This is a genomic window from Spirosoma flavum, from assembly GCF_042686045.1.
In the GTDB taxonomy this organism is placed as follows: Bacteria; Bacteroidota; Bacteroidia; order Cytophagales; family Spirosomataceae; genus Spirosoma; species Spirosoma flavum.
The window spans coordinates 1-115,343 of record NZ_JBHUOM010000002.1; the positions used below are offsets into that span (position 1 = coordinate 1).

At 46.7% G+C, this 115,343-nt stretch carries 102 protein-coding genes, 1 rRNA gene and 1 pseudogene (1 of these 104 running past the window's edge); 63 read left to right on the forward strand and 41 right to left on the reverse strand.

The genetic code is table 11. The features are described 5' to 3' along the window. From ACFS25_RS05435 to ACFS25_RS05455, 5 genes are all read left to right on the forward strand, one after another. Positions 1 to 190: hypothetical protein (locus tag ACFS25_RS05435; RefSeq protein WP_381497420.1), on the forward strand; the 190-nt coding region annotated here is incomplete at its 5' end. Next, positions 177 to 287 (forward strand): 5S ribosomal RNA (gene rrf / locus ACFS25_RS05440). The genes ACFS25_RS05435 and rrf, both read left to right, overlap by 14 nt. Positions 288 to 439: 152 nt before the next feature. After that, positions 440 to 934 (forward strand): (2Fe-2S)-binding protein, encoded by a 495-nt coding sequence (locus tag ACFS25_RS05445; RefSeq protein WP_381497421.1) that lies wholly within the window; start codon positions 440 to 442, stop codon positions 932 to 934. Positions 935 to 936: 2 nt separating this feature from the next. Then, on the forward strand, positions 937 to 3,090 hold the full coding sequence (locus tag ACFS25_RS05450; RefSeq protein ID WP_381497422.1) for a xanthine dehydrogenase family protein molybdopterin-binding subunit: 2,154 nt from the start codon (positions 937 to 939) through the stop codon (positions 3,088 to 3,090). A gap of 60 nt (positions 3,091 to 3,150) precedes the next feature. Beyond that, positions 3,151 to 3,447, forward strand: a complete 297-nt coding sequence (locus ACFS25_RS05455; protein ID WP_381497423.1) for an antibiotic biosynthesis monooxygenase family protein — start codon at positions 3,151 to 3,153, stop codon at positions 3,445 to 3,447. Positions 3,448 to 3,507: 60 nt separating this feature from the next. Here ACFS25_RS05455 and ACFS25_RS05460 read toward each other — a convergent pair whose 3' ends face one another. Then, entirely contained in the window at positions 3,508 to 3,882 is a 375-nt protein-coding gene (locus ACFS25_RS05460) for a hypothetical protein (protein ID WP_381497424.1), read from the reverse strand. 304 nt (positions 3,883 to 4,186) lie between these two features. On the opposite strand from ACFS25_RS05460, the gene ACFS25_RS05465 reads away from it, so the two are divergent. From ACFS25_RS05465 to ACFS25_RS05475, 3 genes are all read left to right on the forward strand, one after another. Beyond that, the gene (locus ACFS25_RS05465) at positions 4,187 to 4,711 is read left to right on the forward strand and encodes a GreA/GreB family elongation factor (RefSeq protein WP_381497425.1); all 525 of its coding nucleotides are present in this window, start codon (positions 4,187 to 4,189) and stop codon (positions 4,709 to 4,711) included. Between the two features lie 103 nt (positions 4,712 to 4,814). Beyond that, positions 4,815 to 5,960, forward strand: coding sequence for a glycoside hydrolase family 43 protein (locus tag ACFS25_RS05470; RefSeq protein WP_381497426.1), 1,146 nt, complete (start codon positions 4,815 to 4,817; stop codon positions 5,958 to 5,960). Positions 5,961 to 6,039: 79 nt separating this feature from the next. Continuing rightward, on the forward strand, positions 6,040 to 7,122 hold the full coding sequence (locus tag ACFS25_RS05475) for a Gfo/Idh/MocA family protein (RefSeq protein WP_381497427.1): 1,083 nt from the start codon (positions 6,040 to 6,042) through the stop codon (positions 7,120 to 7,122). A gap of 125 nt (positions 7,123 to 7,247) precedes the next feature. Here the strand turns inward: ACFS25_RS05475 and ACFS25_RS05480 are convergent, their stop codons facing one another. From ACFS25_RS05480 to ACFS25_RS05515, 8 genes are all read right to left on the reverse strand, one after another. Beyond that, positions 7,248 to 8,903, reverse strand: a complete 1,656-nt coding sequence (locus tag ACFS25_RS05480) for a D-alanine--D-alanine ligase family protein (protein WP_381497428.1) — start codon at positions 8,901 to 8,903, stop codon at positions 7,248 to 7,250. A gap of 444 nt (positions 8,904 to 9,347) precedes the next feature. Then, positions 9,348 to 9,614 carry a NifU family protein gene (locus ACFS25_RS05485; RefSeq protein WP_381497429.1) on the reverse strand — a complete coding sequence of 89 codons (267 nt, stop codon included), beginning with the start codon at positions 9,612 to 9,614 and terminating at the stop codon, positions 9,348 to 9,350. A gap of 41 nt (positions 9,615 to 9,655) precedes the next feature. Then, entirely contained in the window at positions 9,656 to 10,759 is a 1,104-nt protein-coding gene (locus ACFS25_RS05490; protein WP_381497430.1) for an Mrp/NBP35 family ATP-binding protein, read from the reverse strand. 41 nt (positions 10,760 to 10,800) lie between these two features. Further along, positions 10,801 to 11,823 (reverse strand): GSCFA domain-containing protein, encoded by a 1,023-nt coding sequence (locus tag ACFS25_RS05495; RefSeq protein WP_381497431.1) that lies wholly within the window; start codon positions 11,821 to 11,823, stop codon positions 10,801 to 10,803. Between the two features lie 218 nt (positions 11,824 to 12,041). After that, positions 12,042 to 12,485 (reverse strand): 50S ribosomal protein L9, encoded by a 444-nt coding sequence (gene rplI, locus ACFS25_RS05500; RefSeq protein ID WP_381497432.1) that lies wholly within the window; start codon positions 12,483 to 12,485, stop codon positions 12,042 to 12,044. Positions 12,486 to 12,590: 105 nt separating this feature from the next. After that, positions 12,591 to 12,842, reverse strand: a complete 252-nt coding sequence (rpsR, locus tag ACFS25_RS05505) for a 30S ribosomal protein S18 (RefSeq protein ID WP_018620831.1) — start codon at positions 12,840 to 12,842, stop codon at positions 12,591 to 12,593. A gap of 2 nt (positions 12,843 to 12,844) precedes the next feature. Next, on the reverse strand, positions 12,845 to 13,219 hold the full coding sequence (gene rpsF, locus ACFS25_RS05510; RefSeq protein ID WP_046575574.1) for a 30S ribosomal protein S6: 375 nt from the start codon (positions 13,217 to 13,219) through the stop codon (positions 12,845 to 12,847). 113 nt (positions 13,220 to 13,332) lie between these two features. Beyond that, on the reverse strand, positions 13,333 to 14,274 hold the full coding sequence (locus tag ACFS25_RS05515) for a cell division protein ZapB (protein ID WP_381497433.1): 942 nt from the start codon (positions 14,272 to 14,274) through the stop codon (positions 13,333 to 13,335). 181 nt (positions 14,275 to 14,455) lie between these two features. On the opposite strand from ACFS25_RS05515, the gene ACFS25_RS05520 reads away from it, so the two are divergent. The 5 genes from ACFS25_RS05520 (at position 14,456) to ACFS25_RS05540 (ending at position 18,023) form a co-directional block, all read left to right on the forward strand. Then, a complete protein-coding gene (locus tag ACFS25_RS05520; RefSeq protein ID WP_381497434.1) occupies positions 14,456 to 15,112 on the forward strand; it encodes a YggS family pyridoxal phosphate-dependent enzyme in 657 nt (218 codons plus the stop codon). A 68-nt stretch (positions 15,113 to 15,180) separates the two neighbouring features. Continuing rightward, positions 15,181 to 15,558 (forward strand): DUF423 domain-containing protein, encoded by a 378-nt coding sequence (locus ACFS25_RS05525; protein ID WP_381497435.1) that lies wholly within the window; start codon positions 15,181 to 15,183, stop codon positions 15,556 to 15,558. 110 nt (positions 15,559 to 15,668) lie between these two features. Then, complete coding sequence (locus ACFS25_RS05530) at positions 15,669 to 17,264, forward strand: peptide chain release factor 3 (protein ID WP_381497436.1); 1,596 nt, start codon at positions 15,669 to 15,671, stop codon at positions 17,262 to 17,264. A 100-nt stretch (positions 17,265 to 17,364) separates the two neighbouring features. Further along, positions 17,365 to 17,691, forward strand: a complete 327-nt coding sequence (locus ACFS25_RS05535) for a hypothetical protein (protein ID WP_381497437.1) — start codon at positions 17,365 to 17,367, stop codon at positions 17,689 to 17,691. A 116-nt stretch (positions 17,692 to 17,807) separates the two neighbouring features. Beyond that, positions 17,808 to 18,023, forward strand: a complete 216-nt coding sequence (locus ACFS25_RS05540; RefSeq protein ID WP_381497438.1) for a hypothetical protein — start codon at positions 17,808 to 17,810, stop codon at positions 18,021 to 18,023. Positions 18,024 to 18,495: 472 nt separating this feature from the next. Here the strand turns inward: ACFS25_RS05540 and ACFS25_RS05545 are convergent, their stop codons facing one another. Both ACFS25_RS05545 and ACFS25_RS05550 read right to left on the reverse strand, forming a co-directional pair. Beyond that, a complete protein-coding gene (locus ACFS25_RS05545) occupies positions 18,496 to 19,899 on the reverse strand; it encodes a sensor histidine kinase (protein WP_381497439.1) in 1,404 nt (467 codons plus the stop codon). A 69-nt stretch (positions 19,900 to 19,968) separates the two neighbouring features. Then, entirely contained in the window at positions 19,969 to 20,646 is a 678-nt protein-coding gene (locus ACFS25_RS05550; protein ID WP_381497440.1) for a response regulator, read from the reverse strand. A 952-nt stretch (positions 20,647 to 21,598) separates the two neighbouring features. Between ACFS25_RS05550 and ACFS25_RS05555 the strand changes: the two genes are divergently transcribed. Then, a complete protein-coding gene (locus ACFS25_RS05555) occupies positions 21,599 to 23,902 on the forward strand; it encodes a T9SS type A sorting domain-containing protein (protein WP_381497441.1) in 2,304 nt (767 codons plus the stop codon). A gap of 63 nt (positions 23,903 to 23,965) precedes the next feature. Here ACFS25_RS05555 and ACFS25_RS05560 read toward each other — a convergent pair whose 3' ends face one another. After that, positions 23,966 to 26,494, reverse strand: a complete 2,529-nt coding sequence (locus tag ACFS25_RS05560; protein ID WP_381497442.1) for a prolyl oligopeptidase family serine peptidase — start codon at positions 26,492 to 26,494, stop codon at positions 23,966 to 23,968. Between the two features lie 72 nt (positions 26,495 to 26,566). On the opposite strand from ACFS25_RS05560, the gene ACFS25_RS05565 reads away from it, so the two are divergent. The 5 genes from ACFS25_RS05565 (at position 26,567) to ACFS25_RS05585 (ending at position 28,913) form a co-directional block, all read left to right on the forward strand. After that, on the forward strand, positions 26,567 to 26,698 hold the full coding sequence (locus tag ACFS25_RS05565; RefSeq protein WP_381497443.1) for a hypothetical protein: 132 nt from the start codon (positions 26,567 to 26,569) through the stop codon (positions 26,696 to 26,698). A 91-nt stretch (positions 26,699 to 26,789) separates the two neighbouring features. Beyond that, entirely contained in the window at positions 26,790 to 27,077 is a 288-nt protein-coding gene (locus tag ACFS25_RS05570) for a YciI family protein (RefSeq protein WP_381497444.1), read from the forward strand. Continuing rightward, complete coding sequence (locus ACFS25_RS05575; protein ID WP_381497445.1) at positions 27,070 to 27,300, forward strand: hypothetical protein; 231 nt, start codon at positions 27,070 to 27,072, stop codon at positions 27,298 to 27,300. The genes ACFS25_RS05570 and ACFS25_RS05575 overlap by 8 nt, the downstream gene beginning before the upstream one ends. A 45-nt stretch (positions 27,301 to 27,345) precedes the next feature. Further along, positions 27,346 to 28,035 (forward strand): hexitol phosphatase HxpB, encoded by a 690-nt coding sequence (gene hxpB, locus ACFS25_RS05580; RefSeq protein WP_381497446.1) that lies wholly within the window; start codon positions 27,346 to 27,348, stop codon positions 28,033 to 28,035. Positions 28,036 to 28,070: 35 nt separating this feature from the next. Further along, positions 28,071 to 28,913 carry a PhzF family phenazine biosynthesis protein gene (locus tag ACFS25_RS05585; protein ID WP_381497447.1) on the forward strand — a complete coding sequence of 281 codons (843 nt, stop codon included), beginning with the start codon at positions 28,071 to 28,073 and terminating at the stop codon, positions 28,911 to 28,913. A 29-nt stretch (positions 28,914 to 28,942) separates the two neighbouring features. Here ACFS25_RS05585 and ACFS25_RS05590 read toward each other — a convergent pair whose 3' ends face one another. Beyond that, positions 28,943 to 29,377: a DoxX family protein gene (locus tag ACFS25_RS05590; protein WP_381497448.1), complete on the reverse strand. Its 435-nt coding sequence runs from the start codon at positions 29,375 to 29,377 to the stop codon at positions 28,943 to 28,945. Between the two features lie 304 nt (positions 29,378 to 29,681). On the opposite strand from ACFS25_RS05590, the gene ACFS25_RS05595 reads away from it, so the two are divergent. From ACFS25_RS05595 to mtgA, 3 genes are all read left to right on the forward strand, one after another. Further along, positions 29,682 to 30,134, forward strand: coding sequence for a GNAT family N-acetyltransferase (locus tag ACFS25_RS05595; RefSeq protein WP_381497449.1), 453 nt, complete (start codon positions 29,682 to 29,684; stop codon positions 30,132 to 30,134). Positions 30,135 to 30,171: 37 nt separating this feature from the next. Next, the gene (gene hemW / locus ACFS25_RS05600) at positions 30,172 to 31,311 is read left to right on the forward strand and encodes a radical SAM family heme chaperone HemW (protein WP_381497450.1); all 1,140 of its coding nucleotides are present in this window, start codon (positions 30,172 to 30,174) and stop codon (positions 31,309 to 31,311) included. A gap of 94 nt (positions 31,312 to 31,405) precedes the next feature. Continuing rightward, positions 31,406 to 32,284, forward strand: coding sequence for a monofunctional biosynthetic peptidoglycan transglycosylase (mtgA, locus tag ACFS25_RS05605; protein ID WP_381497451.1), 879 nt, complete (start codon positions 31,406 to 31,408; stop codon positions 32,282 to 32,284). Between the two features lie 49 nt (positions 32,285 to 32,333). Here mtgA and ACFS25_RS05610 read toward each other — a convergent pair whose 3' ends face one another. Beyond that, positions 32,334 to 32,687, reverse strand: coding sequence for a hypothetical protein (locus ACFS25_RS05610; RefSeq protein ID WP_381497452.1), 354 nt, complete (start codon positions 32,685 to 32,687; stop codon positions 32,334 to 32,336). Between the two features lie 102 nt (positions 32,688 to 32,789). Here ACFS25_RS05610 and ACFS25_RS05615 point away from each other — a divergent pair, with 102 nt between their 5' ends. From ACFS25_RS05615 to ACFS25_RS05655, 9 genes are all read left to right on the forward strand, one after another. After that, on the forward strand, positions 32,790 to 33,251 hold the full coding sequence (locus ACFS25_RS05615; RefSeq protein WP_381497453.1) for an OsmC family protein: 462 nt from the start codon (positions 32,790 to 32,792) through the stop codon (positions 33,249 to 33,251). 166 nt (positions 33,252 to 33,417) lie between these two features. Then, entirely contained in the window at positions 33,418 to 34,212 is a 795-nt protein-coding gene (locus ACFS25_RS05620; RefSeq protein WP_381497454.1) for a thymidylate synthase, read from the forward strand. Between the two features lie 9 nt (positions 34,213 to 34,221). Continuing rightward, positions 34,222 to 34,776, forward strand: a complete 555-nt coding sequence (locus ACFS25_RS05625; RefSeq protein WP_381500764.1) for a pentapeptide repeat-containing protein — start codon at positions 34,222 to 34,224, stop codon at positions 34,774 to 34,776. 116 nt (positions 34,777 to 34,892) lie between these two features. Then, a complete protein-coding gene (locus ACFS25_RS05630; RefSeq protein WP_381497455.1) occupies positions 34,893 to 36,623 on the forward strand; it encodes a helix-hairpin-helix domain-containing protein in 1,731 nt (576 codons plus the stop codon). Between the two features lie 140 nt (positions 36,624 to 36,763). After that, positions 36,764 to 39,175, forward strand: a complete 2,412-nt coding sequence (locus ACFS25_RS05635; protein WP_381497456.1) for a TonB-dependent receptor — start codon at positions 36,764 to 36,766, stop codon at positions 39,173 to 39,175. Further along, complete coding sequence (locus ACFS25_RS05640; protein ID WP_381497457.1) at positions 39,175 to 40,242, forward strand: DUF4249 domain-containing protein; 1,068 nt, start codon at positions 39,175 to 39,177, stop codon at positions 40,240 to 40,242. Before ACFS25_RS05635 ends, ACFS25_RS05640 begins: the two co-directional genes overlap by 1 nt. A 3-nt stretch (positions 40,243 to 40,245) precedes the next feature. Next, positions 40,246 to 41,325, forward strand: a complete 1,080-nt coding sequence (locus ACFS25_RS05645) for a DUF4249 domain-containing protein (protein ID WP_381497458.1) — start codon at positions 40,246 to 40,248, stop codon at positions 41,323 to 41,325. Between the two features lie 52 nt (positions 41,326 to 41,377). After that, positions 41,378 to 42,373 carry a glycosyltransferase family 9 protein gene (locus tag ACFS25_RS05650; RefSeq protein ID WP_381497459.1) on the forward strand — a complete coding sequence of 332 codons (996 nt, stop codon included), beginning with the start codon at positions 41,378 to 41,380 and terminating at the stop codon, positions 42,371 to 42,373. Positions 42,374 to 42,524: 151 nt separating this feature from the next. Beyond that, positions 42,525 to 42,950, forward strand: coding sequence for a response regulator (locus ACFS25_RS05655; protein WP_381497460.1), 426 nt, complete (start codon positions 42,525 to 42,527; stop codon positions 42,948 to 42,950). A gap of 56 nt (positions 42,951 to 43,006) precedes the next feature. On the opposite strand, the gene ACFS25_RS05660 is transcribed toward ACFS25_RS05655, so the two are convergent. The 3 genes from ACFS25_RS05660 to ACFS25_RS05670 form a co-directional block, all read right to left on the reverse strand. Continuing rightward, positions 43,007 to 44,071, reverse strand: a complete 1,065-nt coding sequence (locus ACFS25_RS05660; RefSeq protein ID WP_381497461.1) for a glycosyltransferase family 9 protein — start codon at positions 44,069 to 44,071, stop codon at positions 43,007 to 43,009. Between the two features lie 71 nt (positions 44,072 to 44,142). Beyond that, complete coding sequence (locus ACFS25_RS05665; protein ID WP_381497462.1) at positions 44,143 to 44,748, reverse strand: DUF4254 domain-containing protein; 606 nt, start codon at positions 44,746 to 44,748, stop codon at positions 44,143 to 44,145. A gap of 133 nt (positions 44,749 to 44,881) precedes the next feature. Next, complete coding sequence (locus ACFS25_RS05670; protein ID WP_381497463.1) at positions 44,882 to 46,078, reverse strand: molybdopterin molybdotransferase MoeA; 1,197 nt, start codon at positions 46,076 to 46,078, stop codon at positions 44,882 to 44,884. Positions 46,079 to 46,275: 197 nt separating this feature from the next. On the opposite strand from ACFS25_RS05670, the gene ACFS25_RS05675 reads away from it, so the two are divergent. The 12 genes from ACFS25_RS05675 to kdsB all read left to right on the forward strand — a co-directional run bounded on the left by ACFS25_RS05675 (position 46,276) and on the right by kdsB (position 55,393). Further along, positions 46,276 to 46,857 carry an O-methyltransferase gene (locus ACFS25_RS05675; RefSeq protein WP_381497464.1) on the forward strand — a complete coding sequence of 194 codons (582 nt, stop codon included), beginning with the start codon at positions 46,276 to 46,278 and terminating at the stop codon, positions 46,855 to 46,857. 83 nt (positions 46,858 to 46,940) lie between these two features. Beyond that, a complete protein-coding gene (moaC, locus tag ACFS25_RS05680) occupies positions 46,941 to 47,429 on the forward strand; it encodes a cyclic pyranopterin monophosphate synthase MoaC (RefSeq protein ID WP_381497465.1) in 489 nt (162 codons plus the stop codon). Then, complete coding sequence (locus ACFS25_RS05685; protein WP_381497466.1) at positions 47,422 to 47,994, forward strand: NTP transferase domain-containing protein; 573 nt, start codon at positions 47,422 to 47,424, stop codon at positions 47,992 to 47,994. Before moaC ends, ACFS25_RS05685 begins: the two co-directional genes overlap by 8 nt. Before the next feature lie 43 nt (positions 47,995 to 48,037). Beyond that, positions 48,038 to 48,646: a DUF6992 family protein gene (locus tag ACFS25_RS05690; RefSeq protein ID WP_381497467.1), complete on the forward strand. Its 609-nt coding sequence runs from the start codon at positions 48,038 to 48,040 to the stop codon at positions 48,644 to 48,646. Positions 48,647 to 48,708: 62 nt separating this feature from the next. Next, positions 48,709 to 49,521: a nucleotidyltransferase domain-containing protein gene (locus tag ACFS25_RS05695; RefSeq protein ID WP_381497468.1), complete on the forward strand. Its 813-nt coding sequence runs from the start codon at positions 48,709 to 48,711 to the stop codon at positions 49,519 to 49,521. A gap of 3 nt (positions 49,522 to 49,524) precedes the next feature. Continuing rightward, positions 49,525 to 50,001, forward strand: coding sequence for a nucleoside deaminase (locus ACFS25_RS05700; protein ID WP_381497469.1), 477 nt, complete (start codon positions 49,525 to 49,527; stop codon positions 49,999 to 50,001). A gap of 117 nt (positions 50,002 to 50,118) precedes the next feature. After that, positions 50,119 to 51,324 carry a DegT/DnrJ/EryC1/StrS family aminotransferase gene (locus ACFS25_RS05705; protein ID WP_381497470.1) on the forward strand — a complete coding sequence of 402 codons (1,206 nt, stop codon included), beginning with the start codon at positions 50,119 to 50,121 and terminating at the stop codon, positions 51,322 to 51,324. A gap of 28 nt (positions 51,325 to 51,352) precedes the next feature. After that, the gene (locus ACFS25_RS05710) at positions 51,353 to 52,456 is read left to right on the forward strand and encodes an iron-containing alcohol dehydrogenase family protein (RefSeq protein ID WP_381497471.1); all 1,104 of its coding nucleotides are present in this window, start codon (positions 51,353 to 51,355) and stop codon (positions 52,454 to 52,456) included. 29 nt (positions 52,457 to 52,485) lie between these two features. Further along, positions 52,486 to 52,989 carry a signal peptidase II gene (lspA, locus tag ACFS25_RS05715; RefSeq protein ID WP_381497473.1) on the forward strand — a complete coding sequence of 168 codons (504 nt, stop codon included), beginning with the start codon at positions 52,486 to 52,488 and terminating at the stop codon, positions 52,987 to 52,989. Between the two features lie 12 nt (positions 52,990 to 53,001). Further along, positions 53,002 to 53,853 (forward strand): 3-deoxy-8-phosphooctulonate synthase, encoded by an 852-nt coding sequence (kdsA, locus tag ACFS25_RS05720; RefSeq protein WP_381497475.1) that lies wholly within the window; start codon positions 53,002 to 53,004, stop codon positions 53,851 to 53,853. Between the two features lie 68 nt (positions 53,854 to 53,921). After that, positions 53,922 to 54,641, forward strand: coding sequence for a phosphatase (locus tag ACFS25_RS05725; RefSeq protein ID WP_381497477.1), 720 nt, complete (start codon positions 53,922 to 53,924; stop codon positions 54,639 to 54,641). Beyond that, positions 54,638 to 55,393, forward strand: a complete 756-nt coding sequence (kdsB, locus tag ACFS25_RS05730) for a 3-deoxy-manno-octulosonate cytidylyltransferase (RefSeq protein WP_381497479.1) — start codon at positions 54,638 to 54,640, stop codon at positions 55,391 to 55,393. Before ACFS25_RS05725 ends, kdsB begins: the two co-directional genes overlap by 4 nt. Here the strand turns inward: kdsB and ACFS25_RS05735 are convergent. Next, positions 55,376 to 56,545 carry a glycosyltransferase family 87 protein gene (locus ACFS25_RS05735; protein ID WP_381497481.1) on the reverse strand — a complete coding sequence of 390 codons (1,170 nt, stop codon included), beginning with the start codon at positions 56,543 to 56,545 and terminating at the stop codon, positions 55,376 to 55,378. The two genes, kdsB and ACFS25_RS05735, sit on opposite strands and share 18 nt — an antisense overlap. 74 nt (positions 56,546 to 56,619) lie before the next feature. Between ACFS25_RS05735 and ACFS25_RS05740 the strand changes: the two genes are divergently transcribed. Further along, positions 56,620 to 57,282 carry a thiamine diphosphokinase gene (locus ACFS25_RS05740; RefSeq protein ID WP_381497482.1) on the forward strand — a complete coding sequence of 221 codons (663 nt, stop codon included), beginning with the start codon at positions 56,620 to 56,622 and terminating at the stop codon, positions 57,280 to 57,282. Here the strand turns inward: ACFS25_RS05740 and ACFS25_RS05745 are convergent. Beyond that, positions 57,279 to 58,376 (reverse strand): acyltransferase family protein, encoded by a 1,098-nt coding sequence (locus ACFS25_RS05745; protein WP_381497485.1) that lies wholly within the window; start codon positions 58,374 to 58,376, stop codon positions 57,279 to 57,281. The two genes, ACFS25_RS05740 and ACFS25_RS05745, sit on opposite strands and share 4 nt — an antisense overlap. Positions 58,377 to 58,381: 5 nt before the next feature. Then, positions 58,382 to 62,473 (reverse strand): putative type IX secretion system sortase PorU2, encoded by a 4,092-nt coding sequence (porU2, locus tag ACFS25_RS05750; RefSeq protein ID WP_381497487.1) that lies wholly within the window; start codon positions 62,471 to 62,473, stop codon positions 58,382 to 58,384. 201 nt (positions 62,474 to 62,674) lie between these two features. Here porU2 and ACFS25_RS05755 point away from each other — a divergent pair, with 201 nt between their 5' ends. The 3 genes from ACFS25_RS05755 (at position 62,675) to ACFS25_RS05765 (ending at position 67,179) form a co-directional block, all read left to right on the forward strand. Continuing rightward, on the forward strand, positions 62,675 to 63,082 hold the full coding sequence (locus tag ACFS25_RS05755) for a PadR family transcriptional regulator (RefSeq protein WP_381497489.1): 408 nt from the start codon (positions 62,675 to 62,677) through the stop codon (positions 63,080 to 63,082). A gap of 36 nt (positions 63,083 to 63,118) precedes the next feature. Then, a complete protein-coding gene (locus ACFS25_RS05760) occupies positions 63,119 to 65,665 on the forward strand; it encodes a PspC domain-containing protein (protein WP_381497491.1) in 2,547 nt (848 codons plus the stop codon). A 317-nt stretch (positions 65,666 to 65,982) separates the two neighbouring features. Continuing rightward, positions 65,983 to 67,179: a hypothetical protein gene (locus ACFS25_RS05765; RefSeq protein WP_381497492.1), complete on the forward strand. Its 1,197-nt coding sequence runs from the start codon at positions 65,983 to 65,985 to the stop codon at positions 67,177 to 67,179. A gap of 108 nt (positions 67,180 to 67,287) precedes the next feature. Here the strand turns inward: ACFS25_RS05765 and ACFS25_RS05770 are convergent, their stop codons facing one another. The 15 genes and pseudogenes from ACFS25_RS05770 to lepA form a co-directional block, all read right to left on the reverse strand. Continuing rightward, complete coding sequence (locus ACFS25_RS05770; RefSeq protein ID WP_381497493.1) at positions 67,288 to 68,355, reverse strand: AI-2E family transporter; 1,068 nt, start codon at positions 68,353 to 68,355, stop codon at positions 67,288 to 67,290. A gap of 217 nt (positions 68,356 to 68,572) precedes the next feature. Continuing rightward, complete coding sequence (locus tag ACFS25_RS05775; RefSeq protein WP_381497494.1) at positions 68,573 to 69,718, reverse strand: hypothetical protein; 1,146 nt, start codon at positions 69,716 to 69,718, stop codon at positions 68,573 to 68,575. A 386-nt stretch (positions 69,719 to 70,104) separates the two neighbouring features. Next, positions 70,105 to 71,487: an L-serine ammonia-lyase gene (locus ACFS25_RS05780; protein WP_381497496.1), complete on the reverse strand. Its 1,383-nt coding sequence runs from the start codon at positions 71,485 to 71,487 to the stop codon at positions 70,105 to 70,107. Between the two features lie 82 nt (positions 71,488 to 71,569). After that, positions 71,570 to 72,331 carry an oxygenase MpaB family protein gene (locus ACFS25_RS05785; protein ID WP_381497498.1) on the reverse strand — a complete coding sequence of 254 codons (762 nt, stop codon included), beginning with the start codon at positions 72,329 to 72,331 and terminating at the stop codon, positions 71,570 to 71,572. Positions 72,332 to 72,553: 222 nt separating this feature from the next. After that, positions 72,554 to 73,111 carry a pyridoxamine 5'-phosphate oxidase family protein gene (locus tag ACFS25_RS05790; protein ID WP_381497500.1) on the reverse strand — a complete coding sequence of 186 codons (558 nt, stop codon included), beginning with the start codon at positions 73,109 to 73,111 and terminating at the stop codon, positions 72,554 to 72,556. A 115-nt stretch (positions 73,112 to 73,226) separates the two neighbouring features. After that, positions 73,227 to 74,681 (reverse strand): phytoene desaturase family protein, encoded by a 1,455-nt coding sequence (locus ACFS25_RS05795; RefSeq protein ID WP_381497502.1) that lies wholly within the window; start codon positions 74,679 to 74,681, stop codon positions 73,227 to 73,229. Between the two features lie 190 nt (positions 74,682 to 74,871). Next, positions 74,872 to 76,122 (reverse strand): annotated as a pseudogene (gene soxC, locus ACFS25_RS05800) (sulfite dehydrogenase). A 1-nt stretch (position 76,123) separates the two neighbouring features. After that, positions 76,124 to 76,744, reverse strand: coding sequence for a c-type cytochrome (locus tag ACFS25_RS05805; RefSeq protein ID WP_381497504.1), 621 nt, complete (start codon positions 76,742 to 76,744; stop codon positions 76,124 to 76,126). Between the two features lie 49 nt (positions 76,745 to 76,793). Beyond that, positions 76,794 to 78,440, reverse strand: coding sequence for a hypothetical protein (locus tag ACFS25_RS05810; RefSeq protein WP_381497506.1), 1,647 nt, complete (start codon positions 78,438 to 78,440; stop codon positions 76,794 to 76,796). A gap of 12 nt (positions 78,441 to 78,452) precedes the next feature. Next, positions 78,453 to 79,805: a DoxX family protein gene (locus ACFS25_RS05815; RefSeq protein WP_381497508.1), complete on the reverse strand. Its 1,353-nt coding sequence runs from the start codon at positions 79,803 to 79,805 to the stop codon at positions 78,453 to 78,455. 134 nt (positions 79,806 to 79,939) lie between these two features. Beyond that, positions 79,940 to 80,827: a cyanophycinase gene (locus ACFS25_RS05820; RefSeq protein WP_381497510.1), complete on the reverse strand. Its 888-nt coding sequence runs from the start codon at positions 80,825 to 80,827 to the stop codon at positions 79,940 to 79,942. A 59-nt stretch (positions 80,828 to 80,886) separates the two neighbouring features. Beyond that, the gene (locus tag ACFS25_RS05825) at positions 80,887 to 82,230 is read right to left on the reverse strand and encodes a RagB/SusD family nutrient uptake outer membrane protein (RefSeq protein WP_381497512.1); all 1,344 of its coding nucleotides are present in this window, start codon (positions 82,228 to 82,230) and stop codon (positions 80,887 to 80,889) included. A gap of 146 nt (positions 82,231 to 82,376) precedes the next feature. Further along, positions 82,377 to 85,376 (reverse strand): SusC/RagA family TonB-linked outer membrane protein, encoded by a 3,000-nt coding sequence (locus ACFS25_RS05830; RefSeq protein WP_381497514.1) that lies wholly within the window; start codon positions 85,374 to 85,376, stop codon positions 82,377 to 82,379. A 142-nt stretch (positions 85,377 to 85,518) separates the two neighbouring features. Next, positions 85,519 to 85,797, reverse strand: coding sequence for a hypothetical protein (locus ACFS25_RS05835; protein ID WP_381497516.1), 279 nt, complete (start codon positions 85,795 to 85,797; stop codon positions 85,519 to 85,521). 839 nt (positions 85,798 to 86,636) lie between these two features. Further along, positions 86,637 to 88,424 (reverse strand): translation elongation factor 4, encoded by a 1,788-nt coding sequence (lepA, locus tag ACFS25_RS05840; protein ID WP_381497518.1) that lies wholly within the window; start codon positions 88,422 to 88,424, stop codon positions 86,637 to 86,639. Between the two features lie 547 nt (positions 88,425 to 88,971). Here lepA and ACFS25_RS05845 point away from each other — a divergent pair. From ACFS25_RS05845 to ACFS25_RS05860, 4 genes are all read left to right on the forward strand, one after another. Next, positions 88,972 to 89,445 (forward strand): Lrp/AsnC ligand binding domain-containing protein, encoded by a 474-nt coding sequence (locus ACFS25_RS05845; RefSeq protein ID WP_381497520.1) that lies wholly within the window; start codon positions 88,972 to 88,974, stop codon positions 89,443 to 89,445. Between the two features lie 124 nt (positions 89,446 to 89,569). Beyond that, on the forward strand, positions 89,570 to 90,109 hold the full coding sequence (hslV, locus tag ACFS25_RS05850; protein ID WP_381497522.1) for an ATP-dependent protease subunit HslV: 540 nt from the start codon (positions 89,570 to 89,572) through the stop codon (positions 90,107 to 90,109). 74 nt (positions 90,110 to 90,183) lie between these two features. Next, positions 90,184 to 91,659 (forward strand): sensor histidine kinase, encoded by a 1,476-nt coding sequence (locus ACFS25_RS05855; protein ID WP_381497524.1) that lies wholly within the window; start codon positions 90,184 to 90,186, stop codon positions 91,657 to 91,659. Further along, on the forward strand, positions 91,616 to 92,080 hold the full coding sequence (locus ACFS25_RS05860) for a response regulator (protein ID WP_381497526.1): 465 nt from the start codon (positions 91,616 to 91,618) through the stop codon (positions 92,078 to 92,080). Before ACFS25_RS05855 ends, ACFS25_RS05860 begins: the two co-directional genes overlap by 44 nt. Positions 92,081 to 92,161: 81 nt before the next feature. On the opposite strand, the gene dacB is transcribed toward ACFS25_RS05860, so the two are convergent. Then, positions 92,162 to 93,706 (reverse strand): D-alanyl-D-alanine carboxypeptidase/D-alanyl-D-alanine endopeptidase, encoded by a 1,545-nt coding sequence (gene dacB, locus ACFS25_RS05865; protein ID WP_381497528.1) that lies wholly within the window; start codon positions 93,704 to 93,706, stop codon positions 92,162 to 92,164. A gap of 134 nt (positions 93,707 to 93,840) precedes the next feature. Between dacB and ACFS25_RS05870 the strand changes: the two genes are divergently transcribed. The 8 genes from ACFS25_RS05870 (at position 93,841) to ACFS25_RS05905 (ending at position 104,616) form a co-directional block, all read left to right on the forward strand. After that, positions 93,841 to 95,271: an MBL fold metallo-hydrolase RNA specificity domain-containing protein gene (locus tag ACFS25_RS05870; RefSeq protein WP_381497531.1), complete on the forward strand. Its 1,431-nt coding sequence runs from the start codon at positions 93,841 to 93,843 to the stop codon at positions 95,269 to 95,271. 94 nt (positions 95,272 to 95,365) lie between these two features. After that, a complete protein-coding gene (locus ACFS25_RS05875) occupies positions 95,366 to 96,319 on the forward strand; it encodes an acetyl-CoA carboxylase carboxyltransferase subunit alpha (RefSeq protein WP_381497534.1) in 954 nt (317 codons plus the stop codon). 207 nt (positions 96,320 to 96,526) lie between these two features. Further along, on the forward strand, positions 96,527 to 97,165 hold the full coding sequence (locus ACFS25_RS05880; protein WP_381497536.1) for an HAD family hydrolase: 639 nt from the start codon (positions 96,527 to 96,529) through the stop codon (positions 97,163 to 97,165). 98 nt (positions 97,166 to 97,263) lie between these two features. After that, the gene (locus tag ACFS25_RS05885) at positions 97,264 to 98,415 is read left to right on the forward strand and encodes a site-2 protease family protein (RefSeq protein ID WP_381497538.1); all 1,152 of its coding nucleotides are present in this window, start codon (positions 97,264 to 97,266) and stop codon (positions 98,413 to 98,415) included. Positions 98,416 to 98,477: 62 nt separating this feature from the next. Further along, entirely contained in the window at positions 98,478 to 99,047 is a 570-nt protein-coding gene (locus ACFS25_RS05890; protein ID WP_381497540.1) for an RNA polymerase sigma factor, read from the forward strand. A 5-nt stretch (positions 99,048 to 99,052) separates the two neighbouring features. Then, the gene (locus ACFS25_RS05895; RefSeq protein WP_381497542.1) at positions 99,053 to 99,835 is read left to right on the forward strand and encodes a hypothetical protein; all 783 of its coding nucleotides are present in this window, start codon (positions 99,053 to 99,055) and stop codon (positions 99,833 to 99,835) included. A gap of 18 nt (positions 99,836 to 99,853) precedes the next feature. Beyond that, positions 99,854 to 101,710 (forward strand): S8 family peptidase, encoded by a 1,857-nt coding sequence (locus ACFS25_RS05900; protein WP_381497545.1) that lies wholly within the window; start codon positions 99,854 to 99,856, stop codon positions 101,708 to 101,710. Positions 101,711 to 101,916: 206 nt separating this feature from the next. Then, complete coding sequence (locus ACFS25_RS05905) at positions 101,917 to 104,616, forward strand: CHAT domain-containing protein (RefSeq protein ID WP_381497547.1); 2,700 nt, start codon at positions 101,917 to 101,919, stop codon at positions 104,614 to 104,616. On the opposite strand, the gene ACFS25_RS05910 is transcribed toward ACFS25_RS05905, so the two are convergent. From ACFS25_RS05910 to rpiB, 5 genes are all read right to left on the reverse strand, one after another. Further along, a complete protein-coding gene (locus ACFS25_RS05910; protein ID WP_381497549.1) occupies positions 104,579 to 105,199 on the reverse strand; it encodes a 3'-5' exonuclease in 621 nt (206 codons plus the stop codon). The two genes, ACFS25_RS05905 and ACFS25_RS05910, sit on opposite strands and share 38 nt — an antisense overlap. Before the next feature lie 223 nt (positions 105,200 to 105,422). Beyond that, positions 105,423 to 107,396: a S9 family peptidase gene (locus tag ACFS25_RS05915; protein ID WP_381497551.1), complete on the reverse strand. Its 1,974-nt coding sequence runs from the start codon at positions 107,394 to 107,396 to the stop codon at positions 105,423 to 105,425. Positions 107,397 to 107,508: 112 nt separating this feature from the next. Then, the gene (locus ACFS25_RS05920; RefSeq protein WP_381497554.1) at positions 107,509 to 109,632 is read right to left on the reverse strand and encodes an FUSC family protein; all 2,124 of its coding nucleotides are present in this window, start codon (positions 109,630 to 109,632) and stop codon (positions 107,509 to 107,511) included. Between the two features lie 31 nt (positions 109,633 to 109,663). After that, entirely contained in the window at positions 109,664 to 111,430 is a 1,767-nt protein-coding gene (locus ACFS25_RS05925; RefSeq protein ID WP_381497557.1) for an ABC transporter ATP-binding protein, read from the reverse strand. A 14-nt stretch (positions 111,431 to 111,444) separates the two neighbouring features. Next, on the reverse strand, positions 111,445 to 111,876 hold the full coding sequence (gene rpiB, locus ACFS25_RS05930; RefSeq protein WP_381497559.1) for a ribose 5-phosphate isomerase B: 432 nt from the start codon (positions 111,874 to 111,876) through the stop codon (positions 111,445 to 111,447). Positions 111,877 to 112,006: 130 nt separating this feature from the next. On the opposite strand from rpiB, the gene zwf reads away from it, so the two are divergent. The 4 genes in view from zwf to ACFS25_RS05950 are tightly spaced (at most 57 nt apart) and all read left to right on the forward strand, a layout consistent with a single transcriptional unit that may run on beyond the window. Continuing rightward, on the forward strand, positions 112,007 to 113,503 hold the full coding sequence (gene zwf, locus ACFS25_RS05935; RefSeq protein ID WP_381497561.1) for a glucose-6-phosphate dehydrogenase: 1,497 nt from the start codon (positions 112,007 to 112,009) through the stop codon (positions 113,501 to 113,503). A 13-nt stretch (positions 113,504 to 113,516) separates the two neighbouring features. After that, on the forward strand, positions 113,517 to 113,867 hold the full coding sequence (locus tag ACFS25_RS05940) for a cupin domain-containing protein (RefSeq protein WP_381497563.1): 351 nt from the start codon (positions 113,517 to 113,519) through the stop codon (positions 113,865 to 113,867). Positions 113,868 to 113,908: 41 nt separating this feature from the next. After that, positions 113,909 to 114,631, forward strand: a complete 723-nt coding sequence (gene pgl, locus ACFS25_RS05945; protein ID WP_381497565.1) for a 6-phosphogluconolactonase — start codon at positions 113,909 to 113,911, stop codon at positions 114,629 to 114,631. 57 nt (positions 114,632 to 114,688) lie between these two features. After that, positions 114,689 to 115,343, forward strand: the start of a protein-coding gene (locus ACFS25_RS05950) for a capsule assembly Wzi family protein (RefSeq protein ID WP_381497567.1). Its footprint extends 854 nt past the window's final position; 655 of the gene's 1,509 nt are visible here — the first part of the coding sequence; the start codon lies at positions 114,689 to 114,691; its stop codon lies beyond the right edge, outside the window.

The window sequence follows — 115,343 nt, forward strand, 5'->3', positions numbered from 1 at the left end:
GGTGTTAGCGGTGAGAGCCGTTGAGCTGAGCCGTACTAATGACCCCGGAAGCGTGTTTAAGAATTGCTTTCATATGTTAGTTGATGAATTTAGTTTTACTGGGTTTGGTATCCAGGTCTCTCTCTGTAGGAAAAAAGACAAGATATTGGCTGTAAGAAGCCGGACGAGTCAATTAGGTTGGTGCTGGTAAGGCGGGTGGTCACCTCTTCCATTTCGCACAGAGCCGTTAAGCCCCGTACTGCCGATGGTACTGCTGTCATAAGCGGGAGAGTAGGAAGGTGCCACCTATTGAAACCGCAGTGCAAGCTGCCGTTGTGAAGCCGTGAGTCGAAAGACTCACGGCTTCTTGCGTTTTATAGCGTTTCGGTTTTATTTGAATCAGTAAAGCTTATTATTAACTTTTTGTAACTTAGGCTTTTCATCTCTTCTTGCCTAAGAAATGGCTATTTTCAAACTTCAAATCAATGGTCGTAGTTATCAGGCTGATCTTGATCCTGATACCCCCTTATTATGGGCACTACGTGACAATTTCGGCTTAGTCGGTACGAAGTATGGTTGTGGTATTGCCCAATGCGGAGCATGTACTGTACACTTAAATGGAGAAGCTACTCGCTCCTGTGTGTTACCTGTTTCGGCGGTAGGTAAATCGAAAGTGACAACAATTGAGGGCTTATCTGCTAATGGTACTCATCCTGTTCAGCAAGCGTGGGATAAAATGGATGTACCTCAATGCGGGTATTGTCAGGCCGGTCAGATTATGACGGCAGCTGCATTGCTCAAACGAAATCCAAAACCGTCACAAAATGAAATTGATGATACTATGACTGGCAACCTCTGCCGTTGCGGTACTTATCATCGTATCCGGGAAGCCGTGAAATTAGCATCTACATCTACAGTATCGTCGGGAGCTACTAAATCTTCAAAAACGAAATAACTATGCAAACGATGAAAAATTCGGGCCGTAGAAACTTTCTTAAAATAGCTGTAGCAGCTGGAGGTGGACTTCTTTTAAACTTCAACTGGATCGAATCAGAAGCCGCAACATCAGTAGCGGTTGATGCCGCTACGCTTTCCGGCGTTGGTTTTAACAGTTATTTGTCGATTAATCCACAGGGCGTTATCACTATACTCTCACCAAATCCTGAAGTTGGACAGGGTATAAAAACGGCCTTTCCCATTATCGTAGCTGAAGAGTTAGACGCTGATTGGAAAAAGGTTGTTGTTGAACAAGCTCCCTTAGATACAAAAAAATTTGAGCGGCAGGTAGCGGGGGGCAGTGGTTCAATTCCGCATTCCTGGCAGCGATTGCGCACTGCTGGAGCTACGGCTCGCCAAATGCTATTGGAAGCAGCCGCAAAACGATGGAATGTGTCAGCTTCGGAGTGTACAACTGACAAAGGATTTGTGATGCATTCAGCGAGTAGTCGTAAATTAAGTTATGGTGAATTGGCTACCGAAGCGGCTCAATTACCTGTACCGACTGACGTTAAGCTGAAAGCTGTAAAAGATTTTAAACTTATTGGCAGTACGGTTAAAAACGTCGATAATCCTAAAATTATCACCGGGAAACCGTTGTTTGGACTAGATTTCTACCGTGAGAGCATGCTGTTCGCTATGCTCCAACGCCCCGCATTTGGCTACAAACTGAAGTCGCTGAATGCTGAAGTGGCTAAAGCGATGCCGGGTATTATTAATGTGCTAACGTTCGATAATAATGTCGCTGTAGTTGGCAAATCGACCTGGCAGGTAAAAAAGGCAAAAGATGCGTTAAAAATTGAGTGGGAAAAAGCAGATGTTTTAGAAAGCACAGCCGATCATAATCGCTTGCTAAAAGAACTACTAGATGGTTCAGGAACCACTGTTCGGCGGAAAGACGGCGATGTAGAGACAGCCTTTAAGAATGCAGCTAAGGTTGTTAAAGCTGAATATCAATGCCCATTTCTGCCGCACAATCCATTAGAGCCAATGAATTTCTTCGCACATGTCCGGACGGATGGTGTCGAGTTGGTTGGACCAACGCAAACCCCTGAATTAGCTCGTAATGAAACGGCTAAACTACTCGGAATCTCGCCCGATAAAGTTACGGTTCAACTTACGCGCATGGGCGGAGGTTTTGGTCGTCGGCTTAAGGCAGATTATGTAGTGGAAGCCGTTCAGGTGTCAAAACTAGTCAATGCCCCTGTAAAAGTTATTTGGACGCGCGAAGATGACATGACAGGAGGTAGTTATCGTCCAGCCGTTCGTTACAGGTTTGAGGCTGCTTTGGATGCGCAAGGTACTATGATTGGCTACAAACTCCGGGGGGCAAGCATCAATGCCGGTAATTCAACACGAGAGGATAACTTTCCCGCTGGAGCCGTAGATAACTTGCTGATTGATAGTGTAGACCATAAATCACCGATTACGACCGGACCATGGCGAGCACCGATCACAAACTTTCTCGCATTTGCCGAACAGTCGTTTATGGACGAAGTGGCGCAGGCTGCGGGCAAAGATCCTGTGCAATTTAGGTTGGAGTTGTTAGATAAACTTAAACAAAAACCGGTTGGCGCTGTCAAGTATGATGGTGACCGGATGAAGGGCGTTATCGCCTTAGCTGCCGAAAAGTCGGGGTGGGGTAAGAAGAAAGGCGCAGATGGAAAGCCTGTAGCACAGGGTTTTAGCGTTTATTTCTCGCATCGTTCTTATGTAGCGCAGGTGGGTGAAGTTGTTATGCAAAAGGGTAAGCCAGTTCTACAGAAGGTCTATTCAGCGGCAGATTGTGGAGTAGTCATAAACCAAAGCGGAGCGCAGCAACAGGTGCGAGGGTGTATAGTTGATGGAATTGGACACGCCATGTATGGTAATATTACGTTTAAAGACGGTGTACCGGAACAGAAGAATTTTAACGAATACAGACTTATTCGCCTGAATGAAATACCCGAAGTAGAAGTGCATTTTGTTCAAAATGAAATTGATCCTACTGGTTTAGGCGAACCCTCTCTCCCGCCGGCAGGAGCAGCCGTTGCTAATGCTATTTTTAAAGCAACTGGCAAACGATTAAGGAGTCAGCCATTTGTAGAGCAGGAAGAATTCAAGGGCGTGTCGTAATCAACTTTATATAAGCGTTTGCAAATCTTTTATATCGTTCATTCTTACTAACTTATCGATATGTATGCACGTGTTATTCAATTTCCTTTAAAGGCGGATAGCATTCCTGACGCGATTAATTATTTCCGTGATTCGGTAGGACCAGCACTTAAACAATTTGACGGTTTTAAGAACAGCCGTATGCTGACTAATCCGTCTACCAATCAAGGGTTAATGGTAACGTTATGGGAGTCAGAAGCCTATCGTCAAGCGGCAGAATCTAGTGGTTTCCTACAGGATGTTTTAAAAAGTATGAGTAGCTATTTCGCTGCTCCCCCAACTGTAGATTATTACGAAGTGAATGTTCAAATAGCTTAAGATACCAAAAGCCAACGTCCAGGTGAAAGTTTGGGCGTTGGCTTTTTGGTATATTGTATTTTACTGCATAGCAATAACGCGGGTTATATTCTGCACTGGTGCAGTCGATAAGTTTAGCTGTTTACGAATACTACCCTCGCTCGACTTGACCTCTAATTCGTACTGTCCATCCGTCAACTCGTCAACATTTAATCTTACCGCATATCTTAATTCTTTCTTGCCAATGTTCTGCGAGAATAAGATTTGGTTGTCTTCATTACGAAGTACAACAACAACAGGAACATCGGCATTTTTTTGGACGGCTACCCGAATTTGCTTGTCGATTGTGACATAGGCACTGGCATCGAATGGTAAAGATTTGGGATTCGTTGGGTTGATCAGCGTAGAGGTACTCAAAAGAATTGAAACAGCTAAGTTGCTCATTAGTGAAAACATAGTAGTGCGTGTTTAGTGTTTGAAAAAAGTTTGTAACTGATTAGTTGTTTACTGTTCGTGTATAGTAAGCCAAAGGTTATGCCAACTAATATTATATATTGATTATCAAGAATTTAGTTTTATTAGCCTGCTTCGATATTGTCCATAAGTGGACAATCTTTGTTCACTTACGGACAAAAGTAAACGACGGCTTCTCGGTGAGAATGTGGTACATTACGAGGTGAAAGCGTACATTATCTAGCGAAAACCGATTATAAACAACGGGCCTTTATAGCTGTTAAGTTGATATAAAAGGTAAACTGATATGAGTAGGGCTTTTCTTAAAAATGAGAGTGCAGATGATCCGGTTGTTATACCTGCGCGGGCACCATTACCACCGGGTATAGCTAACTATGTGACTCCTCAGGGGCTTTTGTTGCTGCGAACAGAGTTAGACGAGCTGGAAATAGAACACGCTCAGGCGCAAACCAATGAATATGATGATAGCGAGCGTACCCGGCTATTAGCTTTGCTGAATGGACGAATTGCAGCTCTTAATCAGCGTATTGCTACTGCTAAAGTTGTTGATATACACGGACACCCACAAGACGAAGTCCGATTTGGTGCAACAATTAGTTTGCGCAGCCGGAACGCAAAAGTTGAGAATGCTGATAGACAATTGACCATTGTGGGTGTCGATGAAGCTAATGCTACCCATGGACGCATTGCGTTTACGGCTCCTATTGCGCGGCTGGTTTTGGGAAAGCACGTTGGTGATCTCATTTCTTTACGAACTCTACAGGGCGAAAATGTAATGGAGATTACAGCTATTTCGTATGGAGAATATTAATGCCTAACCAAAATAGTGTAGTGTCATTTTAGCCATTCAGTAGAAATATGAATAGTAAGCTCTTTTCCTGACTACGTATAAAAAAGATTTATCTAAAATAAACATGATTAATTACGGTAAGCTCAGTTATCTGGTTCTTTTATCAGGTGTTTTTGGGGTGTTAATAGGAGCTTGTCAAAGTGGTAAGTCAAAACAGGAAAAAACGGAAGCTGTAGCGGGTGATTCGGCTTCTAGTTCCAGTCAGTCACCTCTGTCGAAGCCATTAATCAGTAATATATATACGGCTGATCCATCCGCTCATGTTTTCAACGGTAAAATTTACATTTATCCCTCACACGACATTGATGCTGGTGTCAAAGAGGATGATGAGGGGGCGCATTTTGCGATGCGCGATTATCACATATTATCAATGGATAGTATTAATGGCAAGGTTACTGATCATGGTGTAGGGTTGGATATCAAGGATATTGCCTGGGCTGGCCGTCAGTTGTGGGCGCCCGATGTAGCTTATAAAAACGGTACCTATTATTTGTATTTTCCGGTTAAAGACAAAAAAGATGTGTTTCGAATGGGTGTTGCTACCAGCAAATCACCCACTGGACCGTTCAAGGCAGAACTCACTCCAATTGAAGGCAGCTTCAGCATTGACCCCGCAGTTTTCACAGATACCGATGGGAAAACCTATATGTATTTTGGAGGAATTTGGGGCGGTCAACTGCAACGCTGGGCTACGGGTAAATATGCTGCCAATGGGTCTAAAACTGATTTGGGCAACGCTAAAGAACCTGCTTTATCAGCTAAGATAGCCCGGTTGAGTAAAGATATGCTACACTTCGATGAACCTGCTAAAGACGTAAAAATCGTTGATAAAGAAGGTAAGCCACTACTAACCAGTGATCATGACCGGCGGTTTTTTGAAGGAAGCTGGATGCATAAGTACAACGACAAATACTATTTCTCGTATTCGACTGGTGACACGCATCTCCTGGCTTACGCTATTGGCAATTCGCCATATGGACCATTCACGTATCAGGGCGTTATTATGAAGCCGGTAAAAGGCTGGACAACCCACCACTCGATTATTGAAGTAAAAGGTAAGTCAGACGCGGCCCAATGGTACATTTTCTACCACGATACCGAACTGTCGGGCAAGACACACCTGCGTAATATTAAGGTGGCTGAACTAACCCATAGGGCAGACGGAACGATTGAAACAATTGATCCGTACCCGGCTAAGAAAACTAATTAATGTGTAAGTGTTAAGTTTGCTGCCTTAGTGACGTAAAAGGCTTCACTAAGGCAGTTGTTATATCTGTATCGAAATAAATATGTCAAGTACTACTCAACCAATACGAGTTCTTGTTGTCGGATGTGGCAATATGGGCGCATCGCACGCCATAGCCTATCAAACGCTGGATGGATTCGACATTTGCGGTATCGTATCCACCGGAAATAGTAAAGTTGTTCTTAATGAACGGCTGGGCGGTGGCTATACCTTGTTCAGCGATTATGCAACGGCTTTAGCTGAAACAAAACCAGATGCCGTCTGCATTTCGACTTACCCCGACACACATGAAGCATTTGCCCTGATGGCCTTCGAGCAAGGATGCGATGTGTTCATGGAGAAACCGATTGCCGATACCGTTGAGGGCGCAGAACGCGTAATGGCTGCCGCTGAAAAAGCTGGAAAGAAATTAGTTGTGGGTTATATTTTGCGGCATCATCCGTCCTGGGCGAAGTTTGTTGAAGTGGCGCAGGGACTCGGTAAACCGCTGGTAATGCGGATGAATCTGAATCAGCAGAGTCACGGAACGATGTGGACCGTCCACCGGAATCTGATGAAAAGCCTAAGCCCGATTGTGGATTGTGGTGTTCATTATATTGATGTAATGTGCCAGATGACTCGCTCAAAACCGACGCAGGTCAACGCTATCGGAGCCCGATTAACCAACGATATACCCGTTGGTAACTACAATTATGGTCAGTTACAGATTCGATTTGAAGACGGTTCTGTAGGCTGGTACGAAGCCGGCTGGGGACCAATGATGAGCGAAACGGCCTTCTTTGTAAAAGACGTAATTGGACCAGAAGGCTGTGTTTCTATTGTTGCGAAAAACGCTGGAGCTGCCGGAAAGTCGGATAATGTCGATTCGCATACGAAAACAGAGTCACTGCGGGTGCATCGGGCTGCATTGGATGCCAACGACCAATTTGTAGAGTCAGACACCTGGATTGATATGCAGGATGAACCTGACCATCAGGAACTTTGTAATCGTGAACAACGGTATTTTCTAAAAGCTATTCAGGAAGACCTTGATCTAGCAGATCATATGCAGGATGCCGTCAATAGTTTGCGAATTGCTTTCGCCTGCGATGAATCGGTACGAACGGGATTACCCGTCTTTTTATAGTAGTCTTTTATTGAAATACAGCTTCAATAAGCAACATAGCCTCACTCGATAGTGGGGCTATGTTGCTTATTTCTTATTCGTAGAGTTAGGTTTAAGAAATTGACTCCACAAGAAACCAGTGTTCTCTATACGTATCGTTCTGTAATATGTCGGGCTTGTTCGGTTGTCTCGACCAGTAATAGATGGCGCGGCTGACTTAGAGCCGTTTCCAACTCGGCAATTGTATCTTTGAAAAGCAGGTTAACCGGAATCTCATGAAATTCCAGTTTGCTTTTAATATACATCAATGACGGGCGTACCGTACCAGTTGCCGCCAATTCGTTGTATTGCTGCTTTGCCGCTATAAATTCGTCATCGCTTGCTCCAAACGAGACAACGCGTTCTGGTAAAGGATTAGCTTTCCGATCAGCGAGTTGGGCATCGAGTGTAGCGAGCAGGTGTTTGAGACGAAACGTGTCTTTGCCAGTGCGAATGCGTTCGCGTAAAGACTGGCGAACAAGATATGTCAGCGAATTAGCCAGATTTAAGCCAATTTCAGCCATCTGCTTAAAAATCAATGAAGAGGGCGACATGCCCGGAATTGTATTTGGGTCATGGAGTAACACATCACCAGCGGGTGTCAGAAATCCGTCAATTCGTGAGTATACATTAATACCCAGACGCGTAAACACCTCCGATACGGCCAACTGAATCTTACGGTTATTCTCTAAACTCGTCTCAACCGGAATACGCTTTTTAGTTGTATTGAGTTTGTATTTTGACTCAAAATCAAAACTCGTTATGTTATAAATCTCCGTTGGTGGCAGGGCAATTGCTACTTGATCATCATCCTGAATAACTCCGCACGAAAACTCCTGACCTGTAATAAATTCCTCAAACAGAACCTCATCTTCAGCATTAACTGACGCTAGCGTAATCGACTGGCCGCCCTGCTTTGTGAGCGCATCAAGTTTAGAAACAAAGTCGGCTGGGTGTTTAATTACTTCACCGGTTTGTTCAATTACAATCGGGAAACTAATACCTGAGTCCAGACTTACCATTTTTTGCGCCAGTTCTCGTTTATCGCCAGATGATAAGCTAGCCCATTCACTTAGTTTGCTCCAACCGTCGGGTTGCACGCTCATGGTAAAAAAGCACTGTTCTACGGCCCGACAGAACTGTGTTAGGTCAGCCTCACGTACAATTACCACACCGATGGATGATCCCTGATGGGGCGCTTTTACTACAATAGGCAAACCTAAGTGCTCGGTCAACGATCGAAAAAACTGCGCTTTATCAGTTTGCTCGTAAGCATCACGGCTAATGGTGGCCGTTTTTTTCTGTTGTCCGTTCGCTAACGCAATTAATTCGTTTTGTAGAATTTTATTGATACCCACGGCTGAACCAACAAGGCCTGGCCCCGTATACGGCATTTTATACCATTCCAGCAAACCCTGAATGGCACCGTCTTCGCAGTCAGGACCGTGCATAGCGAGGAAGGCCAAATCGAAGTGGTCGCGAAACTGTTCAGGTCTCAGTTCGGGTAGGGTTGCGTCGAGTATATCGGTGCCGAGCGACTCATCATAGACTGAATAGCCAGATTTATCCTGCGGCAGTGCATCACGCAGGGAAGGTGATTGGAGGAAGTCGGGTGTAACGAGCCGAAACCGCCCGCGTCCATCCACAAACACTAGAACAGGCTCAAACAAACCTTTATCTAAGTTCGCTAAAGCAGTGCGGCCACCCGCAAACGATACCTCACGCTCCCGCGCTGGTCCACCAAAAAAAATGCCTATTTTCACTGAATTGAGGAATAGTTACGGTTGCAAAGAAACAAAAAAGCCGCTTGTTTCAGACAAGCGGCTGGTATTAATCAGGTGAAATTACTGTGACACCTTTACTAAGTTTAGTAGCCAAAACTGCCTTTGTCTTGTTAACAAGTGGTAATAGGAATTTATAATCGCTACCCTTGACTTTCAATGTTAAAACGGGGGTTGGGTAGTTAGTGAAGTTTTGCTGATGGTCAAACCATGCATCCAATTTGATTGGCGGGTCAAATTTATGGTCGGTCATCAGCTTCATCAACTACATTTCGCTTAGAGGAAAACCATTCAAAAACTCATCAATCAATTGTTGGATTAGATTCAATATAATCTACTAAGTGCTGAATTGGCACTCGCTTTTACCTCCTATCAACTCTGGGTCGATATTAATGAGTTCCTTCGCAGTAATAGCTAAGTAGCGTATTAAAACGCAGGTGTAAGATTCACCGCTTCCACTTTTGTAATCTCCGGTACGGCCCTTAAAATGGCTTCTTCCAAACCACCTTTAAACGTCATGGCCGACATGGGGCATGAACCGCACGATCCGATAAGTTCGAGTCGTACTGTTTTGTCCTCTGTTACTTCCAGTATCTTAACGTTGCCGCCATCGGCAGCCAGATACGGTCGCATGGTATCGAGAGCCCGTTCTATTTTACTAATTAGTTGGTCGTTATTAACTACCGTCTCCATTGCATCATTGATTTACGGTAAATTTATACTTTCTGCGTTGTTTATGCAACCTGAACCCGCGCGGTGCGATCAATGGTTGCATTACGAATAGCAACTTGTTGGGCAAGGGCTTCTGCCGCAGCCCGGAAAGCTTCTATCACTATGGGTTCCCCCGAACTGATTGCTGGTCGGCCGTCATCGCCCGCTTCGCGAATACTCTGCACAAGGGGAATTTGGCCCAGCATGGGAACATCGAACTGATCGGCCAAAAGTTGACCACCACCCTTGCCAAAAATATAATACTTATGCTCGGGCAGTTCGGCGGGTGTAAAGTAAGACATGTTTTCAATCACGCCCAGCACCGGCACATTAATTTGTGGCTGTCGGAACATAGACAATCCTTTCGTGGCGTCAGCCAGCGCAACTTTCTGGGGGGTCGTTACAATAATAGCGCCTGTAACAGGCACCGTTTGTACCAGCGTCAGGTGAATATCGCCCGTGCCCGGTGGCAGGTCAATGAGCAGATAATCTAATTCGCCCCAGTCAGCATCAGAGAAAAACTGTTGCAACGCCCGCCCGGCCATCGTACCTCGCCAAATGATAGCCTGACCCGGCGCGACTAATAAACCCATTGACAGCATTTTAATGCCGAACTGTTGAATAGGCTCCATGCGCGTTTGCCCATCCACCTGAAAAATACGAGGCTGAATATTTTCAGCTCCGAACATGGTTGGCATAGAAGGCCCGTAGATATCGGCATCGATGATGCCAACTTTTGCACCGGATTTGTGCAGCGCAATGGCTAGATTAGCCGTTACAGTAGACTTTCCAACGCCACCTTTCCCGGAAGAAATAGCAATAATATTTTTTACGCCCGGCAGTGTTGGTGCATTGACTCGTGTTGAGGTCACGTCTGACGTCATGTCAATCGTAATCTGAATATCGGCGCCAATCTGCGAATGAATAGCATCTTCGCACCGTTTGCGAATAACTTCCTTAAGTGGACAGGCGGGTGTGGTCAATACAACGGTAAAGCGAACCGAACCGATGCCCAACACGACATCTTTCACCATGTTCAGCGAAACCAGGTCGCGTTTTAAATCGGGCTCTTCTACGGTACTCAATGCCCGCAGAACGGATTCTTCAGATAATCGGTAATCAGACATAGTGATGGGGAAAAAGAGGAGGTAAGACGGGAGGAATAGACTTAAGCAAATTCCTTTGCGCCTTCCTGCCTTTGGGCCGTTTCTCCCTGTTTTAAACGACTTCGCACCTCTGCCAGTTCCGCAGATACATCTATCTGTTTTGATATAGTTTCTAATTGTGCCAATAATTTGGTTAGAAACTGATGATGGACCGGACTGTGGGCATCGTGAAGCGGGCGGTGAGCCAACGATTTACTGATTTGCCTCCATTCGGTAACAACGTTGCGTAGCTCACTATCAAACGTGCTTTCGGCAAATTTGTCGAAAATGTAGTCATGGGCCTGCGCATTCGGGTGAATCATATCCGCTTCATAAAACCGATAATCACGTAGATCATCAATCATCAACTCGTAGGCTGGAAAATAGGCTACCCAATTATTCCAGACTGTTAGTTCGTGGGTAATAACCCGCAAGGTGGATTTGCTTACGCTATTAAGCGGCAACGTATCGCGTGTGTGTCGAACGGGGCTAACTGTCAACAACACAGTTAATTTAGAATTGGCTTTGTGCAGTATTTTCAGCAGCCGTGTCATATCGTCGCGCAGATGATCGATATGATAGAGGTATTTTTCGAATATTGAGCCGGGCATTTTATGGCAGTTGGCCACTACTTTCCCCGTTTCAATGTGTCGATACACAACTGCCGAGCCAAGGGTTAAAAATAGAAAATCTGCCTTGCGAATAGCGTCGGCGGTTTGTGTTAAGCAAGTAGATAATTTATCCCGCAATTCTTCCTGGCTTTGGGCCCAGAGCGATGAATGAAAATCGTAGTGAAACCAAACGCCATCACGTTCGGTATACCTATTTTCATCGGGCGTAGATCCGTATAAGGCCATCGTCAGTAATTTGGCGATGGAAATCGGGTTGAAGATCGTTCCGAATGGATTGTTCAACACGGGTAATTTATTATCGGCTAACCGACGCCCCATAACATCGGCAAAGCACGACCCAATGGTTACAATCCGGCTGTTGAGACCAATACGTTGGGAGAGTGGTTCGGGCGAAAATTCGGTATGAAACTGCATACTTTACCAACAAAAAAACGGGCTGTTTAGGTCCGTTTTTGAGGAAAAACTACAATCCCTAATTAGCTGATTATTAGAGTAAAATAACCCTCTTGATGGCCTAATTAATGAGTCTTAATCAGAAGATTTATGTTATCGTTAATTCGTTAAAATACAACAAAAAACCGACCGGCTTCGTCATGCAACGCGCTGGTCGGTTTCCCTGAAAAGAGCAAAGCTTATTCAGCCGCTACAACTTCAAATTTCACTTTGTGCTTCACATCCTTGTGCAGGTCAAGTGAAGCTTCGTAGGTGCCAAGTGTTTTAATATCTTCAACCGTAATTTTCTTACGGTCGATGTCGAAGCCTTTTTCGCGAAGAGCTTCAGCCACCTGCGTGTTGGTAACCCGGCCGAAAATCTTGCCGCTGTCGCCCGCTTTCGCCGGAATCGTCAGCGTCATTGTACCAATACCTTCGGCAATCGTTTGCGCTTCGGTCTTGATTTTTTCTGCTTTGTGAGCTGCCTGACGAATATTTTCGGCAACGATCTTCTTGTTTGAATCGGTTGCCATCATTGCAAATCCCTGAGGAATCAGGTAGTTGCGGCCGTAACCGGGCTTCACGATCACGGTGTCGTTCTTATAGCCCAGGCCGGCAATATCGGTTTTTAAAATGATATTCATTTTTTGAAAAAGTCGTAAGTGAGTAAGCCGTAAGGAGTAAGTCATAAGTAGGTACGTAAGCCCTTCAGAGACTTATTTACTTACTCACTTACTACTTGCTACTGTTTATTTCAGTGAATCGCCTACGTAAGGCAGTATGGCCAGATGACGAGCGCGTTTGACAGCCTGGGCCACTTTGCGCTGGTTTTTCAGGGTCGTGCCAGTCAGACGACGGGGCAAAATTTTGCCCTGTTCGTTCAGCAGTTTCAGCAGGAAATTACCGTCTTTGTAGTCGATATATTTAATACCGGCTTTCTTAAAGCGGTCGTATTTTTTACGGTTCTCGGTTTTCGAGACAGATTCGTTTTGCAGACTCATGATTACTTGGCCTCCCCGGCGTTTTCGGTTTGTTTTTTCTTACCCACTAAGCCATTGCGCTTACGGTCATTGTAGGCAACAGCATGCTTGTCGAGCGAAACCGTCAAGTGACGAATGATGCGCTCGTCACGGAGATACTCGGTGTTGAGTTTCTCGATGATCGTGCCGGGGGCCTTAAACTCGAAGAGTTGGTAGTAACCCGTGTTCTTATGCTGAATCGGATAGGCAAGCTTGCGCAAACCCATGTGATCTTCGTGAACAAGCTCCGCACCGTTATCGGTCAGCACTTTGCGAAACTTGTCAACGGCGTCCTTCATCTGAGCATCAGATAAAACGGGAGTTAAAATGAACACCGTCTCGTAGTTATTAGGAAACATTTTTTTTGTAATTTGTTTGAAATGAGGGCGCAAAGGTAGAAAAAAAAACGCACTAGACAAAGGGTATACCGTAAAAATGTGGATAGCCTCCGTCTGGTGTTCGCCCCTTACGGCTATATAATTGTAAATTCGCCCTCACCAATTCGGAATCCTTCACAGTATATTTCGATGGTGTGTTTCCCCGCTTTAAATTGCTGAGCACCTCGCCCATAGATATAATCAACCCGCTGGCGGCTATTATCGAAGTTAAAGCGTTGCATAGACGTGTAAATCATTCCCTGGTTATTATACATGAACTCACCAGAGCCTGTGGCTAAATCAGATATAACAGCACCATTGGGATCAATAATTCGCATATACAATACTTTTTCGTCTTTCTTGGCCAACCCATTTGGTGACAACAGAACTGATACATGGATTTTGTCAAGCTTTTTGGCTTTATAGGTGCCGCCGTCGCTTTCTTTTCCGCGGGAATTAACCGCATTGACTGTAACGGCCTCAGCCCTGAGGGCGGCTGCTATGGTAACTTTCTCGGCTAATTCCAGATTTTTAGTAGTAACCGCTACCACGGAATCGCTCAGGGTTTGTTTTTCAGATTTTAGGCCGCTGTTTTCCTGAGAGAGTGCTTCGTTTTGCTGAGTTAGAACGCCATTCTCTTCTTTCAGGCGAGCAATTTCCTGGTCTTTCTGAGCCAGAATTGTTTGATAATTCCGAATTTTCTGGTCGTATTTCTTATTGTCGAATGCGCCAACATTTTTCAATTCACGCTTGTCAATTTCCAACTGTGCTTTCACTTTCATGAGTGAATCGACGCTGCCACCCAGTTGGCGGATTTCAACAATTTTAGCATCCAATTGTGTCGAAATGGAGTCCAGTTTAGTTTTAGCAATTAAAACTTCTTCAGTTTTGGCCGCAATTGTTGCATCTTTTGTTTTGTTATCCTGCCGCTCCTGGTAATAGAAGTATAACAGTAATACGTTAAGAGCGGCCAGAATTAATAATGCGGCTAATAAATAGCTACGACTATTATTTCGGGGTTGTGGTCTAGGTTCCATTGGTGTTGTGTGTTAAACTGACGAGTTGAGGTTAAAATCCTTACAAAAACTAAACCACAATATGATTTATTGTCTTGTTCAAGTGGTTTTTGGCTAAAAACTACGCAGAAACGCGTAGTTCTCAAACCTATATTTGCACAATATTAATAAACCGTTGTTATAAGCCTCTAAGCAAGACAGTATGGTTGCTGATACAATTCGCCTGATTGAAAGTGAATTACCCGATAAGGCTAAACTAATTGCCGTTACAAAAACGAAGCCTGTCGAGCTGTTACGTGAGGCCTATGATGCAGGTTGTCGGCGGTTTGGCGAGAATAAAGTACAGGAAATGGCTGACAAACAACCCCAATTGCCTGCTGATGTGGAGTGGCATTTGATTGGGCATTTGCAGACCAATAAAGTCAAATACATAGCTTCGTTTGTGGCCTTGGTTCATTCGGTAGATAGCCTGAAACTCTTGCAGGAAGTGAACAAACAAGCGGCTAAACACAATCGGATTATTGACTGCCTGTTGCAAATCTATATTGCCGACGAAGAAACGAAGTTTGGACTTTCAGCCGACGAAGCCGAAGCCTTACTTCAAGCACCTGAGTTAGACGGCTTGCCAAATATTCGTATTATAGGTCTTATGGGATTAGCCACCAACACGGACGACGATGCCAAAATCCGCCGGGAATTTCGAAGTCTAAAGCAGCTATACGACAAATTAGGACAAATTCAGCGTCCTATGCTTCATTTTCAGGAACTGTCGATGGGTATGAGTAACGATTATCACATTGCCCTCGAAGAGGGTAGTACATTGGTTCGGGTTGGGAGTGCTATTTTTGGATCGAGGTAGTATGGACCATCTCATCCGGGTCTACTAATTATATTTTATGACCGGATAGAATGTCCGGCATTACAACTATGAAATTCTTCATTCAATCTGGGGCCGTATTAGGCCTGCTGGGCGTAGGGCTGGGTGCTTTTGGTGCTCATGCGTTTCGAACAATGCTCGATGCGTCAGGGCGGTCAGCAACGTTCGAAACCGCCGTTAAATATCAGTTTTATCACGCCTTCGCCCTCATATTGGTGGGTCTGTTAATGCATACATTTGGCAGTAACCCCACCATTGTGAAACTGCTTAACTGGTCAGGTTATTGTTTTTTAGGGGGTGTGCTAATCTTTTCAGGGTCGCTTTATGTGCTGTGTTTCACGGGTGTTACGTGGCTGGGAGCGATTACCCCCATCGGCGGTCTAGGCATGATCGTAGGCTGGGCATTGCTATTATGGGCTTTTTTATAGGAAATTAGAAAAAGGAGTAAGGAGAGAAACCGAAAACGGGTAATCACGCATACGTCCCTTTTCATTAACTCCCTCTTTTTTCGTATCTTTGTCTTCTGATTCTGAGAATAATGCAAACGAATATACAGGTCGAAACGGCCCGTCGGCGAACGTTCGCCATTATCAGTCACCCTGATGCTGGCAAAACGACGCTGACCGAAAAATTACTACTTTTTGGGGGCGCTATTCAAACGGCTGGTGCTGTTAAATCCAATAAGATTAAGAAGTCGGCTACGTCGGATTTCATGGAAATTGAGAAGCAACGGGGTATTTCCGTGGCTACTTCGGTTATGACGTTTGAGTATGACCATCTGAAGATTAATATTCTTGATACGCCTGGCCACAAAGATTTTGCGGAAGATACCTATCGGACACTCACTGCCGTAGATAGTGTGATTCTGGTAATCGATTGCGTAAAGGGCGTAGAGGAACAAACCGAGCGACTGATGGAAGTTTGCCGGATGCGTGATTCACCGGTAATTATTTTTATCAACAAACTTGACCGCGAAGGCCGTAATCCGTTCGATCTGCTGGATGAACTAGAAGAGAAGCTGAACATTCGCGTTCGGCCAATGACCTGGCCGGTGAACATGGGCTCTGATTTTAAGGGAGTTTACAGTCTGATCGAGAAAAAATTATATTTCTTCAAAGCCAATAAAACCAAAGTAGAGGCCGATGTATTACCTATCGATTTGGCCGACGATCTGCTCGATGTAAAAGTGGGTCAACGTGATGCGGCTCAACTTCGGGAAGATGTTGACCTGATTGACGGTGTTTACGACGCGTTTGATCGGCAGGCTTATCTGGATGGTAAACTGGCACCTGTGTTCTTTGGCTCGGCAGTTAATAATTTCGGGGTTAAAGAACTGCTTGAGGGATTCTGTGATATTTCGCCAGAACCCGTCGCTCGTCAGACTGATAAACGGGAGGTGCAGCCCGATGAGAAAAACTTCAGTGGCTTTGTCTTTAAAATCCACGCAAATCTTGACCCTCGACACCGTGACCGTATCGCGTTTTTGCGCATTTGTTCGGGGGTGTTTGAGCGTAATAAATTCTATCACCACACACGGTTAGATAAGAACGTGCGCTTTGCCAGTCCGTTTAGTTTCATGGCCGATAGCAAAAGCGTGATTGAAGAAGGGTTTCCTGGCGATGTAGTGGGCCTTTATGACACGGGTACGTTTAAAATTGGCGACACGTTAACAGAAGGAGAAGAACTACAGTATCAGGGAATTCCGAGTTTTTCGCCGGAAATCTTTAAAGAACTGGTGAATCTCGACCCGATGAAATCAAAACAACTGGACAAAGGTATTCAGCAGTTGACTGATGAGGGAGTTGCTCAATTGTTTACGCTCGAACTGGGTAACCGCAAAATTGTCGGGACGGTTGGTGAGCTGCAATTTGAAGTGATTCAATACCGGCTGGAAAATGAATACGGAGCCAAATGCCGCTGGGTACCCTTGAACTATACGAAAGCCTGCTGGATTACAGCTGAAAATCCGATTAAACTGGCAGAGTTTATTCGACTTAAAGGTAACCAAATTGCTTACGATAAAGATCAAAACCCGGTATTTCTGGCCGAATCAGATTGGATGTTGCGCATGAATCAGCAAAATAATCCTGATGTCACTTTTCACCTCACATCAGAGTTTAAGGTCGCTGCTTAGTAGTCTATTGTCCGTTCGCTTAAATTTTTCGATACAATTAAAACTCAAGAGTCTCGAGCGAGTTGTTAGTCGTATAACTCACGTTAACTGATATATACTAATGACTAACTCCCTCGCAACACTTGCACTGGTCCTGGTACTTGCCGGATCAGCCGCTGCTCAGCAAAAGCAACGTAACACCACTAGTACTAGTAAATCTTCGAGCGGGGCTATTTCTGCTACTGATGCTGCCCGCTCAAACCCATCGGCGGCCAATACCCACGACGGAACAAATGGGGTATCTACAGGAACAGGTTTAACGAATGACCAACGGCAAGCTGATGGTAGTTCGTCGAACCGTACAACGAAGATTGATGCCAGTAGTAGTGTAAGAACAGGTCCATCACCGGTGAAAGCCCGGAAGAAGTTACCAAAATCCGGAAATTGACGTTACAAATTAATTAGTACTTTGCTATAAGTCGCTGATTTAATGGACTGTTAATAACTTTTTGACGGCAGGAGAGTTCTATACTGGTAATAAACACACTAAAACCAGATAGACTAATGAAAAAAATAATGATTGCTGCTGTTGCAGCCCTGCTAATGACGAGTGCCGCTTTCGCTCAGGACGATACAAAGCAAGCCGATAAAGCGGCACAAAAAGAAATGAAGAAGGAAGCTAAAGCAATGAAAAAAGAAGGCAAAAGAGAGGGTAACAGCATGAAAGCTGATTCCGGAAAGGCCATGAAACACATGCACAAAAGCATGAAAAATAATTAGAGTAGACAATAATAAATTAGTAGTATTATTTGTTTCTTTTGAGAAAGTCTCCCACTGTAGGAGGCTTTTTTTATGTCCCAAAATTTAATATGTAGTTTAATTAATGGATCAAAAATTTCATCTTGTTCTTCTTTCAAATTACTTGATCGAAAGCATAGTAAAGATCGTATACTCGATGCAGATTAAGCTGACTATTATATAGTATTTTCATAGTCGTATTAAAATTCAATGAAAAAAAAGTTAAGCGTTCAATCAACTCTTAGCTTATGCATCAGAATAACTAGCAGTTTTCCATTGGCTCATAAAAGATACCTGGTTCATTGTTTTAAATGCCAGTCTGCCTATTGATATTGGCTAACAGAAAAGCCATATCGAGAATCCTCTCAATGCCACTTTTCTGTTAGCCAATGTCTGTATTTAGTTAATGATATTTATGGTATAGGCAACCAAAATAATTACACCTACTTAAAGCTTACACTGCACTAACACTTTCGCCAATTTTATTTGTACCGTCTGAAGAAGAGTTGTAGGTGGTTGGTAGTGTAATACGAAATATAGTGCCTTTACCAACGACTGATTCTACCTGAATATGGCCCTGATGCAATTCAATGATTCGTTGTGTGAGAGCCAAACCGATGCCATGACCACTGATTGTCATTGTTGATTCTGACCGGTAAAACGGCTCAAAAATGTGTGGAAGATCGGTTTCGGGAATACCGTAGCCTTGGTCGCTAAAGGTGAGTTTTAACTGTCCTCGCTCAAACAAAATCCGAACTGACACCCGCTCATTAGAAGAATATTTACAACCATTTTCCATCAGATTCTGAAAGGCCGTTTGGAGTAATGATTCCTCACCTAAAATAACTAGTTCCTCTTCCTGAACGGGGATGTTGTCGAAATCAATATCAATTTGGTAGCTGGGTTTTTTACTAACCAGCAGACTCTGGGACTGCCATAACAATTCGTCAATACGCACAGGTTGGTAGTTGAGCATCACCGCATCTGTACTGGCACGGGCAAGCTCTAGTAGACCATTTACGAGCCGAATCATACTTTTGACTTCGTCGAGCAATGCGTCGAAAGCAATTTCATACTCCTCAGTCGAACGCGCCTGTAATCGGGTCACCTCAATCTGGCCCATCATAACGGTGAGGGGGGTGCGTAACTCATGCGACGCATGCGAAACAAAACTCTTCTGTAAAACAAACGCTTCTTCGAGACGGATGAGAAGGTCATTAAAGGTCCGGGCTAAGTCGGCCAGTTCGTCACGTTGACGACCTACCCGCAAACGTTCATGAATATTATTTGCCGAAATGGCGTTAACCTGTGTAATAAGTTCGGCTACGGGTCTAAGTGCATCAGTAGCAAATAGATAGCCCGCTATGCCTACAATGACAAGACTTAGCAACCAGCCAGAAAAGAGAATTTCCCGCAGCCGATCCAGTTTACTTAAACCGTAACGATCCTTGCCCGATGCGACAATAATCAAGGGTTCTTTCCGCGTGTTGAGATGGAGCACGCCAATGGCTTCAATATCGCCTATTCGGGTATATTGATGCTGGTGGAGTTTAACTTTGCTAAGGAACTCTGGCGTTACCGGCAGTCGGGGACGCTGGCTATCCTGGTTATATAAAACTACTCCCAGGCTAGTATAAATTGTTACCTGCTCTTCGGTCATAACGGGCAGGTCGGCCCGCGGAACTTCACCTACATCTTCACGAAGCCGAACGGTCGTAAACGCTTTTTCTTCAAGCCGTTGTTGAAATTCCTGCTCCCTGAATTGGTCATAGAGATAATAGACTGAAACTGTGAAGAGCAGCACAATCGAAGCGACCAACAACACAAACAACAGCGTCAAGCGCGTGCGGATGTTCATTTGTTTAAGGAGTTAGAAGTGAGGAGATAATTTGGATAGTGCTAAGACTCACTCCTCTTTTCTGATTGCTTAATCCTCCTTAAGCATATATCCCATACCAATTACGGTATGAATAAGTTTGTTAGGGAAATCTTTGTCGATTTTTTTTCGCAGGAAATTCACATACACATCAATTACGTTGGTCCCTGTATCAAAATGAATATCCCAAACTTTTTCGGCAATATCTACCCGCGACACTACACGACCCCGGTTGCGCATTAGGTAATCGAGTAATCCGAACTCTTTGGCTGTCAATTCAATACGTCTATCACCCCGACGGGCTACTTTTTCATTAAGGTCTAGTTCGAGGTCAGCTACTTTCAATACATTGGCCTGCATACCAGCGTCGCTGCTTCGCTTCGTAAGAGCCCGTAACCGAGCCATCAACTCCCGAAACTCGAAAGGCTTCACCAAGTAATCGTCAGCCCCGGCTTCAAAACCCGTCAGTTTATCATCTACCGACCCCATTGCCGTCAACATCAGAACCGGAGTTCGGTTTTTTTCCTGCCGAATTGACTGGACGACATCAAAGCCATTCATTTTGGGCAGATTTATATCCAGAACGATCACATCGTAGAGGTTATTGAGGGCCATATTTCGCCCTACCTGCCCATCGTAGGCTACATCGACTTCGCAGGATTGTTCCTCCAGACCTTTCTTAACAAACGAGGCTAATTTGGGCTCGTCTTCTACTACGAGAATCTTCATATCGGCAACATACATAGCTATCGGCTGATTTAAAAATGGCAGAATAAATTATTTTACAATCATAGTACACAGCCTAGCAAAATATACCGTGGTAGGGCAGGCAGATGTCTGCTCATTTGAGCCCCTAAAACTCGTTATGGCATCTTAAAAGGGGTTGAAAATAGAATTAAAAAGATGTTAAATTAATGGATATCATTCTTCGATAAGCACAAAAAAGCCGCTCCGAATATCGGGGCGGCTTTCCGCTTCTATCCACACCATTTCAAGACTAACGACCGGGTGGTCGTCAAATCTTGATGTTCAACCTTCCCTTTGTAAAGGATTGTTATGCTAAAAGTAAGCAATTTCTTTACACACTACAGAAAAAAAAGTCTTTTTCTGCGTGTAAGACAGTGCAAATGTTGCAACATCTTTCATAGAAACGCAAATCGCTGATCAAAATTATTAAACGCATCTAAAATAGCTCTGTCAACAAGCTAATTTATGCATTATGAAAATTAAGCGAAAGATTCAAAAATAAAAAGAGGCAGCTTCCTGACATCCCAGCTTTTAAGGTCCTTATCGTCATAAACATAAAGATTACAGACCATCCTCATTCTTAATAAAGTGCAGTTTACTAGTAAGTTATTCTGGCTGGATATGCTTCTATCTGGTACAACAATATTGTGTCTGAGAAATCATAATAGGTGACTTACGTTCATCTAAAAAAGGGTATGTACCGTTGGAGGATCTCAGTGTCTAGTCCACGTATTTAAATTAAAATGTGTGAACTAGACACTATGTAATGAATGGTCCTTTATTAATAAATAACAGCTATTGAATCGCTCACTTTAACCGCTATTGTAATCGTCAACTGGTATTATATGAACCGAATAGTAACAAACTGACACTTTAGTACACAGGTTCTCTACGTGGTGGATTACCTTTGGCTGTTTGGTTAAAGAACTGAGTTATGGATAATCGTTTACGAACGCGGTGCAGTTCTTTTTTGCACAATAGTAAAGTATTCCTGATTTGTATATGTGTATTTATTGGTCTAGCGGTTCCCGCATGGGCAAAAAATATAGTACCCACTCATGCGCCGACGGTACTTACCGTGTCGGTTAGTTCGGCATCGGTTTGTGCAGGGACTAAGACAGATTTAACGGCATCGGGTTGCCCGGCCAATGGATCTGTTCGCTGGTCAACAACACAAACGGGAACGACTATCACGGTTGTTCCGGTGCAAACGACAACTTATACCGCCATCTGCGAAGTAACAAGTACAACCGCTACCAGCACGACAGGTATTATAACTGTCGTTGGTACAGCTACGGGCACCGTTCAGGTGTATACGCCAATCATACTTTCCCCCACGTCATTATCTACGTTATGTAATGGTAGTAAGGATGGCCAGGTTGCCATTAATGCCATTGGTGGAACAGGGTTGCTTCAATACCAATTTGAAGGACAGGGTTTTCAAACGAAAAATACTACGTTTGGGAATCTAGTAGCGGGAACGTACACAGTGGCGGTGAAAGATGCGCTGGGCTGTACGGTTCAGGCTACTGTAGATGTGAAACAACCCCCCGCCTTAGTCGCGGTTATTACACCTATAGCCAGCAAATGCACTGGTGGAACAGACGGTGCGCTGATTGCAGTAGCTTCTGGTGGAGTAGGTGACTACCGTTATTTTCTCGATTACGGCACACCACAGTTAACGGGTACATTTATTAATTTGAAATCAAATACAACTTATATAGTCGCTATCACCGATAAAAATAGTTGTATATTCAGTCAGCCAGTGCCTATTGGCTCACCAACTGGCTTCGACATTAAAGTAGCTACGAAGCCCACTCGCTGCGCCGGTTCGGCTGATGGTAGTGTTACCATAGCTGCGGCAGGGGGTGTGGGAGCGTATCAATATCAACTTGGTACGGGTGCTTTTCAGACTGGTGCTCAATTTACGGGTTTAGCGGCCAACAGCTATGAAGTAATAGTGAAAGACGGTAATGGCTGTCAGGGTAAGCAAACGGTGGTAGTCGGGCAGCCGGCGAAATTACAATTAACCACTGCTGCTGTCCCGGTTAACTGTTTTGGCCCTACTAGCGGGTCAATTACTGTTACGCCGACGGGTGGTACCGGAACCGTACAATATCAGCTTGCAACGAGTAAGACACCCCAGAGTAGCAATGTATTTATGGGTCTTACTGTAGGTGAATATACCATTATCGGAACAGATGCCAATGTCTGTACAAGCTTGGTTTCAGTAACGATAGTAAAAGCCGAACCGCTAAAGGTCCAGGCCGTTTCTACGGCCGCCACCTGTTGCGTATGCCCTACGGGAGCCGTTAAGTTAACGACTACGGGCGGCACTGGTACTGGACGGCAATATCAGGTTATCGGCCAGCCCTACCAAGAAAATAGTCAGATTAATGGTTTACGGCCAAACACGTATCGCTTTCGGGTAACTGATGAAGTTGGTTGTACAGATTCGATCGCTGCTGTTGTGACCGATGGGATGGCTCTAACCCTCTCGACTGGTAAAATAAAGGATGCCACCTGTAGTGGTGGAAAGGATGGAGAAGCAACGGTACAGATAGCCGGTGGTACAAAACCATTTGTCTATTACTGGGCAACTGAACGGCAAGACACGCTTAAACCCTTGTCGGCCACCCAAACGACCCTGTCTGAAGGTACGTATACAGTGAGTGTTGTGGATAGTAATCGGTGTTCGACAACTACCGTATTTGTGTCTATAAAGGCTCAATTTCCTGCACCGTTTAAACCAACTATTACCCAGACTGGGAGTAGTACACTAGTAGTTGACCAGGCAGCAGGCATTCAATGGTATGTTCGTACGAGTAGCAGCCCCGGCCATCCGGTCACTAATGCAACCGGATCAACGTTAGTGCCATTCGAGAGTGGCCAGTACTACGCAATTGTTACTAACGCCACTGGCTGTTCATCGCCCCCATCAGATGCCATCAACTTTATACTGACGGCCTTAGCGGAGCCTTTTTCTGTATTGTCTGTTCGGGTGTTACCAAACCCAGTCATAGACCGATTAAGAGTAGAAATAGAACAGGTGGAGCGGTCAGCCTTAACGTTTCAATTGTTGGATGCGTCAGGTCGGGCAGTCAGGCAATATGAACTCCCAGCTTTCACAGGCAAAAAGCAAGCCGAGTGGGCACTATCAGGGGTAGCGACAGGATCTTACTTGCTCAAAGTTAATGCTGAATCACGGCAGTCATTGATAAGAGTATTAGTAGAGTAGATTTATAGGGTTCAGTTATAGAACGAGTTAACATCGATAAACCGAACCCTATAAAGGCTACATTCATAATCGTTCGTCAAACAGTTTTAGAATCCGTTTGTACTCATCCATCCAACTTGATGGCTCCACAAAGCCATGATCCTCAACGGGGTATGGAGCTAACTCCCAATTCTCCTTTTTGAGTTCAATAAGACGCTGCGCCAGCCGAACGGCGTCTTGAAAATGCACGTTTACGTCTACCATACCATGACAGATGAGCAGGTAACCTTTCAACCCCTCGGCGAAGTTGATGGGGGAGGAGCGTCTGTACGACAATGAATCACTTTGTGGTTCATTCAGGATATTAGCCGTATAGGGATGATTATAGGCTGCCCAATCGGTTACAGGCCGTAGAGCGGCTCCCGCTTTAAATACATCCGGCGTTGTGAACATGGCCATAAGGGTAATAAAACCGCCGTAAGAACCACCGTAAACACCAATCCGCTTAGCATCTACACCCTGCGTTTGAACAAGCCATTTAGCGGCATCGACGTGGTCATCTAGATCCTTGCCGCCCATGTGCCGATAAATACCCGTGCGCCAATCGCGGCCGTAGCCCGCACTGCCCCTATAATCGATGTCGAGAACTGTGTAGCCCTTTTCAACCAGTAAGTTATGGAACATGTACTCCCGAAAATACGAACTCCACCATTTATGGGCATTCTGCAAATAACCCGCTCCATGGACAAATACCACAGCCCGTCCAGTACTGGGTTGTCCGCTGGGGGTTGCAGGCTTAAATAACCGGGCATAAATTATCTGACCATCGCGGGCCTTAATGGTCACGAGTTCAGGTTCACGCCAGGGATAACTTTTGAAGCTTTCAGTAGGCGAGTTTGTTAATTTGATGGCTGCGGAACTGACATTCTGTGAGGGTACAGACTGAGAAGACGACTGTTTTTTGTTTGCGGGTAACGGGTCAATAACAGGTGCCACATATAATTCCCAGGGTTGATTACTGGATGAATACCGAATCGCCATCTGGGTTTCGTCGGGCGAGAGCGTAACGTCGTTTGCGCCGGTCATCGTTGTCAGGCGGGTCCGTTCCGGTCCACCGTCGCGTCCACCGCTAACCGACATTCGGTAAAAATGCTGCTCGCCGGGATGTACTTCGTTGGTTTGCAGAAAGAAATGGGCTTTGTCTTTCGATAACTGCACCTGCTGCACCTCAAATTTGCCGGAGGTCAGTTGTTTCTTTCCTCCCGAACCGGAGGGTCCAGTAAGGACATTGATCGTATAGATATGTGAATAGCCGTCGGCTTCTGACTGAAACCACAGGGTTTGATTATCAGCCAGAAAATTCATGTTGCCCGGCGAATTTAACGAACCGATACCCGGCCCGCCAATCCAGGCATCGTCGTGCTGGCGGTCGAGCAGAGAGAGTTTCAACGTTTCCGGCACGAAGCGCATAATCCAGCGATCCTTATTATCGAGCGAGCGTACAACAACGACGCACAATTTTCCATCATCCGACCAGACTGGGCCACTGATGGCAACGGGGCGCGTCTTTTTTGCCGTATCGGGTTTAGCACCAGCTACCGACTGTAGATAGGCCGGTTTGTCATTGATGCCCGGAATATCCTTTACCGATACAGCCCGAACCGTGTCTTTGGCAATGTCATAAACGAAAAACTCCTGACTGGCAACGGGGGAACCAACTTTGGTCCGGGCTGCTATATCCTCCGTGTAGCCTGATTCAGTTATGTAATTCGGTACCTGAGCCGTTTTGGCATTGGCTGGTCTTTTACTCAGTCGATAGGTTATGAAATGACCATCGGGACTAAGTTGCGGATTGATAACAGTTTTGTCGTCGAGGTAAATTTCTTTTGCGCGTTTTGGCTGGTCGGCTTTGCTAATCCGGTCGGCTTCATCTTTTTTCTCTTTTCGCTCTTTTAGCACCGATGATAGACGGAGTTGGTCTTGCTTCAGAAATTTTTCTTCGTCGGTCAATTTTGGGTCGGCTTTTTTTGTCCCCGTCCGGAAGTCGGTAAGCTGTGTTAATTCGCCGGTTTTCAAATCGATACTAAACAGATTGGAGCCACTTCGCCGGAAGATAGCGCGTTGCTCATCACCGGAGAAAACAGGGTCAATCTCCGTTTCGACGGTATTCGTTAACTGCCGGCTATTGCCGGACTTTACATCAAACAAAAACAAATCGCCCTGTCGCTCGAACAGCCGTTGGGTATACGCTCTATTATAGGCAGAAACGGGGGGCGCTGGTAAGGTCCGGCGTTCGGTTGGGCTAACCTTCTGTGGCTGCGAAGCTGTCAGGGGAGTGCTTCGGCCAGCTTTTCTGGCAGCGTTGGTAGCGAAGGTCACTTTGTAAAGCGAATCACTCAGCGCTGGACTGCCTTTCGCCTGATTGGGATTCCAATTAAAATAGAGCGTTCGTGAGTCATCGGACCAGAACGGATTTGATGGTGACGTGCCGACCCAGATTTTTGGGTCCTGCATAATGGTTTCAACAGTGAGTGGAGCGTGATTTTTGGGAGGAGACTGGGCGAAGACGGACGCGCTGGATAATAATACTAACCAATAGTAGATACGATTCATAGAGGAATGAAGTGAGGGATTGACTGAAAGCCGGAAATTAGGAAGAAAACGGCGAAAGACTTACTTTTCAATATGAAAACACGCGTCAATCCGGCTATTGAACCCATTGTTCGGAAGTTCAATGGCTGGATTTATGCGCATTTCTATAGTGACCAACTGCGCGATGGATGTCTTATGTATAGGACTGAATTTTACTCAACGTAAGCCATAATTAAGCTGAGTAAAATTCAGGTACTTAAATATTGGCTGGCAATCTAAAGATGGTATCTTGCTTAATGAAACCTTTACGCAATCCATGAAGTACATTATACACGCTTATGACCATACTGATGCCGATGCCCTCACCCGGCGAATGGCAACTCGGCCCGATCATCTGAACTACGTTCATCAGTTAAAAGAAAACAACCAGTTTATACTCGGCGGGGCGCTTCTTAACCCTGATGGGGATATGATTGGGTCGATGCTTATACTCAACCTCGAGACCGATGATCAACTTCAAGACTACCTACAAACAGACCCGTATATTGTGCAGGGTGTTTGGGATAAGGTCGATGTGAAGCCATTTCGCCAGGCAGATGTATGAGAAATTAGTTAGTCAGAACCGTCCGGGAATGAGCGTTCTGAAAGTACGACTTATCCAGTATACCGTTGTTTGCCTACTGATTTTTCTGGGGCTGCTTTCTGCTTGTCAACAGGAGACGAAAACAAAAACGTCTACGATTCCCCTTGATACCACTATTGTCGATGACGATACGCTTGAAGTTGATGACGGGCCCAAGTTTAAACAAACTGAGCACGCTCGTTGATTATGTAAGTGTAAACGCAGTCTCAAGACAAAAAAGTAACCTATTTTGATATACGCAGCAATATTTGATATGGATGGGCTGCTGGTGGACTCTGAACCCCACTGGCGTGCAATGGAACGAGTCGTGTTTGACTCAGTTGGTTTGTACCTCACCGATGACGAATGTAAAATAACTACTGGCATGCCTATTCCGGATGTCGTGCGATACTGGTTTGCCCGTGCCCCCTGGACGGAGCAAGCCGCAGCAGGCCGGAGCCATGAAGACCTTGCCGAAGCTATTACAGAAGGAGTCCATGAACGCATTGCCACCCTGGCCGAACCCATGCCGGGCGCTATTGAAGCCTTACAATTTTTTGTTAGCCGGGGCATCCCTACGGCCATTGCGTCGGCCTCGCCCATGAGTCTGATTGAGGTGGTTGTGAATCGGTTAGGCATTCGCGATCTTTTGACACTCTGGCACTCTGCCACGTTGGAGGCTCATAATAAACCCGCTCCGGATGTGTATCTGGGTACTGCTCGCAAGTTAAACGTGTTGCCCGCTAACTGCGTGGGCTTTGAGGATTCGGGCAATGGCCTGAAGTCAGCTTATGCAGCCGGCATGCGCACAGTAGCTGTACCAGCCGCATTTGAATACAGCGACCCTAAATTTACCATTGCTGACATCATTATACCCTCACTGACGGTATTTTCAGTGGATACATTTGATGCTTTGCAGGCAAGAGAAGAGTATTCCTAATTTCCTAAACCGCGCTTTGCGCACCTTAAATCTTTATGAGAATTTACCAACTTGATGCCTTTACCGACAAGCTGTTTGCTGGTAATCCGGCGGCTGTTGTGCCTTTGAACGAGTGGCTATCTGATGAACGTATGCAGCAGATAGCCGCCGAAAACAATCTCGCCGAAACGGCTTTCTACGTTAAAACTGATGAGAATGCTTCTTATCACATTCGCTGGTTTACCCCCACGGTCGAAGTGGATCTGTGCGGTCATGCTACCTTAGCGGCTGGTTATGTGGCGTTTTTTCTGGAGAACAATACGAACGATTCAAGCGATAACGATCAGATTTATTTTGACTCTCGCAGTGGTTTACTAAAGGTTTGCCGGAGCAAAGATGGCGGCTGGTTAACACTTGATTTTCCTGCTGACACGGTGCAGAAAGCCAATGTACAGCCACCCGCTCTGTTGACTAGTATGGGCGAAAAACCGCTTGCCGTTTACAAAGGCAAAACGGATTACATGCTTGTTTACGAAACGCAGGAACAGATTGAAGCACTGAAACCAGATTTTCGGGAAATGAGCAGTGTTCCGGCACGAGGTATAATTGTGACAGCACCAGGCAGTGCCAGCGATGCTGACGGAGAATCCGTTGACTTCGTGTCGCGCTTCTTCGGGCCGCAATCAGGCATCGACGAAGATCCCGTTACCGGCTCTGCGCACACAACGCTGGTTCCCTACTGGGCCGAAAAACTAGGTAAGATTGAACTCACTGCCCGTCAACTGTCTAAACGGGGTGGCTACCTCCGTTGCAAATTCAACGATGATGGTGAAAGTCCCAGCCGCGTTGATATTTCGGGACAAGTGCAATTGTATATGACGGGTGAGATTCACCAGTAATGCATGCTACAACAGTCGTCAGCTAGCGATTACTCAACGCCTGGCGACTGCTGTAGCAGTGCATCAATCGAAAATCTCCCTGCCCCGTTGAGGAAGAGAAAGACACTGACTGCTAATAAGTTTACAGCAGGAAAGGTGTTTTGATAATCATCGTTTACGGCTAGATGAGCCATGCCAAAAGCAATGCTGAAATTTATTGTCAGAAAAATAGCTGCCCACCGCGTCCATAGACCCAATAGTAATAGAATACCCCCCAGAAACTCGGTGTAGGCCGCCAAATAAGCCCCGACTGTTGGAAACGGGAAGCCCAGTGCCGTCAGGAAAGCTATAAACTGAGGCAGATTATCAGTCGGAAACAAGGCATTTAAATACGACACCTTTACCAGTTGAAAGCCAAATGCCAACCGGATTAATACAACACCGACATCGCGGAAACGGTATAGAGACGTAAATTGTGAAGACATAGTTTTGGTTTAAGGGTTGTTTATGAAATTTTTTCTGCCAATTTTAATTTGTAATAAATCTAAACAAGCGTAACTTTGCCTCAGCAAGAGACTACTGCAAATGACTGCCGAATTTAATCCTTCTGAACACATTTCTACGTTGACTGAGTCAAAGACACTCAGTCAAACTAACCCATTCTTGAGCCATGAGTGCGTTTTGAAAAAGTGCTGCAAGAAGTACAAAAAGGGTAAACGATGCAAAAAGTGCCCTGATGAGTAGGATATACTTCTTTTCCTGACAAGTTTTTTCCTGCATTTTTACCGAATGGAGCTGAGTTATGAACATTATTCGGATCTACCTCCAGAGCCACGCCTGACGTCGATGATTGAGCTGCTCACCAGCCTATTCGATGATCAATCCCAGTCTGAATTACTTTCTGAACTTACGTATCAATCTACCCGAACGGGTCTGTATGCGCTATTAACTATTGCCAATGGCCATGTTGTTGGTTGTAAACTCGGTTATGAACGTAAACCCGGCCATTTTTATAGTTGGCTCGGTGGCGTTCATCCTGATTTTCGGAGTCATGGCATCGCTACCGAACTCATGCGCCAACAGCATAACTGGTGTCGCCAGCAAAAATACCACGCCGTCCGAACGCAGACTTATAATCGATGGCGTGGGATGCTCCTGCTTAACCTACGGCTCGGCTTCGACATTATCGGTACGGTACAAGGTAAACATGGCCTGGCCATTGTTCTGGAGAAGGTGTTATAAAGGAACCCATCACTTGGCTTTGTTGTCATTAGGATAGATGCACCTCTATATTCATATACCGTTCTGCAAGCAAGCCTGCCATTACTGCGACTTCCATTTTAGCACAAGCCTGGGGCAAAAATCAGTGCTGGTCGATGCACTTTGTGCCGAAATTTCGCTTCAACAGGGCTATCTGCCTACTCAAACGTTAGAAACAATCTATTTTGGCGGTGGAACGCCTTCTTTGCTGACAGAGAGTGAATTAGCGCAAATTTTTACGACTATTCATAAATACTTTATGGTATCGCCCGATGCCGAAATAACGTTTGAAGCCAATCCTGACGATCTGAATCTACAGAAACTTCAATTGCTACGTCGGTATGTTAACCGGCTGAGTATTGGTATTCAAACCTTTGACGAAGCAACGCTCAACTGGATGAATCGTGCTCATACTGCCACTGAAGCTGAAACCTGTGTTTGGCTGGCTCGGGAAGCTGGTTTCGAGAATATGAGTGTCGATTTGATTTACGGAATTCCTGGTAGAGATAAGGCACTTTGGCAGCTTGATTTACAAAAAGTTCTCGCGCTTAACGTGCCGCACTTGTCGGCCTATGCTCTGACTATTGAACCTGATACCGTTTTTGGACGCTGGCAGAAAAAAGGTAAATTACTGACAGGTGTAGATACATTTGCCGATGAAGCCATTGCTGCCGAACAGTTTGAAGAACTGACACAAGCGCTGACAAGCGCAGGCTATGCCCATTACGAAATCTCAAACTTTGCGCGTAATTCCGAATATGCCAGGCATAACACGGCCTATTGGCAACGGCATCCGTATCTCGGTATTGGGCCGAGCGCACACTCCTACAATGGTCATTCGCGGCAATACAATGTGGCTAACAATGCACGCTATATCGCTGACGTAAAGCTGGGAGAATTACCGGTTACGATTGAAAAATTAACAATAAATGACCAGGTAAACGAATACTTATTAACAGGTCTCAGAACACAGTGGGGGTGCTCATTGATTGAGCTTAACTCCCTGTTAACGAGTGATTTCGCTAAAAAACAGGCTCATGATCTTGCCGATATGTACGCAACGGGCTGGCTTATGCGTCATGGTGACCGACTGCTTCTGACTCAAGCTGGCAAGCTCTTTGCCGACCGAGTGGCTGCTACATTATTTGTGGATGAGTAGGTATGACGCTTTTTTTATATTTTAGACGTTAATTAAGAGAAAACGCGGGTTTCCAGCCGCCTGGCTGTTATTTTCGCGGATTGACCCTACGTATATGAATCCGCAACGCCCAGCCAATACTTTCCGTAATGCTCCCCCGCCAACCCCGCGACCAAAGGCCAGCAACGCATCTACGCAACGGACGCAACCGCTTAGCCGCAAGCCGTCGTCGGACCAAAGTTCGTCGCGTGGGTTAACACGAAAGTGGCAGCAGACCCGCCGGTTTATACGTGAACGTCCTCTGCTGGAACGTATCTATTGGGTCGTAATCAAAACATTTCTGTGGTTATTCTTCGGCTCGATGGGCTACGTTGTTGCCTTGAAATATGTGCCGGTCTGGGTAACGCCTTTAATCGTTTCGCGCTGGATAGATACATTTGGTACGGACGAAAGCAGCCACGTTTACAAAAAGTGGCGGTCTTACGACTCGATAAGTAAAGAAGCCGCTCTAGCTGTTGTCGCTTCTGAAGATCAAGCCTTTCCGACCCACTGGGGATTCGATTTTGACGAAATTCAGGATGCTATCAAAGAGAACCAAACGCGTAAACGACCGCGTGGAGCCAGTACTATTTCGCAACAGGTCGCTAAAAACGTATTTCTCTGGACTGGACGCAGCTATCTTCGCAAAGGATTAGAGGTGTATTTTACCGCTCTGATTGAACTCATTTGGGGTAAAAAACGAATTCTGGAAGTCTATCTGAATGTGGCTGAAATGGGTTCGATGACCTTTGGCGTCGAAGCCGCGTCGCAGCGATATTATGGCCATCCGGCTGCAACCCTCTCGCGCAACGAAGCCGCCCGAATTGCGGCTGTGTTACCAAATCCACGTTTGTTTTTGATTAAAAGTCCATCGAACTACATTCAGCGTCGAACGCGGCAGATTGCCCGGCAGATGCGCTATTTGGGCGGTCAGAAATATATTCGGAATTTATAACTTAAGCAGTAGCCGATAGTCAAATTGTGTTCTTGATAATAGAGGACACTTAGAATAAACCCGGTCCAAAGAAATGCGGCAACGCCACTGGGTCGTTGTGCAGTATGAAGAAGTAAATTAAACCCGCCAAAACTAAATAGCTGAACGCCAGCCACTTTTTCTTTTGAGCAAACTCGATGGGGTGATGATAATAGTCATAAATCATGGACGCCGACAAGGCCATAACCATTAGAAAGAACGAGAATACACCGAAATCTGTTCGATATATACGCATCGACTGCATAAACCGTGCTCCCGACAGAATATAAAGAAGCCAACAGCCAAAGCCCGTCCGGTAAAGGTACACGCTCAACCGCCGGTCGTTTTTAAGGTCGAAAAGGTCGTCAGTGAATTTTTCGGACATGGCTTGGTTTAATTTGAGCAGTAGGACTGTCTAGCATCAACGAAGCGCGGGGCGGCCCATGCCGTGAAAATACAAACTCTTTCCAATAAACACAAGAAGACAATGCTTGATTCCCAACCGGTTGACACCATTCAGGAGTTTAATACAATGCAAGTCGAACTGGTGCGCGTCGACAATGCTTTTCATTTTGAAGGACTTGGTACCTCAGGTGTGACCCAGCATATTGATGCGGCAGCCGATATTGGTGGCCATAATGCCGGAGCGCGTCCAATGGAAATGCTACTGATGGGACTAGCGGGCTGCTCGGCTATTGACGTGATACTGATTTTGCAAAAACAGAAGCAGGTGATTGACGACTTTCGACTGAAAGTAGATGGCTTTCGCGAGAAGGGAGCTACGCCCGCGCCCTTTAAAAAAATTCACATTACATACTTACTCAAGGGTCAGCTAGACCCCGCAAAAGTGAAGCGGGCAATTGATCTGTCGATGGATAAATACTGTTCGGCAACTGCGCAACTGCGGCCATCGACTGATATAACGTATTCGTTTGACATTCAGGACTAAAGCAAGTAACATATTCAGTAACTGAAAAAAGCTCAGATGTAATCAACAAATTATGTTGAGAAAGCCTGAATTCTGATATAGAATTCAGGCTTTCTTTTTGACTTATTGGTCAGGACTACCGACTTTTGACTACTGACCGAAACGACGGTCCTGTAATGACTTTTTGATGCAACAATACCACGATTTACTCCGCCATATACTCCAGAACGGTACCCGCAAAACTGATCGCACCGGCACCGGTACTATCAGCGTGTTTGGTTACCAGATGCGCTTTAACCTGCAACAGGGTTTCCCGCTGCTGACTACCAAAAAAGTGCACACGAAGTCTATAATTCACGAGTTACTGTGGTTTATCAAAGGCGATACGAATATTAAATACCTGACAGACAACGGTGTCTCTATCTGGAATGAGTGGGCCGATGAAAACGGCGATCTGGGGCCTGTCTATGGTAAGCAATGGCGTAGTTGGGCCGCGCCGGATGGGCAGGTCATTGATCAATTGCAGGATGTGTTGCGCCAACTTAAAAACACGCCTGATTCGCGCCGGATGATTATTTCGGCTTGGAATCCATCTGATGTGCCTAGTATGGCCTTACCGCCCTGCCATTTGCTTATGCAATTTTATGTTGCCGATAACAAGCTATCATGTCAGCTTTATCAGCGTAGTGCAGACGTATTTTTGGGTGTGCCTTTTAACATTGCCAGCTATGCACTGCTGACGATGATGATTGCACAGGAATGCGGCTATACGGCTCACGAATTTATTTGGACGGGTGGCGATACCCATCTATACCTCAATCACTTAGGGCAGGTAGAAACTCAGCTTTCTCGTGAATTTAGACCATTGCCGACCATGCGACTGAATCCGGATGTACGCTCGGTTTTTGACTTTACATACGACGACTTTACCCTCGAAAACTACAATCCCCATCCGGTCATCAAGGCTCCTATAGCGGTTTAGTGAATGAAAATGGAATACTATAACCAGGTCTTTGATCAACTTGATAAAGCAGCAAACCAAGAGTTTGAACTATGTACATTCAAAAAGCTAGATTTATCACGAATCGCGATTACTGACTCAAACTTTATTAATTGCCGTTTTGAAGACTGTAATTTAACGAGGGCTGAGTTGAGAAATACGAAGCTCTACGACGTCAGTTTTGTCAATTGTAGACTAGCTCACGTGGATTTCGGGTCGTGCAATGCGTTTGGGTTCCACGTCAATTTTCAGGAGTGCCAACTTGATTACACTGTTTTTCTTAACCGTAAGTTAAAGAAAGCTCATTTTACAGACTGTTCGCTGAAAGAAGCTCACTTCTTAAAATGTGATCTGACCGGGACAGTATTTGACCAATGTAATTTAGAGTTAGCTCGGTTCGAAGGGAATAATCTGACCCAGGTAGATTTCTCCAGTTCCTACAATCTGGAAATAAACCCGGATGATAATAAAGTAAAAAAAGCCCGCTTCTCGCTACAAAACTTACCTGGTCTATTGGTGAAATATGATCTTGTAATCAGTAAATGAGCCGTCAAATCAGAATCAGGCAAGTTTGTATGCCAAGCGGGTAGAACCAGGCACCGGGTTTCTGGAAAATCTGACCAATTGCCTAATTTGCACAGTGAATTCCCCCTTTATTTAGCATGACTAATTCCGAAATCGTTGACTTGCTTGAACTCACTGGCCGGTTAATGGAACTCCATGACCGTGATACGTTTAAGACACGGACCTTCCAGACAGCCGCCTTTAACTTAGATAAGTCTACGGCTGATCTTGGTAATTTGCCGGTTGAAGAATTGATCAAACTGCCGGGTGTTGGTAAATCCGTCGCTCAAAAAATTCGTGAGATAGCCGAAACGGGTCATCTAACGGACCTCGATGAGTTGTTAGCCCAAACACCTGCGGGTGTGCTGGATATGTTTCGCATCAAAGGATTAGGTGTCAAAAAAGTCCGCACACTCTGGCAGGAGTTAGGCGTAACCAATCTCCAGGATCTCCAACTGGCAGGTGAAAACGGTCAGATTGCGAATATAAAAGGGTTTGGAGCCAGCACGCAGGACAAAATCCTGTCGGCTCTGGAGTTTTTGCAGGAACAGCAGGGCAAAGTTCGTATGGATAAAGCCGCTATGATGGCAAATATGCTTTATGACGAACTGTCAGCGCATTTTGAGCGAGTCGAAATTAGTGGTCAGGTACGCAGGAAAGCGCAGGAGGTTGATAGTGTGCAACTGCTTGTCCAGACAAGCGACCCCGTTTCGGCCATGCTAACCCTGACTAAACTGCCAAATCTGAAACAAAATGAGCGTGAGTCTTCGCCGTTTGTCTGGCGTGGACGGTTGACAGGTTTCGATGTTCAGGTGGAATTATTGTTCTATCCATCAGACCAAATGAACCGGCAGTTGTTCATTCAAACGGCAGCAGAGTCCCATTTGCAACAAGCTGGGGCGGGTGGTGTCCCGTTACTTCAGGCGGCTTATGCTAGTGTCGTGTCGGAAGTGACTGGAAAAGATACGGCGGAAGTTGAGCAGGCTATCTATGCACGCGCGGGTTTACCCTATATCGTACCCGAAATGCGCGAAGATGATTTTGCCTTTCGTTGGGCCAGCCACCACCAAAACGACGAACTCGTTACGTGGGAAGACCTTCGCGGCACTCTTCATAATCACAGTACATGGTCGGATGGTAAACAGTCAGTGGCGGGTATGGCTGCTTACTGTCGTGAGCTGGGGCTGAGCTATTTCGGTATTGCCGATCACTCTAAAACGGCGTCCTATGCTGGTGGACTGGATGCAGAACGTGTTCGTCAGCAACAGGTTGAAATCGACCAGATTAACGCGGGCTTTGGGTCAGATTTTAAGATTTTTAAAGGCATCGAATCTGATATTTTGGGCGATGGTTCGTTGGACTATGACGACGACACACTGGCAACGTTCGACTATGTTGTGGCGTCAGTTCACCAAACGCTGACGATGTCGCTCGAGAAGGCTACGACTCGGTTATTGCGGGCCATCGAAAACCCGTACACCACCATTCTGGGCCATCCAACCGGTCGATTATTGCTCGCTCGCGAAGGCTACCCCATTGATCACCGGGCTGTTATAGACGCTTGTGCCGAACACAAGGTTATTATCGAAATCAACGCTAGCCCATACCGGCTCGACATTGACTGGCACTGGATTGATTACGCTATGCAACAGGGTGTCATGCTGAGTATTAATCCCGATGCTCATGACTTGGTTGGATTGTTGGATATGCACTATGGCGTTGCCATTGGGCGGAAGGGTGGTTTAACAAAAGCAATGACTTTCAATGCGTTGACCCTGGAGGAGATGAGTAGTTACTTGCAACAGCGCAGGGCAGAAATACGTAAGTAGCAGAAAGGGTAAGTCTGATGGGGAATTAATTATCGCTTAAGAATGGTGGGAAATAGGGTAAATCGAACACCTTAGTCCTTTATATCATTAATTATCAGCCCCGTTGCTTACCCTATTTTGTGCTTTCTAATCCCGGCTCTATGCGTTTTTTACGTTTACTGTTGCTATCGTCTTGTTTGCTAAATGGGGCACTGGCTCAACAAAGAACAAGTCCGAGTAGTAACTCTACCACGTTTTCTGCAACGGGTTATGTGCGGGATGGGAAGACCGGTAAACCTATTCAGGGTGCTAATATCGTGGTTCTCAACGTGTCGAAAGGATACGTAACCGCTAAAGATGGATTTTATATTGTACAGTTGCCACCGGGCAATTATGTGCTGCGTTTCTCCCACGTGGGCTACCGCCCCCAACAGGATACTATTTCGCTTCAAAAGACACTCTTCCGTGAGGTTACGATGGAAGATGATACAAAAGATTTAGAGGAAGTCGTTGTAACGAGTGAAACGCCGGATCGTAACGTTCGTAAGGTCGAAATTGGCGTCTCACAGATGACCATTCGTAGTATTCGGCGTATTCCGCCCCTAATGGGTGAGGTAGATGTTATTCGTAGTCTGCTGCTACTGCCGGGAGTAACAACGGTGGGGGAGGGTGCTCCGGGTTTTAACGTCCGAGGGGGGAGCGCCGACCAGAATCTGATTTTGTTCGACGATGCGCCGGTTTTCAATTCGAGCCATTTAATGGGCTTCTTCTCGGTATTTAATCCTGATGTGGTGCGCGACGTAACCCTGAACCGGGGCGGGGTGGCGGCTGCTTACGGAGGCCGGGCCTCATCGGTGCTGGATGTGAAAATTAAAGAGCCAGACGCCGAGAAATGGGGTATTAATGGCGGTATTGGTATTATTTCGAGCCGGTTAGGGATTGAGGGACCAATCATAAAAAAGAAACTATCGTTTTTGGTCGCTGCCCGTGGGTCGTTCAATGATTTTCTATTCAAACTGGCTCCGCCAAATTTGGCAGGTACGAAAGCTAACTTTTATGATCTGACGACCAAATTCAAGTATCAACCTAACGAGAAAAATACGATTACACTGACGGGTTATTTAAGTAAAGATATTTTTAAACTGGCATCTGATTCACTCTCGGGGCAAGAGATAAATGCCTCCTCTACCCAGTTCAATTATCAGACAATGAACGCGGTGGTGCGCTGGAATTACTTCATAAATAAGCAGATAAATCTGGCTACATCGGTTATTCTGAGTCGTTATCGGGCCGATTTGTCGTCATCCGATTCGGCCAATGCGTTCCAGCTTCAGTCGGGCGTTTTACACCGTCAGATCAAATCAGACCTGACCTATACACCCAACGAAACTCACCAGTGGCAGGCCGGAGTAAGCGCCATTGACTACCTGCTTCAGCCGAATACGCGAATTCCCGGCCCGTACTCCAACGTGCTGCCGGTTGACATCGACCGCGAACGCGCCTATGAACTTGCCGCCTACTTACAGGACGAATGGAAACTAAGTGAGAATGTCGCCATTATTGCCGGACTGCGTTATTCAGCCTTACTGAACAGAGGACCGGCAACGGTACGGACGTATCAGGAAAACGGCCCGCGCCAGGACGAAACCGTAACCTCTACACAAACCTACGGAGCGGGTAAAATTTACCATTCGGCGGGTGGCCTGGAACCTCGTCTAGCCGTACGCTGGTCGGTGGGTGAGGGGCGGGCCATCAAAGCCGGTTACAGCCGACTTCGTCAATATATCCAGCAGGTAACCAATACAACGGCGGCCTTGCCAACCTCACGCTGGCACCTAAGTGATATGTATACGAAGCCCGTCATCGCCGATCAGTGGTCACTGGGGTATTTTCTCAATACGGCTGATAATGCCATTGAAGCATCAGGCGAGGTATATTACAAAACATTAACCAATGCAATTGACTATCGCGACGGGGCCGAACTTCAACTGGCGCAGGCTGTTGAAACGCAGATTGTTCAGGGCCGTGGCCGTGCTTATGGGTTTGAAGGACTACTACGAAAAAACAAGGGTCGCTGGACGGGTTTTATGAGCTATACTTACGCGCGCACTTTCCTGACAATGAATAGCCCTTATGTAGCCGAACAGGTGAACAACGGCAATCCATACCCAGCTAACTACGATAAACCTCATACGCTGAACGTGCTGGCTACTCATCGCCCAACGGCCTGGTTTAGTATGTCGCTCAATTTTACCTACAGCACTGGTCGCCCAACCACCCAGCCATCGGCTATTGCACGCGTGGCGGGTGTGCTCGTTCCAATCTATCTCGACCGCAATCAGCAGCGTGTTCCCGATTATCACCGGCTCGACTTTTCGATGACGTTTGAGCAGAATCCGCTCAAGAAGAAGAAAAATCAGAGTAGTTGGGTATTCTCTGTTTACAATGTGTATGCCCACAAAAACGCGTACTCCATCTTTTATAAGTTGAGTCCGGCGTCGTCTACAGATGCATATAAACTGTCCATTTTTGGAACGGCCTTTCCATCGCTGACCTATAATTTCAAATTCTGATGAGACTGCGGGGACTGTTATCTGCTCAATTGTTGCTAGTACTCGTACTGGTTGTTTCATGCGTGACAGAATACGAGCCTGGTACTGTTAGTATTCTGCCTTCATTGATTGTTGAAGGAATGATTACGAATCAGCCGGGACCTTACGCGGTCAAACTTACCCGTACGGCTGATTATTCGTACAAAAGTTTGAACCTACTCGAAACAGGGGCAACGGTCATCATCTCGGATAATCTGGGCAATCAGGAAACTCTAAAGGAATCGTCGACTGGTGGCACCTATCAAACCAATATAAGTGGTATACAGGGAATAGTCGGGCGCATCTACAAGGTGGTCATTAAAACGAAAGATGGGAATGTATACGAGTCGGAGCCAGAAATACTCAAAGCGGCCCCGGCTATTGATAATATCTACTACGAATATCGATACGATTCGCAGGAATCGAATAACGGTAAGGCCAATGGATGGGACGTCTATGTTGATACGAAAGATTCTGAAACTCCCGGCGATTTTTACCGTTGGGAATGGACCCATTACGAATTTACAGAGGTCTGTAAAACGGTAGCTACAGCAGGTCAAAATTCCCTTATTGGTTTGCCGTGCTGTTCGCAATGCTGGAATATAAACCGATGCAATATAAACTGCATCAACATCATGTCTGACGTAAACATTAACGGAAACTCCATTAGCCGTCAGCTTATTGAACGAGTACCCTACGATGCAAGTACACGATACTATGTCGAAGTAAAACAACAATTACTCAGCGCGGGTATTTACAGGTTTTTTAAAACGGCAAGTCAGCAGGTGCAAAATACGGGTGGATTGTTTGATGCGGCTCCGGGCAGTATCGGTGGTAATATTCATTCGACTAGCAATTCCAGTCTAAAAGCATATGGCTATTTTGGGGCTGTTGGCGAGTCGGTTGGCTACCTTCTAGTCGATCGAAGTAAAGCAGTCGGTGCGCCGGTTGCTACCACAGATTTAGTCGTGTTAAATTCATTAGCTGCTTGTGTGGTATGTGAAAACAGTCAGTATCGAACCCCTGTTAGGCCGCGGTGGTGGCAGTAACGGATGATAAAAAAAAACGTGGCGAGTAATACACTAGTGATGAAGCAAAGTATCTGTTTATCGATGCTGGTTGTTGGTATGATGGCCTGCGTTACACCTTATCAGCCTGATACAATTAGTATTGCCCCGTCGTTGGTGGTAGAGGGGCAGATTTCTGATCAGCCCGGCCCGTACACAGTCAAACTTTCGCACACGGCCGACTATTCGTATAAAAGCTTGAACCTGTTGGAGACTGGGGCAACAGTAATCATCTCCGATAATCGGGGCAATCAGGAAACCTTGACAGAGCAGTTGTCTGGCGGTACGTACCAAAGCCGTACTACTGGCATTCAGGGTGTACCAGGCCGAAGCTACAAGCTCACTATTCAGACGAAAGCAGGCATTCGTTACGAGTCGGAACCGGAAATACTACCGGCTGTTCCACCCATTGATAAATTATATTATGAATCCAACTATACAACCGCCGAAGGGCAAACCTGGGCTGTTCTTTTAGACACGAAAGATCCTGATACCCTGGGTAATTATTACAAATGGAACTGGACACATTATGAGTTCACTGAAGCTTGCCAGAAAACGTATGTTCCTACCAAAAGTATCTATACAGGTATCGCCTGCTGTTCAGACTGTTGGGATGTAACCCGTTGCTATAATTGCATTAGTCTCAACTCCGATGCAAATATAAATGGCAAAGCTATTAGTCGCCAACCCATTGCCGAGGTTCCCTTCACATCAGGGAGTCGTTATTATATAGAAATTGAGCAGCAGGGTATTAGTCAGGGTGCCTACGCATTTTGGAAAAGCGTCCGTCAATTGACGTCCAATACGGGCGGGTTGTTTGACGCGGCTCCGTCTACAGTGCGGGGTAATATAAAGTGCGTTACCAATCCCGGCGAAGCAGTATATGGTTATTTTGGTGCGATTGGCCTTTCGGTAGGGTATTTATCCGTAGACCGTAGTACCGGCCGGGGCCAGCCCATGCTGGATTTCCCGACGGAAATACCCTATCCGACTAACCCTCCTTGTATTGTGTGTGAAAATAATCTTTATCGAACGCCCAATAAACCTCGCTGGTGGACTTACTGAGCGGTTTGGTGGGGTTCTATAAATAAAATAAATTTGTAAAAATGAATATAAGATGGCTCGTCCGGTGAAAGTACTGATTCTACAATTCGCATCCATTGGTGATGTCGTGCTGACATCACCCGTTGTGCGTTGTCTGAAGCAGCAACTGCCGAATGCCGACGTTCATTTTTGCACCAAACGCGACTATCAGCCTATTATCGCTCATAATCCGCATATCGCTGAACGGCATTACCTTGATGGTAGTTTAGTGGCGTTGATCCGGCAACTACGTGCCCAGCAATTCGATTATGTCATTGATTTGCAAAATACGTTTGTCACCGACCTGATTAAAACTGCTCTGGGTACTCGGTCGTATAGCGTCGAAAAACAATCACTGCGTCAATGGCTTTATGTGCGCTGGAAAGTGAATGCGTTGCCCGACCATCACATTGTTGACCGCTATCTGGCAACTGTGCAACCGTTGGGTATCGAGGACGACGGACGGGGGTTGGATTATTTCATTCCTTATAAAGATGACATTGAAACGAATTGGCTGCCTGCCACCCATCAGAACGACTTTGTCGCCTATGCTATTGGTGGACGGCATATGACCCGACGACTTCCCGTTTTACGCATGATTGAGTTGTGCCTCAAAATAAATTATCCAATTGTGTTACTGGGCGACAAAGATGATCGTAAAGCTGGTGAAGAAATAGTGCAGGCTCTTGGTAGTAAACAGATTTACAATGCCTGCGGTCACTTTAATCTCAATCAGTCAGCGTCGCTGTTACAACAGGCGCGATTGGTATTTAGTCACGACACGGGATTGATGCACATTGCGGCCGCATTTAGGAAAAAAATCTATTCAATTTGGGGAAGCACCACGCCCCAATTTGGATTTTACCCCTATAAAACTGCGCACGTTCGGCTCGAAACGTCGGGTTTAGGCTGCCGTCCCTGTTCTTCCACCGGTACTGACAACTGCCCTATGAAACACTTTAATTGTATGAATAGCCTTCCATTCGACTTTGATATAAAGGAGTTACGGACGAAAAAGAAGAATTTTTGAGTGATTGAGTGTTAACATTTTCCTACAAGTGCCTTATGAATTTATGTAAGTTTCATACATCAAATCAATATTGTATTTGTTTCTGCGCAAACTATGACGAATTTCGTTTCATTCTTTTGTAGGTATTCTGAAATTAAATTCGCCCTTTCGAATGTCGTTTAAAGGACCACTAATTTCTATTGAGGATGATGAAGACGATCAATACCTAATCGCACGAATTATTGAAGCGTTGGCTATTCCTAATGAATTACTGTTTTTTTCAAACGGCGAGGAAGCATTACGCTATCTGGAGACCACTAGTGAACAGCCGTTTTTGATCTTATGCGATATAAATATGCCCATTATGGATGGGCTTGAGCTGCGTAAGCGCATTAATAAGAGCGACTATTTAAGAAAGAAATCCATTCCTTTCGTCTATTTAACCACAGCGGCCAGTCCTGAGCTTGTGCGGATTGCCTACGACGAAACTGTCCAGGGCTTTCATAAGAAAGCAGCACAATACGCCGATTTTCAAGAACAAATCGAATTGATTATCAAGTACTGGCAAAATTGCCTTCATCCTAATAGCGAAGTCTAAACGCATAGCTATCATCAGTTAAACAATTAGTTGTCATTAGCCATAGCGATAATCTTTTATCCCTTAACTCCGGCCGTGAGCATCTGCTGTACTCTCACTGCCACCGCTTCCACCGAAATAGTAGTCAAACAGGCCAAATCACCTCGCCAACAGGGTTTATTGCCAAACACCGAGCAAGGGCGGCAGGTTAATACGTCGGTTGGAATCTGAAGAACAGACGCGTCGCCCTGACCCCAGGGACCAAAACCCGCGTCGGGGTGAGTAGCTCCCCAGATGGACAGCACCGGTACCCCACTAAGGGCAGCAAGGTGCATATTTCCCGAATCCATACAGAGCATTCCCGTCAATTGACTAATAAGAGAAAGTTCAGCAGCTAAAGAAAGCTGCCCCGCCACCAGTATTGCCTGCGGAAACCTGTGTTTCAATGTCTCGAGTTGAGCAATGTCGCTTGCTCCGCCCCCAAACAGGAAAATTGTAATCGGTAACCCGTCATAAAGCTGATCCAGCAAAGGCGAAAATCGCTCGAAGGGCCACATTTTTTGCCTATGCTGCGCAAAAGGCGCAATACCGAGCCAGGGCGTATTGGTCGTAATAGATTGCCGATCTAAAAACTCGGTCAGTTCGTCTTCAGCAGACGTAAATGGGGAAAACTGAAACGGTTGTGCTGGCTGGAACGGAAATCCAGCCTTATCGAAAATCCGCCCATACCGCTCCACACTATGTGGTAATTGCCGACGAACTTTATTCACTTTTCGGGTTAAGGCTCTTTTTTCTGTACGCCCCTTATCAATCGTAAAGGATGGAACACCTACTAACCGAAATAGACTTTTTAGGATGGCCGAGCGTAAATTCTGGTGGGCATCAATAACAACGTCGAACGCAGTCAGATGTCGCAGTTCATTGAATAAGTGAACTATGCCTTTGAGTCCGCTATGTCGTCCGTCAAAGTCGGCTCCTACAACATGAATATTTGGAAACTGCTCGAAAAAAACGGCGAATTTAGCCCGTGTCACCAGCGTAATACCTACGTTGGGATAACGTTGCGTAAACGCCTGAATAACGGGTGCCAGTAAGGCCACATCGCCCATGGCCGAGAACCGGAGAAGAAGCAATTGCTTCATATACTTCTCAAAAGTGAGGAGGAACGGTCGGGTATTGTCAAACTAGATCAATAGTACACGACCATTTTTGACTAGTCCTGATTGCTATAAAGTACTGGGTTCAGCGTGGGGTCATTATACATTTTCATTTGCCGATATACCTTCATGTAACGGTCGCCATTGCGTATGTCTTCCAGCAGTTCGTCGAAACAGTGGGCTAAATCGCTTTCCTGTTCGAGCAACACCGCTAGTTTTTGCTGAGCTTTTTGTCGGTGATCGTCTGATACCGAAGGTCTGTCTACCTGCTCGCGAAAGTGGTACAGTTTGAGTTGAAGAATCGACATGCGATCCAGAAGCCAGGCGGGCGTTTCGGAGTTTAAGCGCGCGACGGGCTTAGGCACAATACCCTTAAATTGATCAGAAAACCAGCTATCTATCTGCTCTACCGTATCCGTCCGGTCCTGATTCGACATATCAATCCGACGTTTGATGGTTACTAATTCATCCGGTCGAATGGCCGGACTACGGATAATGTCTTCGAGATGCCATTGAATCGTATCAATCCAGTTTTTCTGATACAACAAAAAGGCAATATCATTCGCTGAATACGGGTTGTTAATGGGTGTCTCAACGTCGTCGGTCAGGTGGTAGTCCTGAATACTCTGGCGGAACAGATTGTTGGCGAAAGTGGCGTTCATAAGCGGTTAATCAATCGCAAAGATACGCGTTTTCGTTCGTAATGTCTGGGCAGGAAACTACTGTCGAAACCACAGCCAAAGACTGAATAACGCGTCTACTCTTACGATAGTTAAGTTACTAGCCAAACAGAAACTACCGTAATGTTTCCCACACCGGAAACGCTTCTCCCGCACCAAACTCTGAGCGTTCGGCAGGAAATTCCATGAAGGCATCGGCAGCCAACAGATTAGCAAAGTCGGCAGAGCCGGAACCCGGCAGCGGATGGGCCAGCATCCGGCCATCGGGTTCGGAGGTCAAATGAACTGATAAAAAGTAGGTGACATTTGGCTTAAACACAACCGACTCGGACAGTTGCGCGTAACGGGTTGGTGTAGGCGCTAAACCCAGCGATGTTTGTAGGTAGGGCATTACGTAGCGATACATACACAGCACCGTCGAAACCGGGTTGCCGGGTAAGGCGAAAACGGTTTTATCCGATGCCGTTCCAAACCAAATCGGTTTTCCTGGTCGCTGGTCAACTTTATGAAACTGTTTTTGAACGCCCAACTGCGCCAGCACACTCGGCACAAAATCGGCTTTCCCAGCCGAGACGCCCCCGCTCAAAATCAAAATTTCATTATCAGCAAGCAGTATAGCTAGACGGTTTGCTAACACAGCTTCGTCATCAATTATATGATGTAATGTGGCCTCAATTCCCAGTGACGCCAGTGCCGCCCGGAGCATGTATGTATTCGACCGACGAATCTGGTAAGGCAGGGGTGTATCGGCAACATCAACCAATTCGTCGCCCGTAGAAATGAGGGCCACGCGGGGAAGTGCCGTGACCGTCAACGTCGTTTGCCCAACCGAAGCCGCTACGGCAATGGCCGAGGGACCGAGTAGCGTACCAATGGGCAGGAGTTCATTGCCCGCCCGGCGGTCGGTAGCGCGGGGATGAATGTGCTGCCCCGTCTGAATATCCTCAATCGTGATGGTAGCTTGCCCGTCTGTAATAGTTACGTCTTCATACCTGATGACTGTATCGGTTGCAATCGGCAGCATGGCCCCGGTCATTACTTCCAGACAGGCGTTACTATCGTTCAGGGTTTGTTGAGGTTGACCGGCGCGTTGCATCCCTGCCACCCGAAATGTTTGTTGCCCGGCTTCGTAGTCGGCAAATCGAATGGCGATTCCGTCCATCGCAACCCGGTCGAACGGGGGGAAATCGCGGTCAGCATGGACCGCTTCGCGCAGAACCCGGCCAGAAGCGTTGGTCAGCGAAACCGTTTCGGTAGGCAGCGTCAATCTGTGTTGTTGAGTAATGGCGAAAGCGTCGGCAACAGAAAGCATGAGCGTAAGGATAAAAGGAGTAAGATACCGCATCGGCCATACGGCGCACAGGCGGTCCCGAATGTACAATGAAAAAGTACCACAGTACAAACGGATGAATACCTTTGTAACAGCCGTCACTTAAGTAAGTTGTCCTCATTTTTGCCGTAAGCAGTCAATGGGCGTAATAGGCTTATCGTCCCGATTAAGTATACAGTATGATAAACGACCAGATTAACTTCAGAGAGCCAGCCAATTACGACTCCATTTGGCAGGAAACCATCGCTCAAAATTTCGGTATGCCTTCCGATAAGCTAACGGGCTCTCTCTTGCGAACACTGGCATCAACGAAGCCCGGCGGTACCTTTCTGGAATTAGGCACGGGCACTGGTATCGCAACCTGCTGGCTTTTAGATGGCATGGATGAGCACTCGACGTTAATCACCGTAGATAATGATGAGAAACCGTTGTCAGTAGCTCGCAAATACTTCGGTAATGAGCCTCGTATCAAAATCCATTTAGACAAAGGCGAGAACGTTATCAATAGCTTACCCGCGTCCAGCATTGACTTAATATTTGCTGACGCCTGGCCCGGCAAGTACAATCATTTGGAAGAAACGTTGGCTTTACTCAAGACGGGCGGCATCTATCTGATTGACGATATGTTGCCACAGCCCAACTGGCCGGATGGTCATAGTGAGAAAGCCGACCGGTTAGTCGAGTGGTTTGAGACTAATGAGGCACTAACAATAACAAAGTTAAACTGGTCAACGGGCCTGCTGATAGCCATTAAGAAATAGTATGTTGGCATCGTCTCCAACATACGGTTAGTCTGTTTTCAAGAAAATTTCCGTAAAAAACGCCAGGTATACAGCTGATTTCTATGAATTCTTTTACTCATCTCAACGCCGACGGCAATCCAGCTATGGTGGACATTGGTGCTAAAACGATTACTCGTCGGACGGCCCGCGCCCAGAGTGTTGTGGCCCTCGGCCCCGATATTATGCAGCACCTAACTCAGTCTGGATTGACGGGCCATGATATTGCCACTAAAAAGGGCCCCGTATTTCAGACAGCTATCATTGCCGGAACGATGGCCGCTAAACGTACCGATGATCTGATTCCACTTTGTCACTCTCTCGGCTTAGATAATTGCCAGATCACGATTACGACCGAAGGCACCGATGCTATTGTGAACTGTTTGGTATCGACCGAAGGCAAAACTGGTGTCGAAATGGAAGCGTTGGTTGGCGCTTCGGTAGCGGCTCTGACGATTTACGACATGTGCAAAGCCTTCTCGCACGACATCATCATCCGGGAAACCAAATTGATGGAAAAAACGGGTGGAAAACGAGACTTCCGGCGTGAGTAAATTAAACGGTTTAATTTTAACGGGGGGACAAAGCAGCCGTATGGGGCATGATAAATCGCAATTGATTTATCACGGAAAACCGCAGCGCGAACACCTTACCGACTTACTTAAACCTTATTGCGATGACGTTTTCTGGTCGGTCAATGTAGGACAGGCAAGCCAACTAAGTACCACAAATCAGCCATACATTGTTGATTCGTTCGACTTTCCTGGACCGCTCAATGGGATATTGTCCGCCTTTCAGCACGATGCCGAATCTGCTTGGTTAGTTGTGGCTTGTGATATGCCATTGCTAACGGTCCGGTCATTCGATGCGCTTGTGGCGGGGCGCAATTTGGCGCAACTGGCCACCGTGTTCTATGATTCGGATGGGCAATTACCTGAACCACTATTGGGTATTTATGAGCCAGCGTTCAGACTAATCTTACAACAGGCACTTGCTGATGGGGAATATTCACCGCGTCAATTGCTGCGGCAGAACGATGTGAACTTGCTGAACGTGGCGGATAAGCGCGAACTAACAAACATTAACGATCCGAAAGCAAAGGCTGCCCTGGGCCTGTGAAACATAGCGCTGAAATTGGGGTTCATAAACAAAATCAGCGTTTATGAAATCACTCCGAAAACTTCTCTTAGCGGCTGGCTCTGTGCTACTCGGTAATGTGGCAACAGCCCAGCGGGTAACGCCATCTCCCGAATTGCGCGACTTTAGTGAGCAGCGCATTCGCCATCAGAAAACAATCGGCCTTGCACTCGGTAGTTTTGCTTTAGCCAATATTGCCGTTGGGGCGGTGGCAGCCGGACAAACATCGGGCGAAACGAAGTATTTTCATAAGATGAATGTCTACTGGAATTTGGTTAACCTCGGCATTGCCGGGGCCGGATTGCTAAGTTCCGGGAAACGTAAAACCGATTCTGAAACGTTGCCGGATGCTGTTCGGCAACACGAAAACATGAAGCAGGTTCTATTGGTCAACGCTGGTCTGGATGTGGCTTATGTAATTGGCGGGGCTTATTTGCAGGAGCGCGCTAACTCGCATCCTACCAATGCCGACCAACTGCGGGGGTATGGCAAATCTATTATAGCGCAGGGTGGCTTTCTGCTGGCATTCGATTTAGTCAATTATTTTATTTTTAAAAAGCGAGGTGATAAACAGGAGCGATTATTACTCTCAGCAACATCCAATGGACTTGGTTTCGTTTTGCCTATCCGGTAAGTAGTGGCGAACTAATCAGAATATGAGGTCGTTCTGTGATAATTTACCAACCGCAACCGACCATGCAGTCTGTTCTACAACCCTTTCAATCATTTATCGACAACGCTATTAATATCTGTCGACACGACCCCGAAGCCGTTGGTTTAGCTGCGGGCGGCTCGTGGGCGTCGGGTGAAATTGATCAGTATTCAGACCTTGATTTGGTGCTGGTGACCACGCGGCAAATTGCTCCCGACACCAGTCAGATGCAAAACTATGCGTTGACGTTTGGTTCATTACTAGCGTCGTTTCGGGGTGATCACGTTGGTGAGCCGCGCTTGCTGATTGCGTTGTATGAATCACCGTTATTGCACGTCGATATTAAGTTTCTGACACCCGCCGAATTTTATCAACGCGTTGAGAATCCGATCGTTCTTTGGGAGCGCGATCAATTACTAACAACAATTATTCAGCAGTCAACGGCGCAATATCCCGCTTTTGATTACCAGTGGACCGAAGACCGCTTCTGGATTTGGATGCATTATGCGGCTCTAAAAATTGGGTGCGGTGAGTTCTTTGAAGCTATTGATTTTCTGGCTTTTGTGCGTAATACGGTGCTGGGTCCATTGTTGCACCTCAAAAATGCACGCTTGCCAAGAGGAGTTCGTCGGGCCGAGACGTCCTTCACTATGGAAGATGTAGAGCGGCTGCGAAAAACCGTGGCAACACCTGATCGGGAAGCCCTTTTGCTGAGTATAACGGAAGCTATGCATTTATACGAGGAATTGCGCAATGATTTGGCTCCGTCAGTAATAGAGAAAAATAGAAAAGCACAATTAGCCGTTACAACTTATCTGGCTACTATTCATCAATCAGCAGTTTCATTTCATCAATAAAGAATGACGAATCAGGATGATTATTTTCTGCGTGAGGCCATTCGGTTGGCTCGCGAAGGTATGACTACCGGACAAGGTGGACCATTTGGCTCTATTGTTGTCCGCAATGGCGAAATTGTGGGGCGTGGGTGCAACCAGGTAACGTCGACAAATGACCCAACGGCCCATGCGGAAGTGGTTGCTATTCGGGATGCCTGTCGAAATCTGGGTACGTTTCAGTTAGATGATTGCACACTTTATGCGTCCTGCGAACCCTGCCCCATGTGTTTGGGCGCTATTTATTGGGCTCGTCCCAGCCGAATTGTTTATGGGGCTTTTCATTCCGATGCGGCTGGGGCCGGTTTTGACGACCAATTTATTTACGAAGAGCTAGACAAACCCCGCGAGGAGCGTCATATTCCGATGCATCAACTCCTGCGCGACGAAGCCGATGCGGTTTTTCAGGAGTGGGTGGCTATGGAAAAACGTACGCTCTATTAATAGATAAGCCAACACCCTACATATACTTCGTTCTCGGTTTAAAACCCGTACTTTTGCAGAAAAAAAGCCGCTTCCTGAGAACGAATTTCTGAAGCGACTTACTAAACGGTTTACGTCATGCCAGGAATGGAATTTTTTGGAGCGGCCGAGCGCAATGAAATCAACGATGTGCTCGAGACTGGTATCCTGTTTCGGTATAATCACGAAGCGCAACGCAACAATATCTACAAAGCCCGCGAGTTTGAGGCTGAGGTTGCCAAGTTAGTTGGGGCAACGTATGCTCACGCCGTATCGAGCGGTTCAACCGCCGTTTTGTGCGCCTTAGCAGCGGCTGGCATTGGTGCCGGTGACGAAGTTATCGTGCCGCCCTTTACCTACATCGCCACTGTAGAGTCTGTACTGATGGCAGGCGCATTGCCTGTTTTCGCCGACATTGACGAAACGCTTTGCCTGAGTGCTGAAGGTATTCGTCGGGTGATTACGCCAAAAACCAAAGCTATCTGCTTGGTGCATATGTGCGGACAAATGGCTGACATGGATGCGATTATGGCTCTCGTGAACGAGCACAATCTGGTGTTAGTTGAAGATGCCGGTCAAGCAATGGGGGCAAGTTATAAAGGTGTTTCAACGGGATTATGGGGAAAAACCGGCGCTTACTCGTTCGACTTTTTTAAGATTGCAACGGCTGGTGAAGGGGGTATTATGGTCACCAACGACGAAACTGCCTATAAACACGCTGATTCCTATTCTGACCACGGCCATGACCATATAGGTAGTAACCGGGGCATGGAACAGCACCCGATTCTGGGCTTTAACTACCGTATCAGTGAGCTTCACGCGGCTGTTGGATTGGTGCAAACGCGTCGGGTACCAGAGATTATCAAGAACAATAATGCTCATAAAGCACAGCTTATGTCGGCTTTAGCGAACGTACCGGGCGTATCGTTTGCGCGGATTCCTGACACGAATGGGGACTCAGCTACATTTCTAAATTTGCTCCTACCTGATACCGACTCAGCGCAACGTACTGTAGCTGAACTGAATGCGGCTGGTGTGGGTGGGTTCAACTACTGGTTCACCAATATGTACCACTTCATTAATCAGTGGAATCATATTAAAGAAATGCGTACGGCTGCGCCATTAGCTATCGAGAAATTCGGTGCTCCGCAGGATTATAAAAACCTCGATATACCGAATGCACAGGCAACTATTGGGCGGCTAATTTCATTCGGCATTCGGGCCACATGGACGTCTGATGAAGTAGCTACATTGGCTGCCAACATCGAAGCTGCCGTTCGTAAAGTAACCTTGGTAGAAGCGTAATTTTCGGCCATTATGGCTTAACAACACAATGGTAGCAACACCGACACAAACCACGCATAAAAATTTTAAGGGCGTTGAGAAGACCGTCTATGGTCGGGGGAGTTTTTCCCAACTTGACGAAATTCTGGCTCCGCGCCGTTCTGATAACCAGGGGTATTTTGTCTTTCTGGTCGATAACTATTTTAAAGGCAAATCCCTGGAAGGTCAGGTTCCGGTTCATCATGAAGATTTAACGTATTATATAAGCGTTGAGGAACACGAACCGACAACCGACCAGATTGATGAACTCCGCGACGAGATTCTTGCTAAAAAAGGTCTTCCATCGGGCGTAGTCGGTATCGGGGGCGGCAGCATCATGGATATTGCTAAAGCGTTGTCGCTGATGTTGACCAATGAAGGTTCTTCAACCCTATACCAGGGCTTGAATCTCATTAAAAAACCGGGCGTTTACCATGTTGGCGTACCAACTATTTCGGGTACTGGTGCCGAAGTCTCAATGACTGCCGTATTAACGGGTCCCGTCAAGAAACTGGGTCTCAAGTGCGAGTGGACGGTATTTAACCAGATTGTACTTGACCCCGAATTAATTGCCAGCGTGCCCCGCAACTGGTGGTTTTATACCGGCATGGACACCTATATCCACTGCATCGAATCGGAGAATGGCCGGATGAATAATGCCTACTCGCATGCCTATGCCGAACAGGCTATGAAGCTCTGCCGGGAGATTTATCTGGGTGAAAACTCGGGACAGACAACCGAAAATGACGATAAATTGATGGTCGCGTCAATGATGGGCGGGTTAAGTCTGACGTACTCCGAAGTGGGCGTTTGTCATGCCCTTAGCTACGGCCTCTCGAAGATTCTGGGGACTCGCCATTGTTATGCCAATTGCCTGATCATGAATCACCTCGCAGATTATTATCCCGAAGGTGTGGCCGAGTTTAAACAGATGGTGGCGTATCACCAGATTGATTTGCCGCAGGGCTTGTCGAACGATTGGAGTGATGACACCATCACCCAGATGGCTCACATTTCGTATAATCTGCCGCATATGTGGTTGCACGCCATCGGCGACAATTGGCAGGAGGTCATCACGATTGACTTGCTAAAGGATCTGTTCCGCAGGTTGTAGAATGAACTGTCTGGTCGAATAGCTAACTGATGAAAAAATTAATCAGAATCCTGCTCATTGTAGTCACTATATCGGTGAATATCGGGTGCGACCAGGTATCAAAAGACATTGTGAGGAACAAGATCGGTTATGGTGAACATATTTCACTTTTGGGTAGCCATCTAACGGTCACTAAAGTCGAAAATACGGGCGCTTTTTTAAGTGTAGGGGAATCGCTACCGCCAATTTTCAAGAACCTATTGTTACTCATAATGCCTTTGGTGGCTATAATTCTGGGCTTTGCCTATCTGCTACTTACCTTCAACACGCCCCGGCTGTTTGTAATTGGTGCTTGTTTCATCATTGGTGGCGGAGTTGGCAATATAATCGACCGAGTGGCTTACGGTTCAGTGACTGACTTTCTACACATCAGTTTTGGTGTTTTTCAAACGGGCATCTTCAATATGGCTGATATTTCAGTCATGTTGGGTGCTGGGTTTATTCTGCTTAATTCCTTTCTGAAAAGCCAGCGGGATGATAGCCAACTAACTTAAATCGACAAAATAATGTCTCAAAAAATTGTTCGCGTTGGCGACATCGAATGCGGGTCGGATGAGTTGTTTCTCATTAGCGGTCCCTGCGTTATTGAAGATGAAAAAATTATGATGACCGTTGCCGAGCAACTTCGTGAAATTCAGGAGCGCGTCGGCATCAAAATTATTTATAAGTCATCCTTTCAGAAAGATAATCGCTCCAGCCTGAACTACTACAACGGGCCGGGCATCGAAAAAGGAATGAAAATTCTGGCTAAGGTGAAAGAGCAATTCGGCTTTCCGCTGCTGACTGACGTGCATTATCCTGACCAGTGTGCTCCCGTGGCTGAAGTTGTTGATATTCTACAAATTCCGGCTTACCTGTGTATGCAAACCATGCTGGTTGTGGCGGCTGCCAAAACGGGTAAAGTCGTGAATGTAAAACACGGACAGTTTCTTGCACCGGAGAATATGAAACACCCGGTCAAAAAAATTGAGGATTCGGGTAACGACCAGATCATCCTGACAGAACGCGGCTACACATTCGGCTACAATGATTTAGTAGTTGATCCACGCAGTTTTTATCATTTGGCCCGCACTAACTATCCGGTTGTATTCGATGTAACCCACGCCATCCGTAAGTATGGTATTCCGTCTGCCGATGCGAAAGGTGGTGCACGTGAATATCTTCCTGTGTTGGCCCGTGCGGGCGTGGCTGCGGGTGTCGATGGTCTGTTTGTTGAAACACATACCTGCCCATCCGAAGCACTTTGCGATGCCGCTAGTCAGCTGGATATTCGTTACTTGGAAGAGTTTTTGAAGCCTCTGCTTGAAATTCATGCGGTTGAAGTAAAATACCGTAATACACTGCCTGAACTGGCGTAGTGAATGGCTGGTGTGAATGAAGTACTAACGAATTAGTACTTCATTCACACCAGCCATTTATATGTTTTATGAGTGAAATCGAACAGATTTTTTCTGCCTTAGGTGGACAATTTATTACACCTGCTGATGCGTTAGCCGAAAAACTTCGCTCTGTGCGAGCCATTGTGTTCGACTGGGACGGCGTATTTAATGATGGCATCAAGACCGAGTCAGGCAGTAGTTCATTTAGTGAAGTGGATTCGATGGGCACAAATCTGCTTCGTTTCGGGCTTTGGTTGCATCACGGTGGTCAGTTGCCCGCTGCAGCAATTATAACGGGTGTAACGAATGTTCTGGCCGAGACGCTCGTTCGTCGGGAGCATTTTCATGCCTGTTATTCGCAGGCCAAGCACAAAGTAGATGTTTTGACGCATTTCCTGAATCAGCATAATCTGAAACCACAAGAGGTCGCTTTCTTTTTCGACGATGCACTCGATCTCTCGGTGGCCGAAGTGGCTGGCGTTCGGATTATGGTTCGTCGGAGTGCCAATCCATTATTTACAAATTATGTTGTGAAAAATGGGCTTGTTGATTATGTGACAGGTAGCCAAAGCGGACAGTTTGCAGTGCGTGAAGGGTGTGAGTTGATACTGGGTTTGCTAGGTCAGTTCGATACGGTCATGGCCGAACGGCTACGTTATCAGCCTCTCTATGATCAATATTATCAACAACGACAGGCTGTCGAACCAACCTATTGGACGGTGGGGAAGGATGGGCCTGAGCGTAAATTTCTGACAGTACCAGCATGATAATTGGAATAATACCCGCCCGTTACGGTTCAACACGTTTTCCTGGTAAACCCCTAGCCGACATCGGTGGGAAATCCATGATTCAGCGGGTGATTGAGCAAGCCAATAAAGCGACATCGTTGTCAAAAGTGGTGGTAGCAACAGACGATGACCGCATTGCCGAGGCTGTGCGTCAATTGGGTGTTGACGTGGTTATGACCCGCTCCGATCATCCTACGGGTACCGACCGCTGTTGGGAAGCCTATGACCGACTGGTAGCCGATGGCCTTATTTCGGGAAGCTCGTCTGATTATGTTCTCAACATTCAAGGCGACGAACCTTTTATTGACCCGGCACAGATTGATGAACTAGCCACTATTCTGGATGGAACGGTTGAATTGGCAACCCAAATGGCAACAGTCGATTCTGCTCAGATGCTGCACGATCCTAAAGAAGCCAAGATTGTCGTCAACGACGAAAACGAAGCCTTGTATTTTAGCCGTTCGGCCATTCCTTATTTATGGGGCGTTGAGCCAGATCAGTGGCACGAGCGCCATGCTTATCACCGTCATGTCGGCTTGTATGCCTATCGAGCTGATATACTCGAAAAGATTACGCAGTTACCGCCCTCCCCACTCGAACGAATCGAGTCGCTGGAGCAATTACGCTGGATAGAAGCGGGCTATCGAATTAAGCTTGTCACGACTAACTACCAGACCCCCAGTGTTGATAGTCCGGCAGATATTGAGAAAATCTTACAAAGTGGGCTGTAACTGATGGTTGGCTGTACTCGGCTGCATCCAGATTTGATACTGTACCCGCGCCCAAACCAATATACAGGGCAGGGCTTTAATGTTATACGGCTGAAAGAACTGTTTTTGTACTATTTGTGGAAAAATGTCAGTGGGCGATAAAGAGGTAAACACAATTACCAGGCCCAGCAGAATCTGATCGAATCGGGTGGGGTTGTCGAGCGTAACCCACCACAAAGCCACGCCCGTCACAGCCAGCACATACGTTGGGGACTCGGCCATTTTGTTAAAGACGATCATAAACAGGAGAAAGTAGGCAACCATCCGTCGTTGAAACAGCCGATCTTTCCAGAGGCCAAACCGCAGAAACGGCAGCAAAAATAGGGTTGCCCCAACGATCTCGATAACTCGGTAATTGCCGTCTGTTTTGGCCATGCCAAACCACGATTGAGCAATGCCCATCACCGATACCTGCAAGCCTAACTTGCTCACAACAATAACGTTGAACCACTCTTTGTATTCGGCCAGCAGATTGTCGAGCGGGATCATCGTTAACGGGGCAATCGCAAACAAAATCGTCCAAACGACCATTGCCAGAATGAATTGGGGCTTTCTGGGATAGAATAAAAAGAAACCCGCAGCCGCCACACCGTAGAATTTGACGAACCCGCACAGGACAAAGAAAAAAGCCGCCTGCCAAACCCGTTCGTTGCGGAGGTGGTACAAACCCAGCAGCATAGCTCCTACAATAAGGTTGTTACTTTGCAGATTCTGAGCTGTAATGAGAGCCTCCATAAGAATAATCAGCAGCGCTGCTCGGCGTTGCCGGGTGGGGTCCTTTTCGTCATTTAGGTAAAACCAGACACCCGCCAGCAGTACTACGGTGTTGAGGAGGTTCCAGAGAATCAGCCCTACGATATCAGGCAAATAGTAAAATGGCCCCATCAGCCAGGCAAATGTCGGGCTGTATTTATAGTTGTCGTCGTAGAGGTTAGGGTGCAGGCCGTAGATGCTTTCGTTTAACAGCAGGTTATGAAACGGCCGCGCAAACATCAGATAATTGTTGTAATGGCCGAACCCAAGCAGGTAGTTCTGAACGGCTACTAAACAGAAAAGAACCACGTATAACCCCAGCAAACGGGGTAAGGTTAGAAAACGGAGAACTCGTTGCAAAATCAGGAATGTTCGTTACTTCCTGCAAAATTAATCAGGATTCATACGACTTGCCGATTTATCTTTGGCCTATTATGTCATCACATCATATTGTTCGCGAAAAACAGGAGCCTGCCCTGCTGATTGCCAACGGCGAAGCCTGTAATGTCGAACTATTGGGCCAGCTTTTAGAGTGGAGTCCAACGGTAGTTGTGCTTGACAGCGCCATCTGGCGGGTACTCGATTTGGGCATTAAAATCGATGTATTACTTGGTGATTTTGACCGGGACCTGGACCTCGACATAATTCGGGCACAGCAATATCCGCTCGAAATTGTGCATACGCCCGATCAGGATAAAACCGACCTCGATAAAGGCATTGAGTATTTGATCGAACGGGGGTATCCTGCCGTCAATATCGTTTGGGCAACTGGCCGCCGGGCCGACCATACCTTAACGAATATGACAAACATTGTTCGGTACAAAGACCAGATTCGCATCGTGATGATCGATGATTATTCGAAAATTTTCCCACTTGTCGGGCGATTCGAGAAGTGGTACGAAGCCGGAACACCCATCTCGTTGATTCCCGTCGGAACAGTAACGGGCTTTACGTCGGAGGGGCTAAAGTATAATCTTCAGGACGAAACGCTGACACTCGGCTATCGTACGAGCAGTAGCAACGAAGCGGCTCAGGATGGCTTCGTACGGATTGACGCTAAAACCGGCGATTTGCTCATTATGGAGTGCTGGGATTAAGAGAATTGTCGAGCTTTTATTCGCTGTTGCATAGGCTTTTCGACGAAACTGTATAGCCCATGTGCAGTCAATACAAGCAAGCCGAATAGTAGCCAATTATTGGTCACGCCCAATTTTTGCAATCCACTCGCCACCACGCCAATATGAATTAGATAAAACGCATATGAGCTTCGGCCTGCCATCTGCATAATAGGTTGAGATAACAGGTGTTGAACAAGCGATTTCTGGCTAATCAGTCCCAGTAAAAACAGGCCGATGCCAATGGGTAAAATATAATTGTAGACTACGACTTCACTCCAGAATAGGGTGATTGGATCGGCAGTGAGCATAAGAAAACTAGCTTGCCATAGAACACAACTAACGATAATTAAAAAGCCTACACCTGTAGTATACTGGTTATCAGGAAGTTTGTTCTGGTGCCATCGACGGGCCACCCACATGCCCACTATGAACTCAAATGATCGTCCGAAAAAGGTGTAAAAGGCGACGAACGGCAAACTCCCGAATAATCCTTTCCAGGCAGCTTCACCAACGGTTGCCCGTAATACTGCCCCAATAATTACCAGGGAGGCTGTTAATAAAAATATGCCCCAACGTTGAAGAGCCGCAAAAAGGAATGGAGCCGACAAGTAAAAACATACTTCAACGGTTAGGCTCCAGCTTTGGGCGATGCCGCTGAATTTGTAGGTGTCAAAGAAACCTTTTGTTACTGTTAGATTTAGAGCTAGCAACGGCCAACTCATGGTGTGCCCCAGCATAGCATTCACCCCAACTGTTACGAGTAATAGTAACGCGTAAAGCGGAAAAATACGGGCAAAGCGATTATGTAAGTAGTTGCGCCACGACCAGCTTTTATGCTTGAAATAACCGTCGGCGTAGCGATGATAGATAAGAAAACCACTTAATACAAATAACATTGACACGCCGATATACCCCTGCGCGAAGAGCCGATTGGCGAAACTGCCGGGTGTGGCCGGATTATAATGGTGCAAAAAGACCAGATAAGCCGCAATCGCTCGCAGGCCCGTCAGCGGTGGGACGTAGCAAAGTGGCTCATTTCGACGTTCTAACGCTGGATGACTAGTAGGCTTCATCTGCATCAGCGAATCAGGACAAGTCGTCCACTTAGTTGGCTAGTCACCTTGTCGGCAATGGGCCAATCAATGCTGTCGGCTCCCAGTAGGGTTAGTTTGTACAGATATATCCCCGCTGGAAGTGGATTGCCAGCGTCATTGCGACCATCCCATTTCCACTCGTTCAGACCCACGCGCGAAGACGAAGTTACGTGCCGCACCATACGTCCAGTAATATCCGTCAGAGTAAGCACCGTAATAATGGGTGCCTGATCGCCGGTAAGGTGAAACGAGAACAGAAGTTGGTCGCGGAAGGGATTTGGATAAACGGTTAGGTCGGTGAGTTTTCGTTCATTCATCACCCGAAAGCTCACCTGATATGGAACCGACGGATTTCCAATTACGTCGCGAGCTGTAACAAACAGATGATACACACCTTCTGTTAATTTCGGCGATGGATACCGCAGCCTGAATACATTATCGGTTCCGGTTGGCTGAACTATCGAGCTGCGCCAGCTTAACCGCTCAAAAGGGGCGTTCTTACCGGGCCGTTGCAGGTATAAATCAAGCCCTATAGTGTCACGACGGATCAGGGCACGGTTCTCATCGGCAACTACTATATCAATTACGGGCTGGGCCGAAACGACTGAACCAGTCACAATGCGGGCACCATCAATGGCCACTTCTAGTACCGGCCCCAAGGCATCGGGCTTTACCGGCAGTAGTAAGTCAAGCGTATTGTTTAAGAATGAATATTCAGGTTGAATACGTGGGTTGACCGTCAATATTACTCGGTTGATGCCGGGCAGTTTCTCTGTTACAATGTGCGTGGTCAATCGGAGAGTATCCGTACCAGATGGCGCTCGAATGGACCACGATGTTGTTTGTGGATTCATGAATCCGGCTGCGTAAATCGTTTGCTGAACAACCAATGAATCAGTAAACGGGTACGGACTCAAATTCATAAACTCAACCGGAATCGCGACAATATCACCTTGTTTCCTATCAATTGGTAGGGGAGTCGCCAATTGAAGTTGACCTTCGGGTAAACCCGTGGTTGTGCTATTAGGCGAATAAAAAAACGAGCCGGTTGACCATGAATCCAGAGTGTCGAGTGCGGGATTATTAACCTTATCGGCTAGCCGAACGCGCCAATGATACATTATGGGATTATTGGCGCGAGTGGACAATGTTACTGGATAGCTAATATTATTCGTAGCGGTTATACGCTGTTGCCTCTTGAAAGGACTATCGAAATGGGCCGTACTATCAAGTTCAAGGTCGAATAAGTGTGTTCCTTCAGCGAAGTATTGAGCAGTTAATCGAATGGTGGAGGTCTTAATGATACTAGTTTGCGCCGGATAAATCAGAACGGGTTTATGGCCCGAAATCGTTATCTCAACAATGGCTTGATTGTTCGTATGGTTAATTTCGGTGCGCGCAATGGGTGAATCGATAGGATTAATCGTTACCTCAAACTGATTATGTCCTTCGGCATCGCGCTCGTTCGGAAAGGTTACAGTTAGTGTATCCTGATAAGCAACGGTACGTGGCAGCGTAAAATTGAACGTCCCTGATTCTCGACCATTAATCAATCGGCGCACCTGAGCAGGAAGCTTCCCAGCCCAATATTGACCGGCATTCTGGACAACGACTCGGATTTGTACCGAGTCGCTCAAGGTTGTCAGGGGTTGCTGATTCTCACCTTGTAGGGGTCTGGACTGGATGTTCCTGGATTGGATAGCTAGCCCACCAGCGGTTATAGCGTAATCGGGCGTCTTGAACGGAAATAACCGAATGGCCGGATCGCCTTGCAAAACCATCTGCTGGCAGTTTGCTAATTCTTGTCCGTCAGGTGTTTGGGCCAGCATGCGTCGGATAGTTTCTTTCTGAAGATGACCAATTGATTTGTGAAGTTGTGTGCTGTCAGTCAGTAAGTTGTAAAATGTTGTTGTGTAACGATGCATTACATCTGGGTGGCCAAGATGACTATGAGCAATAGCGCCAATGGCTCCCCGGTTTGGCGTTAGTACCCAGTCGGTAGCCAACGTTGGTTGGCCGAAAAAGAAATTTCCGACGGCACAGCCGTTAATTAGCAGAAGTGGGTACCTGCCTCTATTTTGATAGCCGCGAGCGTCGTTGGAGCAAAATCCAATGTCTACATCAGTAATGTCTAATCCTGAGTGACCGAAGAATGTTATTAGCCCAACACCCGCGTTAACGGGTTCTGCCACGTCAATTTGCTCAACTAACTTATCTGTTTCCTTCGAAATAGTCGTGACCCGCGCTCCCAACGATTCAGTGATAGCCTGATTGCCGTAGCTATCCACCAAACGTCGAAATAAATCCTGTTCGCCCGGCGTTTGGCCTCCACTTAAGTGTAGCAGGTTTTTGCGCCAAAGTTCACTAACGGTTTGACTCTCATATTCCTTTACTTTAGTCAGGTAATTGACAACCTCCTGGGGCGTTCCGGCATTGATACGCCCCGTCGGGATGGCCGGTACGCCGTCAGGATTTCCATTTAACCCGGTAGTAAAAACAATGTCGGAGCCGGGGAAACCGGCGGTCATTACCATATCCAGCGTTGCCTGATTTGGATCGTGCCGAATGCCGGGCGTACTGCGGGCGCGGCCAATGAGCAGCAAATACTGTACTGTCTCCTTGTTTTGCCGAAGCATCTGAGCGGCAAACCGACGGATGGCCAGCGGACTACGTTCGCCATAGCTATATTGGTCGAAAAGTTGCTGCATGGTCGTTGTCAGCGTGTCATGACCACCACCCATTGCCGATGCCCGGTAAGCTGCATAAGATCGGACAGCATTAGTTGTATCGCCGACGGATTTCATCAGTGCTTCGTGACTGATAATCAAATAGGTCGGTTTCCGATTGGTCCAGTTTATGAATGATACGGGCCGAATAATCGAGACCGTTTTAGGCTGACTTGCGCTGAAAATTATTTTCGCTGTGCCGGTGTCGTGTACAATCAGTCGGGCAGAACCGGCTATGGGTATTGTCGCTCCGATTTGAACGGGGGTGTTTGGGTTGGTAATATCCCAAAAGCGAGTGCTGTTTGGTACATCCGACATAGTAAGTAGCGAACGGCTATTCTCTCCGGTTGGAGCAATGTTTGGCCCAAGCCGAAACGTTCGTTGAGATTGCCCAGTGGCAGTGAACGTTTGCGGATACCGGAGCCGGATATAGGACACAGAATAGGGATCGACGCTGGTATTTTCTCCCCGCGAGAGGGTCGAAATGACCAAACGGCCACCAGAGCCAACGTCGGACCAACTCACGTTCTGTTGAATATGGGCATTGTCGTAAGTCGAAAAACGGACTGAGTCAAGCAGGCGATGCGTGTCAACTGCTGGCCCAACCAAACAGTCAACTCGGTGGTTGATAAAGTCGCGGCCAACTAATAGAACGTCCACCTGTGGAGCTGGACCAGTTTTGACCGCATCAGTGAGGGAAAAAACGGTATAGTAGGGTTTATCTTTCTGCTGGACTACGCCCGTATAGCCTTCGCCCGTTTCGTAGTGGCTGTATTCGGTTTTAGGTGATATGCCAGCCGCCCAACCGGGGTAGTCATTAGTGAACAACCGTACCTCTTCTTCCCAGTGATAAGGTTCGGGTGTCAGGTTGCTATACGTTGTGTCTGTGTACGTTGCCATCCGTTTGCCAAGTTTGCCGTCGAGTCGCCACGTTAGAAAATAAGTTGTTGTGTCGTTGAAAAGACTATAATAGGTATGAGGTTGTGCCTTGTAAGGACGATATAAAAGCGAATCGGCAACACCATCGTTGCCTCGCCCATAGAATTCCAGATAATCATCTGAGTTAAGATGATTATCGGCTTCACCCGCTATGAAAATAGCCTGTTCGACACCCCGATGAAATAATTGTATAGTTGTTGGGTCAACCCGCCCAACCGAAAAACCTGCCTGTTCTAACTCAACTTTGGTGATGCGGTAGATACCGTTCTGGGCAATCGGAAATTTGTAGTACGTCTGCGAATACGTCAGCCACCGGGTCGGATCGGGATCGTTGCCCGCTGACTGTGCCTTGATTATTAATGAACTAGAAGCGAGCAGGATAAGGATAAAGCTGATATATTTTCGGGCCATAGCGGTAATTCAACGTGTACAAGAGCCGCGTGTTAACGCATTGGCCCTTAGACGTGCGAACTATCCCATAAGTATCTAACCATTCATCCCCATTTTTTACCATTAATACCGAAATAATGATTAAAAATATAAGGTACCTTGCATCGCATAGTACCTTTCTGTACCTTTGACATAAGAAATTAACGAAAATCCTATACACCAATGAATATTGAAAACGCTCAGGTGCAAATGCGGAAAGGCATTCTGGAATTTTGCATTTTGCACATCATATCGCGGGGTGAAATATATGCCTCCGATATGCTTGACGAGCTGACTTCCGCCCGGATCATGGTTGTGGAGGGTACCTTGTATCCGCTGCTAACCCGTTTGAAAAATGCCGGTTTACTCGACTACAAATGGGTAGAGTCCACATCCGGACCACCGCGCAAATATTATGTTCTGACCGACCTTGGGCGTAACTCATTAGATGCTCTGAACGATACCTGGCAGGAACTTGCCGAGTCCGTTAATGCGATTGTCGGGAAAGTAGAGCAATATAAAAAAATTACCAACGGTGCCGTGTCTGTTTCACCCTCGCCGAGTTCAACCATTCCACCAGCCAACGCTTAACCTATTCTCTTCTAGAAACCGAAACGTCGGACCGCAATGAAAAAGACCATCAGCATTAATATTAGTGGCGTCATCTTCCACATCGAAGAGGATGGCTACGACAAACTGAAAAATTACCTGACAACGGTACAACAATACTTTTCGACCTACGAAGACAGTCAGGAAATTGTAACGGACATCGAAAATCGAATTGCCGAAAAACTTCTGGCTAAACTGAAGTCGGCTGATAAACAAGTCGTTTCGCTCGAAGACGTCAATGAACTCGTTGCCGCTATGGGCACCGTTGCCGACTTCGAAGCCGTTGAGGAAGAAGAAGTCTTAGTCACCAATGGCGGCCGTCATTCGGCAACGTCGGCGGGTAGTTCGCAACCAAAAAATAATCCAGCTGGCAATCCAACAACTGGTGCCTACACATCGCAACCAACGGGCAGCACGTTTGCCCAGCCACGCCGACTCGTGCGTGATCTGCGTCGGAAAACCCTCGGTGGCGTATGCGCTGGTTTAGCTCATTACTTCAATATAGACGTAGTTTGGGTGCGACTGATTTTTGTAACGCTATTTGTCGGTTTACCAGCACTGAGTGGAGCTTCGGATAACAATGGTAGCGGTGAATTTTTTGGTGGGGTGAGTGGGTTCACGTTCATTATCTACATTGCCATGTGGATTGCACTGCCCGGTACAATGGGCATCGAGGAAGACAAAACGATTAAGAAATTCTTCCGTAATCCTGAAGATAAAGTGCTTGGGGGCGTTGCCTCTGGTATTGCGGCTTATTTCGGTGTCGATACGGGTATTATCCGATTACTATTCGTATTGGGTATCGTGTTTTTCGGAGTTGGGTTTCTGCTCTACATCGTTTTGTGGATGATTGCGCCAACGGCCAATACACTCACCGAAAAAATGGAAATGCAGGGGCAACCCATTACGCTCTCGAATATTGAGCACAGCATCAAACAAAATCTGAACATCAACGAAACGGCTAATAACGAAAGTACCCTGACGCGGATACTGTTGTTCCCCTTCCGGGCTATCGCGACTATTATTGGTGGGCTGGGTAGTGCCTTAGGGCCATTGCTGAACGGAACGGTGGCGCTGATTCGGGTATTTGCCGGGGTACTCATGCTGATTTTGGCTTTTGCCTTCATGATCGTTTGTCTCGCGGTTCTGGGCGCGGGAATTGGCCTATGGTCAGGCGTGCATTTTGGCTCTGGCTCCGATGTTCCGGTAGAATTAATTATGGCCGACATCACGGTTCCAATGGTCTTGTCAGCATTTCTGGTGGGTATTATCCCCGCATTTGGCCTCGCGATTCTGGGTGTTATGCTCATTACAACACGTGGCGTATTGAGCAGCCGGACTGCACTTACGCTGGCTGGTGTCTGGCTGGTGAGTCTGGTCGTTTTTGCCGGGACAGCCGCACCATTGATTAATAGTTTTCAGCGCCGGGGAACGGTCGAAGAAACGAAAATACTGAACGTTTCGGCATCTGTCCCAACCTTCGCGATGGGCAATGTGGAAAATGACGATAACTGGCGTCCGTCTATTGATATGAAAGGATACGACGGTACAACCTTGAGTCTGGTGCAATACTTTCGGGCACAGGGACGCAATCGTGCTGAAGCACAGGCTAACGCCCGGCAGATTAAGTACGCCTACACAATTAAAGACTCGACCGTTCGCTTCGATGAAACATTGGAATTAGCTCCGAAGGCTCATTTCCGGGCGCAGGATTTAGATATGGATCTGATGATTCCGTACGAAAAGCCTTTCCGTATGACAAGAGAGTTTGCGCGGTTTATTCGTAATGAGTTTGGCGAAAAAGAACTTGATCGTATGTCGACCAGCATCTGGAAATTTACGAAAGTCGATGGGCTAGTTTGTATCTCTTATCCTCGTGAGAAAGATCGTGACAGCAATGATGAAGATAACGACGTAACCGATCTGACCGACGATGTACAGAGTGCCGTATCCAGTGAACTTGGTGATGATTTCGACCGCATTGGTGACCACACCCGCCAGTTTAACATTACGTCTTTCTCGAAAGTAGATGTTGCCGGTGCATTTGTGGTACGTTTCCGCAAAGGCGATGCCTATAAAGTAATTGCTGATGGGCGCGAGGATGACATGAGCGATATGGATGTTCGGGTAAACGGCAACACGCTCGAAGTGAAGATGGACCGCAAAGGAGGTTTGTTTGATTGGAGTAACCATAAACGTGTCGGGTTGACCATTACAGTGCCAAGTATCGATGAACTGAAACTGTCAGGCGCATCGAAAGCCAGCCTGGCGGGTTTTGGTGACTACAAAAATCTAAACATCGATATGAGTGGTGCCTGTCGGACCGTTTTTGATGGTTCGGTGGAAAAGCTAACCCTCGAATTATCTGGTGCGTCGAATGCCGTGTTGCGTGGACACGTTAAGCAATTGGACGTTGACCTGAATGGAGCCAGCAAAATCGAAGCAACAAATATGAGCGTAGATAAAGCATCGGTAGATGCCAGCGGTGCCAGCCACGCTAATTTTGGGCAAGTTGGGTCACTGGATTCCGAAACATCGGGGGCCAGCAAGGTAACACGCCAGTAAGCTGGAATTGTAGCTGACAAAAAGTTCAGGGCTTTTACCTGTCAGCAAATTGACTGAAATGGCTGCTAAGTCGGTATGATTTTGTTTGGATAGACGATCCACAAACAAAACCTCGATTGGCAGCCATTTTATATAAAATGAGTGGCTGTTGCATAAGTCTGAGCCGACCCATCTTGATTCATTTTTTGTCTATTTTTTTACTCTAACTACACAAAAAAACGGGCTAATACTTGACACACGGAGCGACCTATTTACTTTTGCAACAGCCACATGAATTATGTTAAACGGACTTTATTCTATCTACTTATCTACCACCCATGTTTCGTATCATTCACACGTTATCATTAACCACCTTATTTCTCCTGATCTTTTTCACCGGATTCGCGCAACAGCCAGACAGTTTATGGACGCGGTTGCTGAAGGAAAACACGTTCTCCCTACAGCCTAATGCCACCGGCTTTTCGGGGAAAGGGTGGGACCTGATTAAATCTGGTGTCCAGGCTAACCAGTACGTATTAATTGGCGAGGACCATTTTATGACTGAGATACCTTACTTCACTGAACAGGTGCTGAAAGCGGCTACTTTTAACACATTTGCCCTTGAAATAGACCCATATACGGCGCAGATACTCAATCAAAAACTAGCTCAATCCGATACGGTATCACTCATGAAGTGGGTTGCTCAAGCAGGACCAGCCCTCTCATTTTATGTCCTACGAGAAGAATTTAAGCTACTTCGGGAAGCGAATCATACGCACACAAAGCTTATTGGTCTCGACCAGATAGCCATGACATCTGATGGGTTACTGTACGATGATCTTCAGCATACGGCCACGCGCACCAGTACACGCCAGCAGTACGCTGCTATGACCGAGCGAGCAAAGGCAGCAACAACTAAATTTACGGAAGACCTTAGCCAACCGACCTATATGCAAAGTGCCGCGTTTGAGCAGGATGTAGCTACGTTGGAAAAGGAGCCAATGTCAGCGCATGAAAAAGAAATACTGGCAGCCGTAAAATTGTCGGCTCGCATCTATAAAACACAGAGTCATCCATTAAGGGTGCAACTCATGAAACACCAACTCATGGCCGCTTATGAATCATCTATTAAAAATAAAAAAGTCTTGGTCAAAATGGGGGCCATGCATTGCGCCCGCGGGGAAAGTTATTTAAGAGTTTATGACTGTGGTAGTCTGCTCAGTAACCTTGCTGATAGTGACTACAAGACCTCTTTTCACATAGCTATTTTTGGGAAGAATGGCATTCAGGGTAGTCCCTTTAAAGGTCTCCCAGCCCAAACGCTTGATCCTGTTAAGGGCGATTTGAAATTTATCAAACCCTTTTTCGATGTTACCCCTAACGAGGATTGGGTGGTATTTAACTTACTACCAATGCGTAAAGCTTTACAAGCTCAGAAACTAAAAATTGACGACCTTGATTTGCGCCGAACTATCCTGGGATACGATGCGCTGGTAATCTTCCCAACAGCGCACCCGTCTCATTCTATAAATTGATGGCTATTCGGATATCAGAAGAACGGGTATTTTGTGTGTAATATCGCCAAGATACAGCAGACAAAAGACCCGTTAACAGTAGGTAGTATTAGGCTAATTAACAGATAATTACTTCTTCTGCTCGGCGACCTTTTCAACCCGTTCTTCCGCTATTGCGACTTCTTTTTCCTGCTTCCGGTTCTCCTGCTCAAAGACATGAATCAGCACAATAAAATAGGAGAGAAGCAAAGGTCCGACTACCAGACCCAAAATCCCAAAAATTGGTACGCCCAGCACGATACCTGCCAGCGTAACGAGTGGATGAATATCGCCCATGCGTTTGGCCAGCATGATACGGAGCAAATTGTCTATGTTAATAATGACAATAACGCCCACCAGTAGAATGCCGATACCTTGATTGGTGTTACCTTGAGAAAGCTGTATTAGACCAGCTGGTCCCCATACGAGCGGAGTGCCGAGTACGGGAATGAACGCCATAAAAAAAGCAACAACGCCCCAAAAAGGTGCATCGGGTACGCCGAAAATCCAGAGTGTTGCCCCTGTTAAAACACCTTGCACAAGACTGACTAAAGCTTGCCCAAGCACGTTAGCATTGACATTATTCTTGAGTGATTCACCCAGTTCTTTTTGCGTATCGTGTTTAAATGGCAGGTATTTCTGTAACCCTTTCTGAAAGGCTTCCTGCTGCACAAACATGAAATACATAGTAAAAAACATCAAGCCAAGGATGACAATGAAATCCAAGGCTCCGCCTGCCAGAGAGGGCAGTAATCGACTCGCATAAGAGCCGCCTTGTTGGAGAATAGCCTGAATGTTTTTCTGGCTTGTAATTTGATAACCTGTTAGTTCTTCTGCTTTCTTAGCTAAATTTAGAATGTCTTCTGTGTGCTGAGAATAGTACTGAATCCGGTCGATGAGCAGCAAACTCAGGGTGAGAAAGGGCATTATAATAACGACCACGGCGAAAATAATCAGGAGTGCTGTCACCAGCGACCGGTTCCAATTTCGTTTGATGGCCAGAGCCGTAAACCACGGTCGAAAGACAACGTAGAGAATTCCAGCCCCCAGAAACGCAGATATGTAGCCGCTTAGCCCGAAAATAATGAAGCCAGCAATGACAATCAGGCTTGTGATGAGTAAAATACGTTGCTGTTGGGGTGTATAAATATTGTTCATTGGATCAGAGTGATGCCGCGTTAATGGGCGTATTTATTAAAAACGCATTAAAGACCCTGAATTGTTTTGAAATTGGTACTTGAGTCTCCGATTGAGCTAAACTTCCCAAACGAATTGGCATGTGCTAATCTGACGCTCGTATAATGTGTAAGGTCATGAGGTCAGTTGCAATCGCGCTCAAGCCCCGCACTATCCGTGTAGTAGTTCGTAAGGCTTGCTATATTTTTATTTCATTCTGCGTTATATTCGTTAATAACGATGTAATATAGGCTTTCTTGGCAGAGTCAATTTCGGATTTATTAAGCCACTTTAATAGATTTTTGAACTTTTCAGGCTGTACTTTTAAATTAAAGTTTAATGATGCGTCAGAGATTTCACGCTTGCTTACTATGTCCTCATTATTTTGTATGTGTTGCATTATATTCCAATAAAATGTTGCTGCTAATTTATCGGTAGCGTAACTAGATTCATTACTCATAATTAATTTCTTCATGCGCTTCACATGTTTAGCGTTGCCTTTGTAAAAATATAACTCGCAAAGTTTTAATAAATAATAGCCGTTTTGAGTTCCATTACCGTTCAGGGTAAGCAAGTGTTCTAGTGCACTAATCTGACTATCATAATTATTTAATTCTTCTGAAAGTTGTAGAATTTTGCCAAATGACTCACACTGTAGGAGTTGCTTTTTATTGTATTTTCCAGCGATTTTTATGTAATTCGCTAACGCTTTTTGCTTCTCACCTACTTTTTGTAAGCTGTCACTTTTGCCTAAATCACAGTCACAGTTAATAGCTAATTTTTCAGTAGATAATTGGTAATCAATTGAACTGGCGACTATACCTACCAATTTTGCTTCTCTATAAAAATCATTAGACGGGCTGTAATCGATGATGGGATTGCTATGCTCCTTCTTTTTGGAAATAAAGATCAGTTCTATTTTTGCTGAGTTATTTAAGCTGAGAGGATAAATGATTTTGTAATGGCGTTTTTCTGGAATTATCTTGAAAATATTATCTCGGTTATATGTCTCTAATTTATAGACAACATCAGGTCTTGTCTTGCTGTTTAATAGTACATTGCCCACTCTAATTCCATCTACAGAACGCATAGAGAAAGTATAATACTGCTTATCTAGATACATCTTTAAAAGCGTACCATTTTTAGAGAATTCGTATTTATTTTCCTTTAGATTATGGGTATAACTGGGGAATTTCTTGATGAAATAGCTAATTGTTGATTGGTAGTTTCCCGGTTGTAGTAGGGTATCTAAAGAAATAGTTTGTGCAAAAGATGATAGGCATATTAATGAAAGTAATGTAGTTGGCAATAACCGCCTGACAGATATAAAAAAGATGTTTGCCATAGTATAATTCAGATAGATATTCACTGATTGATCAAAGTTGCATAGAAGGTATATTCGCCTATTGACAACACTGGTTTTACTACGTTCACCAGTATACGTATCAACAAGGCCAATTGGACGATAAACAGTAGTAGGGAGTAACGAAGAATTGATACTCAATGCAGACTTTAAGAGAAATAGAGGGGATAAACTTGACAGAGATGGTCATCTCCGTTCCTCGGATTGTATACATGTACTCGAAGAATCCTGTATGATTCCAGGTAGTAATAGACACTCTAGATATTTTTATACACGCTCCATATTGGCCTTAATTCGCATAAAAAAGTGTCAGGTTTAAGAACCTGACACTGCTCATGGCGTTCTACGCCTAACGTTCGTATACTATCTTAACACTCCGTTGCACTCAGCGCCAGTCCTGCCTCTGAGGTCTCCTTGTACTTTGTGGACATATCCCGACCGGTTGCCTTCATAACCTTGATAACTGAATCAAGCGAAATTTTTTGATAGGAAGCCGCCCCTGATGTTGCTAGTAGAAAGGCGTTATAGGCTTTAACAGCACCCATGGCATTGCGCTCAATACACGGAATTTGTACGTATCCGCCAATGGGGTCGCAGGTCATGCCGAGATGATGTTCGATACCTATTTCGGCAGCGGCTTCTATCGGGCCAATGTTGGCAATGGACTGAGTACAGCGAGTTAAAAAGGCCGCCCCCATGGCTGATGCCGTACCAACTTCACCCATGCAACCCATTTCTGCTCCCGAAATACTAGCGTTATGTTTAACTAGAAATCCAATAGCCGCAGCCGCCAGCATACCCGCTCGCAATATTGGCCGGTCGTAGTGAAAATGGTGTTTGGCCAGGTAGGTTAATCCCGGAATTACACCCGACGCGCCCGAGGTGGGAGCCGTCACAACGATCCCCCCGGCTGCATTCTCTTCTGAAGCGGCCAAACAATAAGCATTCAGGAAAATAAGAAAACTGTCGGATGATTGGCTCATGCCTTTCGCCTGTTGGAACAAAATCGGCGCTTTACGACTCAGTCTAATGGAGCCTGGCAGGATGCCTTTATGCTTGAGCCCCCGCCGAACGGCCTTGTGCATGAAAGCCAGAATCTGGTCCAGCCGCTGATTAACTTCCATGCGGCTGCGGCCAGTTAAGGCCATTTCATTAGCCATCATCAACTCGTCGAGGGTTATCGTATGCGTTGTGAGTTGGGCTTTTAGCTCGGCCATCGTCCCGTACGGATAAGGTACGGACAGACTGCCGGGAACAATTTCCGGTTCACCTTTGCGGATAATAAACCCACCGCCAATGGAGTAATATTCTTGCTCCGTCAACGTCTGATCACCCGACGTTAGTTTGAGTACCATTGTATTGTGGTAAGGTGAGTCGTAACGAACGCGCTCGAAATGAATATGTTGCGGACTAAGATTAATGGTGTGATTACCTATTGGAACAGGATACACGATTGTCGGGTCGCGGAGGAGTTTAAGCAGAGCAACAGGGTCGGTCGTTTCGGGTTGCCAGCCCATCAATCCGGCCACTATGGCGCGGTCGGTACCATGACCCTTGCCCGTTGCACTTAATGATCCGTAGAGATGAATATGAATGGCTTCAGCCTGTTGCTGAATATCGATAGACAGGTGGGCTATCCGTTGCCGAAAATCAAAAGCCGCTTTCATCGGTCCAATTGTATGCGAACTTGATGGCCCCGGCCCAACTTTAAACAGATCAAAGACAGAGGTTGTAATGGGCGAAGTAGTCATGTTGATGAAAGAGTGATAATCGATTATGATGCAGGTAATGATAGCCCCGAAACGACCAAGTTACTCAATTCTCACCCATTCATTAGCTGTCAATATCCAAACTTCGAATTTGATTCAGATAGGCTGACGGTAATAACACACGTTGCACTATGGAGCGAAGACCGATGGTATTCATCACTTTATAGATGCCGAGAGAATAGGCCAGTAACGGTTTTTTGGGTAAAGCCAGTCGCTGGCTAACTTGTTCAGGAGCAAGAATGGCCTGCGCCTGCCGAAGCAGATTATACCGCCAGCTGCCCAACTGTTCCCGGTAGCGTTGAAACAATTTATCGGTAAACTGGCTGCGAACTAAATCCTGATTCAGGTGAGCTTCCCGGTCAATTCGCCAGTCGGCGTACTTGTTGGGCAGATCGGGAACGTGCATACCCGCACCCACTTCCCGAAAGGTGCTAAATAGTTCTTCTCGTTCAGGGTCGGTGAGTGGCCGGTACAAGGTTTCGTAGGCTCGCTCCGAGTAGTCGATCAGCATGTAGAGCACGTCGCGGTATGCCCAGTCGGGAATTTGATAGCCCCGTTTTTGTTCGACCCCGCCATGAATGGCACTCATGCGGGCAATGGCCTGCCGAGCCTGAGTTTCAGGGGCGAATACGATCTCCTGCGCATAACGAACTGTCGAAAAAAGTCGGGCAATGGGGTCAGCGGGTAGCTTACCTGTGAAAAACAGCCAATCGACCGCCCGATTCAACGCGAATTCAGCAGATGACCCAGCAAAAACTAACAAAATTACATCAGCATCGCCCCAAATCTGGCGGACAATAGAACCGGGTTTTACGAAGAAAGTCATTGATTACTAGTCGATAGCCATCAGCCACTAATCGTTACTAATTGGTGATAGAAAAGATGACTATCCACCCGTAACGAATGACTGTTAATTTACAAGGATAAGACAACGAATTCAACGCATCGGTTCTTTCCTTTGTTCTCTTCTGCATCGTTTGGAGCGGCTGACTAGGCGTTTTCGTCGCCATTGTAGTACAGATGATTTTCGGCAACGCCAAATTTGACGTTACTCTAGGTTTAGTCCCAGATTTGTTGGCAACCCATCGAGGCTGGTCAAATTATTTTTCTGGACATAGTCAGCTAAGCCATCGCTGCCTTTTTTCTCAGCCCAATCGAAGTGTACATCGCGTTCGCCGGAATACTCAAATAAAGGAACCCCAAAGCCGCAGGAAGTTTGCACTAGATCAATATCAGCGACGATAAGTTGGCGGGTGCTTGGGTAAATCGTAAAATTCGGTGAGTATTCAACCCATTCTTCCGAGTTGGGTAATACGGTATATCCATTTCCATAGAGTCGGAGGATATTGGGGGCGCCTTCAAATGAGCAGAACATAAACGTGATACGGCCATTTTCAAGCGTATGAGCCGACGTTTCGTTTCCGCTGCTTATCAAATCCATGTAAGCCACTTTATTGTCTGACAAAACCCGAAAGCAATCCAGTCCTTTAGGTGAGAGATTAACTCGTCCATCAGCACTCAACGGGGCTGTGCTGACAAAAAACATGTGTTGCTTTCGGATGAAGCTTTTGTGCGCGGATTTGATGGAATCGTGAAATTTACCCATGATTTTTATCCATATGATTGACGCTTACTAATAGTGGGAATTTAGGCGATTATTGGTAGTGAAACTATATACCTATATGGTTATTAGGCAGTTATGAGGATGGTATTTTGCTCTTTTACCCGGTCGTCAGTGTTATTGGAACGGGCAGGCCAAACCCCTCGCGCAAAGCAACCCGAGCCGCGTGATAGCCGCACATACCGTGTACGCCACCGCCGGGTGGTGTGGAGGATGAGCAGATAAAAATGCCTGGTGCTGAGGTTTTATAAGGTGATAGACCAATCACCGGACGGGTGTATAGTTGACCAATATCGATAATGCCACCATTAATGTCACCCCCAATATAATTTGGGTTGTAGCCCTCCATTTGCATCGTATTCATGGTATGGCGATCCAGAATCCGGTCGCGAAAACCCGGCGCAAAACGTTCTACCTGTTGCTCAATAACCTCAGTTCGGTCTAGTGTCGAGCCGTTGGGAACGTGGCAATAAGCCCAGGCCGTATGCTGGCCTGCGGGCGCGCGGCTTGGGTCGAAGAGACTCGGCTGTGCCAGCAAAACGAATGGCCGGTCGGGATGCTGTCCCTCCGAAGAAAGCTGTTCTGTTTCGACAATTTCCTCGAATGTGCCGCCAATATGAACCGTTCCTGCTTGTTGACATTCGGTAGCTGTGAACGGAATTGGTCCATCTAATGCCCAGTCTATTTTAAAAACGCCCATGCCATAGCGGTAGTGTTCCAACTGCTTGCGGTAAATGGGCGAAAAGCGTTCTCCGGCAATACTGAGTAGTTGTTTCGGCGTAACATCAAATAGCACAACTTTTGCTGACGGAATATCCCGGAGCGATTTCACAAGTTGGCCCGTTTCAATTTTCCCACCAATCGAGCGAAAGTAAGAGGCTAAGGCGTTGGCAATTGTCTGCGAACCACCTTTGGGTACGGGCCAGCCGCGCAGGTGTCCGGCGGTCATAAGTACCAGGGCAATGGCCGATGTGGTTAGGTTACTCAGCGGCTGAATAGCATGAGCGGCCATGCCTCCTATAAGACCCCGCGCTTCTTTGGTTTTGAATCGCTTCACCAACTGCGTAACAGGCAGAACCGCATTTAATCCAAAACAGGCCATGTTTATTGGATGTTTTGGAAACCGTAACGGCCCCAGTATATCAGCGGCCATTGTTGGCCAATCGCGTACGATGGGTTCTAGCAGATTCTGATACACCTGTTCATCAACGCCGAGAGAATGAGCTGTCTCCACTACCGAACGTGCTAGGGCCGCTGCCGTGCCATCATCGAAGGGGTGCGCTGCCGACACAGACGGGTAAATAAACTCCATGCCATGATCGGCAAGTGGCAGGGTCCGAAAAAAAGGTGAGCCAACCGCCAACGGATGAATGGCCGAGCAGATGTCATGTACAAAGCCGGGCAGCGTTAGGTCAGCCGAGCGCAGACCACCCCCAATGGTATCTTTGGCTTCCAGGACTAACACCGAAAGTCCGGCAAGTTGCATCGTAATGGCAGCGCTTAGGCCATTTGGCCCCGAACCAACTATTACTGCATCGAAATCGGTTTTAGCCATTTATAGGTGCTTTGAATTACAAAAATTCGGCTGTCTGCTTCTACACACTAATAAAAAACATTGGCCCTATATAGTTTCATTCACAAAAAACTTAGACAGCTTGATCGCTAACTCAGAGGTCCAAACAGTCAAACCTATCGTTCGATAAACGGGCTTAAGGTTGAATAATAATTATCTATTACTGGTAGACTTACCAGGTTTCGGGCTTAAATAATACACTGCCATCCGGCTTGATTTGCCAGGCGGTAATTGGATTAAAATGATAACCCAACGATCCACCACCTCGTGCATCAATCAATTGCTTTAGAGTAGGTTGGATGTAGCCCGTCTCATCGGTTACGCGACTCAGAATTTCGGTTCCGTCGCCGTTCCACTTCCATAAATACCGGAAAGCGGTATGGGCTTTGTCCAGAATAGGGTCTTGAAGGGTAGCGGCATTCCAGGTTTTACCCGCATCAGTGCTCACGTCAACTCGAACCACTTTCCCTCTGCCACTCCAGCCTATACCCCGAATTTCGATCCAGCCTTTTTCAACTTTCTTCGGATACGACGGAAATGTAATAATCGACCGGGCATCAATGTCGAAACTGAACTGTCTAAACTTATTGTCTTTAATTGGCTCCGTATACTTCGAGGTTTCTTCGCGGGTCATAAACGGCTGATCGGACAACTCGATCCGGCGAAGCCATTTTACCTACGTATTTCCTTCCCAACCCGGCAGAAGTAAACGAACGGGATAGCCCTGTTCAGGCCGCAGAGCCTCACCGTTCTGGGCATACGCGATAATGGCATCGTCCCATCCTTTTTTGACCGGTATACTGCGGGTCAGCACAGTGGCATCAGACCCTTCAGCCAGAAACCAGCTTGCCTTGGGTTTCACGCCCACCTCCCGAAACAGCGTTGAGAGCTTAACGCCCGTCCACTCGCTTTGGCTGGTGAGGCCGCACATATCCTGCGGAGTCATGGTTTCTTTGCCGGTTCGGAAGTTGCCCGAACATTCCAGAAAAGCAATCCGTGAAACCGACGGAAAACGTTTCAGGTCGGCTACGGTAAAGATCATCGGTTTATCGATCAGTCCGTGAATAAGCAACTCGTGTTTAGTGGGATCGATGGCCGGAACCCCGGCGTGGTGGCGTTCAAAGTGGAGGTCTGATGGCGTAATGATACCATAAAAATCCTGTAAGGGCGACCGTGACGAAATATCGGAAGGTTTCTTGCTGACTTTTTCAAAGGATGACCGCATACCTACTTCACCGGCCAATGTGCCTATTTTCTTGGTTGGATCATCGAGTCTTAAGTCTGCTACTGAAACACCTTCCTAAATAGTTTTGCCGGATGCCGTTTGTACGATGGCTACAGCCGCCGTCGCGGCTCCGCCCAGCATTGTCCGACGGGAAATTTTGCTCGTAAACTGGTCGATATGAATGATTTTGTTCTTCATATTACTTTATTTCCGGTCCTCCTTTCCGGTCGTCAGACACGAATAGTTTTTGCGCGGGCATTACCACTTTGGGTAGTGTTTTGGCATCAATAAATGTTTTTTCGTCAATGATGCCGTTGGCGTTCAGCAAATAGGCCGTCAGATGGTAGACTTCTTCATTGGTGAGTGAACCTGGCTCGCTGAATGGCATAGCCCGACGGATATAATCGAAAACGGTGGTCGCATAGGGCCAGTAGTTACCGATTATTTTTTCGGGACGTTTCTTTGTAGCACTGATCGAACTGACCAGCGAGCCGCTCGGCCCGCCCACGCCACCAACTCCATGACAGGCCGCACATTTTACGGCAAAAATCATTTTTCCTGTAGCTGGCTTTCCCTCACCGGCTGGCAGTCCTTTGCCGTCGGGCCGAACGTCGATGTCTAACCGGGTGATTTCTGCTTGACTGGCTAAACGGCCAAAGCCAAAGCTGGCAGGCCACGGTAACGTATCAATTTGAGCCACCAACTCGGTTTTCGAACTGGTTAATCTGAAACTCCCTTTTCCGTTCGCCTGAAAACAGCTATCAAAGATTACCAATACTAGCGCACCAATCAGATAAACGCTATACCCGTAGTTCTTCATTCGTTTGTAATTGCTTCGTTGACTTACTCTTACCACCTGACAGGAACGTTTAGTATGTCCCAGCGTTTAATGTACTCTTTGAGAGGGCGTAATCGCGCTCTACGCGGTCCAGTACGACATAAATTGATTCTTTGTTCTCGTTGATGCCTGTCAGCACAACATGCGCTCCGTCTGTCGTTTGGTAGTTCAGAATCATGCGGTTACGTTTCCCATCTTCCAGACGGGCTTCTGACTTAATACCCTTGTTGCGCCGGGTCGTGCGGGCAATAGACTCGATTTTTGACTCTTCGGGACCGATATTGGCTAGCGCAGTGGCCGGAATCCAGTTGTCCACCGCCTTAGTCGGGTTATCGTTGCGATTCGACTTTTTCTTTTCCTGCTTGTTGGCAGAAGTACCATCGGTTTCTCCGCCTTCTCTTCTACCATCAGACGGGCGGTATTTATCCTGCAAATACAAGACGTGATTTATTGAGTCCACGTCGTAATAAAACACCCGCTGACCACCGGCTACCCCCGTCAGTTCGAAGGTTCGGTTGATGTCGCGCATGGGTGAACCGCCCCCGTTGGAGAGGTCCAGGGGCACCGCACGGTTCACTTTAAATGTCAGCGTCGACCAGTTTTCAAAGGTCGCTTCCTGCCACCGAACCGAATCCACTGGCGAATAGGGGATTACTTTATTATTCAGCCGAAACTCCGTTACGTTATAATTGCCTCGAAGCTCCCGAACACCTTTCTGAGCGGGCTGTTTGTACGGATCGTACCGAAAGTTGAGGTACTGAATCCAGAATAAGAGCACCAGAAACACACCAATAGTCGCGGTTTTCAGACTAATACGAGTTGCTTGTTGCCAACCCGTCAGCGACGGATAGTAATGAACCGGAATCGTAACCTGCTGGTGAATCAGGAGGGTATACAAATCCCGGATATAGTACACCAATAAAAAACCCGCCAGCACAACGAAGTACGAGCTGTACCCATGCACCCCGCCATCGTAGGAAAGGTTGACATAAACAATATCGGCCAGTGCTCCAAACAGCAGCACCGATCCCCAGAAAGTAGTTGCCCGGAAAAACAGCAGGGCACCTGCCAACACCTCAACTACACCGGCAAATACTTCATACCAGGGGGCAATGCCGATATAAAGCCAGTAAATTTTCTGGGCGGTAAGATCTCCAAAACTGGTGTTCAGCAGCCCCAGCGACGGGTAAGGCAACTGCGTGGGCAGAAGTTTAGTAAAACCAAAGCCAATGATACCAATGCCCGCCCGGTAGCGAACGACAACCCGGAGCCAGTAATATAAAAGATTGTAGTTTTTTGGTTCTGGTTTACGCCAACGAGAAACGGCAGTCCAGATCAGGCCAATTGCCGTGGCAACAAGCAAAATAAACACCCACTCGCCATACCCCATCCACGATGGCCACCACGTTACGCGACCAAGAATAGTTGGCTGAAAGCGGGCCACATCATACAGATCGCGGTAGTGCAAATGCAGCCAATCGAGTGAGAACAGGTTTTTATACCAGCCTATATTGGTCGGTATCGAGAAAATAATAAAGAAGACGAACGCAATCCGAAACGCGATCTTCTGCCCGGTTGTCCAGGGCTTAGGCGTTGTGCTTTCGGCTTGAACAGGCGCGATTTTTGGCGCGATTCTTTCCCGTTCATAAACAGGTAAACTTGTTTGGGTAGTAGACATGGCGGAAAGCGGTTAAAGTTTTAGCGTGCCCCGACGACCTGCTTTCGCAGCTTCGTTCAGCAGGTATTTTTTATCGAGTTTATGGATTACGGCATAGATAGAATCCCGGTTTTCATTTAATCCGGTCAGGGTGATTTGATTCTTGCCTGCTTGCTCGTAGTGGAGTGTCAGCGTTTCATTTGGATAGTTCGGATTTCGGTTTTTCAGTCTCAATACATGCCTGACCGAATCAATCTGATAGCTATAATAATGGCGACCCGCCGAGCCTGCCTGCTCGTAGGTACGGGCCATATCGTCGGCTTGAATCTGCTCAGTATTCGACCGGTCGAGGACAATTGGTCGATTTGACTTTATGCTGATCGTGTTCCAGGTTTCGAATACTACATCCTGCCAGCGTACGGAGTCTGTTTGGGAATAGGGGAGCGTTACTCCTGCCAGCTTGAATTCCTGTACATCATACACGCCAGCCGCTCCAGCTATGCCCCGTGTTTTCGGAAACTGGTAAGAACCCGCTTTGTAGGCTGCGTATGTTTTGTAGCCGTAAAGAAATACAGCGAAGAAAATGAAGCCACTTTTGAGAACCAGGCGACCGTAACGCTGCCACGATTCTGTCAAAACTGGATTAAACCGATTGGGTATGGTTCGTTGCTCAAGGGAAACCAAACGGAATAGTCGAATGGCATCGAAGGAAAACAAAAATAACGCGAACGTAATCAGGAGGAAACTATACACAGACTCGCCACCTTCGTAGGCCAGATTGGACATGAACACGTTTCCCAGAAACGGAATGATAATCAAGGTGCCAATGGTGGCTGTCTTTCGATTGAGCAGCAACAAGCCGCCGAGAATTTCAACTAAACCCAAAAAGGATTCGTAAGAAGGGACAATCCCCAAGCTGAGCGAGAATAATTTCCAACTTGTAAAATCACCGTAGGGTGTGTTGAGGTTGCTGATTGACGGGAGGGGTGCCTGTAACGGAAATAATTTGATAAAGCCATAAGCGATGACGGCAATTGCCAATCGATATCGCACGACAACCCGGAGCCAGTAATACAAGTCAGCATAATCAGTTCGTTTCTGATTGCGGAATGTCCAGAGAATCGTACCAGCCAAGGCGATGAGTGCTACTACTAGCCAGTTGGCAAATGTGTCATTTGAGCCAAAAAAATGAGGAGCGTACCGTGATAAATTGAATAGGTCGCGGTAGTAAAAAGCGCCCCAATTAATCGTAAACAGGTCACGATAGAAATGCCAATCGAGCGGTACGGCCTGAATAAGGAAGTAGATAAATATGAAGCGAAACGCTATTTTTTCGGTCCTTGTCCAGGCAGGAGCTAGTTGATCATTGCTGGTGTTTGGCATCATCTATAAAATTTTGAATTTGTAATTATCTCTATAGAATAAATAGGAAATACAAATAAAAGATAGACCTATTTACGATAGAGGAAAAGCACCTTTGCCAGCTAAAGGATAGTGGCAAAGGTGCCGTTTACGCTTGTTTACTTAGCGGGTTCATTGACCCGTTGGGGCTGTTGATTAATTACTTTTCGGGCTTGCAGATCAAACTTCTGTCCTTTTCCAAGAAAATAGAATGGCCCGCCACTGCTGTTTTGCCCGGACGGATATTTCGTACTATTGGCAATTTGCCCCGCTTCATAGATTCCCACATACGAGTTGCCGATTACATCGAACGTATTTTGCTGCACCACAATGGCCGTGCCTTCGTCAATGGCAATACCGAGTAATTCGGGACGGGTTTTAATAACCTCAATGAGGTCAAATTGACGATTCCGACGCAGAAAGTGCTGATCGATTGTCACGTTATGAATAAAATCAAACCCTTGTGTATGGTCGCCAATCATGATCGAATTGCCCTTAGTATCGCCCCGCACCATGAAGGAACCTATAATTGTGGCTCCTGCCGATGTTCCACCGATAACGCCACCCCGACTTAATACGGCATTAAATTCTTTGTGAGCCAACGTATTCAAGTACGAATCAGCCAACCGCCAATGACGCCCGCCAACAAACCAAACCCCCGTTGCTTTGCGCAATGGAGCCACAAACGATTCCTGATTAGCCACCTTCGGGTCGCGGGTGTGCAGAATGGTAATATTTTTAACGCCGAGGCTGAGTAACTTTTCCTTCTCGCGGGGAGCACTGTTGGCCGATGAGTCTTCTCCCGCTGTTGGAATAATCACAATGTTAGCGTTGGCAGGTCCACCGGCCAAGTCAATAAATCGGGTCCAGAGCTCTGGCCCCATAGCACCCCCGCCCACAATAACCAATGAGCCTTTTTCGGGCCCTACGGTTTGGGAAGTCTGCGCGTTGGTTAACCCCGCAAGCAGTGTTAAAGAGAGGAACAGGAAAACGAATTGCTTTTTCATATTCAGTCGTTTGATTTTCAGGCAGCCGGAGCATTATTACTCGACTGGACGAAGTTAAATTAATACCCTTGATTTTGTGTCAATGCTTTATCCGCTAAGATTTCGCTGTTGGGAATTGGCAGAACAAATTTACTCGCATCGGTGATACCCAGTACCGGTGCCACTCGACCCGTACGAACCAGATTGAACCAGCGATCGGCTTCAAATGGGAACTCAACTTGCCGCTCGGTTTCAATGGCTAACAGCAGAGCATCTTTGGTCGCTGCCTGTGAAGCGGATACACCAGACCGATCACGAATGGCGTTTAGGTCGGCAAGAGCGGTATATAGTTTGCCAAGCCGGGCGCGGGCTTCAGCCCGAATCAAATACAGTTCGGCGATACGAATAATGTAAGCCGGATCGGTGCCAAGCGGAGTACGACAGTATAATTTACCATACCACAAATTGCCCGGCGGACTTGTTTGAGCAATCAATTCTTTGCGATTGCCGCCCACATTGGGATCGTTAAGTAACGCTACCAGTTTGTCTGTAGGTGCCCATTCCCGTCGACCACTAAGAGCTGGCGGCAACCACCAGTTATAATGACCATTTTTGAAGGAATTGGTGTACGCAATCTCAAAAACCGACTCCGTTGTGGCCGTAGCATTACCAGCAAAAAATGCACTGTAGGGCTTCGCCAGTTTATAGCTAGCTGCATCATCAATAAGCTTACTGGCGTAGGTTTCTGCCTGGTCCCATTCTTGCCGGTATAAGTGATAGCGCGCCCGCAATGCCCAGACTGTCTTCCGGGTAACCTTGTTGCGGTTGGTGGTCGTGCCCAGCAGTGGTTCAGCAGCGGTCAAGTCTTTTAGCACCTGCTCATACGTTTCATCCACACTACTGCGAATGATTCCTGTATTGTCGGATGGCGTATGCGTCGCCTTCAAAACCAGTTGTACGCCACCCCAACTACGAACCAAATCAAAATACGACAATGCCCGCAATGTGTATGCTTCGCCCTGAATCTGTTTTTTCCGGTCTACAGTCAATTGAGGATCAACCAGAGTAGGTACGGTTTCAAGCAAATAGTTTGCCTGTAAAATGGTGCTGTATATGGCACTCCAGGCCGAGCCAACGTAACTGTTTGTCGCCGTGAGCTTACGGGCTGTTATCTCCTGAGGAGCCGATTGCGAACCGGTCCACTGTACATCGCCACCCGATAGATACGATAAAGCCGGGAAATTTGAGCCATAATAGTTGTCATTCCCCAACCGATTATATAATCCATTGACAGCAGCCTCGGCTGTGCTGGCGTTGGTAATCGCCTGGGTTTGGTCTACTTGTAATTCGGGCTGCACGTTTAAAAATTGCTGGCAGCCGGTAAGCAGGAGAACGAAGAAAAATAAACTTAAATGCTTTTTCATGATGGATGATTCTTGTGAACAGAATGTCAGATTCAGACTGTCAAGTGTTCCTGTATGAGCTTGTTAGGGTCAGATGTTTATAGAGCAAATGATTGCTATACATATGTGGCCTCAACCTAACTATCTGATTTGACCAATTAGTCAAATCAGATAGTTAGGTTGAGGCCAAACTGAGCGGTTCGGGGCTGTGGGGGCGTACCCAGGTCATAGCCTTGCGTAGTTGGATCAGCTGTAACGTTCACCTCCGGGTCTGGCCCCTGATAGTTACTCAACAACCATAGATTCGAGCCACTGTAATACACCCGTGCCGACGAAATGCCCACCCGACGAAGTACCGATTTGGGTATGGTATACCCGAATACGAGCGAGTTCAGACGGAGGAATGACCCATCTTCCACAAAGCGGCTAATTGGACTCAGGTTGTAATTATTACCCAAAGTCGTGACGCGTGGCACATCGGTAATGTCGCCTTCTTTCTGCCAGCGCGTCAGTTGGTTTTTGTTGATGGCTCGACGGTCATCCCGCGTGCCACCCGACTCGTGAAAAAACCGGTTGCTGTTAAATATTTTGCTGCCGGAACTGAAGTTGAAGAACACCGACAAGTCAAAGCCCTTATACGAGAAAGTATTGTTCAAACCACCGAAAAACTTGGGTAACGCACTACCATAGAACTGCTTATCGGCCACCGTAATCTTACCGTCTTTATTAACATCTTCGTAAACCGCGTCGCCTGTTTTTGGATCGACGTAAAGCTGTTTATACACGAAGAAGGAATGAAATGAATACCCCTGTGCCATCCGTTCGGCTGCGTAGTTGGCATCGACCGGAAGGGGAAGTTTCTCAATCCGGTTAACGTTTTTGGCGATGTTGAAGCTTGTATTCCATTGGAAACCACCTTTGCTGATGTTCAGTGAATTGATGGCAAATTCAAGTCCTCGGTTGCTAATTTCGCCATCGTTCCGGTAGATGCTGGCAAAGCCCGAACTTTGCGCCAATGGCACCTGAAGCAGTAGATCGTAGGTGTATTTTGAATAGGCATTAATTTCCAGACCGATACGGTTGTTAAGAAAGCCTACGTTTAACCCTACGTTGGTTTGCCGGGTGGTTTCCCATTTCAGGTTGGGGTTAGCTAATTGCACGGGTACCGTACCCGGATTGTCCTGATAATTATAGCCACCGTCCCAGAGTCCGCGCGATGCGTAGTTGCCAATACCATTCTGGTTGCCTGTCAAGCCGATGCTGGCTCGTACTTTCAACTCACTCAGAAAATTAACATCCCGCAGAAAATTTTCCTGCTTAAGCTGCCAGGCTACCCCTGCCGATGGGAAATACCCCCAACGATGGCCATCGGCGAATTTCGACGAGGCATCGGCCCGAAGGCTGGTTTCAAAAAAGTATTTCTTCGCAAAATTGTAATCGACCCGCCCAAAAAAGGAGACCAGAGTGTATTGGTTACGGTTCGAGGATGATGTGGTTACCGAGGCTGAGGCAATTTGTTTGAAGGCGTCGGAGGGGAAGTTTGTGCCCTGCGCTAATGTCTGCGTCGATACATTGCCCTGCACCGTATTTCCTACCAATGCTCCAAAACTATGACGTGTGCCAAACGTCTGACGATAGGATAAAGTCTGTTCGTTAATCCAGATTATATTTTTACTTACACTCGACGTGGCCAGTCCTTTGCTCGCGCTGCCTCGGTTGGTCAGCGTATTCCAGTATTCATATTCATTGTAGTCGTTGTAATCAATACTCCAACTACTACGGAATTTAAGGCCGCTAATGATGTCATATTCACCGTAAACATTACCGATGTAACGGGTACTGGTCGAATGCATATCAGTGTTGTTGATGAGCACATCCAAATTGTCGAAACCTGCCCACTTTGCGTAAGTTCCGTCGGTGTTAAACTTGGGTAAATAGGTGGGTGTATGCAAAGCTGCTTGCAAAATGCCGCCCTGTGGCCCATCGCCAACACGGGCATTTGTCCGGTTTGACTGCGATAAAATATTGCTCGTACCAATACGAATTTTATCGGTGATGTCCTGATCCAGATTGATTTTGAAACTTGCCCGGGCGAAGTCGTTGGTGCGTAGCGTAGCTTGCTGGCTTGTGTAACCACCCCCAATGTAGAACCGGGTTTGCTTCGTACCACCCGATACCGCTACATCGTAGTTTCGCAGCGCACCCGTCCGGAAAATATCGCTTAATCGATCATACGTAGGTTGTTCTTCCGGGAGGCCACGACCACCTTCCGAAACGGGTCGGAAAGGCCGCGTTGCAGCCGGTTTACCATCGTTTAGCCAGGCTTCGTTGATGATTGTTGCATGTTCGGGGCCGGTTGCTAAATCCCATAGTTTTGGTGCCCATGCCTGCCCGACGGATGCGTTCAGGCTAACTTTTGTTTTACTGTTATACGCTCCTCGTTTGGTCGTAATCAATACTACACCATTCGCGGCCCGCGCTCCATAAATGGCGGTCGCTTCGGCATCTTTCAAAATCGAAATTGACTCAATATCGGCGGGATTGATATCGGCTAATGGGTTATTCGATTGTCCCTGTGTCGTGATTTTTTGTAGCGACTGATTGTTCACGAATACCCCATCAACTACATACAGCGGATCATTGCTGGCATTGATGGAGGTTGTTCCCCGGATGCGAAAGAAAATACCGTCGCCGGGTACACCCGTGTTAGCCGCCACTTGTACCCCGGCAGCCCGACCCTGTAATTGCTGGTCGAAACTAGCCACCGGTCGGTTTTTGATTTCTTCGGCGTTGACCTGTGTTACAGAACCAACCAGATTTTTACGATCCTGGATGCCGTATCCGACTACAACCACTTCATTCAGTTGCGACGCGGATTCCTGTAAGGAGACATCAAGTGTAGTCTTTGAGCCTACCTTTACCTGAGCACTTTGGTAACCAATTGCAGAAATAATTAACTCGTCGCCCAAGCGGGCATTGAGGTCGTAATGACCATTCGCGTCTGTAGTTGCCCCCTTTGTTTGGGCTTTCAACACCACATTTGCGCCCGGCAGTGGTTCACCATTTTCGGTCCGAACGGTTCCCGATACGTGTGTTACAGGTGATTGTGCCAGCAACCATCCGCAAGAGAGTAGCCAGACTACTCCCGCAAATAAAACTTTTTGCATTACTTTGTCTTGGTTATGTGAAAAATGAGGCTTGTCAGAGCCTTTTTGTTAGCCAGTCGGAACGGTTGCCGCCGTTCCGACTTTTTTATGAGCGAATAAACCAGTTGCCGCTGGTTTACTCGCTGGTATTACTGAAATTTTACTACACTTCCCGTACACTCACCATGCCACGTACTGATTGTAGCCGCCGAGCCAGATTATAATGTGGTTTTTCTTGCCGCATCTGAACGATCAACAATCCATTTGCTTTCAGGCCATCGGCTTCGAAAGAAAGGCTACGGATTTCACAGGAACTATCCTGTAGCACAATAGCCGTAATATCGTTAACAAAATTTATGCGGTCGAACCCGGAAATCTGATACGTTACGTGTATAACGAATTCATGTATATCGGGTGGGGGAGAGGTTATCAATACGTGCATAATCAAAATTTGGGAAGAACAATTAGCTGTTAACTATTTATTCTATTGGCTTTGTAGGATAATTGGGTATTTCTCTGGAATTCACTTCATCTGTTACAGTTACCTAACAATGATGAGCGGGATCAACATACTAAACTCTGTTAAGCTTATACCAGATCAGGAGGCTGAGCGAAGGAGAGATTAACCACAACAACAGCGGTACCGAGTCGTTCGGCACATAGCCCCATCTCCCGAAAGAGACGTTGGCCTTACATATAGAGACGCCGATTGTTGTGAAGTGCTCATGCCAATACTGATGGGTAAATGACTACTATCCCTGTTGATTAATAGGCAAAGGTGAATAAGCGATTTTGTTTTTCCAAAGAAAATGTAAAAAAATGATTATCAGTCAATTACCTATTAGTCTATCGAGAAATACTGTTATTACGAGAAAGATATAAGTCTATTTACTTAGAAAAAGAACGAATAAGAGGCAATGAACTAGACGTAAGTTTTAGAGTTTGAGCTTCTTAAGTTACTAGCGTTACATTAGCATTGTAAGTAGTACAGGGAGTATTCCGACGAGGAGTAAAGAGCAACCTACGACTATTTCCTAGTTGTTCCAGCCGATTAATTTAAATGAGTATCAAACCAATTTACAAACGTTGCAACGTCGGTTGTTTCATATTTTCCACTCAAGACCGGTTCCTTTCTTTATGCGTAATTCACACGGCATTTTACCGGCTTTATTCTGGCATTAATAGTTGGATCGCTGAAGTTGGATGATCCGGTCAGCTTTTAAATCGCTTCTATTTATGGCTTACAAAAAAAACCAGTCCCGAAACGGACTGGTTTTTCAGTTAATTAATTTTCAAGACCGCCATAAATGCTTCCTGTGGTATCTCGACGTTACCAACTTGCCGCATTCGTTTCTTCCCTTTTTTCTGCTTTTCAAGTAGCTTACGTTTCCGGGAAATATCACCGCCATAACACTTGGCCAATACGTCTTTTCGGAGGGCACTCAAGGTTTCTCTAGCAATAATTTTCTGGCCAATGGCAGCCTGAATGGCAATTTCAAACTGTTGCCGGGGTATCAACTCGCGAAGCTTTTCACAAAGTTTTTTGCCCCACTCATACGCTTTGTCGCGGTGAACAATAGCGGAAAGGGCATCTACTGGTTCGCCGTTGAGCATGACATCTAATTTCACCATGTTGGACTCGCGGTTATCAATGAACTCGTAATCCAGGGAAGCATACCCGCGCGAAATGGTTTTGAGTTTATCGAAGAAATCAAACACGACTTCGGCCAGTGGCATCTCAAACTGCAATTCCACACGGTCTTGCGTCAGGTATACCTGATTCTTGAGCAGACTCCGTTTGTCCATGCACAGACCTATTATAGCCCCGACGTAATCGGCTTTGGTGATGATCTGCGCCTTAATAAACGGTTCTTCGATCCAGTCAATCAAGTTAGGATCCGGCATTTCAGCGGGAGCTGACACTTGTAGGTTTACGCCCTTAGTAGTCATTACCTCAAACCGAACTGAAGGCACTGTCGTGATTACAGTCATGTCGAATTCGCGTTCGAGTCGCTCCTGCACAATCTCCATGTGCAGCATACCGAGGAAGCCACAGCGGAAGCCGAAACCCAGAGCCGCCGATGTTTCAGGCTCCCAAACAAGGGCCGCGTCGTTGAGCTGGAGTTTCTCCATCGCATCGCGCAACTCCTCAAATTCGCTGGTTTCAACGGGATAAATACCCGCAAATACCATCGGCTTTACCTCCGAAAAACCCTGAATGGCTAGTTTCGCCGGACGGTTGAGTTGGGTTATTGTATCACCAACTTTAACTTCTTTGGCTACTTTGATACCCGAAATCAGATACCCTACATCGCCACATTCAATCACATCTTTCGGTACCTGCACTAAGCCCAGTGTACCTACTTCATCGGCAGTATATTCCTTGCCGGTGTTCATGAATTTAACTTTATCACCTTTACCGATACGACCGTTCTTAACCCGGAATATAACCTCAATTCCCCGGTACGAGTTGTAATGGGAATCAAAAATAAGGGCCTGTAGCTCGCCATCTGGATCACCCTGGGGTGCCGGAATCCGCTCGACAATAGCCGCCAGGATTTCGGGTACGCCGATGCCTTCCTTCCCACTGGCCGGAATGATATCGTCGCGTTCGCAACCAATCAGGTCCACCATTTCGTCTTTCACTTCTTCGGGCATGGCTCCCGGCAAATCAATCTTATTCAAAACCGGAATAATGACCAGGTCATTATTCATGGCCAGATATAAATTCGAAATCGTCTGGGCTTCAATTCCCTGCGCGGCATCTACCAGAAGCAGAACACCCTCGCAAGCAGCAATTGACCGCGATACTTCGTAAGAAAAATCAACGTGGCCCGGTGTGTCGATCAAATTAAGCGTGTAGACATCACCCTTATACGTATAATTCATCTGGATGGCGTGGCTCTTGATCGTGATGCCGCGCTCACGTTCCAGATCCATGTCATCCAGCAATTGGGCCTGCATGTCGCGGCTGCCAACAGTTTTGGTAAATTCTAATAATCGATCGGCCAGTGTGCTTTTGCCGTGGTCAATATGGGCGATAATGCAAAAATTACGGATATGTTTCACGTTGGAATATCGGATCGTCGCTACGACGGAGGAGTCTTTAGTAGTAAACGGCAAAAATAGGCAAAAAAGTCCGCGTTTGAGTTAGATGCGAATCGTGTAAAAAAAACAAACGCCGGACTCATCAGGGAGCCGGCGTGTTTAATTACACTTCATCAACAAACTAAAAATCAATAGAAACGTGCAACCTGCCAAAGCAGTACACGGTAATCTAGTGCTGTAGGAGGGGGACTCGAACCACCCACGGTGCAGTTAGCCACAGTACAACTCTGGTGGTCAACCCCAGTCGCCCTTGCGGGCGGCATTATGCTGCGTTTATTCTTTATCACCACCCCCGAGACAGGAGGGCACGTCTGCCAATTTCGACATCCTACAGTGTGAGAAAAAAATATCAAGAAGACCAGCGTGTGACCCCGCTTGATCAACTTAATAAGACAAAGGTAGTCTACATAGGTAATTCATTGCAAATTTTATATAAAAAAATCTAAAAATTTATAATTTATTCAAAAGCGAGCTATTTTTGTTAGCACTCATCAAAAATAGCTTTAAAATGATCGAGAAAAATTTAGAAATTGATAATACTGATCTGAAAATATTAAGTTTACTGATGCAGGACGCTAATATGGCCTATACTGAAATTGGCAAACGTATTTTTGTATCAGGCGGTACGGTTCATGTTCGGATGAACAAATTGAAGCAGATGGGTATTGTACGTGGGTCGCAGTTAGTTATAGATCATGCGAAACTCGGTTGGGATATCAGTGCTTTTCTGGGTATCTATCTGGATAAGAGTTCATTGTACGAAGAGGTCTCTAAACAATTGGAGAAAATACCTGAAGTTGTCAATGTTCATTACACAACGGGGGTCTACAGTATTTTTGCCAAAATCGTTTGCCGCGATACTCAGCACTTGCGCGAGGTATTGCACGATAAGATTCAGAAAGTGAGTGGTATACAGCGCACCGAAACGATTATTTCGCTAGAAGAAAGTGTTAACCGCCCTATTCCATTTTCGGAAAGTTAACGTACCCATTGCTGTTACGTAAGACCCTGGTCTAACCCGCCGGGCTACCGGATTGGTATAACAGGGCAAAGCACGAACTACAAACCGCCGTTATCACGTTATACTACCCAATAACTCAAAATTCATGCAACCCAAAATTCATGCAACTACGGTAGTTGGCATTCGGCACAACGGTCACGTGTCGCTCGGTGCTGACGGCCAAGCCACAATGGGCGATACCATTGCCAAGAGTAATGTTCGTAAAGTCCGCGTTCTGATGGGTGGCAAAGTGCTGGCGGGTTTTGCCGGTTCCACCGCCGATGCCTTTACACTTATTGAACGTTTTGAAGAAAAACTAAATGCCTACGGTGGCAACCTCAAACGGGCGGCTATTGAACTGGCGAAAGACTGGCGCACCGACCGCTACCTGCGCAAACTTGAAGCGATGTTGATTGTAGCGTCCAAAGAAGACCTGCTTCTCGTATCGGGCACAGGCGATGTAATTGAACCTGATCAGGATGTGGCGGCTATTGGTTCGGGTGGTATGTATGCACAGTCGGCGGCTTTAGCCCTGAAAAAACATGCGTCTGCCCTGTCGGCTGAAGAGATGGTCCGTGAAAGTCTGCATATTGCGGCTGATGTATGTATATACACGAACCATAATTTAGTCGTTGAAACGTTGTAAGAAGAAACGGTATCAAGAATAGGCGACGCCTACGTTCGTTTTCTATCTTTGTTGCGAATTGCCTGTTTAGCGTTATGAAAAGATTACCCTCCATTGGCCTCTCCCTAATGAACCGGCGCATTGCACTGGGGTTCATTGTGGCTGTAGTGCTGATTGCGTCGGGTTTTGCCATATCGTTTTATAGCTACACCCAATACGGCGAAGATGTGCAACGGGTTAGGCGTACGTATGAAGTAACGGGGGCGCTCGAAAATATACTGTCATCGGTCAAGGATGTTGAAACCGGCGCACGAGGCTACGTTATCACAAATGATACAATGTATCTGGCGCCCTACCGAATGGCTCTCCGGCGGCTGCCGGGTGAGATTGAACAACTGCGACTAATTACTACTGATAATAAAGTACAGATTCAGCGTCGGGTTCTTCTGGAGCAACTCATTAAAGACAAAATAGCTGCAACCCAGGTACGTATTGGCATTAGACCATTCGACAAAAGGAGTCTGGCGGTCAGTGCCGAAGGTAAACACCGAATGGACCTTCTGCGAACGCATGTAGCCCTTATGGTCGATACGGAGCGAACGTTCATGGAAATTAGAAACCGGCAGGCCGACCGTTCGTTTCGTAATACACTCGTTATCATCTGCGCCCTGTCATTGCTGACATTTATAACGCTGGCTATTTCATACCGGCTGCTGCATCAGGAACTGGCCCACCGGCAGGAGACCGAAGATCAGCTTCTTGCTTTTGATTCTCAACTAAGGGAACAGATTCGGCAGTTGGAAGCTTCCAACGAAGAACTTGAGCGGTTTGCTTTCGTTGCCAGCCACGATTTACAGGAGCCTCTGCGGAAGATTCAGTCATTTTCCAATTTGATCACTGATCGGTATGTTAATCTGTTCGATGAAGACAGTATGCTGTTTATGGGCAAAATATCGAACTCAGCCGAGCGAATGTCCAAACTCATCAAAGACTTGCTGAATTTTTCCCGTATTTCCAGTCATCGGGAAGATTTCAGATCTGTGTCATTGAACGAAATTGTTCAGTGTATTCTGGACGATCAGGAACTACGGATTAAGGGGCTGGATGTGCGCGTTGACGTAAGTGGGTTGCCCGTTATTGAGGGTATTTCCAGTCAGATGAACCATTTGTTCAGTAATCTAATTTCCAACGCGCTAAAATTTATCCGGCCCGATGTGCAGCCGTTGCTTCGTATTCAGGCAAAGGCAATTGATGGTGAAGCTTATGCGGACTTGATTTCTGGAAGACCCTACGTTGAAATCACCATTGAGGATAATGGGATTGGGTTTGAGGAGAAATACTTAGACCACATCTTTAAAGTTTTTCAACGCTTACACGGCAAGAGTACTTTTGAAGGAACCGGTATTGGACTGGCTGTTTGTAAGCGTGTCGTTATGTATCACCACGGGTACATAACGGCCCGCAGTAAGCCCAATGAGGGCACTATATTTATCGTTGTTTTACCCGAAAGTCAATCACTACAATATTATGACCGACCAACTTCAGAAGCCTATTCATATCCTGCTAGTTGACGACGATGAAGACGACCGTTATCTGACCCGAGAGGCATTTTATCAGCATTACCCGTTAAGTCGAATTTCGTTTGCGGAAGATGGTGAAGACCTGTTGGATTTCCTGCGGTATGAAGGAAGGTACGTGGGAGCGGATCATACGTTGCCTGAATTGATTTTGCTGGACCTGAATATGCCCCGCAAAGATGGGCGTGAAGCCCTGCGTGAGATAAAAGCAAATGAAGATTTTCGCCATATTCCAATTGTGGTGCTGACAACCTCAGATGCAAAAGATGACATTGAAACGTCTTACTTTAACGGAGCTAATAGCTTCATTACCAAGCCACCAACGTTTCAACGGCTCAGCGAAGTTACAAAAGCGATTGGCCAATATTGGTTCAACGTTGTCACTGTTTGTGAGCACGAAGAAGGAGATAAATAGGTAGCTGGCTTTGCTTAAGTTGCCTGTGCTGACATAAAATGTATTTGCTGCCGTATATGAAGCATCTTTCCATTTGCTAATTTATTTACCAGCTAATCCAACCAAGCCGACAAAAATCTTTTCTAATTCATTCGTTACAGCGCGGTTCTGGCCGGGGGTAAATTTATTGACCAGTACGCAGAAACTCATTCGCTCTCCGTCTATAGCCGTAAAATAACCAGCGTAGGCCCGAACCCCTTCAATAGAGCCACTTTTAGCCCTGATATTACCTGCTGCGGCTGTGCCACGGGCCAGACTCCGCACCGTTCCGGATTGCCCGACCACCGGAATGGTTTCGTAGAACTGCGGAAACGTTTTTTCGCGGCCCATTACACTCAAAATCCCGGTCATATTGTCGGCGGTAAGGGCCCCTACAGTCGATAGGCCGCTTCCATCCCGAATTCGAAAACCATCAATGGCCACCCCTTTATTTTTCCAGAATGTAGTCAATGCTTCTACGCTGGCATCTGTTGACCGGACGGTTTTATTCAGCGTCAGGGCCGTTGTTCGCAGTAGTGCTTCAGCATAAAGATTAATACTTTGGAAATTCGTTTGCTGCACCAATTCTGTCAGTAATGGCGATTTATGCTGATTAAGAGTTGTGCGCTTCCCCACTGATGCAATGGTTGTTGGCAGGCCACCACCCAAGGATATAGGTGGACTACTGATTGTTATGTTGTCCTGAATAAGTTGGTTCTGAAGCGCATAGGCCGCAAAAAAGGCTGGGTCAGGCAGGGAACCTTTCACGCTAAACTCATTGGCTGGTTCACCGAGCGGTACTTTCCCCGTTAGCCACTGCTGGTTCATAAACGGGGCTCCATAGATGTTCACCTGATCGCCGGTATTGGCTGCGTCGGTTGTAACAGTATTTCGAAAGCTCAAATAAGGCAGTGATGGATCGGTGCGTAATACACTGGCTGGTGCGCTAACCGACTTGCCTGGCCGGAAAAACACGCGGAATAGATTTTCATTGATCGTCAACGCACTCAGACTGGCTCCATAATAATTGCCTAAATCACCGAACGGCCAGGTAGAAGGGGTAGTCAAATCGTCGTACAGGCTGGCATCGCCAACAACTATGCCCTGTATTCGACGAATACCCGCAGCCTGAATAGCCTCCGACCAACTTTTAAGAAGAGCCGGTAAATCGTAGTAAGTCGGGAATCGCCAGCTACCCAGTGAGGGGTCCCCGGTGCCCCGAATATACAGATTCCCCGTTAGTACACTGTCCTTTATGATGCCGTCATATTCGAGGGCGGTTGTGTATGTATAGTTGGGTCCCAATACAGCTAAGGCCGTTGCCGTGGTAATCAGTTTTAGTGTTGAGGCCGATGGCAAACTCAGACGGGCGTTATAGCCAATAAATTCTTCGCCATCGCGCACGCGCCGAACCGACAGGGCAACGGTGCCAAACTGGACCGCCGAACTCGCCTGAAATGTTTCTATCTGCCTTATAAGATGCTGAATAGTCAGTGAATCAGCCGGTTGCTGGATTTGAGAAAGGGCCGGTGCGGGACCGTAAGAACTTAGTAAACAGACCAGAAAGAAAATAGATGTATAGACCGGAAAACAGGTAATAAAGCGCATCTAGGAACAGTTAGGCGATTCGAAGGGTATTTCGTACTTTTGCAAACTTACGAAATACGCGCCACCCAACTTGCTTTAAAACCACCCTTCTCAATAGATAGAATAAACGACACCGAATAGTTAAAGTTGTACGCATGAAATTATCATTTCTGGGGGCGGCCCGGCAGGTGACTGGCAGTATGTACCTGCTGGAACTGGAGGATGATTACCGCATCCTGGTTGACTGTGGGTCTGATATGGAACGGTCTAGTTCCAACGGGCAGACAGCCCCCGCCGTTACTCATCCGGGATTTTTCCCGTTTGAGGCTTCGAGTATAAATTTAGTGCTCCTGACCCATGCCCACATGGATCACTCGGGCAATCTGCCCAATTTGTTTCGTGAAGGATACGAAGGGCAGATTTTGTGTACAGAACCAACCTTTGCCCTGACTAACGTATTGCTCAAAGATGCCGCATCATTAAACCAGAAGCGCATCAATGAACTAAATACCAGTAAAAAACAACGGGTAAAAGATCGACAGTCGCAGATGCAGAAAGACTTGTTTTTAGACAGACAAGTTCGCGAAGCGATGGAAAATGTGGTGCCCATCAGCTTTAATCGAAAGTTTAAAGTTGCCGATGGCGTTGATGTAACGTTTATTCCGGCAGGACATTTGCTTGGTGCGGCTCACATTGTAATTAACGTGATGGAGAATGGTGAACGGAAAAGTATTTGTTTCTCGGGCGACCTTGGCCGCAAAAACTATCCTCTCCTAGTTGATCCAGCAACCGTGCCGACGGTCGATTACCTCATCTGTGAAAGCACTTACGGCAATCGTCTACATGAAGATCTGATGTCGCCCGAAGATGCATTGGCTGATATCATTCAACGGACGTGCATCGACATTCCGGGGCGGCTCATTATTCCATCCTTTAGTGTTGGCCGGACCCAAGCCCTGCTATATACCCTCAACCGGTTATATACTGAACGCGATTTTCCGCCAATCAAGGTTTTTTCAGATAGCCCGATGGGTTATGAAAGTACCAAGGTTTATCTGCAGCATGTCAAAATGCTGAATGGAGAAGCTAAAGAGTTCTACAAGGAAAACGAAGCCCTGTTTGATTTTCAGAATTTTCAGTTTCTGGAATCGTCGAAAGCCAGTAAGGCTGTTTCGAACTATGGCGAACCCTGTATTATTATTTCATCGTCGGGCATGGTGCAGGGCGGGCGAGTCGAATACCACGTTGCCGAGAATATCAGCAATCCATATGCGACCATCTTAATCATTGGCTACTGCGCCGAAGGAACGCTCGGCTGGCGGTTACTAAACGGGCAGCCGACTCTCAGCATCAAGGGCGAAGACCATCAGGTGTTGGCTAATGTTGAGAAGATTGACGTATTCAGTGGTCATGGTGACCGCAACGACCTTATTAGATTTGTAAGTATGCAATCGCCTGAAACGCTTAAGAATATTTTCCTGGTTCACGGCGAATATGAGAGCATGGAATCATTTAAAGCCACGCTGGCCGAAGAGGGTTATCCTCAGGTAATTATTCCAAAGAAAGGCGAGAGCTTCGACTTATAAATAACGACATCTAAATTATGCATTATGAATGATAAAGTATGAATGGTAACCAGCAGGATTCATTCAAATTTTATCACTCATAATGCATCATTCTATGCGAACATACCTCGATTTTGAAAAACCCATTGCTGACCTCGAAGCACGGTTGGAAGAGACTAAGAAATTAGCTCAAACCAGCAATGTAGACGTCAGTGAAGCGGTTAATATATTGGAGCAGAGCATTGATAAACTGCGCCGGGAGATTTTCCAAAACCTGACGCGCTGGCAGCGTGTTCAGCTGTCGCGTCACCCTGACCGACCTTATACGCTTGATTATATTTCGCTCATGTGCGACCAGTTCATTGAGCTTCATGGCGACCGTACGGTTCGTGATGACCCGGCTATGGTGGGCGGTTTTTGCGAGTTGGGCGATCAAACGGTCATGATTATTGGACAGCAAAAAGGTCGGAATACGAAGCAGCGCCAGTACCGTAACTTCGGCATGCCCAACCCCGAAGGGTACCGGAAAGCACTGCGGCTGATGAAGTTAGCCGAGAAATTTAACAAGCCCATTATTACATTAATTGACACGCCGGGCGCATTTCCGGGTCTGGAAGCCGAAGAGCGTGGACAGGGTGAAGCGATTGCCCGCAACCTGAAAGAGATGTTCATGCTGACGGTACCTGTTATTTGCATCGTCATTGGCGAAGGTGCTTCGGGTGGTGCCTTGGGCATTGCCATTGGCGACAAAGTACTCATGCTCGAAAACACCTGGTACTCCGTTATCTCGCCCGAAAACTGTTCGACTATTCTCTGGCGTAGCTGGGACTTTAAGGAACAGGCAGCCGAAGCGATGAAACTGACTGCCCGCGATATGAAATCGAATAAATTAGTGGATGAGATTGTGGAGGAGCCCCTTGGCGGAGCGCACAATGACCATCAGGGAATGGCAAATCACTTGAAAGAAGTTATCCTGAACACTATTGCTCAATTAAGTGCTCTCGACCCGCAGGAGCGTATCAATCAGCGTATTGACAAATTCTGCGAAATGGGCGTTGTGGTGGAGTAATTGTTTGAGAATAAAACCTAAAAGCTGCTGGTACTACATCAGCAGCTTTTTTTATGCTAAAGGTTCGATAGGGCTTTAGTATACATCAGTCTCCGAAGCGGCCCGACGTTCTTTAGGGTCAACTTTGCCATTCTATTTCACCGTTTGTCTGCAAATCTAACCTTATCTTTGATTCCCGGTTTATTTAAGCCAGAACTGAACCTGCGAATGGAGTCTATACTCGACAAATCAACGCTTAAAAACCTCATTTTCGACCTTGGTGATGTCATTATCCCAATCGACCTGACTGCCCCCGTTCGCAACTTTGCTATGCTGGCTAACTTGCCTGAAGACGAAGTGCGCGCCATCTGGAAGCAGCATTCCATCTGGGATCAGTACGAAACGGGGCTAATTGACGACGACGCATTCAGAAACCATGTTCGGCAACTGCTCAAAAATGACCAGTGGGCCGATGAGGTGATTGATACGGCCTGGAATACCGTTCTGCTCGACTTGCCTATTGAACGCATCAAACGCATCAAGGAATTAAAATCGACTTATCGTCTGTTTCTGCTTAGCAATACCAGCCCAATTCATATCCGGCAGGTTAATCGTGTGTTGACGGGAATGGACCAGCCAACGCTGGAGGAACTCTTTGAGCGAGTGTTTTATTCTTACGATGTTCGTTTGATGAAACCATCGCCCGAAATTTACCGGCATGTGCTGGCTGAAGCTGGGTTGGTAGCCGAAGAAACAGCTTTTTTCGACGATAATGGGGCGAACATCAAGGCCGCTGCCGAGCTTGGTATTCAAGCCGTGCACGTACAGCCACCTATGACGATTTTGAACTATCTGGAAAATATATGATGTGGGGTATAAAATTGGGGCTACCCGTATAGAATTCTGCTAGATAAATCAGACCGCCGAGTGGCACCGATTCTATATTCATACAGTATACATCAATAATGAATCAACAAACTAAAACGTACCTCCTGCACGGAGGTCTTTTTTTAATTACCCTGATTACGACCACTATGGCAGGTGCCGAGTGGATGTTTGGGCGGTTATTTATTCCGATAGAGGGGATGAAAACACTCGGTTGGTCGGAGTTTGTCGCCGGATTCCAATTTTCAGTACCATTTCTGGCTATTTTGACCGTCCACGAATTTGGGCATTATTTTACGGCTAAAGCCAATCATGTGCGTGTAACGTTGCCGTACTACATTCCACTCTGGATTGGTATTGGGCAGAGCATCGGTACGCTGGGTGCCTTTATTCGAATTCAGGATTACATTAACAGCCGCCGAAAATACTTTGACATTGGTATTGCCGGACCGCTGGCCGGGTTTGTGCTGGCGTTAGTTGTGCTCTGGTACGGTTTCTCACATCTGCCCCCCCCTGAGTTTATTTTTACGATCCACCCCGAATACAAGAAATGGGGCCTCGATTATGGCCTGTATGCCTATCAGAATCTGCCAGAAGGTGGAGCGGTCGGTTTGGGCGATAACTTGCTATTTAATTTCTTCAAAACCTACGTAGCCGACCCTGCCCGATTGCCGCATCCCTACGAAATGATTCATTATCCATTCATATTGGCAGGCTATCTGGCTTTGTTTTTTACCTCATTAAACCTCATTCCCATTGGGCAGTTAGACGGCGGTCATATTCTATATGCACTTATCGGACGTAAGCGGTTCCAGTGGTTGGCGCCGGTGCTTTTTACCGCGTTTGCCTTTTATGCTGGCTTAGGAACGTTCAAGCCATCTGATTTTGCCGTACAAACCGACGAGGCATTTTTCTCGCAGTTAGGCTATTTCGGGCTCTATATTGGCTTTCTTTATCTGGCCTTTTCGCGCATTAGTGAAAATCGTATGACATCTCTGCTCATTACCCTAAGTGTTGTCGCTGCCCAGTTAGTGTTGTCATGGCTTCGGCCCGATATTGAAGGGTATTCTGGTTTTCTGGCATTCACATTTGTTTTGGGGCGATTCTTGGGAATTTACCATCCCGAAACCGAACTGGAAGAACCTTTGGATACAAAGCGGCAAGTGCTGGGCTGGATTGCCTTGATTGTCTTTGTGTTATGTTTTAGTCCGCGCCCTTTTATGATTTCGTAAGACCGTTCAATCAATTACCTAAATTTACTTATATTACCGTCGCAGAATGTCCTATTTATTTTATGCGACAGCTTTCCGACGCTGAATTGATGGTGGGTATCCGAGCGGGCGGCACGCAACGTCGGCTCTACGAAAATAAATTATATCAAAAGTATCAATACCTAATTACTGATGGCACTCGTAAACACCGACTGACTGAAGACGAGTGTGCCAGTGCGTATTCTGATGCTGTTTTAACGGTCTTGGAGCATATCAATAGCGGGCGTTTTGAAGGTCGCTCAGAACTCAAAACGTATCTATATCAGATATTTACTAATAAATGTGTTGACGAAATTCGGAAAAAGACGACTAACCGAAGTAGAGTCCACTATACCACTTCTCTTGACGATTCACTGATGCAACTACCCGACGAAGCCCGTTCGGTAGTTCAACATCTTATAGCGCAGAGTGATGTAGAAAAACTTCATCAGCAACTGCGTGATCTGGGCGAGAAATGCCGCACCATGATTTTATCTTGGGGCGAGGGGTATTCCGATGACGAAATTGCCCAGGCAATGGGTTATAACTCGTCCGCTGTGGCAAAAACAAGTCGCTTGCGCTGTATAGAGAAATTACGCGAACGTTTTCGCTAAATACTATGAATACTGATCTGGAAATCATTGAAAATTATGTGACCGGCCAACTCTCGTCCGACGAACGGGTACGCTTTGAAACGGCTCTTCGCACCGATCCCGCCGTTGCTGATGCACTGGCTTTTTACATGCTTACGAAGCAGGTAGCGCGGGAAGAGTCCCGCAACCAACGCAAGGCTGAGTTCGATGCCCTGCGTACCAAACCTGCATACCTTACCGGCGAAACGAAAACTCGTACCCGACCTATGTGGAGTGCGCCGATGCGTTGGGTTGCTGCCGCCGGTATTTTTCTGTTACTGGGTTTAGGCTGGTACTTTTTTCGTCCAAGAGCAGACTCAACCGTATCAATTGTTAGTCAGCAAGTTGACAATTATACATCTGCTCATTTCCGACAGTTACCGACAACGATGGATGGCGGTTCTACTGGATCGGGAATGGTTGATAGCCTGAAAATGGGCGTCGGCCTGTTTAACGAAGGTAAACTTGCCGAAGCGGGTGCCGTATTTAACAATGTGTTGTTGCGACATCCCAACAGTGACGGTGCCTTAAAATATGCCGGTATTGTTTCCTTTCGTCAGGGCAATTACGACAAAGCCATTAGCCTGTTCCATCGCTTGAGCCAGCGTACAGACTTGTATGGGAATCCCGGCCCATTCTATGAAAGCCTTACGCTGCTGAAGCGCGGACGACCGATAGATAAAAGCCAGGTGAAAAAATTGCTTGATAAGGTGATTATCAACAACTTGGAGGGGAAAAAAGAGGCAGAATCCTTGAGAAATCAGTTATAACCTTTTACTCCCGAACCCATGACGACCGAATCCACTCAGCTTAACGTTGACGTTTCTAATTTCGGTAAGGTGCCCGTTCAAGTCAAGTATGACCCGGATCGAAATGTACCAATTGATATTACGCATTGCCCACCGGGTGGCGGTGAAAATGGCAGGAATGGTACTGATTATGACCCACGATTACATTTTAAAAACGACCGGATTGTCCCGTTTATTGACCCGAAGAATAGATTACCCCAGTATGCTATTCAGAGACAAAAAGTAGTTACTCTGACGAAAAGTCAACGTGATCAATTGCTGGGCGGGACCCTATCAGTGGGTACGTTGTCGAATAAGGATAGACCTTGGACAGAACTGGAGTCCATATCTCGGGAGCGTATCAAACGTGTTATCCAGAGTGACTGCCCGGACTCAGATTTAAGTGATAACGGCGAAGAATTGTACACTGTTTTGCTGGATTGGGAGGAGAAAACCTCAATGACTTTCCCCGATTTATCATTTCGAGACTCAACCGGAAATATAACTCAACCGATCTCGCAGACAAATAATTTTCTTGTTGTCAGCGTATTAGATGGCACCAATAATCCACCGGTACGGCCTCCCGTTACTGCATCGGGGCCGCTAAATACCCAGCCAAGTGATTTCAGACCAGCTACGCCTGATGACATTCACTATTACCAGCAATATAGCGGGAAAGATAATGGGCCAGCGGTGGCAGTGTTGGATACTGGTTTGAAATACAACCTTCTTAATCCGAACGAAGAAAATCAGTGGCCCGACCCCTATATGTACCGGGATGCGGATGGGCAGGAACGACGATTCACGCTCGCGTATCAGGACCAATTAAACCCTGTCTGCGGGGCCGTAATGGCTGATAATCATCTCGGTTACTGCGCACTTCTGGCCTACCGCGAACACGACTTCATAAATAATATAAAGTCCTTAACGACCACAAACCTACTAGCCCCTTATTCGTCGGCGGATGTAATGAATAGCCCTTTCGACGATTTTCGGCTTTTCAAGGATCCAGCCGATGAGAGTAGTATTCTGGACGCCCGACATGGTACATCTGTTACGGCTATTATTCAGCAGAACGGCGATGACGCGCCAGTGTTACCCGTAAAAGCGTTCGACAATATAGGTTTTGCCACCTTATTTGATGTGTTAAATGGGCTTAATTATATAGTGCAGCGGTGCAAAAGCACGAACATAAGAGTTGTAAACACCAGTTGGATTTTTGGCCGGGATGAACCATTATTAAGGAGAAAAATCGAGCAATTGATGGAGGCTGGCGTGTTCGTCGTGGCGGCAGCGGGTAATGAAGGGCAAACCGTCGATCGAAATTTAGATGCTGTAAACGTTTACCCTGCCTGTTATAGCAAGACGTTTCCGAACGTTATTACGGTTACCTCTGTCAGAAAAACGTATTTCCCCCCTGATCTTCTTTCGCCAAAGGAGGATTCACTTGTTGAAAAAGCCCTCTCTCACGCCATTGATTTCGGGCTGTTTGGGGCAGTGGATAAAGTGGCTCAGCTTGTTAATACTATAGTTCCAACGGCTGGGTACGTAGCTGTAGAAAACTATTCGACTACCTACGTCAATGTTGGTGTCGTCAGTACATTCGGCTTTTTTCGCAGCCCCTTCTGGAAAAGTCCCATCATACGCGGTAGTTCATTTGCCTGCGCATTCGTATCTGGTTTTGTAATTCGTCAAATTCGTACAAAGGCTGACCTATTGGAATTAGTGAAGACAGGCGATATAGCCAAGGCTCGCCAAAAGTTACTGGAAGCCATGAATGGAGGTGTAACGGACACAAACTTAGAGAATGAATACGTGAATGGGGGATACTATCTCAACGGGTATTCAGTTGATTGATAATAAGTTATCTATATTATTTTCCTGAAGCGACTTCTAGCGTTGGATTGACAAAACGGACTGGTTTTGAACCAATATAGGCCACTTAAAACGGTATTATTCCGGTTGGTATGGGTTATTCTTTGCTTCGTAATTGCCTCGTAGCCTGGGTATTGGTATCCGGGCTATCTTGTCATGTATTCGCCCAACGTCTTACACAAAAACGGTTGCAGGCTACGCTAAAGCGTTTATCAGATCAGGCTGATCCCAGCAACCAGGTTGATGTTTTACACAATTGGCAGCAACAATGGCAGCAGTGCGGTTATCCGCCCGACTCGACTTACATTAATGGTTGGCTGCAAGTGGGATTGGCTCACCTTTACCGAAATGAATTAGTAGCGGCAACACAAGCCGTACAACAGGCTGTTCGGTTGAGTAAGACTCGACGACCTATTATCGCTATTGACCAACCGGCTAAAGCACTCTACCGATTAGGCATGCTGTTGACTGAGCAGAATCAACCGGCAATAGATGTTCTTCAGCAAGCTGTTCAGCAGGGGCGGGGTATCCGCTCGGCAGACCGATGGGTGAGTGGTGCCTATTTATACCTGGCTTACGCCTATTACTCGGCTGGGGATTTTCAACAGACTTTAAACAGTGCTGAGAGTGGCGAGCAGGTAGCCCGAAATACGGGTGACAAGCCGCTAATGATCAAGATTTTACACGAAAAAGTAAAAGCACTAACTGTATTAGAGTACTATGAGCCCGCTCGTCAAGTCGCTGAACGAGCTGTATTACTAGCAGAGCAAGAGAACAATAAAGCAATGATAGCCAGAGGATACCAGTTGCTGGGCGACATCTCTAAGCATCAGAAACAACTCACTGATGCGTTAAAATACTGTCAGCTTGCGTTTCGGATTGCCCCACCTACTGATCCTACCGTGCCCAATTATGCGGTAGAAGTGGGTATGCTGTATTATCAACTTGGGCGATATGATCAGGCAATTTCTTATTTTCAATATGGGGTTGATAAGAATACAAATTCCTATGCGAAGGCTTACTCATTAGATCGGCTGGGCCAGGTTCACCACCAGAAAAAAGCATTTTCACTGGCTTTACAGTATTACCAGCAGGGGTTGGTGACTATGCCAATCGGTTTTCGAAATCCGGCCAGTACAAGTTTGCCCGATGCACGGTCTATCCGACAGGCCGATCAAAAAGATTATCTTCTAGCGCTTATTCAGGATAAGGCCGATACCTGGCTTGATTATGCTAAAGCAACAAACAACAATCGCCAACGGCTCCAACACGCGCTCGATACATATACGGTTGTCGATCAGATGATTGATTTTATGCGATGGGAACACACGGGTCAGCAGTCGAAATTGTTCTGGCGGCAAAAAACGCGGGCCATATATGAACGGGCTATCGAAACCTGCTATTTACTTGGCAACGCGGAACAAGCATTTCGGTTTCTGGAGAAAAGTCGAGCTGTCATGCTAGCTGATAAATTAAACGAACTCAGTGCACGACAGAAACTTTCTCGGCAACAACTGGAGCAGGAGGAACGGTTGCAGCAGGCTGTGAGCAGTCAGCAAAGCCAACTTGCAGACATAAAGCCCGACGATAGTACGGCATACAACTCGACCCGGATGGCTTTATTCGCCAAACAGGATAGCCTGGCTACGTTTCTGAAAAATCTTGAAGTATCAAATCCGGCCTATTACACCTATAAATACGACAACACGACAACCTCATTACCAGATTTGCATCGTTACCTAAAAAAACAGCAGAGTTCGCTTATAACGTACTTTGTGGGTGATAGCACCTTGTATGTGATGGGTGTTACAGGCGACACGGTCATGTTACGTAAACAGTCTGTCAGGACTTATACGCAAACGCTGCGTCAGTTTGATTCGTTATTGGCTAATTCCGAAGCCATGAGCAAAACTACTAACGTCGGGCGTTTTCGACGCCTTAGTAACAGCCTGTATCGTCAGTTGCTAGCTCCGCTGGCTCTGCCCAAAGGGCGGGTTGTTGTATCGCCGGATGGGGTATTTATTCCATTCGATGCGCTGAGTAAATTATCCAATCAGTTCGATTATGCGGTCAATGACTACGCCTTCAGCTATGTTTATTCTGCCAGTTTACTGTTAAAAAATAGACTGGGCCAGGTTCCTAAGCCCGGTTATCAGACGGGACGTTTTTTAGGCGTGGCCCCTGTTGAGTTTGCCCCAGTTTTGAAACAGGTTACGCTTCCCAACTCAGACAAAGCCCTACTGTCTATTGCCGGGCGTTTTGCGTCACCAACGTTACTACTGCACGGAGCCGCCACACGTAAGGCTTTCTTAGCTGAAGCTGCCACTGCGCGGACTATACATCTGTTTACACATGCTGCTGCCGATAATACTGATCGGGAACCTACACTCTATTTTGCTGACTCGACATTACAACTCTCCGATTTGAGCGATAATGCCTTTCCCAATGCGCAATTGGTGGTGCTGGCGGCTTGTAAAACAGGTATCGGAGCCAATCAGCGGGGTGAAGGTGTGTTTAGTCTGGCGCGAGGCTTTGCCGCTTTGGGCGTACCAAGTGTGCTGACGACCCTATGGAGCGTTCAAAATGAAGCAACTTATCAACTGACTAATCTTTTTTATACGTATTTAGACCAAGGCTTGCCAAAAGATATAGCCTTACAACGTGCCAAGCAGGACTGGCTAAAAACCGCCGAGGGCGTAAACCAACTGCCCAATTACTGGGCAGGTCTGATCGTGGTGGGTAGTGCCGATCCACTACCCCGCCTAAATTTTGTTTTATGGGGAAGTATCCTGTTCGTACTGACAATCATTGCCAGCCTGATTTTCTGGCACGAGCGTCGAAGTCGCCAGATTAGACTACCGGAAGTTTCATTGCTTCAGCCAGCGTAAATACTTCCTTTAAACACTGTGCCGTTAGGACTGCATCTTCCAGCGCGTTATGAAATCCATCTTCGCGGGCAAAACCAAAATGACTGGCAATTGCCGTTAGGCTCAAGCGGTCGGGCACTTTACGGCCATTGGCTTTTAGAACCTTGAAGGTAAAGTAAGCCAGCGTGTGCAGATCGAGCAACACGCGGGAATAAGGCCACTTAAGTTTCTCATAGCGGTAGGCTTCCTTCAGAAAATTGATGTCGTTGATAACGCTCTGCCCGCAAATAATTACATCGCGCAAAAACGGTGTTCGGTCTAATTGACCTTTGGGAACACGCATGCCAAGTTCTTTACAAATCCACTCTTCGAGTTCGGGTAGTACGTCATAAATCATGGGCGCATCTTCCAAATCAGCCAGCGACAGATTGTGAATCTTCTCGGAAGAGGACGAGAACGCTTCTTTATTTTCTGGATATACGTTTGTAAGGTACCGCCCTTTCTCGACCCAATTATCGTCGAAGAGTACGGCACCAATCTGAATTATCTCGTTGTAGTCTGGCTCGGGACCAGTCATTTCGAGATCAAGGACTAAATAAGACATAGGTTGATATTGCTTGTTTTTAGGGGATTAGGGCTGACTTGACTTTCAATACAAAAAAAGGTGAAAAACTATTTATTAATTTTTCACGGATGAAACATTTTAGGGCAGTTGGGCGTTTTACCTATAACTGTCTCAAAAAGCCCCGGTAGGTCAATCTATCGGGGCTTTTCTATTTGTGTGATGGTTGAGAGAAAAGCGACCACTTTATCAAAAAAGCCTCTTCTCAAAGGGATTCTCCCCAAATATACTTACTGAACCAACGGTAATTTTCTTCCATAACCTGCCGCATCGGCTTGGGCTTGGTGATACCATGACCGAAGCCTTTGTAGACGACCATTTTTACCGGTACGCCTTTATCTTCCAGGGCTAACCGCAATTCGTACGCATTGGCAATGGGCACGCGCCTGTCTAACTCACCATGTTGAATAAGGGTGGGGGTTTTGGCCCGATTGATATAACTAATAGGCGAGGTTTTCTGATAAATATCGGCATTGTCCCAGGGCGTTCCCTGTAGGTATTGACGGGTAAACGGCGTAATGTCGGTGTTCTGATAGTACGTAGCCCAGTTCGAGATACCCGCCCCCACGGAGGTCGCTTTAAAACGGTCGCTATACGTCGTGATAAAGGCCGAAATATAGCCGCCCTGACTCCAGCCCATCGCGCCAACTTTATCTTTATCAACCAAGCCCTTGCCAATCAAATAATCGACCCCTGAAATCACGTCGTCGTAATCACCCAAGCCCAGATTCTTGACATTCAACGCCCGGAATTTGCCGCCATAGCCCGCTGAACCCCGGTAATTGGGGCGTAACACAAGTGCTCCCTTCGCCGTAAACTGTTCAACTGGATAATTACGATCAGCCGTTACAGAGGGTAAATCGATACCCGTGGGTCCACCGTGAATAACAACCAGCAGTGGGTATTTATGTGCCGGATCGTAATTGGCAGGTTTAATTAAAATCCCCTCGATTACGTTGCCATCTATCGATTTCCAACTGATTACCTCACGAGTCGCTATCTTGAACGAAGCTAGTTGGGCACCCATGTCGGTCAGCATTTTAGGCGAAAACACCGCTACTGCCGACGTTTGAATTTCGGCATACTGATTCGGCAAAGCACCCAAGAAGGCCATCTGACGACCGTCTTTACTGAACGAAAACTGTGTAGCAATTAGATTGTCGGGTTTGGTCAGGCGGTCTGTTTTTTGCGTGGCAGGGTCTATTTTGAATAAATGGGCAGTGGTTTTCTGGTACCCGCTAAACAAAATTCCGTCGGGAGTCCACTCCAGCAGATTCGCGTTTTCGTCGAAGGTATTCGTGATTATTTTTGGGGTTCCACCCGTGGCTGGCACCGTAGCAATGAGCCGATTCGTATAGAAATAGAACTCGTTCTCGTTGGCAGTTGTGAACGCGATTTGTTTCCCATCGGGCGACCAAACCGGGTTCTGGTCGGGGCCTTTTAAAGAAACAATCTTGCGTGTCATTGTATCGCCAAGGGTTAGTACATATAAATCGGACGTATGACTATTGATCAGGTCGGGGTTTTTTGACGCGTCAAACGCAATTTTCTTTCCATCGGGCGATACCACAAAACTGCCTACTGAAAAGCCAATCCCTTTGGTTAAGGCTTTACCCTGAGACGGTTTCTCATTGGCCAGACTGTCGAGCAGATACAAGTGAACCATCTTGTAATCATCGCGGACAACCTCATAATCACTGTATTTTTCCTTACGATCTTTATCCGTTTTGGCGTCGGGTACGGTAGCCGAAAAAATGATTTGTTTGCCCGTAGGTGACCACTTAAACGCCGTCACCCCGGTTTCAAACTTAGTTAGTGGCCGGGCTTCACCACCACTTGGACTAATCACATACAGTTGCGATTTCTCGTCGCGTGTTGACAGAAAAGCCAGCCACTTCCCATCGGGTGACCAAGCCGGACTATTGTTCGATTTTTTGGAGTTGGTTAACTGAAATCGATCGCTGGTTGTAGTGTTAGCCAGCCAGATATCGGTGTCATAAGCATTATCGTCCCAGTTGGTTTTGGTAACGGTGTAGGCGACCCACTTGCCATCGGGCGACAGTTGCGGATTCGATACACTCTTCATCGAAATTGACTGATCAATTGTGGGGGCTTGCGCCAACGCACCGTGGGAATTAATCAGATAGCTTAATAGAATGAGGCTGTATAATGATTTCATGCGAGGAAGTGAGTGATTATAAGATTCTTGAAGATAAAGAACTTCAATCAGGATTGATTCTTTTTCAATCCTTTGAAGCAAATAAGGCTAAATATTCATTGGGTGAAGCCTCCTATTTTATTCGTTCGACTATTTTTCCGATGTCGCTGCTAACCTGCTGAATAAAATTCAGTTGCTCAGTCAATAAAGAATCGTCGGCAGTTGGGAGAGGTTTATCTATATCTGTAGTCTGTTCTGGAAGTGGTTTTTCCGGCTTGATACCCAATCGCCGTAAGCTTTCGGTCAGCGTAAATAGAGCACGTTTGACCGGGCGCAACAAGGAAGTTGGGTAAACCTTAGGCTCGTTTGTAAGCTGGGCAGAGGTAATCGTAGCAATGTTGGCCGACAAAATGTGGTTCAGCACAACAAATTCATAGATCAACTTTTCGTTTCGCTGCTTATGCTTTGGTTCCGATAGCATCCGATCAAAAGCCGCCGATAAATTGGCCGACGTGACATAAACGTCTTTACGGGCCAGTTTATAATCAACCAAGGCGATAGGTCGGCCTAACAAACTATCAAGTAGTAGCTGAACATAGCTGACGTTGGCTTTCAGAATAGCCTGCATCGGTTTGGTTAGCTGATCGGACTCCCATCGTGGAAAAAGTACATAACTCGCTATGAACGCAATAATTCCACCGAGTAGTGTATCGAAGAAACGTTCTTCGGCGACGCCTAAATAGCTGATACCTAAAAAACTAAAGAGAATTAACACAAATGGCGTTACACAAATAACCATCACGATATAATTAATGCGCTGGGCACTATAAGTTCCCAGCATAAACAGCACCATGAAACCGAACTGCACATCTCGGTTTGGAATGAAGGTTAGAACAAACACCCCAATCAGGCCACCGGCCAACGTGCCACTGATACGTTCAATATTTCGCTGTTTAGTGAGACTAAAGGCCGGTTTTAAAATGACCGAAATAGTTAACAGCACCCAGTAACTATGATGCCCGTAGGGGAGAAGTTTGGTGATAACGAACCCTAGTAACATCGCTATCGAGACCCGTACCGAATGCCGAAATACCGACGAATTAAGCGTAAGATTATCGACAAACGACTTTAAATCAATCTCCTGATGTGAGACAAAGCGACCATATTCCATTGCTTCATTGTCAATGGGGCTCACGTTGGGAAGAGCAAGGTTTTTTTGTAGCGCCGTTAGCCGTTGGCTTATCGTCCGTAAACTGACTAACACTTTCTTGAGGACCAATGTGCTCCCTTCCTGATCGCTAAGCGCGTCGATGCTGCGTTTCAGATCTTCCAGCCTCGGGCTAATATCGACGGGTTTGTGAAAAGGAACGGGTAATTGAATGGCTAACCCGATATGATCCAACTCGACCGATAATCGACGAATGGAGCGGGCAATCTGATCGAGTACACCCGACTTGCCAAAACGCTCGCGAATGTCGGAGTAGTCATAATACATGGCTATGATTTGCTCATACAGATCGACTATGTCCACAAAGGTCAGTAGCAGCAATCGGCCCGTCCGGGTTGACTCGGTTACAATTCGCCGACTTTTAAAGAGGATTTCCCGCACCGCGTCCTGCTTCTCGCTCACATCTACCTGCTGGGCAATTAGCCGACGGTAGTTGTCATCCAGTAGGGTGGAGGTGTCATAAAAATCAGCTTTTATAGCCATGAGCTTAGCAATCTCGTGAATGCACTGACCCAGCGCCTGTTGTGCTAACCGGTAGGGTTGCAGGCGTGACGCCAATAAACTAATTGTGCTGTACCAGACGCTCCCAAGTAGCACAAGGACGCTCTCACGAATAACACCCGGTGCATCCATCGGGCGGTCGAGCATCAGAATCATGATTAGTAAAGCGGCTGTGCCAACGGAAGTTGCCCGGTTGCCGTAGATGGCAAACATGGAGAAGAAGAAGCTAAACAGCAGGATCTCCACACCTAGCGTGTAGGAATTCATGCGGGCAAAACCCGTTACGAACGTTACCAGAAAGCTGATTACTGCACTGCTAGCCATACCATTTCGGCGGTGCAAAACCGGACCGGGCGCATCGCTCAGACTAACGTTCAGCGCACCCAACGACATGGCCATTCCTGTCTGAAGCTGCCCGAATTGCGCTAGCACTAAAGAAGGCAGTAGAATAGACAGCGTTATTCGCAGACCATCAGAAAAATACTGGCTGGACAGAAAGTAACTGACTTGCCGACTGCGTTTATTCATAAGGCGACTTTCTGTTTAATTCACGCAGTGGTTATGTCGCAACGGTCAATGGACCTGTCTTGCGCTCACCGATTTGCTGCCGCCACATGGCATAATAAAGACCCTTTTGAGCAACTAATTCATCATGACTGCCCGTTTCGACAATCTTGCCTTTCTCCAACACAAATATAGTATTGGCATGCAAGATGGTCGAAAGCCGGTGAGCAATCAAGATGGTAATCTGTTCGTTCAGCGCCGACACGCTCCGAACGGTATCCGTAATTTCTTCTTCGGTTAGAGAATCCAACGCCGACGTTGCTTCATCAAAAATTAATAATCGTGGATGCCGGACCAACGCGCGAGCAATGGATAACCGTTGCTTTTCACCACCCGACATTTTAATGCCACCTTCGCCAATTTGCGTGTCAAGCCCATTGGCCGAACGGGCCAGCAGATAATCGCAGGCCGCTTTGCTCAACGCGTCGAGCATTTCAGCTTCGGTGGCATCGGGTTTGACAAATAATAGATTTTCGCGAATTGTTCCGGCAAAAAGGTGCGTATCCTGCGTGACGAAACCGATTTGCCGACGCATGGGATTAAACCGAATATCTTTTGTCGAGATGTCGTTGTAATAAATTTCACCGTCTACTGGTCGATAAAGTCCGACCAGCAACTTCACCATCGTGGATTTCCCCGAGCCGGATGGTCCCACAAAGGCAATTGTGTCGCCGAGTGTGGCATCAAATGTGACCCCATCAATGGCGTTCTGGTTGGCCCCTTTGTGTCGAAAAACTACATCGTCGAAGCGTAATCGTTCCAGTGGTCCCACCACAACCGGCGAATCGGGATTGCGCTCTGTGGGTTTTTGCATCAACTGGTCGAAGCTATGCAAGCCTGCTTCGGCCTCACGGTAGGCCAGAATAATGTTGCCTAATTCCTGTAGCGGGTTGAAGATAGCAACCGAAATAAACTGCATTGAAATCAGTTCACCTGTGCTCAGAACATGGCGAAAAATAAGCCAAAGTAAAGTAAAAAGCACCGATTGTTTCAGTACGTTGAGTGTGGTACTTTGCCAAAATGACAGCAGCCGTACCCGCTTAACTTTAAACATTTCCAGGTCGAAAATTCGTCCTGTCTGGACTTTGAGCCGTCTGATTTCAGGAAATGTCAGCCCTAAGCTTTTAATGAGTTCAATGTTGCGCAACGATTCGGTTATGACGCCCGATAACAGGGCTGTTTCCCGATTGATAGACCGCTGAGTTGTCTTGATTTGGGTGCTTAACAAACCTGTCAGACCGCCCAGCAGTAATACACCAATCAGAAACACCGGGACCAATGCCCAGTGTTTCGTGAAGGCATACCAAATGAGAAACCCGATGCCCACGATGGACGAAAACAACACATTGACAAACGAGTTGATAAACTTCTCGGTGTCAGTACGGACCTTTTGCAGAATGGACAAGGTAGCACCGCTACTTTGATCGCCAAACTCCTGATACGATAGGCGAAGCGTCTGTTTTAATCCATCATTAAATATATCGGTGCCAAATTTCTGAACCACTAACCGCGTAACGTACTCCTGAAATGCCTTGGTTATGTTCGACAAAACGGCTACGCCAACGGCTATACCTAACAAGTATAATACGCCCCTGATTTTCTCCGAATCGGTTTTTTGACCGGGATTCGTAGCATATTCATCGATAAGTTTACCGAAAATAATCGGGTCAACTAGCGCCAATATCTGGGCAGTACCCGCCAGTGCTAATGCCAGTATAGCCAGCCAGCGATAGGGCTTCAGGTATTTCCAGAGAATAGGCATCGATGAATGAATTGTTACTTGTCCAGTTCCTGAATCCGGGCCAGATGACGGCCCCCTTCAAACGGCGTGTCGAGCCAGATTTGAACTAATTTGAGGGCCGTTTCTTCAGTCATCATCCGTTCGCCGATGGAAATTACGTTAGCGTCGTTATGCTGTCGGCATAGTCGAGCCGTTTCTTCATTCCAGCATAAGCCGCAACGAACACCCTTAATCCGGTTGGCCATCATGGCTTCGCCATTTCCCGAACCGCCCAGCACAACGCCCCGGTCAACCTCGCCCGCAGCAACGGCTTCGGCCACTGGCCGGATAAAAAGTGGATAGTCAACAGAGGGTGTTTCGGCGTATGTGCCTTTGTCAATGACCTCGTGCCCGAGACTGGTGAGGAATTGTTTGATGGCTTCTTTATAAAGGAAACCAGCATGGTCGGAACCTATGGCAATTTTCATGAGTAAACAAAAGAAATGAAAGACAAGGGCCAAAAGTAGCAGAATCGTGTGCTAAGATGAAACCTTAACTGCGTAAACTTGTTCGGAAAACAGACTGGCGGTAATTTGCAGCCCGTCAATACAACCGACTATGATTCCAGCAACTAATCAGCGTCCACCCGCTACTATATTATTTATTTTCGGCGGTAGCGGTGATTTAAATCTCCGCAAGCTTACCCCGGCTCTTTACAATCTATATATAGATGACTACTTACCCGAGCAGTTTGCCGTGGTAGGTTTAGGGCGAAGTTCTTACACAGACGACTCATTTCGAGAGCGATTGCTGGAAGGCGTTCAGTCGTTTTCCCGACGGAAAAATGGGTCTGATGATACCTGGAAAGACTTTTCGCCCTCGGTAACTTATTTGCAAATGGATGCCGGTGATGCTGGTGCCTATACAAAACTGTCCGACTTTGTAACCGCTAAACGAAACGAATGGGGCGAGCCGCTGAACGTTGTATTTTACCTGGCGGTGGCTCCGCAACTGGTGCCTGGTATTGCCACCAACCTGGGTAATCTGTCGCTTTGTGACGATAAATCGCACGTTAGAATTGTGGTTGAAAAACCATTTGGCCACGATCTTAAAACGGCCCAGGAGTTAAACACGTTGCTCGGCGGGCTGTTTGCCGAAGAGCAGATTTATCGGATTGACCATTATTTAGGTAAAGAAACCGTACAGAATATTCTGGCATTACGTTTTGCCAATTCGCTTTTTGAGCCAATCTGGAATCGCCGATACGTTGAATATGTGCAGATTACTGCCTCTGAAACAGTAGGTCTCGAAGGCCGTGGCGGTTATTATGAAGGGTCGGGTGCGTTGCGCGACATGATTCAGAACCACTTGCTACAGGTACTGTGCATGGTGGCAACCGAAGCGCCCATCTCGTTCGATGCCAACGAAGTTCGCAATAAAAAAGTAGACGTGCTGAACGCTATTCGCCGGATTAAACCGGAAGAGGTAAAAGATGTGGCTGTTCGGGGACAGTATGGTCCGGGCAAGAAAGATGGGAAAGATATTCCCGGTTATCGGGAAGAAGAAGGAGTAAAACCCGATTCGGCCACGGAGACGTTTGCTGCTATCAAGCTTTTTGTTGACAACTGGCGGTGGGAAGATGTGCCTTTCTACCTGCGTACGGGAAAGTCACTTCCCGAAAAAGCAACTGTCATTACAATTCAGTTCAAGCCTGCGCCATATTACGCTTTTCCCGAAGAAGCAACTACAAACTGGCAGTCGAACCGGCTTACCATCGGCATTCAGCCAGCGATGGACATACGACTGAAATTTCAGGCAAAACGGCCTGGGCAAACCCTTGCTATTGACCCGGTTGAGATGGTCTTTAGCTATAAAGATGCCTATGAAGGACAGGAGCCGGAAGCGTACGAAACATTATTACTCGACGTGATGACCGGCGATGCTACGTTATTTATGCGGGCCGATCAGGTTGAAGCTGCCTGGAAAGTTGTTACGCCGATTCTGGAGGCCTGGGAAACTGAAACGCCCGAATTTCCAAACTACGCGCCTAGCTCGTGGGGGCCGGAAGCCGCTATGAAACTTGTTGAGAAAGACGGTTTTCAGTGGATGACCTAATAGCCAAACTATTATGACAACGAGCCAGTTAGCCACTCTTTTTGTAGATGACCAAACCTTACCGTGGGAGTCGGTAGCGGAGGGGGTGAAACGTAAAATCATGACCTACGATGCCAACCTGATGATGGTGAAGGTTGCTTTTGAGACGGGTGGTGTCGGAGCGCCCCATAGCCATATGCACACGCAAATGAGTTATGTTGCCAGTGGTGTGTTTTCCATTACCATTGCCGATGAAACCCGAATTATACAGCAGGGAGACGTCTTTTACGTTCCGTCAAATGTTTGGCACGGAGCCGTTTGTGAGGAGGCTGGCGTATTGGTCGATGTGTTTACACCCATGCGCGAAGACTTTGTGAACCAGTAAGGCCATATCTTCAAGATATAGCCTTACGTTAAGAAGACTTTATGGAACTCATTATTAAGAAAAATCCGGCTGATCTGGCTAAAGCGGCTGCTGATTTTATTGCCAAACGCATTAAGGATGTCTTGAAAAAACAGGACCGCTTCACCATTGCGCTGTCGGGGGGGAGTACACCCAAAGCGTTACACGAATTACTGGCAAAACCGCCCTATGTTGATCAGATTCCGTGGTTGCAACTACACGTATTCTGGGGAGATGAACGCTACGTACCCATTGACGACGAGCAAAGTAATGCGGGTATGGCCTATGATACGCTGCTTGGCCACGTTTATACGCCAGAAGATCAAATTCATGTGTGGCGTACCGACCTCGAACCCGATGTTGCGGCTGCTGATTATGACCGAGTGCTGCACGACTATTTTGACGATACTAACCCTACTTTCGATCTCGTCTTGCTCGGCATGGGCGACGATGGGCATACGCTCTCTCTTTTTCCCGGCACCGAGGTTGTTCATGAGAAGACTGCCTGGACGAAAGCTTATTTTCTGACTCAGCAGAATATGTATCGCCTAACGCTGACCGCTCCCCTCGTGAACCGGTCCTCCTGCGTAGCATTTTTAGTGGCTGGTCCCAAAAAAGCCGAGCCGTTGAAGGAAGTGCTGGAGGGCGACTACAATCCCGACAAATATCCATCGCAGATAATCAAGCCGGTGGATGGGGACTTAGTTTGGCTTGTGGATGAAAAGGCGGCTGCCAGTTTAAATTAGGCTTTAATTCTACTCAAGATTATAGTAGGTACTTTTGCGCAATCTCCCTATGCTCCGATGCGCTTTTATACTGGCTATCTTGTTACTATATTCCTGTTTTTTGATAATTATAAGGTAATAGGCCAGCAGGATTCTGTAGTTAGAACTACTCAAATTTCTTCTGAGGTTGGTGCCTTGCTGACCTCTGGGCGAATGATACCATTTTGGCAGCGCGCCAATCAATATGGTACAGCGCCTTTGGCAGGGTCGTTTGGTACGGTGCGTCTGGGCGTATCGTCTGATTATCGTGCATTACCATCCAGGCGTGTTGACTGGGGATATGGGCTAGAGGTTGTCGGCAATGTAGGTGGGTTGAACCAACAAATTATTCTACCTCAGGCATATATTAAGGCTCGCTGGCGACAAATTGAGTTATACGCCGGTCGTCGTCGAAATATTATTGGGCTAGTCGATACACTACTGACATCTGGGGCCTACTCAATGTCGGGAAACGCGTTGCCCTTACCAACGATACAATTAGGGACACGAGGGTATGCACCCTTACGGTTTACAAAGGGCGTTATAAGCATCAACGCTACATACGGGCATGCCTGGTTTGAGACTGTTAACCGGAAGGTCTATCATACCCTGCTTCACCAGTCTTCATTTTATTTGCGGGTAGGTAAACCGTCGTGGGCTTTTCGGCTATATGCAGGCATCAATCACCAGGCTG

Bases quoted from the DNA above. Each gene is read 5' to 3' on its own strand.
- ACFS25_RS05445 (WP_381497421.1), top strand. From the start codon at position 440: ATGGCTATTTTCAAACTTCAAATCAATGGTCGTAGTTATCAGGCTGAT.
- ACFS25_RS05450 (WP_381497422.1), top strand. From the start codon at position 937: ATGCAAACGATGAAAAATTCGGGCCGTAGAAACTTTCTTAAAATAGCT.
- ACFS25_RS05455 (WP_381497423.1), top strand. From the start codon at position 3,151: ATGTATGCACGTGTTATTCAATTTCCTTTAAAGGCGGATAGCATTCCT.
- ACFS25_RS05460 (WP_381497424.1), bottom strand. From the start codon at position 3,882: ATGTTTTCACTAATGAGCAACTTAGCTGTTTCAATTCTTTTGAGTACC.
- ACFS25_RS05465 (WP_381497425.1), top strand. From the start codon at position 4,187: ATGAGTAGGGCTTTTCTTAAAAATGAGAGTGCAGATGATCCGGTTGTT.
- ACFS25_RS05470 (WP_381497426.1), top strand. From the start codon at position 4,815: ATGATTAATTACGGTAAGCTCAGTTATCTGGTTCTTTTATCAGGTGTT.
- ACFS25_RS05475 (WP_381497427.1), top strand. From the start codon at position 6,040: ATGTCAAGTACTACTCAACCAATACGAGTTCTTGTTGTCGGATGTGGC.
- ACFS25_RS05485 (WP_381497429.1), bottom strand. From the start codon at position 9,614: ATGGAGACGGTAGTTAATAACGACCAACTAATTAGTAAAATAGAACGG.
- ACFS25_RS05490 (WP_381497430.1), bottom strand. From the start codon at position 10,759: ATGTCTGATTACCGATTATCTGAAGAATCCGTTCTGCGGGCATTGAGT.
- ACFS25_RS05495 (WP_381497431.1), bottom strand. From the start codon at position 11,823: ATGCAGTTTCATACCGAATTTTCGCCCGAACCACTCTCCCAACGTATT.
- rplI (WP_381497432.1), bottom strand. From the start codon at position 12,485: ATGAATATCATTTTAAAAACCGATATTGCCGGCCTGGGCTATAAGAAC.
- rpsR (WP_018620831.1), bottom strand. From the start codon at position 12,842: ATGAGTCTGCAAAACGAATCTGTCTCGAAAACCGAGAACCGTAAAAAA.
- rpsF (WP_046575574.1), bottom strand. From the start codon at position 13,219: ATGTTTCCTAATAACTACGAGACGGTGTTCATTTTAACTCCCGTTTTA.
- ACFS25_RS05515 (WP_381497433.1), bottom strand. From the start codon at position 14,274: ATGGAACCTAGACCACAACCCCGAAATAATAGTCGTAGCTATTTATTA.
- ACFS25_RS05520 (WP_381497434.1), top strand. From the start codon at position 14,456: ATGGTTGCTGATACAATTCGCCTGATTGAAAGTGAATTACCCGATAAG.
- ACFS25_RS05525 (WP_381497435.1), top strand. From the start codon at position 15,181: ATGAAATTCTTCATTCAATCTGGGGCCGTATTAGGCCTGCTGGGCGTA.
- ACFS25_RS05530 (WP_381497436.1), top strand. From the start codon at position 15,669: ATGCAAACGAATATACAGGTCGAAACGGCCCGTCGGCGAACGTTCGCC.
- ACFS25_RS05535 (WP_381497437.1), top strand. From the start codon at position 17,365: ATGACTAACTCCCTCGCAACACTTGCACTGGTCCTGGTACTTGCCGGA.
- ACFS25_RS05540 (WP_381497438.1), top strand. From the start codon at position 17,808: ATGAAAAAAATAATGATTGCTGCTGTTGCAGCCCTGCTAATGACGAGT.
- ACFS25_RS05545 (WP_381497439.1), bottom strand. From the start codon at position 19,899: ATGAACATCCGCACGCGCTTGACGCTGTTGTTTGTGTTGTTGGTCGCT.
- ACFS25_RS05550 (WP_381497440.1), bottom strand. From the start codon at position 20,646: ATGAAGATTCTCGTAGTAGAAGACGAGCCCAAATTAGCCTCGTTTGTT.
- ACFS25_RS05555 (WP_381497441.1), top strand. From the start codon at position 21,599: ATGGATAATCGTTTACGAACGCGGTGCAGTTCTTTTTTGCACAATAGT.
- ACFS25_RS05560 (WP_381497442.1), bottom strand. From the start codon at position 26,494: ATGAATCGTATCTACTATTGGTTAGTATTATTATCCAGCGCGTCCGTC.
- ACFS25_RS05565 (WP_381497443.1), top strand. From the start codon at position 26,567: ATGAAAACACGCGTCAATCCGGCTATTGAACCCATTGTTCGGAAGTTC.
- ACFS25_RS05570 (WP_381497444.1), top strand. From the start codon at position 26,790: ATGAAGTACATTATACACGCTTATGACCATACTGATGCCGATGCCCTC.
- ACFS25_RS05575 (WP_381497445.1), top strand. From the start codon at position 27,070: ATGTATGAGAAATTAGTTAGTCAGAACCGTCCGGGAATGAGCGTTCTG.
- ACFS25_RS05585 (WP_381497447.1), top strand. From the start codon at position 28,071: ATGAGAATTTACCAACTTGATGCCTTTACCGACAAGCTGTTTGCTGGT.
- ACFS25_RS05590 (WP_381497448.1), bottom strand. From the start codon at position 29,377: ATGTCTTCACAATTTACGTCTCTATACCGTTTCCGCGATGTCGGTGTT.
- ACFS25_RS05595 (WP_381497449.1), top strand. From the start codon at position 29,682: ATGGAGCTGAGTTATGAACATTATTCGGATCTACCTCCAGAGCCACGC.
- hemW (WP_381497450.1), top strand. From the start codon at position 30,172: ATGCACCTCTATATTCATATACCGTTCTGCAAGCAAGCCTGCCATTAC.
- mtgA (WP_381497451.1), top strand. From the start codon at position 31,406: ATGAATCCGCAACGCCCAGCCAATACTTTCCGTAATGCTCCCCCGCCA.
- ACFS25_RS05610 (WP_381497452.1), bottom strand. From the start codon at position 32,687: ATGTCCGAAAAATTCACTGACGACCTTTTCGACCTTAAAAACGACCGG.
- ACFS25_RS05615 (WP_381497453.1), top strand. From the start codon at position 32,790: ATGCTTGATTCCCAACCGGTTGACACCATTCAGGAGTTTAATACAATG.
- ACFS25_RS05620 (WP_381497454.1), top strand. From the start codon at position 33,418: ATGCAACAATACCACGATTTACTCCGCCATATACTCCAGAACGGTACC.
- ACFS25_RS05625 (WP_381500764.1), top strand. From the start codon at position 34,222: ATGGAATACTATAACCAGGTCTTTGATCAACTTGATAAAGCAGCAAAC.
- ACFS25_RS05630 (WP_381497455.1), top strand. From the start codon at position 34,893: ATGACTAATTCCGAAATCGTTGACTTGCTTGAACTCACTGGCCGGTTA.
- ACFS25_RS05635 (WP_381497456.1), top strand. From the start codon at position 36,764: ATGCGTTTTTTACGTTTACTGTTGCTATCGTCTTGTTTGCTAAATGGG.
- ACFS25_RS05640 (WP_381497457.1), top strand. From the start codon at position 39,175: ATGAGACTGCGGGGACTGTTATCTGCTCAATTGTTGCTAGTACTCGTA.
- ACFS25_RS05645 (WP_381497458.1), top strand. From the start codon at position 40,246: ATGATAAAAAAAAACGTGGCGAGTAATACACTAGTGATGAAGCAAAGT.
- ACFS25_RS05650 (WP_381497459.1), top strand. From the start codon at position 41,378: ATGGCTCGTCCGGTGAAAGTACTGATTCTACAATTCGCATCCATTGGT.
- ACFS25_RS05655 (WP_381497460.1), top strand. From the start codon at position 42,525: ATGTCGTTTAAAGGACCACTAATTTCTATTGAGGATGATGAAGACGAT.
- ACFS25_RS05660 (WP_381497461.1), bottom strand. From the start codon at position 44,071: ATGAAGCAATTGCTTCTTCTCCGGTTCTCGGCCATGGGCGATGTGGCC.
- ACFS25_RS05665 (WP_381497462.1), bottom strand. From the start codon at position 44,748: ATGAACGCCACTTTCGCCAACAATCTGTTCCGCCAGAGTATTCAGGAC.
- ACFS25_RS05670 (WP_381497463.1), bottom strand. From the start codon at position 46,078: ATGCTTTCTGTTGCCGACGCTTTCGCCATTACTCAACAACACAGATTG.
- ACFS25_RS05675 (WP_381497464.1), top strand. From the start codon at position 46,276: ATGATAAACGACCAGATTAACTTCAGAGAGCCAGCCAATTACGACTCC.
- moaC (WP_381497465.1), top strand. From the start codon at position 46,941: ATGAATTCTTTTACTCATCTCAACGCCGACGGCAATCCAGCTATGGTG.
- ACFS25_RS05690 (WP_381497467.1), top strand. From the start codon at position 48,038: ATGAAATCACTCCGAAAACTTCTCTTAGCGGCTGGCTCTGTGCTACTC.
- ACFS25_RS05695 (WP_381497468.1), top strand. From the start codon at position 48,709: ATGCAGTCTGTTCTACAACCCTTTCAATCATTTATCGACAACGCTATT.
- ACFS25_RS05700 (WP_381497469.1), top strand. From the start codon at position 49,525: ATGACGAATCAGGATGATTATTTTCTGCGTGAGGCCATTCGGTTGGCT.
- ACFS25_RS05705 (WP_381497470.1), top strand. From the start codon at position 50,119: ATGCCAGGAATGGAATTTTTTGGAGCGGCCGAGCGCAATGAAATCAAC.
- ACFS25_RS05710 (WP_381497471.1), top strand. From the start codon at position 51,353: ATGGTAGCAACACCGACACAAACCACGCATAAAAATTTTAAGGGCGTT.
- lspA (WP_381497473.1), top strand. From the start codon at position 52,486: ATGAAAAAATTAATCAGAATCCTGCTCATTGTAGTCACTATATCGGTG.
- kdsA (WP_381497475.1), top strand. From the start codon at position 53,002: ATGTCTCAAAAAATTGTTCGCGTTGGCGACATCGAATGCGGGTCGGAT.
- ACFS25_RS05725 (WP_381497477.1), top strand. From the start codon at position 53,922: ATGAGTGAAATCGAACAGATTTTTTCTGCCTTAGGTGGACAATTTATT.
- kdsB (WP_381497479.1), top strand. From the start codon at position 54,638: ATGATAATTGGAATAATACCCGCCCGTTACGGTTCAACACGTTTTCCT.
- ACFS25_RS05740 (WP_381497482.1), top strand. From the start codon at position 56,620: ATGTCATCACATCATATTGTTCGCGAAAAACAGGAGCCTGCCCTGCTG.
- ACFS25_RS05745 (WP_381497485.1), bottom strand. From the start codon at position 58,376: ATGAAGCCTACTAGTCATCCAGCGTTAGAACGTCGAAATGAGCCACTT.
- porU2 (WP_381497487.1), bottom strand. From the start codon at position 62,473: ATGGCCCGAAAATATATCAGCTTTATCCTTATCCTGCTCGCTTCTAGT.
- ACFS25_RS05755 (WP_381497489.1), top strand. From the start codon at position 62,675: ATGAATATTGAAAACGCTCAGGTGCAAATGCGGAAAGGCATTCTGGAA.
- ACFS25_RS05760 (WP_381497491.1), top strand. From the start codon at position 63,119: ATGAAAAAGACCATCAGCATTAATATTAGTGGCGTCATCTTCCACATC.
- ACFS25_RS05765 (WP_381497492.1), top strand. From the start codon at position 65,983: ATGTTTCGTATCATTCACACGTTATCATTAACCACCTTATTTCTCCTG.
- ACFS25_RS05770 (WP_381497493.1), bottom strand. From the start codon at position 68,355: ATGAACAATATTTATACACCCCAACAGCAACGTATTTTACTCATCACA.
- ACFS25_RS05775 (WP_381497494.1), bottom strand. From the start codon at position 69,718: ATGGCAAACATCTTTTTTATATCTGTCAGGCGGTTATTGCCAACTACA.
- ACFS25_RS05780 (WP_381497496.1), bottom strand. From the start codon at position 71,487: ATGACTACTTCGCCCATTACAACCTCTGTCTTTGATCTGTTTAAAGTT.
- ACFS25_RS05785 (WP_381497498.1), bottom strand. From the start codon at position 72,331: ATGACTTTCTTCGTAAAACCCGGTTCTATTGTCCGCCAGATTTGGGGC.
- ACFS25_RS05790 (WP_381497500.1), bottom strand. From the start codon at position 73,111: ATGGGTAAATTTCACGATTCCATCAAATCCGCGCACAAAAGCTTCATC.
- ACFS25_RS05795 (WP_381497502.1), bottom strand. From the start codon at position 74,681: ATGGCTAAAACCGATTTCGATGCAGTAATAGTTGGTTCGGGGCCAAAT.
- ACFS25_RS05805 (WP_381497504.1), bottom strand. From the start codon at position 76,744: ATGAAGAACTACGGGTATAGCGTTTATCTGATTGGTGCGCTAGTATTG.
- ACFS25_RS05810 (WP_381497506.1), bottom strand. From the start codon at position 78,440: ATGTCTACTACCCAAACAAGTTTACCTGTTTATGAACGGGAAAGAATC.
- ACFS25_RS05815 (WP_381497508.1), bottom strand. From the start codon at position 79,805: ATGATGCCAAACACCAGCAATGATCAACTAGCTCCTGCCTGGACAAGG.
- ACFS25_RS05820 (WP_381497510.1), bottom strand. From the start codon at position 80,827: ATGAAAAAGCAATTCGTTTTCCTGTTCCTCTCTTTAACACTGCTTGCG.
- ACFS25_RS05825 (WP_381497512.1), bottom strand. From the start codon at position 82,230: ATGAAAAAGCATTTAAGTTTATTTTTCTTCGTTCTCCTGCTTACCGGC.
- ACFS25_RS05830 (WP_381497514.1), bottom strand. From the start codon at position 85,376: ATGCAAAAAGTTTTATTTGCGGGAGTAGTCTGGCTACTCTCTTGCGGA.
- ACFS25_RS05835 (WP_381497516.1), bottom strand. From the start codon at position 85,797: ATGCACGTATTGATAACCTCTCCCCCACCCGATATACATGAATTCGTT.
- ACFS25_RS05845 (WP_381497520.1), top strand. From the start codon at position 88,972: ATGATCGAGAAAAATTTAGAAATTGATAATACTGATCTGAAAATATTA.
- hslV (WP_381497522.1), top strand. From the start codon at position 89,570: ATGCAACCCAAAATTCATGCAACTACGGTAGTTGGCATTCGGCACAAC.
- ACFS25_RS05855 (WP_381497524.1), top strand. From the start codon at position 90,184: ATGAAAAGATTACCCTCCATTGGCCTCTCCCTAATGAACCGGCGCATT.
- ACFS25_RS05860 (WP_381497526.1), top strand. From the start codon at position 91,616: ATGACCGACCAACTTCAGAAGCCTATTCATATCCTGCTAGTTGACGAC.
- dacB (WP_381497528.1), bottom strand. From the start codon at position 93,706: ATGCGCTTTATTACCTGTTTTCCGGTCTATACATCTATTTTCTTTCTG.
- ACFS25_RS05870 (WP_381497531.1), top strand. From the start codon at position 93,841: ATGAAATTATCATTTCTGGGGGCGGCCCGGCAGGTGACTGGCAGTATG.
- ACFS25_RS05875 (WP_381497534.1), top strand. From the start codon at position 95,366: ATGCGAACATACCTCGATTTTGAAAAACCCATTGCTGACCTCGAAGCA.
- ACFS25_RS05880 (WP_381497536.1), top strand. From the start codon at position 96,527: ATGGAGTCTATACTCGACAAATCAACGCTTAAAAACCTCATTTTCGAC.
- ACFS25_RS05885 (WP_381497538.1), top strand. From the start codon at position 97,264: ATGAATCAACAAACTAAAACGTACCTCCTGCACGGAGGTCTTTTTTTA.
- ACFS25_RS05890 (WP_381497540.1), top strand. From the start codon at position 98,478: ATGCGACAGCTTTCCGACGCTGAATTGATGGTGGGTATCCGAGCGGGC.
- ACFS25_RS05895 (WP_381497542.1), top strand. From the start codon at position 99,053: ATGAATACTGATCTGGAAATCATTGAAAATTATGTGACCGGCCAACTC.
- ACFS25_RS05900 (WP_381497545.1), top strand. From the start codon at position 99,854: ATGACGACCGAATCCACTCAGCTTAACGTTGACGTTTCTAATTTCGGT.
- ACFS25_RS05910 (WP_381497549.1), bottom strand. From the start codon at position 105,199: ATGTCTTATTTAGTCCTTGATCTCGAAATGACTGGTCCCGAGCCAGAC.
- ACFS25_RS05915 (WP_381497551.1), bottom strand. From the start codon at position 107,396: ATGAAATCATTATACAGCCTCATTCTATTAAGCTATCTGATTAATTCC.
- ACFS25_RS05920 (WP_381497554.1), bottom strand. From the start codon at position 109,632: ATGAATAAACGCAGTCGGCAAGTCAGTTACTTTCTGTCCAGCCAGTAT.
- ACFS25_RS05925 (WP_381497557.1), bottom strand. From the start codon at position 111,430: ATGCCTATTCTCTGGAAATACCTGAAGCCCTATCGCTGGCTGGCTATA.
- rpiB (WP_381497559.1), bottom strand. From the start codon at position 111,876: ATGAAAATTGCCATAGGTTCCGACCATGCTGGTTTCCTTTATAAAGAA.
- zwf (WP_381497561.1), top strand. From the start codon at position 112,007: ATGATTCCAGCAACTAATCAGCGTCCACCCGCTACTATATTATTTATT.
- ACFS25_RS05940 (WP_381497563.1), top strand. From the start codon at position 113,517: ATGACAACGAGCCAGTTAGCCACTCTTTTTGTAGATGACCAAACCTTA.
- pgl (WP_381497565.1), top strand. From the start codon at position 113,909: ATGGAACTCATTATTAAGAAAAATCCGGCTGATCTGGCTAAAGCGGCT.